This window comes from Pseudomonas sp. DY-1 (genome assembly GCF_003626975.1).
Taxonomy (GTDB): Bacteria; Pseudomonadota; Gammaproteobacteria; order Pseudomonadales; family Pseudomonadaceae; genus Metapseudomonas.
In genome coordinates, this window is the sequence record NZ_CP032616.1 from 5648824 (window position 1) to 5762895 (window position 114072).

The 114072-nt window shown below is 64.0% G+C and carries 97 protein-coding genes; 43 read left to right on the forward strand and 54 right to left on the reverse strand.

Going from position 1 to position 114072, the window contains the following annotated elements:
• Positions 1-7: 7 nt before the first annotated feature.
• From D6Z43_RS26650 to D6Z43_RS26660, 3 genes are read right to left on the reverse strand one after another with little or no spacing between them, the layout of a single operon-like run.
• The gene (locus tag D6Z43_RS26650; RefSeq protein WP_120654971.1) at positions 8-391 is read right to left on the reverse strand and encodes a hypothetical protein; all 384 of its coding nucleotides are present in this window, start codon (positions 389-391) and stop codon (positions 8-10) included.
• Positions 384-632: a helix-turn-helix domain-containing protein gene (locus D6Z43_RS26655; RefSeq protein ID WP_120654972.1), complete on the reverse strand. Its 249-nt coding sequence runs from the start codon at positions 630-632 to the stop codon at positions 384-386. The genes D6Z43_RS26650 and D6Z43_RS26655 overlap by 8 nt, the downstream gene beginning before the upstream one ends.
• Entirely contained in the window at positions 629-844 is a 216-nt protein-coding gene (locus D6Z43_RS26660; protein WP_120654973.1) for a DNA-binding protein, read from the reverse strand. The genes D6Z43_RS26655 and D6Z43_RS26660 overlap by 4 nt, the downstream gene beginning before the upstream one ends.
• A 427-nt stretch (positions 845-1271) precedes the next feature.
• On the opposite strand from D6Z43_RS26660, the gene D6Z43_RS26670 reads away from it, so the two are divergent.
• The 3 genes from D6Z43_RS26670 to D6Z43_RS26680 all read left to right on the forward strand — a co-directional run bounded on the left by D6Z43_RS26670 (position 1272) and on the right by D6Z43_RS26680 (position 3087).
• Positions 1272-1808 (forward strand): hypothetical protein, encoded by a 537-nt coding sequence (locus D6Z43_RS26670; RefSeq protein ID WP_120654975.1) that lies wholly within the window; start codon positions 1272-1274, stop codon positions 1806-1808.
• A gap of 339 nt (positions 1809-2147) precedes the next feature.
• On the forward strand, positions 2148-2504 hold the full coding sequence (locus D6Z43_RS28015) for a hypothetical protein (protein ID WP_162945876.1): 357 nt from the start codon (positions 2148-2150) through the stop codon (positions 2502-2504).
• 148 nt (positions 2505-2652) lie between these two features.
• The gene (locus D6Z43_RS26680; protein WP_120654977.1) at positions 2653-3087 is read left to right on the forward strand and encodes a carboxypeptidase regulatory-like domain-containing protein; all 435 of its coding nucleotides are present in this window, start codon (positions 2653-2655) and stop codon (positions 3085-3087) included.
• A gap of 33 nt (positions 3088-3120) precedes the next feature.
• On the opposite strand, the gene D6Z43_RS26685 is transcribed toward D6Z43_RS26680, so the two are convergent.
• Both D6Z43_RS26685 and D6Z43_RS26690 read right to left on the reverse strand, forming a co-directional pair.
• Positions 3121-3450, reverse strand: coding sequence for a type II toxin-antitoxin system RelE/ParE family toxin (locus D6Z43_RS26685; RefSeq protein ID WP_120654978.1), 330 nt, complete (start codon positions 3448-3450; stop codon positions 3121-3123).
• Positions 3447-3683, reverse strand: a complete 237-nt coding sequence (locus tag D6Z43_RS26690) for a type II toxin-antitoxin system ParD family antitoxin (protein ID WP_120654979.1) — start codon at positions 3681-3683, stop codon at positions 3447-3449. The genes D6Z43_RS26685 and D6Z43_RS26690 overlap by 4 nt, the downstream gene beginning before the upstream one ends.
• Before the next feature lie 167 nt (positions 3684-3850).
• Between D6Z43_RS26690 and D6Z43_RS26695 the strand changes: the two genes are divergently transcribed.
• Positions 3851-4075 carry a hypothetical protein gene (locus D6Z43_RS26695; RefSeq protein WP_120654980.1) on the forward strand — a complete coding sequence of 75 codons (225 nt, stop codon included), beginning with the start codon at positions 3851-3853 and terminating at the stop codon, positions 4073-4075.
• A gap of 267 nt (positions 4076-4342) precedes the next feature.
• Here D6Z43_RS26695 and D6Z43_RS26700 read toward each other — a convergent pair whose 3' ends face one another.
• The 4 genes from D6Z43_RS26700 to D6Z43_RS26710 all read right to left on the reverse strand — a co-directional run bounded on the left by D6Z43_RS26700 (position 4343) and on the right by D6Z43_RS26710 (position 9632).
• On the reverse strand, positions 4343-7516 hold the full coding sequence (locus D6Z43_RS26700; RefSeq protein WP_120654981.1) for an efflux RND transporter permease subunit: 3174 nt from the start codon (positions 7514-7516) through the stop codon (positions 4343-4345).
• A gap of 27 nt (positions 7517-7543) precedes the next feature.
• Positions 7544-8716, reverse strand: a complete 1173-nt coding sequence (locus tag D6Z43_RS26705; protein ID WP_120654982.1) for an efflux RND transporter periplasmic adaptor subunit — start codon at positions 8714-8716, stop codon at positions 7544-7546.
• A gap of 171 nt (positions 8717-8887) precedes the next feature.
• A complete protein-coding gene (locus tag D6Z43_RS28870; protein ID WP_371924297.1) occupies positions 8888-9016 on the reverse strand; it encodes a co-regulatory protein PtrA N-terminal domain-containing protein in 129 nt (42 codons plus the stop codon).
• A 175-nt stretch (positions 9017-9191) separates the two neighbouring features.
• A complete protein-coding gene (locus tag D6Z43_RS26710) occupies positions 9192-9632 on the reverse strand; it encodes a carboxymuconolactone decarboxylase family protein (protein WP_120654983.1) in 441 nt (146 codons plus the stop codon).
• Positions 9633-9744: 112 nt separating this feature from the next.
• Here D6Z43_RS26710 and D6Z43_RS26715 point away from each other — a divergent pair, with 112 nt between their 5' ends.
• Positions 9745-10659: a LysR family transcriptional regulator gene (locus tag D6Z43_RS26715; RefSeq protein ID WP_120654984.1), complete on the forward strand. Its 915-nt coding sequence runs from the start codon at positions 9745-9747 to the stop codon at positions 10657-10659.
• A gap of 95 nt (positions 10660-10754) precedes the next feature.
• On the opposite strand, the gene D6Z43_RS26720 is transcribed toward D6Z43_RS26715, so the two are convergent.
• Positions 10755-11144: a hypothetical protein gene (locus tag D6Z43_RS26720; protein ID WP_120654985.1), complete on the reverse strand. Its 390-nt coding sequence runs from the start codon at positions 11142-11144 to the stop codon at positions 10755-10757.
• A 291-nt stretch (positions 11145-11435) separates the two neighbouring features.
• Here D6Z43_RS26720 and D6Z43_RS26725 point away from each other — a divergent pair, with 291 nt between their 5' ends.
• Complete coding sequence (locus D6Z43_RS26725) at positions 11436-11678, forward strand: hypothetical protein (RefSeq protein WP_120654986.1); 243 nt, start codon at positions 11436-11438, stop codon at positions 11676-11678.
• Positions 11679-11696: 18 nt separating this feature from the next.
• Here D6Z43_RS26725 and D6Z43_RS26730 read toward each other — a convergent pair whose 3' ends face one another.
• Complete coding sequence (locus D6Z43_RS26730) at positions 11697-12398, reverse strand: SOS response-associated peptidase (RefSeq protein WP_120654987.1); 702 nt, start codon at positions 12396-12398, stop codon at positions 11697-11699.
• 283 nt (positions 12399-12681) lie between these two features.
• Here D6Z43_RS26730 and D6Z43_RS26735 point away from each other — a divergent pair, with 283 nt between their 5' ends.
• The 4 genes from D6Z43_RS26735 to D6Z43_RS26750 all read left to right on the forward strand — a co-directional run bounded on the left by D6Z43_RS26735 (position 12682) and on the right by D6Z43_RS26750 (position 19617).
• Complete coding sequence (locus D6Z43_RS26735; RefSeq protein ID WP_120655376.1) at positions 12682-14295, forward strand: M28 family metallopeptidase; 1614 nt, start codon at positions 12682-12684, stop codon at positions 14293-14295.
• A gap of 207 nt (positions 14296-14502) precedes the next feature.
• Positions 14503-15117 carry a translesion DNA synthesis-associated protein ImuA gene (gene imuA, locus D6Z43_RS26740; protein ID WP_120654988.1) on the forward strand — a complete coding sequence of 205 codons (615 nt, stop codon included), beginning with the start codon at positions 14503-14505 and terminating at the stop codon, positions 15115-15117.
• Positions 15118-15124: 7 nt separating this feature from the next.
• The gene (locus tag D6Z43_RS26745; RefSeq protein ID WP_120654989.1) at positions 15125-16540 is read left to right on the forward strand and encodes a DNA polymerase Y family protein; all 1416 of its coding nucleotides are present in this window, start codon (positions 15125-15127) and stop codon (positions 16538-16540) included.
• Positions 16537-19617 carry an error-prone DNA polymerase gene (locus D6Z43_RS26750; RefSeq protein ID WP_120654990.1) on the forward strand — a complete coding sequence of 1027 codons (3081 nt, stop codon included), beginning with the start codon at positions 16537-16539 and terminating at the stop codon, positions 19615-19617. The genes D6Z43_RS26745 and D6Z43_RS26750 overlap by 4 nt, the downstream gene beginning before the upstream one ends.
• A gap of 485 nt (positions 19618-20102) precedes the next feature.
• Here the strand turns inward: D6Z43_RS26750 and D6Z43_RS26760 are convergent, their stop codons facing one another.
• On the reverse strand, positions 20103-20507 hold the full coding sequence (locus tag D6Z43_RS26760; RefSeq protein WP_120654992.1) for a hypothetical protein: 405 nt from the start codon (positions 20505-20507) through the stop codon (positions 20103-20105).
• 29 nt (positions 20508-20536) lie between these two features.
• Positions 20537-21019: a GreA/GreB family elongation factor gene (locus D6Z43_RS26765; RefSeq protein ID WP_120654993.1), complete on the reverse strand. Its 483-nt coding sequence runs from the start codon at positions 21017-21019 to the stop codon at positions 20537-20539.
• 574 nt (positions 21020-21593) lie between these two features.
• On the opposite strand from D6Z43_RS26765, the gene D6Z43_RS26770 reads away from it, so the two are divergent.
• On the forward strand, positions 21594-22004 hold the full coding sequence (locus D6Z43_RS26770) for a tetratricopeptide repeat protein (RefSeq protein ID WP_120654994.1): 411 nt from the start codon (positions 21594-21596) through the stop codon (positions 22002-22004).
• Between the two features lie 166 nt (positions 22005-22170).
• On the forward strand, positions 22171-23535 hold the full coding sequence (gene rmuC, locus D6Z43_RS26775) for a DNA recombination protein RmuC (protein ID WP_162945916.1): 1365 nt from the start codon (positions 22171-22173) through the stop codon (positions 23533-23535).
• Between the two features lie 220 nt (positions 23536-23755).
• Here the strand turns inward: rmuC and D6Z43_RS26780 are convergent, their stop codons facing one another.
• Positions 23756-24637: a metal-dependent hydrolase gene (locus tag D6Z43_RS26780; protein WP_120654996.1), complete on the reverse strand. Its 882-nt coding sequence runs from the start codon at positions 24635-24637 to the stop codon at positions 23756-23758.
• A 10-nt stretch (positions 24638-24647) separates the two neighbouring features.
• Positions 24648-25583 (reverse strand): alpha/beta fold hydrolase, encoded by a 936-nt coding sequence (locus D6Z43_RS26785; protein WP_120654997.1) that lies wholly within the window; start codon positions 25581-25583, stop codon positions 24648-24650.
• Positions 25584-25906: 323 nt separating this feature from the next.
• Here D6Z43_RS26785 and D6Z43_RS26790 point away from each other — a divergent pair, with 323 nt between their 5' ends.
• Positions 25907-26716: a MerR family transcriptional regulator gene (locus D6Z43_RS26790; protein ID WP_120655377.1), complete on the forward strand. Its 810-nt coding sequence runs from the start codon at positions 25907-25909 to the stop codon at positions 26714-26716.
• A 4-nt stretch (positions 26717-26720) separates the two neighbouring features.
• Here the strand turns inward: D6Z43_RS26790 and D6Z43_RS26795 are convergent, their stop codons facing one another.
• Complete coding sequence (locus D6Z43_RS26795; RefSeq protein ID WP_120654998.1) at positions 26721-27977, reverse strand: MgtC/SapB family protein; 1257 nt, start codon at positions 27975-27977, stop codon at positions 26721-26723.
• 89 nt (positions 27978-28066) lie between these two features.
• Here D6Z43_RS26795 and D6Z43_RS26800 point away from each other — a divergent pair, with 89 nt between their 5' ends.
• On the forward strand, positions 28067-28564 hold the full coding sequence (locus D6Z43_RS26800; protein ID WP_256661055.1) for an aldehyde dehydrogenase family protein: 498 nt from the start codon (positions 28067-28069) through the stop codon (positions 28562-28564).
• 4 nt (positions 28565-28568) lie between these two features.
• On the opposite strand, the gene D6Z43_RS26805 is transcribed toward D6Z43_RS26800, so the two are convergent.
• The gene (locus D6Z43_RS26805) at positions 28569-29840 is read right to left on the reverse strand and encodes an MFS transporter (RefSeq protein ID WP_120654999.1); all 1272 of its coding nucleotides are present in this window, start codon (positions 29838-29840) and stop codon (positions 28569-28571) included.
• Positions 29841-30033: 193 nt separating this feature from the next.
• On the opposite strand from D6Z43_RS26805, the gene D6Z43_RS26810 reads away from it, so the two are divergent.
• Together D6Z43_RS26810 and D6Z43_RS26815 are read left to right on the forward strand one after the other, a co-directional pair.
• Positions 30034-31086, forward strand: coding sequence for an aldo/keto reductase (locus tag D6Z43_RS26810; RefSeq protein WP_120655000.1), 1053 nt, complete (start codon positions 30034-30036; stop codon positions 31084-31086).
• 18 nt (positions 31087-31104) lie between these two features.
• On the forward strand, positions 31105-32091 hold the full coding sequence (locus tag D6Z43_RS26815; RefSeq protein ID WP_120655001.1) for a quinone oxidoreductase: 987 nt from the start codon (positions 31105-31107) through the stop codon (positions 32089-32091).
• A gap of 102 nt (positions 32092-32193) precedes the next feature.
• Here the strand turns inward: D6Z43_RS26815 and ppnN are convergent, their stop codons facing one another.
• The 3 genes from ppnN to D6Z43_RS26830 form a co-directional block, all read right to left on the reverse strand.
• Positions 32194-33591: a nucleotide 5'-monophosphate nucleosidase PpnN gene (gene ppnN / locus D6Z43_RS26820; protein ID WP_120655002.1), complete on the reverse strand. Its 1398-nt coding sequence runs from the start codon at positions 33589-33591 to the stop codon at positions 32194-32196.
• Positions 33592-33844: 253 nt separating this feature from the next.
• A complete protein-coding gene (locus tag D6Z43_RS26825) occupies positions 33845-34891 on the reverse strand; it encodes a class I SAM-dependent methyltransferase (RefSeq protein WP_120655003.1) in 1047 nt (348 codons plus the stop codon).
• Positions 34892-35112: 221 nt separating this feature from the next.
• Positions 35113-35616, reverse strand: coding sequence for a hypothetical protein (locus tag D6Z43_RS26830; RefSeq protein WP_120655004.1), 504 nt, complete (start codon positions 35614-35616; stop codon positions 35113-35115).
• A gap of 207 nt (positions 35617-35823) precedes the next feature.
• On the opposite strand from D6Z43_RS26830, the gene D6Z43_RS26835 reads away from it, so the two are divergent.
• Complete coding sequence (locus tag D6Z43_RS26835; RefSeq protein WP_120655005.1) at positions 35824-40221, forward strand: DEAD/DEAH box helicase; 4398 nt, start codon at positions 35824-35826, stop codon at positions 40219-40221.
• Positions 40222-40448: 227 nt separating this feature from the next.
• On the opposite strand, the gene D6Z43_RS26840 is transcribed toward D6Z43_RS26835, so the two are convergent.
• Positions 40449-41207 (reverse strand): Mut7-C RNAse domain-containing protein, encoded by a 759-nt coding sequence (locus tag D6Z43_RS26840; protein ID WP_120655006.1) that lies wholly within the window; start codon positions 41205-41207, stop codon positions 40449-40451.
• A 54-nt stretch (positions 41208-41261) separates the two neighbouring features.
• Positions 41262-41915, reverse strand: coding sequence for a peroxiredoxin (locus tag D6Z43_RS26845; RefSeq protein ID WP_120655007.1), 654 nt, complete (start codon positions 41913-41915; stop codon positions 41262-41264).
• A 317-nt stretch (positions 41916-42232) separates the two neighbouring features.
• Between D6Z43_RS26845 and D6Z43_RS26850 the strand changes: the two genes are divergently transcribed.
• Positions 42233-42520 (forward strand): GYD domain-containing protein, encoded by a 288-nt coding sequence (locus D6Z43_RS26850; protein WP_120655008.1) that lies wholly within the window; start codon positions 42233-42235, stop codon positions 42518-42520.
• A 51-nt stretch (positions 42521-42571) separates the two neighbouring features.
• Here D6Z43_RS26850 and D6Z43_RS26855 read toward each other — a convergent pair whose 3' ends face one another.
• A complete protein-coding gene (locus D6Z43_RS26855) occupies positions 42572-43291 on the reverse strand; it encodes an EthD domain-containing protein (protein WP_120655009.1) in 720 nt (239 codons plus the stop codon).
• A 271-nt stretch (positions 43292-43562) separates the two neighbouring features.
• Here D6Z43_RS26855 and fusA point away from each other — a divergent pair, with 271 nt between their 5' ends.
• Positions 43563-45665: an elongation factor G gene (fusA, locus tag D6Z43_RS26860; RefSeq protein WP_120655010.1), complete on the forward strand. Its 2103-nt coding sequence runs from the start codon at positions 43563-43565 to the stop codon at positions 45663-45665.
• A 182-nt stretch (positions 45666-45847) separates the two neighbouring features.
• Here fusA and D6Z43_RS26865 read toward each other — a convergent pair whose 3' ends face one another.
• Positions 45848-46975, reverse strand: a complete 1128-nt coding sequence (locus D6Z43_RS26865) for an LLM class flavin-dependent oxidoreductase (protein WP_120655011.1) — start codon at positions 46973-46975, stop codon at positions 45848-45850.
• Positions 46976-47192: 217 nt separating this feature from the next.
• Complete coding sequence (locus tag D6Z43_RS26870; RefSeq protein WP_120655012.1) at positions 47193-48377, reverse strand: flavin-dependent monooxygenase; 1185 nt, start codon at positions 48375-48377, stop codon at positions 47193-47195.
• A 267-nt stretch (positions 48378-48644) separates the two neighbouring features.
• On the opposite strand from D6Z43_RS26870, the gene D6Z43_RS26875 reads away from it, so the two are divergent.
• The 6 genes from D6Z43_RS26875 (at position 48645) to D6Z43_RS26900 (ending at position 55354) form a co-directional block, all read left to right on the forward strand.
• Complete coding sequence (locus D6Z43_RS26875) at positions 48645-49151, forward strand: flavin reductase family protein (protein ID WP_120655013.1); 507 nt, start codon at positions 48645-48647, stop codon at positions 49149-49151.
• Positions 49152-49160: 9 nt separating this feature from the next.
• Positions 49161-50837 (forward strand): FAD-binding protein, encoded by a 1677-nt coding sequence (locus D6Z43_RS26880; protein ID WP_120655014.1) that lies wholly within the window; start codon positions 49161-49163, stop codon positions 50835-50837.
• Complete coding sequence (locus tag D6Z43_RS26885) at positions 50834-51592, forward strand: glucose 1-dehydrogenase (RefSeq protein ID WP_120655015.1); 759 nt, start codon at positions 50834-50836, stop codon at positions 51590-51592. Before D6Z43_RS26880 ends, D6Z43_RS26885 begins: the two co-directional genes overlap by 4 nt.
• A gap of 13 nt (positions 51593-51605) precedes the next feature.
• Positions 51606-52664 (forward strand): ferredoxin--NADP reductase, encoded by a 1059-nt coding sequence (locus tag D6Z43_RS26890; protein WP_120655016.1) that lies wholly within the window; start codon positions 51606-51608, stop codon positions 52662-52664.
• A 282-nt stretch (positions 52665-52946) separates the two neighbouring features.
• Positions 52947-53720 (forward strand): SDR family NAD(P)-dependent oxidoreductase, encoded by a 774-nt coding sequence (locus D6Z43_RS26895; RefSeq protein ID WP_120655017.1) that lies wholly within the window; start codon positions 52947-52949, stop codon positions 53718-53720.
• 65 nt (positions 53721-53785) lie between these two features.
• Positions 53786-55354 (forward strand): FadD3 family acyl-CoA ligase, encoded by a 1569-nt coding sequence (locus D6Z43_RS26900; RefSeq protein ID WP_120655018.1) that lies wholly within the window; start codon positions 53786-53788, stop codon positions 55352-55354.
• Positions 55355-55495: 141 nt separating this feature from the next.
• Here the strand turns inward: D6Z43_RS26900 and D6Z43_RS26905 are convergent, their stop codons facing one another.
• The 4 genes from D6Z43_RS26905 to D6Z43_RS26920 form a co-directional block, all read right to left on the reverse strand.
• Positions 55496-56659 carry a helix-turn-helix transcriptional regulator gene (locus D6Z43_RS26905; RefSeq protein WP_120655019.1) on the reverse strand — a complete coding sequence of 388 codons (1164 nt, stop codon included), beginning with the start codon at positions 56657-56659 and terminating at the stop codon, positions 55496-55498.
• A 224-nt stretch (positions 56660-56883) separates the two neighbouring features.
• Complete coding sequence (cysN, locus tag D6Z43_RS26910) at positions 56884-58758, reverse strand: sulfate adenylyltransferase subunit CysN (RefSeq protein WP_120655020.1); 1875 nt, start codon at positions 58756-58758, stop codon at positions 56884-56886.
• A complete protein-coding gene (cysD, locus tag D6Z43_RS26915) occupies positions 58758-59687 on the reverse strand; it encodes a sulfate adenylyltransferase subunit CysD (RefSeq protein ID WP_120655021.1) in 930 nt (309 codons plus the stop codon). Before cysD ends, cysN begins: the two co-directional genes overlap by 1 nt.
• A gap of 70 nt (positions 59688-59757) precedes the next feature.
• Complete coding sequence (locus tag D6Z43_RS26920; RefSeq protein ID WP_120655022.1) at positions 59758-60228, reverse strand: SRPBCC domain-containing protein; 471 nt, start codon at positions 60226-60228, stop codon at positions 59758-59760.
• A 258-nt stretch (positions 60229-60486) separates the two neighbouring features.
• Between D6Z43_RS26920 and D6Z43_RS26925 the strand changes: the two genes are divergently transcribed.
• From D6Z43_RS26925 to D6Z43_RS26940, 4 genes are all read left to right on the forward strand, one after another.
• Entirely contained in the window at positions 60487-61599 is a 1113-nt protein-coding gene (locus D6Z43_RS26925) for a DUF1214 domain-containing protein (protein ID WP_120655023.1), read from the forward strand.
• Positions 61596-62777 (forward strand): sulfotransferase, encoded by a 1182-nt coding sequence (locus D6Z43_RS26930; protein WP_120655024.1) that lies wholly within the window; start codon positions 61596-61598, stop codon positions 62775-62777. The genes D6Z43_RS26925 and D6Z43_RS26930 overlap by 4 nt, the downstream gene beginning before the upstream one ends.
• A gap of 119 nt (positions 62778-62896) precedes the next feature.
• A complete protein-coding gene (locus D6Z43_RS26935) occupies positions 62897-63685 on the forward strand; it encodes an SDR family oxidoreductase (protein WP_120655025.1) in 789 nt (262 codons plus the stop codon).
• 16 nt (positions 63686-63701) lie between these two features.
• Positions 63702-64676 carry an acetyltransferase gene (locus tag D6Z43_RS26940; protein ID WP_120655026.1) on the forward strand — a complete coding sequence of 325 codons (975 nt, stop codon included), beginning with the start codon at positions 63702-63704 and terminating at the stop codon, positions 64674-64676.
• A gap of 83 nt (positions 64677-64759) precedes the next feature.
• On the opposite strand, the gene D6Z43_RS26945 is transcribed toward D6Z43_RS26940, so the two are convergent.
• The 5 genes from D6Z43_RS26945 to D6Z43_RS26965 form a co-directional block, all read right to left on the reverse strand.
• The gene (locus tag D6Z43_RS26945; protein ID WP_120655027.1) at positions 64760-65458 is read right to left on the reverse strand and encodes a transglutaminase-like cysteine peptidase; all 699 of its coding nucleotides are present in this window, start codon (positions 65456-65458) and stop codon (positions 64760-64762) included.
• A 298-nt stretch (positions 65459-65756) separates the two neighbouring features.
• Positions 65757-66056: a hypothetical protein gene (locus D6Z43_RS26950; protein WP_120655028.1), complete on the reverse strand. Its 300-nt coding sequence runs from the start codon at positions 66054-66056 to the stop codon at positions 65757-65759.
• Positions 66057-66555: 499 nt separating this feature from the next.
• A complete protein-coding gene (locus D6Z43_RS26955) occupies positions 66556-67989 on the reverse strand; it encodes an AdeC/AdeK/OprM family multidrug efflux complex outer membrane factor (RefSeq protein ID WP_120655029.1) in 1434 nt (477 codons plus the stop codon).
• A complete protein-coding gene (locus D6Z43_RS26960; protein WP_120655030.1) occupies positions 67986-71120 on the reverse strand; it encodes an efflux RND transporter permease subunit in 3135 nt (1044 codons plus the stop codon). The genes D6Z43_RS26955 and D6Z43_RS26960 overlap by 4 nt, the downstream gene beginning before the upstream one ends.
• 11 nt (positions 71121-71131) lie before the next feature.
• Positions 71132-72274: an efflux RND transporter periplasmic adaptor subunit gene (locus D6Z43_RS26965; RefSeq protein WP_120655031.1), complete on the reverse strand. Its 1143-nt coding sequence runs from the start codon at positions 72272-72274 to the stop codon at positions 71132-71134.
• Between the two features lie 203 nt (positions 72275-72477).
• Here D6Z43_RS26965 and D6Z43_RS26970 point away from each other — a divergent pair, with 203 nt between their 5' ends.
• From D6Z43_RS26970 to D6Z43_RS26985, 4 genes are all read left to right on the forward strand, one after another.
• Positions 72478-73119, forward strand: a complete 642-nt coding sequence (locus tag D6Z43_RS26970) for a TetR family transcriptional regulator (RefSeq protein WP_120655032.1) — start codon at positions 72478-72480, stop codon at positions 73117-73119.
• A 345-nt stretch (positions 73120-73464) separates the two neighbouring features.
• Positions 73465-75201 carry a type I secretion system permease/ATPase gene (locus D6Z43_RS26975; protein WP_120655033.1) on the forward strand — a complete coding sequence of 579 codons (1737 nt, stop codon included), beginning with the start codon at positions 73465-73467 and terminating at the stop codon, positions 75199-75201.
• Positions 75202-75207: 6 nt separating this feature from the next.
• The gene (locus D6Z43_RS26980) at positions 75208-76551 is read left to right on the forward strand and encodes an HlyD family type I secretion periplasmic adaptor subunit (RefSeq protein ID WP_120655034.1); all 1344 of its coding nucleotides are present in this window, start codon (positions 75208-75210) and stop codon (positions 76549-76551) included.
• Position 76552: 1 nt separating this feature from the next.
• Entirely contained in the window at positions 76553-77911 is a 1359-nt protein-coding gene (locus D6Z43_RS26985) for a TolC family outer membrane protein (RefSeq protein ID WP_120655035.1), read from the forward strand.
• 87 nt (positions 77912-77998) lie between these two features.
• On the opposite strand, the gene metR is transcribed toward D6Z43_RS26985, so the two are convergent.
• The 9 genes from metR to D6Z43_RS27030 all read right to left on the reverse strand — a co-directional run bounded on the left by metR (position 77999) and on the right by D6Z43_RS27030 (position 90620).
• Positions 77999-78916, reverse strand: a complete 918-nt coding sequence (metR, locus tag D6Z43_RS26990; protein ID WP_120655036.1) for a transcriptional regulator MetR — start codon at positions 78914-78916, stop codon at positions 77999-78001.
• Positions 78917-79414: 498 nt separating this feature from the next.
• Complete coding sequence (gene lipA / locus D6Z43_RS26995) at positions 79415-80389, reverse strand: lipoyl synthase (protein WP_120655037.1); 975 nt, start codon at positions 80387-80389, stop codon at positions 79415-79417.
• 104 nt (positions 80390-80493) lie between these two features.
• Positions 80494-81612, reverse strand: a complete 1119-nt coding sequence (gene gcvT, locus D6Z43_RS27000) for a glycine cleavage system aminomethyltransferase GcvT (RefSeq protein ID WP_120655038.1) — start codon at positions 81610-81612, stop codon at positions 80494-80496.
• 125 nt (positions 81613-81737) lie between these two features.
• Positions 81738-83114 carry an L-serine ammonia-lyase gene (locus tag D6Z43_RS27005; RefSeq protein ID WP_120655039.1) on the reverse strand — a complete coding sequence of 459 codons (1377 nt, stop codon included), beginning with the start codon at positions 83112-83114 and terminating at the stop codon, positions 81738-81740.
• Positions 83115-83136: 22 nt separating this feature from the next.
• Positions 83137-84390, reverse strand: coding sequence for a serine hydroxymethyltransferase (gene glyA / locus D6Z43_RS27010; RefSeq protein WP_120655040.1), 1254 nt, complete (start codon positions 84388-84390; stop codon positions 83137-83139).
• A gap of 135 nt (positions 84391-84525) precedes the next feature.
• The gene (gene gcvP / locus D6Z43_RS27015; RefSeq protein ID WP_120655041.1) at positions 84526-87390 is read right to left on the reverse strand and encodes an aminomethyl-transferring glycine dehydrogenase; all 2865 of its coding nucleotides are present in this window, start codon (positions 87388-87390) and stop codon (positions 84526-84528) included.
• A gap of 13 nt (positions 87391-87403) precedes the next feature.
• Positions 87404-87781, reverse strand: a complete 378-nt coding sequence (gcvH, locus tag D6Z43_RS27020) for a glycine cleavage system protein GcvH (RefSeq protein WP_120655042.1) — start codon at positions 87779-87781, stop codon at positions 87404-87406.
• 369 nt (positions 87782-88150) lie between these two features.
• The gene (locus D6Z43_RS27025) at positions 88151-89686 is read right to left on the reverse strand and encodes a sigma-54-dependent transcriptional regulator (protein ID WP_120655043.1); all 1536 of its coding nucleotides are present in this window, start codon (positions 89684-89686) and stop codon (positions 88151-88153) included.
• A 22-nt stretch (positions 89687-89708) separates the two neighbouring features.
• Positions 89709-90620 (reverse strand): LysR family transcriptional regulator, encoded by a 912-nt coding sequence (locus D6Z43_RS27030; RefSeq protein WP_120655044.1) that lies wholly within the window; start codon positions 90618-90620, stop codon positions 89709-89711.
• Between the two features lie 154 nt (positions 90621-90774).
• Between D6Z43_RS27030 and speB the strand changes: the two genes are divergently transcribed.
• The 7 genes from speB to D6Z43_RS27060 all read left to right on the forward strand — a co-directional run bounded on the left by speB (position 90775) and on the right by D6Z43_RS27060 (position 99051).
• Complete coding sequence (speB, locus tag D6Z43_RS27035) at positions 90775-91746, forward strand: agmatinase (RefSeq protein WP_120655045.1); 972 nt, start codon at positions 90775-90777, stop codon at positions 91744-91746.
• A gap of 20 nt (positions 91747-91766) precedes the next feature.
• Positions 91767-93275, forward strand: coding sequence for an aldehyde dehydrogenase (locus D6Z43_RS27040; protein ID WP_120655046.1), 1509 nt, complete (start codon positions 91767-91769; stop codon positions 93273-93275).
• Positions 93276-93373: 98 nt separating this feature from the next.
• Positions 93374-93547: a hypothetical protein gene (locus tag D6Z43_RS28020; RefSeq protein ID WP_162945877.1), complete on the forward strand. Its 174-nt coding sequence runs from the start codon at positions 93374-93376 to the stop codon at positions 93545-93547.
• 3 nt (positions 93548-93550) lie between these two features.
• Complete coding sequence (locus D6Z43_RS27045; RefSeq protein WP_120655047.1) at positions 93551-95032, forward strand: cytosine permease; 1482 nt, start codon at positions 93551-93553, stop codon at positions 95030-95032.
• Entirely contained in the window at positions 95025-96710 is a 1686-nt protein-coding gene (gene betA, locus D6Z43_RS27050; protein ID WP_120655048.1) for a choline dehydrogenase, read from the forward strand. Before D6Z43_RS27045 ends, betA begins: the two co-directional genes overlap by 8 nt.
• Positions 96711-96987: 277 nt before the next feature.
• Entirely contained in the window at positions 96988-97986 is a 999-nt protein-coding gene (locus tag D6Z43_RS27055) for an alpha/beta fold hydrolase (RefSeq protein ID WP_120655049.1), read from the forward strand.
• A 204-nt stretch (positions 97987-98190) separates the two neighbouring features.
• Complete coding sequence (locus tag D6Z43_RS27060) at positions 98191-99051, forward strand: CAP domain-containing protein (protein ID WP_120655050.1); 861 nt, start codon at positions 98191-98193, stop codon at positions 99049-99051.
• A 63-nt stretch (positions 99052-99114) separates the two neighbouring features.
• Here the strand turns inward: D6Z43_RS27060 and D6Z43_RS27065 are convergent, their stop codons facing one another.
• Together D6Z43_RS27065 and D6Z43_RS27070 are read right to left on the reverse strand one after the other, a co-directional pair.
• Entirely contained in the window at positions 99115-99579 is a 465-nt protein-coding gene (locus tag D6Z43_RS27065) for a MarR family winged helix-turn-helix transcriptional regulator (protein ID WP_120655051.1), read from the reverse strand.
• 178 nt (positions 99580-99757) lie between these two features.
• On the reverse strand, positions 99758-100072 hold the full coding sequence (locus D6Z43_RS27070) for a cupin domain-containing protein (RefSeq protein WP_162945878.1): 315 nt from the start codon (positions 100070-100072) through the stop codon (positions 99758-99760).
• 271 nt (positions 100073-100343) lie between these two features.
• Here D6Z43_RS27070 and D6Z43_RS27080 point away from each other — a divergent pair, with 271 nt between their 5' ends.
• Together D6Z43_RS27080 and D6Z43_RS27085 are read left to right on the forward strand one after the other, a co-directional pair.
• A complete protein-coding gene (locus D6Z43_RS27080; protein WP_120655054.1) occupies positions 100344-101762 on the forward strand; it encodes a bifunctional diguanylate cyclase/phosphodiesterase in 1419 nt (472 codons plus the stop codon).
• A gap of 100 nt (positions 101763-101862) precedes the next feature.
• Positions 101863-102381, forward strand: coding sequence for a DinB family protein (locus tag D6Z43_RS27085; RefSeq protein WP_120655055.1), 519 nt, complete (start codon positions 101863-101865; stop codon positions 102379-102381).
• Here D6Z43_RS27085 and D6Z43_RS27090 read toward each other — a convergent pair.
• From D6Z43_RS27090 to D6Z43_RS27115, 6 genes are all read right to left on the reverse strand, one after another.
• Complete coding sequence (locus tag D6Z43_RS27090; protein ID WP_120655056.1) at positions 102366-103295, reverse strand: LysR family transcriptional regulator; 930 nt, start codon at positions 103293-103295, stop codon at positions 102366-102368. The two genes, D6Z43_RS27085 and D6Z43_RS27090, sit on opposite strands and share 16 nt — an antisense overlap.
• A 77-nt stretch (positions 103296-103372) precedes the next feature.
• The gene (locus D6Z43_RS27095; RefSeq protein WP_120655057.1) at positions 103373-105178 is read right to left on the reverse strand and encodes a monovalent cation:proton antiporter-2 (CPA2) family protein; all 1806 of its coding nucleotides are present in this window, start codon (positions 105176-105178) and stop codon (positions 103373-103375) included.
• A gap of 102 nt (positions 105179-105280) precedes the next feature.
• Positions 105281-105904 (reverse strand): isochorismate family cysteine hydrolase YcaC, encoded by a 624-nt coding sequence (gene ycaC / locus D6Z43_RS27100; protein ID WP_120655058.1) that lies wholly within the window; start codon positions 105902-105904, stop codon positions 105281-105283.
• 175 nt (positions 105905-106079) lie between these two features.
• Positions 106080-107918: an amidohydrolase gene (locus D6Z43_RS27105; RefSeq protein ID WP_120655378.1), complete on the reverse strand. Its 1839-nt coding sequence runs from the start codon at positions 107916-107918 to the stop codon at positions 106080-106082.
• 156 nt (positions 107919-108074) lie between these two features.
• Positions 108075-108632, reverse strand: a complete 558-nt coding sequence (locus D6Z43_RS27110) for an antibiotic biosynthesis monooxygenase (RefSeq protein WP_120655059.1) — start codon at positions 108630-108632, stop codon at positions 108075-108077.
• A 65-nt stretch (positions 108633-108697) separates the two neighbouring features.
• Positions 108698-109342: a hydrolase gene (locus tag D6Z43_RS27115; RefSeq protein WP_120655060.1), complete on the reverse strand. Its 645-nt coding sequence runs from the start codon at positions 109340-109342 to the stop codon at positions 108698-108700.
• A gap of 158 nt (positions 109343-109500) precedes the next feature.
• On the opposite strand from D6Z43_RS27115, the gene D6Z43_RS27120 reads away from it, so the two are divergent.
• Positions 109501-110406, forward strand: a complete 906-nt coding sequence (locus tag D6Z43_RS27120) for a LysR family transcriptional regulator (RefSeq protein WP_120655061.1) — start codon at positions 109501-109503, stop codon at positions 110404-110406.
• A gap of 35 nt (positions 110407-110441) precedes the next feature.
• On the opposite strand, the gene D6Z43_RS27125 is transcribed toward D6Z43_RS27120, so the two are convergent.
• The 3 genes from D6Z43_RS27125 to D6Z43_RS27135 form a co-directional block, all read right to left on the reverse strand.
• Positions 110442-111785 (reverse strand): DUF4157 domain-containing protein, encoded by a 1344-nt coding sequence (locus D6Z43_RS27125; protein ID WP_218569229.1) that lies wholly within the window; start codon positions 111783-111785, stop codon positions 110442-110444.
• A 237-nt stretch (positions 111786-112022) separates the two neighbouring features.
• A complete protein-coding gene (locus D6Z43_RS27130; RefSeq protein ID WP_120655063.1) occupies positions 112023-112835 on the reverse strand; it encodes a hypothetical protein in 813 nt (270 codons plus the stop codon).
• A gap of 45 nt (positions 112836-112880) precedes the next feature.
• Positions 112881-113909, reverse strand: coding sequence for a DUF4157 domain-containing protein (locus D6Z43_RS27135; RefSeq protein WP_162945879.1), 1029 nt, complete (start codon positions 113907-113909; stop codon positions 112881-112883).
• Positions 113910-114072: the final 163 nt, after the last annotated feature.

A 114072-nucleotide genomic window follows, 5' to 3' on the forward strand; every position in this document is an offset into this window, starting at 1 on the left:
AGTACGGTCAAGGGTGCGCTGCGCCCGTGCTTCCGTTCGCCGGAACGGTGGAGCTGTTCCGACGAGCCGGGAGCGCGGCCCCTGACCGGATCAGGCCGCCGAGCGCGGGTGGAAGCTGGTCGGCGCCTTCCAGCGGGCGGCGGTGCAGCGTGGTGAGGGTGCGGATGTCACACCAGAAGATTTCGTTCGGGAACTGCTCTTCCTGAAGCGCGTTGAAGCACAGGAAGTGGCCTTCCTTCACAAGGCCCGGTATGGGCGCTACCAGTCCGACGATGTGGAAGCAACGCCAGAGGGATTCGGGTTCGTCTTCCAGGACCAACTCCATCATCACCGTCTGGCCGATCAAGGAAGTGGCGGTGGTCGCGTTCAGGTTGAGGTCGGGGCTAGTCATTGGCGTAGCCCCCCTCATCGAACTGATCCTTGCCCTGCTCCAGGTCCTGGCACAGGCGCTCCAGGTTCACCAGTTGGGAGTTCTTCACCTTTACGGCTGGAATGGTGCCCGTCTTGATCCAGCCCATCACGGTGTCGTCGGAGACGCCGCACATGTTGGCGAAGGCTTCCGGGCTGCACACCGCGTCGTAGTGGCCAGCGGGCAGGTTGCTGAGGTCGAGGGGTTGATTGATGCCGTTCATGCGGTCCACTCCTGTTCCAGAAGCCACTGGCGGAGCAGGGCGCAGTTCACCATGCGCAGCTTGCCGAGCTTCACCGAGGGGATGATTCCCCGATACACCCAGGCGCGGGCGGTGTCGCAGGTGACACCGTTGCGATCTGCCCAGGCGGCGATGGGTTCTACGTCCTGTTGCGGGCCGACCAGGTTGGTCGGGGAGAGCTCTTCCAGTTCCATGCTCGTTCCGTCACTATTCGTGGCTATTAACAGGGATAACGATTGATAAATAATTTATCAGCCGCAGGCATAGTAACCGTGATAAATAATTTGTCAATAAATTATTTATCAATTATTAGAGCTTTTAGGAATGATTGAAGAGCGTCTTAGAACGCTTGTCCGCCACATCGGCGCGACCCGACTTGCCGACGCGACCTCGATCAAGGAGCGTCAGCGCTGGCAGACGGTCGCTACAAACCGAAAGGTGAAGGCTCGTGTTGAGGATTTGGAGGAGCTGCTGAGGGCGTTCCCCCAATACGAACTATGGCTTCTTAAAGGCGAGGTTGACCCGGCTAAGGGCCAAGTCTCGCCTGAATACGAAGGAGCTCATCCAGGCGTGGAATAGCTGTCACCACGCTGAAACGGCCAAAGGGAATGAGGGCACGTTATGAGAGCAGACAGGGAAGATGCACCCACCTACCTGCGGACCCGCAACCACGCTAATCACGTCACTAAATGGGCTTTCGCCTGCATTTCGGCAGTTGGCATCACCAGTGGAACCCTCTACTGGGCCGGATCGGCTATGCCAAAGCTCCAGGTTATGCAGAAAGTTGTTTCTACGACTGCGCCCGCAACACAGAAAGGTCCGGATCACTGGGATCGTGTGGTCGAAGAGCAGTTCAGGAAGGACATGGCCAAGAGTCAGGAAGCGGCCTATGTGAGCGTGCCCACCCCACTACCCGAAGCACAGAAGCCCAAGCAAACGATCTTCCACGAAGGCAACTACATCCCTCGCGGCGCTGTGAACACGATCAGCCTGGCTCCGGCGGCACCTCTGCCGGAGAACCCGCCCGAAAGGCGCAAGATGAAAGTGACGATCGTCAGCCAGGAAGACAAGAAGAGTGTCTGCAACTACTACAAGGCAGGAAGTGTGGAGAAGAGGAATTGTCGTCAGTACATAGGCCTTGAATACCGGAACAAGTAATCAGGGTGACGACATGGGAGCCGACCATTCCAGCCGTTTCAACACGGAGCAACCAACTCCTCAACGATCAACATCTTCGCGGGCGCCCGAACGATCAGCCGCACTGTGTCGCCCTGGATCGCCGCAACCTCGATCTCTATCCCGTGAGTGAGCAACAGTCGCATCAGCTCCTCACTCGCCCTGCCTTCCAGGATGTTCAGCGACAGAACATCACCCTTCCGACACTCGCTTTTCTCATCCCCTTTTCGGTAGATTTTGTAGCGCTATGGAGGATTTGGTGGGGAGGGGGAGTAGCGTGCGATTAGTTCTTCTTATGGTTGGCCTGGTTAGGGGGCATAAATGAGGCTCAAGAATTTTCTGTTAAGTCTCTGTGTTGGCTTGTTTCTGGGCGGTGTCGTTTACATTTTTTCCGTTTTAGAGGGTGGGAGAAATGTAATTTTCGTTTCCCTTGCTGTGTTTTTTACTGCTCCGATTGCTGCACTTAGCTCTCCTGATTTTAGTTTGTTCGCTGGGCTGAGAGGTTTGTTTTTATTTGATTGGGTCGTAATCTTCGTAGTGTGCTTGTTTGTGCTGTTTTCTTATCCTGGGGGTATTTTCACTTCTCTGATATATGCTTTCTGTGCTTTTTTTGTGGTTTTGGCTGGCGGTGTTTCGGTGCGACGAAAAAGAGCCTATTCAATTCAAAGTGAAAAATAAGGAGAAAAAGCGGATAGATTTATGTGCGCTCGGCAAAGCTTGGTTGCCTGTAGGGAAAAGAGGCTGATTTATTTTATACCCCTAGATGTGCGAAGGGAGTTCATGTGAGTAGGCGTTGAGTCGCTCGCGAAAAATAAGGATGAGCGAAATGGCTGCTTTGAAACTGATTAATACAGTAGCGCTGCTGGCAGCATCCCTACTCCTGAGTGCCTGCTTTCCGGTCTACAAAACTCTACAGCCCTATGCTGAGGCGCAGGTGTTCGATGAGTCCGGGAAGCGATTGTCCGGCACGAAGACAGAGGTTGCTCTTATAAGTCGTGCATCTCCGTACGGCTATGAGCAATTCAGGACGGTTGTTCATCCTGGGCCTGCAGGCATCGCCAGGTTTTACAAGGTCAAGGACTTTCGATTCGAGTCCTTAACGATGCATGGGATTCAGAGTTTTACCTGGAGTTGGTGCGTAAAAAGTAAAGGTTACGAAACGGTTACTAAATCCTATCGAAGTGATGAACAATTCAAACCGTACGCACAGTTCGTACTCAAGCCGGGCGTCTCAACGGCTTGCCCTGAGCCTGAGTATTAAGAACAGTGCATAGATCAAGGCATAGGGGCAGGCTCATTGTCTGTCGCTTTCTTGCATCCACGCTGGGATGTCCCTTATCCCATGCAACACCCGCCAAACATCAATGTGATCGTCACGTTCGATATAAAAGACCAGGTAGGGATAGCGCTTCAATGTCCAGGAGCGCAGTTCCGGCAGATCGAGTTCGTGGGCGTACCGCGATGAGCCCGACTCGGGATGCCGGCTGATGTGCTTATAGGCTCGCTCCAGGGCGTCGATGAAGCCAAGAGCGGCTTGCTCGGTTGCTTCGCTCAGGTAGTAGCTGATGGCGTCGTCGATATCCTGATTAGCCAGTACCCGGGGGATGATGGGCTTGGCCTTCATGCCTTGGCGTTCCGTACCCGGTTGCGCAGTGCTTCGAAGTAGGTGTCATCGGCCGGGGCGGCCGGGGAGGAGGCGGCGCCTTCCAGGAGCAGGTTGCGCAGGCGCTGTCGGTCCTGGTCCTTGCGGATCAGTTCGCGAACGTACTCGCTACTGGTGCCGTAGCCGCGCTGGCTGACCTGGTCATCGACAAAACTCTTGAGGGCGTCGGGCAGGGAGATGTTCATGGTGCTCATGGGAACCCACCTTTTGGCAAAATTTGCCAAACCATGTTAGCACCTGAGAAAAATAGCAGCGGATCTATTCTCCGTCCCCTGGGGCGAAGAAAAGGCGATCTGTTGAATGGGAGTGGAGACTGTCTCCAGGAACGTGCAGCACTGCATCAGGAGTAGGTTTGATAGGGATGAAGATCACCAATTTTCTGCATGAAACGTGGCCAAAGCTGCTCCTGCTTGGTGCTGGAGTTATGTTGGCTATTCGAGATGAGCCGCTTGGCTTGGGCTTATCGAGTCGGATCATGAACACGGCCGATAACCCCAACATGCTGCTTGATGTCTCAACGACCAATTTCATCGGCTACATCATTATTGGGGTTGCCGCAGTGCTCATCCTGCGGAGGAAGCGGTAGGCAAGAAACTGTCGAAGAACTGTCGAAATCACAGGCACGAACTGTCGAGAATCGACACGCGAGAATGGCCGGAAACCCTGAACTGAGCTGGGCTGCGACGTACTGAGCCAGCCCTCGGGATGATTCAAATCCCTATCTTCCCGCCATACATAGAAAGCGCAAAGCCCCTGATTTCATAGAAGAAATCAGGGGCTTTGTGTTTTAGGGCGCGGAATTTGGGCTCCTACATCCCGCTGCTACTGCTGCCTTCTCCCATGGATCACCCGGTTAGCGGTGAGCCGCAAAGATTGGCGCGTTCTCCTCTTCGGTGCGTGCGAGTGATTCTCCGGACAATTTTCGTATGACCACATAAAAAATGGGGGTCAGGAAGAGTCCGAAGAACGTAACCCCCAGCATGCCGGCGAAGACCGTTACTCCGGTTGCCAGCCGAATCTCTCCGCCTGCACCCTGGCCCAGCAGCAGAGGCACGGAGCCAGCGATGAACGCAATCGACGTCATGATGATGGGGCGCAGACGCAGGCGACATGCCTCGATGGTGGCGTCGATGGTCGCGCGCCCCTGCATTTCAAGCTCGCGTGCGAACTCCACGATCAGGATGGCGTTCTTGCAGGCGAGTCCCATCAGGACGACAAGGCCGACCTGCACGAAAATGTTGTTGTCGCCGCCGGTCATCCAGACGCCGAACAGGGCCGAGAAGATCGAGGCTGGGACGATCAGGATCACCGAGAAGGGCAATATCCAGCTTTCGTACAGCACGGCCAGCGTGACGAAGACCAGCAGGATCGCAACCGGGAAGACGATGATGGCGGAGTTGCTCTGGGTGACCTCCTGATAACTGAGGTCTGTCCATTCCAGTTCGATCCCTTGCGGCAGCACCTTCGCGGCAATCTTGGTGATCTTTTCGATTGCCTGGGATGACGACAGGATGCTCGGGTTCGTTCCCCCGATGAGGTCGGCAGCGGGGTAGCCGTTGTAGCGGATGACCGGGTCCGGTCCGAAGCTCTGTTCAACGCGCACTACCGAGGAGATGGGCACCATTGCGCCGCTGGTGGACCTCACGCGCAGGTTCTCGATGTCGCTGATCTGCTGCCGGTGCGCGGCATCCGCCTGGACCATGACTCGGTACACGCGACCAAATTTGTTGAAGTCGTTGACATACACCGCACCGAGATAGGTCTGCAGCGTCTCGAATATCTCCTTGACCGAAACGCCCTGGACCTTGGCTTTCACGCGGTCCACGACCACTTCAAGCTGCGGGATGTTGGCCTGGTAGGACGTCACCGGATAGGACATCCCGGGCGTCGCGGCGATCGCCGCCTGAAGCTTGGTCAAGGCGTCGTTGAGGGCGGGATATCCGAGGCCCCCACGGTCTTTCAGATACAGCGAGTAGCCCGAACCGTTGCCAAGCCCCTGGATTGGTGGCGGCATCAAGGCGTAGGTGTAACCACCTTTGATCTTCGAGAATTTCTCGTTCAACTCTGCATTGATCGCTTCTGCGCTCCTGGTTCGCTCTGCGAAGGGTTTCAGCACCACGTAAGAAGCGGAGACATTGGGCGTGTTTACCGTTTGCAGTGCGTTGAAGCCAATGTAGTCGGAGACTAGTTCGACCCCTTCGGTGGAGCGGGCAGCATCGCTCATCTGCCGAGCAACCTCCGCTGTCCTGGAAAGGGATGCGCCACCTGGGAGCTGGGCGCCACTGAACAGGTAGAGCTTGTCCTGGGTAGGAATGAAGCCGCTGGGAACCTGGTTGAACAGCAGCGCCGTGCCGCCCAGGAGTACGACGTAGAACGCCATGAACATGCCGCGCCGCCCCAGCGATCTGCCCACCGCGGAACCGTAGCCGTTGGAGCTTTTCAGGAAGAAGCGGTTGAAGGGGGTGAACAGCCAGCCGAAGCAGCCGGCGAGCAATCTTTCGAACCGGTCCTTGGGCGCGGAGTGGGGGACGAGCAGCTTGGCCGCCAGGGCGGGAGAAAGGGTGAGGGAGTTGATCGCGGAGATCACAGTGGAGATGGCGATGGTCACTGCGAACTGCTTGTAGAACTCGCCCGTGATCCCCGAGAGGAAGGCCATCGGCACGAAAACGGCGCACAGGACCAGTGCAATGGCGATGATCGGCCCGGAAACCTCCTGCATGGCCTTGTGCGCGGCCGCTTTAGGGGGCAGCCCTTCGGCGATGTAACGTTCCACGTTCTCCACGACCACGATGGCGTCATCGACCACGATGCCGATCGCCAGCACCAGACCGAAGAGGGTCAGGGTGTTGATGGAGTAGCCGAGCAGAAGCAGGAATACGAAGGTACCCACGACGGAAACCGGTACCGCCGCAAGCGGGATGAGCGAGGCCCGCCAGGTTTGCAGGAAAAGAATGACGACCAGTATGACCAGGACAACCGCTTCGATCAGGGTGGCCTTGACCGAACTGATCGAATCCCGGACGAACGTCGTGGGGTCCCAGACGGCTTGATACTTGACCCCTTCGGGGAAGTCGGCGGACAACCTGTCGAGCTTTTCATAAACCGCATCGGCCACATCCAGGGCGTTGGCTCCTGGCGAAAGGAACACACCGATGGTCGTCGCATTCTGTCCATTCTTCTGGACGCGCATGGTGTAGTCGCCGGAGCCAAGCTCGATCCTGGCCACATCCGCAAGCGTCACGACCTGGCCCTGCTCACCGACCTTGAGCACGATCTCCTTGAATTCGTCCTCGGTTTTCAGGCGACCGCGCACGCTGATAGGGATCAGGAAATTCGTCGATTTGGGGGACGGTTCCGCACCCAGTTGACCGGCAGATGCTTGCGCGTTCTGCTCCCTGATCGCACTCACCACATCGGCGACCGCGAGCCCGCGCGAAGCCAGCTTGTCCGGATCCAGCCATACCCGCATGGCGTAATCGCCCGCACCGTACAACCCCACATCCCCGATGCCTTGGATTCTCGACAGTTCGTCTTTGACGTTCAGCGTCAGGTAGTTCCTCAGGTACAGCGAGTCGTACTTCGGGTCCTCGGAATACAGGCTCACGTACATCAATGGGGTGGGCGACTGCTTTTGCGTCGTCACGCCGTACTGACGCACTTCTTCCGGCAGACGGCTCAGTGCCTGGTTGACCCGGTTCTGCACCCTTACCGCTGCGGTGTCAGGGTCCACCGAAGGTTGAAAGGTGGCGATGATCTGCAAGGTACCGTCCGAGCCTGAAACGGACTTCATGTACATGATCCCTTCCACGCCATTGATGGCTTCCTCCAGTGGTGTTGCCACGGTCTCGGCGATTTCTTTCGGGTTGGCGCCCGAATAGACCGCACGTACGACGACGCTCGGAGGTACCACTTCCGGGTACTCGCCGACCGGCAGCAGTGGAATGGATACCAGGCCAAGTGCGAAGATCACCAGGGAAAGCACGATTGCGTATATGGGCTTTTCAATAAAAATCTTTGAGAAGTTCATCTTTCTGACCACCGTTCTTTCTGTGGTTTACATGGTGACTTCAACGGGTGTAACGACTGCACCCGGGCTGGATCTGTGCAAGCCGTTGACTACGATGCGGTCATCTTTAGAAAGCCCTTTCGCAACGATACGAAGCCCTTCTTCTGTAAGTTTTCCGAGAACGATATCTTTCCGGCTGACCGTATTGTCCGTTGCCAGCACATAGACATATTTCTTGTTCTGATCAGTCAGGATCGCCTTGTCGTCAATAAGAATGGCATCCGTCTTTTCATTGTTTGCCAATTGAACTCTTGCAAAGAGGCCTGGAGTGAACTTTCGGTGGGAGTTATCCAGCGTTGCGCGTGCGCGGATTGTGCCCGTCTGCGGATCGAGGACGTTGTCCAGGAAGTCGGCTGTGCCCGAGTGGGGAAAGCCTTCCTCGTTGGCCAGGCCAATACGCACAGGAAAACTCGTCTTGTGTGTTTCCTGACTCTTTTGTGTGTAGTTAAGGAAACTCTTTTCATCCGGGTCGAAGTAAACATAAATGGGGTTGATTGAGACGACTCTGGTCAGCACCGACTGATCTGCAATGGCAAGGTTTCCGAGTGTCAGCAATGCATTGCTTACTTTGCCATCGATCGGGGCTCGGACCTTGGTGAATTCCACATTCAGCTTCGCCACGGCAACCGCGGCCTTCGCTTCCCTTACCAAGGCTTCACTTTGAACCCGGGCAGCACGTTTGGTATCGGCGGCATCCCGGGAAATGGCGCTTGTCGGCAGCAATCGCTGAGCGCGCTTGTCCTGGGCCTGGGCCAGTGTCAGTGCCGCCTGGGCCTGTTCCAGGCGCGCCAGCGCACTGTTCAATTCAGCCTCGAAGGGACGTGGATCAATTTCAAACAGCAAGTCGCCCCGCTTGACTTCACTTCCTTCTTCAAACGCGATCTGGCGGATATAGCCACTTACCCGAGGGCGGATTTCAACAGCGTCGGTGGCTGCGATTCGCCCGTTGAATTCATTCCATTGCTGAGTTTCCTTATGCACGACTCGCGCGACATCAACGGTGGGTGCCGCGCTTGGCACCGCTGTATCTGCTGCGCCTTCCTTGCAAGCGCCGAGCACGAGCGACATTGCTGCAATCAACGCCAAGGCCGGGGCCTTATCGCCGGTAAATGAGCGAATTGCCCGGTCCGAGATTCTTCTGTAGTGGGGGAGAGTGATCATGATAATTCTCCGCCCGCATCTTTCCTGCGGGGTCGGTAGTGGTTACAGGCAAGTTTCTGCTCATCGAACTGCGATAAAAGCGCCCAGCGAATTTTCCTGATGCTTGGAACCGTCCATGGCGTTGGCGTTTCCGAGTGATTTGACGGCCGTCGCAATCTTTGCCGATTCCGTCTAGTTGCGAGTGGCAGCAGAGTGGAGAGAGTCGATTCGTTCAATCAGTCGATCACTGCCTCCTTCTGCAAAAACAGGTGCTGAAACTCCAACTACTGCGCAAAGAAAAACAAGCTTGAGAAATTTCATGACGATCTCCAGGCAAAAGGTGGCCAAGCAGCAATCTTCCTCGGATGTTTGCCACTCGGAATGCACTTGTAGTGAGTTGAGTTCGGTTAACTTTTAACTGTTGCCGGCGAAACCTGTACTTGCTTCTCCAACTGGCCCAATAAACCTATGGCCAGAAAAGCCGGTTTCATGGCGTTCACTCCGGTTGCATGGCGAAGCCAACGCCAAACCGATTCCAGGCATTGATGGCGGCGATGACGAAGGTCAGTTCGGCCAACTCCTGGTCGCTGAACACGGCGGCCACTTTTTCGTAGATGTCGTCCGGCGCATGCGTGGCTGCAACCAGGGTCAGTGTTTCGGTCCACAGCAGGGCGGCGCGTTCGCGTTCGTCGAAGAACGGCGTTTCCTTCCATGTGCTGACCGCCATCAGGCGCCGAAGGGTTTCGCCTTCCTTGCTCGCATCAGTGGTGTGCATATCGACGCAGTAGGCGCAGCCGTTGATCTGCGAAGCTCGGATACGCACCAACTCGCGCAGGGAGCGCGGGAGGATCGATTCGGAAGCGGCTTTCTCGAGGCCAAGCATGGCTTTCATGGCTTGAGGAGCGGCTTGGTAGTAATTGAGGCGTTTCGAGCTCATTTTTCACTCTCCAGGTAACCGAAGAATTTCGGCCGTGGAGTCACTTTATTGGGTGATGGTGCATGGATAAATTGGGTAATATCGTTTTCATTGTGCGTAAAGTCGGACAGTCATGGCTTTTGATCGATTAGAGGCAATGCGCGCGTTCTGCCGCATTGTCGAAGTGGGAAGCTTCACCGGTGCAGCGGAGTCGCTGAGCGTGGCGAAGACAACGATTTCCGGGCAGATCCAGGGGCTTGAATCGCTACTGGGCGTGAAGCTGCTGCACAGAACCACCCGAAGGGTGACCCCGACCACTGATGGCGCCGCCTACTATGAGCGCGCACGTGCGGTACTGGATGACCTCGATGAACTTGAAGCCTCGGTTGCGCAAAGTCGCAGCGTGGCGCGGGGGAGGGTGAGGGTCGAGATGCCTTCGCCGGTCGGTGCATGCCTCATCATCCCGTCGCTGCCTGACTTCGCGACGCTCCATCCGCAAATCCAACTGGACATAGGTTGCAGCGAGCGCGTGGTCGACCTCGTGCAGGAAGGCATCGACTGCGCGTTCCGGGGCGGGCCGGTCGCGGATCAGGGGCTGGTGTGTCGTCCCGTTGGGCAAATGCGGTTTTGCCTTTGTGCATCGCCGGCTTATCTAAGCGACTCGGTGCCGATACTTGAGCCGGGCGATTTGCTGCAGCACCGGTATCTCGGTTTCACCTTTCCGGGCTCAGGCAAGCAGATGACCCCCGTGCTCCGGCGGGGCGATGAAAGCTTCACGGTCGACCAGTTGCCAGCGATGCGTTTCAACAATGGTGGTGCGTACATAACGGCGGGCCTGGCAGGGCTTGGCATCGTTTCAGTCCCGCTTGCCGAAGCCAGTCCGCACCTTCAGACAGGGAAGCTGGTTGAGGTGTTGCCTGGCTGGGCACTGGGCAGCATGCCGATCAGTCTCGTGTACCCATACTCACGACACCTGTCGGCCAGGGTACGGGTATTCGCCGATTGGGCGGCGGCGCTGATGGCAAGCGACCCGCTCTGGAAGTTGTAGGCCTGAACCTTCGGTCGCTATATGAAAACCCCCGCAGACCATTGGCCTGCGGGGGTTCTCCTCTTCAGCTTCTCAAGCAAGAAAGCGCATGAGTCTCAGGCGCTGGAGCACATCCGCGCGGCATTGATCAGCCTGCCTTTGTCCTGCCAGGCGTTGCGTTGATACACGGAGTACTGTGTCGGGCCCTGGCCACTGGAGAGCTCGACCAGGCCGGAGGCCTTGGCCGGGTCGGTATCGCCAACGAACAGCAGTGTCTTGCCGTTTTCTTCCGAGGTAAAGGTCCGGACATCCTGACGGATTTCGCCTTTCACGCAGTTCAGGTAATCCGGATTTGCCTGGCTGGTGACGCCGGATGTCCCGTCGCGGCTGGATCGTATGTCGGGGTTGTGAGTGCTACAGCCTGTTGCGATCAGCAGGGTGGAGAGAATCAGGATACTGCCGTTGCGAAGGGATGCTGAAGAGAGGCCAGGGTGAGTGTGGTTCATGGCTGTTGCTCCAGGCTGGGGCGGGTGGCCAGCCGGCATTTGCTGGCTGGTCGTTGAGGCAGGGCGCCTGGAGCGGAGGCCACGACAGGAGGGGGCATCCTTTGCCCAGGTGGCCACTGCCTGTCCCGGATAAGTGTATTCCCGTTTTTCCTTAGGCGACGGGGAGAAGGAGAGGCCGATTCGAAGAATGTGGTTCTCCGTCAGAATTTTGCCAGTTCCCTGGAACATTGATGTCGGGTGCGCTATCGCTAATTAGGTGCATCTGGCTATGTGATGCACCAGGAGCGATTCGTGATCGAACCGGTTTACTGGGCGGAGCTGCGTCAGCTCTCGCTCAACGTATCTGCCGCGCACATCGCCATGGTGGCCTTCCTGGAAGAAGCAGCAGTCCCATGGTCGGATGACCAGATGGCGGAATTCACGCGGCTCATTCTGTGCGAGCGCATTGCGATCAGTGCGTACGCGACTCTCTATTCGTACCTCGACAGCCGACTACCGGCCCCCGTGCGATTGCGGCTGGTAGCTGGCGAATAGGCTCGGGCTGTCTCCAGCTCAGGATTCGGGTTCGGCAATCGCCTCGATCAACTGCTCATCATCGTTCTGTGCACTGTTCACACGTGTGGAAACCGCGTGCCCGGTGAAATCTCCGCGCGCCTGGCCGATGGCTTGGTGAACTTGTTCCTCCTTGGTGCCGGGGCTGAGCCACGGACTGAACTGCTCCTGGGGAAGTATTACGGGCATGCGGTTGTGAATGGCGCTGATGGAGGGCGCTGCATCCCGGGTGAGAAGGGCGCAGGAGATGACTTCCTGTCCGTCCGGGCCTGTCCAGGAGGCCCAGATGGCGGCAATCGCCAGCATCGGGTCGTTCGGGCTGTAGAGGTAGTAGGGCTGATGTACCAGGCGGCCGCGGGCACTGCGTACCTGCTCCTGGGGGTTCCATTCATACCAGCCCTGGGCGGGCATCAGGCAGCGCTGGCTGCGCAAGCCCTGGCGCCACAGCGGCTTGCTGGCGGCTTCTTCACTGCGAGCGAAGACGGCATGCAGTGGAGGCTTTTCCTCTTTCCACCAGGACGGTATCAGTCCCCAGCGTGCGGGAATCAGCTCCAGTTCGCCTTGCCGGTCAAGGCGCAATAGGGGCACTTGGGTAGTGGGCGCAACATTGAAGCTCTGGATCCAGCGTCCCGAGTCCCGGGCACCGATATGCCAGTAGTCTTCGATGGCACGCTCGGAGGGGCTGACATAGCGTCCACACATGGGCGGGGTCCTGTCGCTGGCAGTGGTTACAGCATAGAGCCTGTGCACTCCCCGAAGTTTGAGTGATGCGAGGTGGCCATCCGTTTGCTGGCTAATTGATGGCGTATCTCCTGCGATCTTCATCGTAAAAGGCGACAAACTGCACGTTTTTTACACGCACTCGGAAGAACCGAATGACCTTGCGCCAGTCTGTTCTCCTAGGTCTGCCCCCGAGGAAGCCGTACAGGACAGTGGCGCAATGCCATGGCGGGCCACCTACAACAACTTCAAAAGGATTGAAGTCATGACCCACAAGTACAACGTCAGACGTGTTGTTGGTTCCCTGTTTCTTGCCGCTTCAACTTCCACCCTTGCTGCGCCGGCTGCCGATGGCGATGCCTTCGGCGAATTCTGGAGTCCCGGCAAACCCAACCCCGCCATTTGCAAATCGCCTTTGCTGGTCGGTACGCCCTTGGGCCTGCCGCGTTGTCTGGAGGCGGGCAATGTGATGCACCGCCTGCAGCAGTTGCAGGACATCGCCACGCTCAACGATGGCAACCGCGCGGCCGGCCTGCCGGGCTACCAGGCTTCGATCGATTACGTGAAGAAGACGCTGGAACACGCCGGCTACCAGGTGCGGGTTCAACCCTTCCCCTTCACCGCCTTCTTCCCGAAGGGACCGGGCACCCTGCAGGCACTGGTGCCGCAACCGGCCGACTACGTCTGGGAGGAGGACTTCAACTACCTGTCGCAGACCGACCCCGGTGATGTCAGCGCGCCGGTCGTGGCGGTGGACCTGTCCCTCGGGGCCGGCAATACCTCCACCAGCGGCTGCGAGGCGGAAGATTTCGCTGGCTTTCCCAGCGGCGCGATCGCTCTGGTCCAACGCGGCAGCTGCAACTTCGAGCTGAAGGCGGAGAATGCCGCGGCTGCAGGTGCGGCGGGCGTGATCATCTTCAACCAGGGCAACACCGAGGACCGCAAGGGCCTTGAGAACGTCACCCTGGGAGACACCTACGAGGGTGGCATCCCGGTGCTGTTCGCCACCTATGACAACGGCGTGGCCTGGTCCCAGACTCCTGGCCTGCAATTGCGCATGGTCGCGGATGTGATTCGCGAGAAGACACAAACCTTCAACCTGGTGGCGGAGACCCGGCGTGGCGATCCGAAGAACGTGGTGATGGCCGGCGCGCACCTGGACTCGGTGTTCGAGGGGCCAGGTATCAACGACAACGGCTCGGGCAGCGCGGCCTTGCTGGAAATGGCCGTACTGCTGCGCAAGGCGCACCCGCAGAACAAGGTGCGTTTCGCCTGGTGGGGCGCCGAGGAGTCGGGGCTGGTGGGCTCGACGTTCTACGTCAACAGCCTGAGCGATGAGGAGCGGAAGAAGATCAAGGCCTACCTGAACTTCGACATGATCGGTTCGCCGAACTTCGGCAACTTCATCTATGACGGCGATGGTTCCTCCTTTGGCCTGCCGGGTCCGGCAGGTTCTGCTGCCATCGAGCGCTTGTTCGAGGCCTACTTCAAGCTTCGCAGCGAGCCCTTCGAAGGTACCCAGATCGATTTCCGCTCCGACTATGCGCAGTTCTTCGAGGTGGGCATCCCCTTCGGTGGCCTGTTCACGGGCGCCGAAGATATCAAGAGCGAGGAGCAGGCACAGAAGTATGGCGGCGCTGCCGGCCAGCCCTTCGACCCGTGCTACCACCAGGGTTGCGACACCACCGCCAACATCGACCTGAACGCCCTGGAGATCAACGGCGACGCCATGGCGTTCGCCACCAGCTGGCTGTCACTGTCGACGAAGATCATCGACGACGAGATCGCCGCGGCCGCCGAACAGGCGAAAGGTGTCACCACCCTGCGTCAGCAGTCGGTGCGCCAGGCCGAGCGCTGGGGTAATCACTACGTGAAATGACGGGAAGGGCATCTGGCCTGCGGGAAGTTCGTGCTTTCGCAGGCCTTCTGCCTTTTCCGAATTGACCGTGGGAAGTCTCTGCGATTTACTGTATATAAATACAGTATTCGTAGGATTTCCCCCAATGGCCTTGATGATTGTTCCTGGCCCTTTCGGCAGCCCCGCCCCGGGGCTGCCGTTTTTCTCTTCTGCCAGTGAGTGGAGCTGATGGGCGCTGTCGTTGCCCTCGATGCCCTGCTCAATGAGCGGCGGGTCTGGAAAGGCCAGCCCGGCGCGTTGCTGTCCGGCAGCTGCCAGCCCACCGGCCTGGCCGCCCTGGATCGGGTCCTGCCCGGCGGTGGCTGGCCCGAAGCCGCACTCAGCGAAATCCTCACTCCAGCCACGGGCCTGGGTGAGTTGCGCCTGCTCTGGCCCACCTTGGCGCGGCTGACCGCCAGTGCCGAGCGCGTGGTGCTGGTGGCGCCACCGCATATTCCTTATCCACAGGCCTGGCAGGCGGCAGGCGTGGACCTGCGCTGGCTGGCACTGGTGGAGGCGAGCGGGCGCGATGCCCTCTGGGCGGCCGAGCAATGCCTGCGTTCCGGCAGTTGCGGTGCGGTGCTCTGCTGGCCGCAGCAGGTCGATGATCGCGCCCTGCGCCGTTTGCAGGTGGCCGCGGAAACCGGCCAGACGCTGGCCTTCGCCTATCGCCCCCTGGAGGCCGCCCTGAACCCCTCGCCGGCGGCCTTGCGCATCGCCGTCGACGGATGGCCGGCGCAATTGCGGGTGCTCAAGTGCCGGGGCGGCCTTCCATCGGCGACCCCCATCGCCCTGGCTCGATGACGCGGCCATGCGCTGGGCTTGCATATTGCTGCCGCAGTTGGCGCTGGATGGCGTGCTGCGCGGCCATCCCGACCCCGAAGCGCCCCTGGCGCTGGTGACCGGCACGCCACAGCGCCGCATGCTGCGTGCACTCAATCCGGCGGCCAGGGCACTGGGGTTGCGCCCTGGCCAGTCGCTCACCGCTGCGCATGTCCTGACCCGTGATTTCGCTCTGGTCGAGTACGACCCGACTGAGGTCGAGCGCTGGCAGCAGTTGCTCGCTGCCTGGGCCTATCGCTTCAGTTCCCAGGTCAGCCTGCGCTACCCGCGTTGCCTGCTGCTGGAGGTGGAATCCAGCTTCGCCCTGTTCGGTCCCTGGCCACGGTTCGAGGCACGGCTACGGCGGGAACTGGAGGCTCTAGGTTTTCGTCATCGCATCGTCGCTGCGCCCAATCCGGCGGCGGCGCGGATGCTTGCCAATGCCTACGATGGCTTGGCGGTAACGAGCCAGAATGATCTGCGCGAGGCGCTTGGGCGCATGCCGGTGGATCGCGCGGGGCTGACGCGGGAAACCGCCACCGCCTTCGCCCGCATGGGCCTGCGCAATCTGGAACAGGTGCTGGCGCTACCACGGGATACCGTGGCCCGACGCTTTCCTGTCGATGTGTTGCAGCACGTCGACACCCTGCTCGGCGAGCGTCCGCTGGCGTTGGAGTATTACCGGCCGCCGGATGAGTTCGACCTGCGCATCGAACTGAACTTCGAAGTGGAGTCCCATCAGGCACTGCTCTTCCCCCTGCGCCGCCTCACTGCCGACCTGGCTGCTTTCCTCGCCGGGCGCGACAGCGGCGTGCAGCGCTTCACGCTCTATCTGGAACACCGTGATCTCGCCGATACCCCGGTGCCGGTGGGGCTGCTCAGTGCCGAACGTGAGGCGGCCATGCTCTTCGAGCTGGCGCGTGGGCGCCTGGAGCAGTTGCAGGTGCCTGCACCGGTGCGCGCCTTCCGCCTGCAGGCACAGGACTTGCCGGCTTTCGTGCCGGAACGGCGTGAGCTGTTCGACGAGCGCCCGCAGCAATCCCTGCCCTGGGAGCAACTGCGCGAACGCCTGCGCGCACGCCTGGGGGACGAAGCGGTGCATAGCCTGGCGGCCCGTGCCGATCACCGTCCCGAATGCGCCTGGCAACTGGGCGCCGAAGCACTGCAGGCACCGCTCCTGCCCGGTCCACCGCGCCCCGGCTGGCTGCTGCGCGAGCCCGTGGCCTTGCGGGAGTCGTCCGTGCGCATTCTCGCCGGCCCCGAGCGGATCGAGTCCGGCTGGTGGGATGGTGGCGATATACGCCGCGACTACTACCTGGTGGAAACCCGCAACGGCCAGCGCGGCTGGGCCTTCCGCCTGGTGAACGGGGAGGGACCGCTGCTGCTGCAGGGTTGGTTCGCATGAGCGCCTACGCCGAGCTGCATTGCCTGTCCAACTTCAGTTTCCAGCGCGGGGCTTCCAGTGCCAGCGAGCTGTTCCAGCGCGCCAAGGATCATGGCTATGAGGCGTTGGCGATCACCGACGAGTGCACCCTGGCCGGCATCGTGCGTGCCTGGCAGGCATCCAGGGAAACCGGAGTGCCCCTGGTGATCGGCAGCGAAGTGCGCCTCGAAGGCGGGCCCAGGCTGGTGCTGCTGGTGGAAGACCTGACGGGCTACCAGCACCTCTGCCGTCTCATCACCCAGGCCCGGCGACGGGCGAAGAAGGGTGAGTACCAACTGCTGCGTGGTGACTTGGCTACACCCATGGACGGCCTGCTGGCCCTCTGGATACCCGAGCGGGAAAACGACGATTCCGAAGGCCTCTGGCTGCGCCAGTGCTTCCCCGGACGCCTGTGGCTGGCAGTGGAGCTGCACCAGGGCGCGGACGACGCCAGCCGCCTGACGGGCCTGTTGGCCCTGGCCGAGCGCCTTGGCATCCCACCCGTGGCAACCGGCGATGTGCATATGCATGCCCGAGGCCGCAGGGCCTTGCAGGATTGCATGACCGCCGTGCGCCATCACTGTACGGTGGCGGATGCCGGCTACCGGCTCTTTCCCAATGGCGAACGGCACCTGCGCCGCCGCGAGGTGCTGGCCAGCCTGTACCCGGCCCACCTGCTGGCCGAATCGGTACGCATCGCCCACCGCTGTGCTTTCAACCTCGGACAACTGAACTATCAGTATCCCCGCGAGCTGGTGCCGGAAGGTCACAGCCCGGGCAGTTGGCTGCGCAACGAAACGGAGAGAGGTTTACTCAAGCGCTGGCCGGACGGTGTGCCGCCGAAGGCGCGGGCGCTGGTGGAGAAGGAGCTCGCGCTGATCGGCGAGCTGGGTTACGAGAGCTACTTCCTCACGGTGTACGACATCGTCGAGTTCGCCCGCAGTCGGCACATTCTCTGCCAGGGGCGAGGCTCGGCGGCCAACTCGGTGGTGTGCTTCGCCCTGGGGATAACCGAGCTGGACCCCTGTGGTTTCACCGAACTCCTGTTCGAGCGCTTCATGTCCCGGGAACGCAACGAGCCGCCGGATATCGACGTCGACTTCGAGCACGAGCGCCGCGAAGAGGTCATCCAGTACCTGTTCCGCCGCTATGGCCGGGGCAGGGCGGCGCTCACCGCCGTGGTCAACACCTACCACGGTGCCGGTGCCGTGCGTGATGTAGCCAAGGCCCTCGGCCTGCCGCCGGACCAGGTCAATGCGCTGGCCGACTGCTGTGGCAGCTGGAGCGATAAGGCGCCCTCGGCGGAGCGTCTGCGCGAGGTGGGTTTCGACCCTGAGAGCCCGGTGTTGCGTCGGGTGCTGGCGCTGACCAGTGACCTGATCGGCTTTCCTCGCCACTTGTCGCAGCATCCCGGCGGCTTCGTGATTTCCGAAGCGCCGCTGGACTGCCTGGTCCCGGTGGAGAACGCCAGCATGGCCGAACGCACCGTGATCCAGTGGGACAAGGACGACCTCGACCTGGTCGGGCTGCTCAAGGTTGATGTGCTGGCGCTGGGCATGCTCAGTGCCCTGCGCCGTTGCTTCGGCCTGATCGAACACTACCGCGGCACCCGCTGGACCCTGGCCACCTTGCCCAAGGAAGACACCGCCACCTACGAGATGATCGGTCGCGCCGACACCATCGGCGTATTCCAGATCGAGTCGCGGGCACAGATGTCCATGCTGCCGCGCCTGAAGCCGAGGACCTTCTACGACCTGGTGATCCAGGTCGCCATCGTCCGGCCGGGGCCCATCCAGGGCAACATGGTCCATCCTTACTTACGCAGGCGTAATGGGTTGGAGGAGGTGAAGTACCCCTCCAGGGAACTGGTTCCTGTATTCCAGCGCACCCTGGGCGTGCCGTTGTTCCAGGAACAGGTGATGCAACTGGCCATGGTCGCCGCCGACTACAGCCCAGGCGAGGCCGACGAACTGCGTCGCAACATGGCGGCCTGGAAGCGTCACGGCGGCCTGGAGCACCACCGCCAGCGCCTGACGTCGCGAATGCGTGCCAAGGGCTATGAACAGGAGTTCATCGACCAGATCTTCGAGCAGATCAAAGGCTTCGGCAGCTATGGCTTCCCCGAATCCCACGCCGCCAGCTTCGCTCTGCTCACCTACGCCAGTTGCTGGCTGAAATGCCATGAGCCGGCTGCCTATGCCTGCGCCCTGATCAACAGCTGGCCCATGGGCTTCTACAGCCCCGATCAGGTGCTGCAGGATGCCCGTCGGCATGGCCTCGAAGTGCGTCCGGTGGATGTGCGGCATTCCCAATGGGACTGCTCCCTGGAACCCCTGGAGCAGGGGAGCGATCTGGCCATCCGCCTTGGGTTGCGCATGGTGCGAGGATTTCGTGAGGACGACGCACGACGTATCGAGGAGGCACGGCAGGCGAGTCCGTTCAGTAGCGTTGGCGACCTCATCCAGCGCGCCCGTCTGGATGCCCGCGCCCGCGAACTGCTGGCCGACTCCGGTGCCCTGCGTAGCCTGGCCGGGCACCGTCACCGGGCGCGCTGGGCGGTGTCCGGGGTGGAGGTGCAGGCGCCGCTCTTCGCCGACCTTCCGGAGCAGGAGGAAACACAGGTGCCCTTGCCGCTGCCCAGCGTGGGTGAGGACATGCTGACCGACTACGCCACGCTGGGCACCACCCTTGGGCCGCATCCGATGGCCATGCTACGCGGCGAACTGCGTAAGCGACGTTGCCGCAGCTCGCGGGAACTGCTGGCACTGGAGCACGGACGGAACGCCAGCGTTGCCGGCCTGGTGGTCGGCCGCCAGCGCCCGCAGACAGCCAGCGGGGTGATCTTCGTGACCCTGGAAGACGAGTTCGGCATGGTCAATGTGGTGGTCTGGCACGACCTGGCCGAGCGCCAGCGCCGCGTGCTGGTCGGTTCACAGCTGCTGCAAGTGGATGGCCGTCTGGAGTCGGTGGAGGGGGTGCGTCATCTCATCGCCCGGCGCCTTGGCGACCTGACGCCACTGCTCAGCGGTCTCGATGTGAGAAGCCGGGATTTCCACTAGATCGGTGCAGATCGCGACTATCTGTCGAGTGGATATCGCTTTTCATGTCCGCAATGCGCCAGGAAAACCTTCGATGGAGCGGCGAAGATCACCGTGCGATGCACGACATTTGTGGGAGCGAATTCATTCGCGAATGAATTCGCTCCCACAAGGTTGCCGTCAGGTGATTGCGGACTTGTTGTCAGTGCGGAGTAACCGGTGCGTGCTTCGCCTTGTGCCGCCGGAACGAACGGGCGGAGTGGGGCGGCGAAGGCCGGCCGTGATGGTGGTGATGGTGGGAGATTCTGAGCATGGCCCAGAGCAACGCGACCGCTGCCAGCAGCCAACCCATGATCATCAGGGCTATGAAGATTTCGGGACCCATTGCAAACCGCCTCTGGCGCCAAAGTGGAAAGCGCACGCCCTGAGTCTAGCCGCGCCATTGTGACGACCACTTGAAGCCGGCTGCCTTTGGTCGGCTGGCACGATGGAATCTGACGAGACGCCTATCCGCACTCCTGATCCATGTTGCGCTTGGCCTTCTCGGTCGGTGCATTGCGGTACTGCTCGGTCCAGAACTGGCACTTGGCGTCGTTCAGTCGGCGTTGATCCTCCAGCCGTTCCAGGCGTTCGTTGTCCGCACGCTGGGTGGCATTGTAGTTCTCTTCGTACTTCTGCAGACGCTCTTCGCCCGGGCCTGGCGGTACTGGCGCAGGTGCTGGTTGTGGTGGAGCAGGGGGCGGGGTGAAGACCTGGGCTGTCGGCGCCTCGTTATCGGCCATGTAGAGCCGGTAGCCGAGGTAGGTGGTCAGGCCGATGGCGATGAAACCGAGCCATACGCCCAAGGCGACACTGAGGGTCAGGACCAGGGGATTGAAGCTGATGCGCAGGATGCGACGTGGGCGATCCATGGAGCCTCCGAAGCGTTGGGCGGCAGGATTCAGTTTACCTCCAGCACCTCGAAGGTCTGCTGGCTATTGCCGATTGTGAGTGTCACCTCGGCGCCTTCGACCTTGCCAAGCAAGGCCTGGCCCAGCGGGGAACGAGGGCTGATCACGGTGATTTCCTCACCCGCGTCCACCACCTTCAGGCCAGCGGCCTCAGGACCGAGGAACAGCCGTTGCTCGCTACCGTCCTCCGCCGCCAGCAGCACAAGGGCGCTGAGCTGGATGCCGCGTGCCGGGTCGAAAGGGCGCAGGCTGAGGTTTTCGAACAGACCCAGCGCATGTTTGATCTCGGCGGCACGACGCGCCTGGCCGGTGGCCAGGTACGAGGCTTCCAGGCCAAGGGTGTCGTACTTGTTCTCGGCGATGTTTTCCTCGTGGGTCGCCGCCTCGTAGGCGGCCTGCGCCGCTCGCTGCAGCAGTTGCAGGTCGACGGCGAGCTTGTCGAGGATCAGGCGATGGATGCGGGTCTTGTCCATGGGCAGACGCGTTCGATGGGGAGGCCGAGCATTCTAAGAGCCTTCATGGGGTTGCGGGAAAGGGATCCGTACAAGACGTGGGCAAACTTGTGCACAGAGTTGGCGCAGAAGTACGTCCGTACCAGCTTCAGGAGGGGCTCCACAGACCCTTTTACTTGCCATTCGTCGCAGTCTGGAACGCCCGTGCAACACAGGTTCCAGGCGCTTTTCGGAGGTAAATGCCCTTTAACAGGGCGCGTGAGGTCTTGACAGCTTCAAGTTGTGCACAGTTGGGAAGCAGGCTCGCAAAACGCGCACGAAAAGCTCCGTAAGCGCTTGATTCTCAGTGGCCTGCACGTAACTACATGAAAAATAAGGAATTTTATAATTGGTGAAAAAATCGTCAGTTTGAGCGCAGGCCACGATCCATGAGCACTTGGTGACGTTTCGAGCATCTTCTTCACAGAGTTATCCACAGGTTCTGTGGATTGTCCCGAGCACTTGCTCTAGAACGCGACCTGCGGCAATTGCAAGACTTTACCTGTCAAAAAAAAGGAGTAGAGTTGCGCGCCTTTCCGGCTACCTGCCCCGTTTCATGAAGTATCGCGTCCCCGCCCAGTCCGTTGCCAACCCGCAAACCCTGCCGACCCGAGTCGCTCTCTGGCTGCTGGACAACCCGCGCCTGGGCCAGGCACCAAGCGTGAAGCGCATCGCCGGCAACCTGCTCAAGCAACCGGCGCGAGAAGGCGTGGTCGCGGCACAAAGCCGCCTGGGGCAAATGCTCTGCCGCGATTGCGGCAACCAGCGTGACCGCCGCATCGGCCTGGACATGCTGCGCCAGGCCGCCCGCGCCGGCGACCGTCGTGCGCAACTCGAACTGGGTCGCCTGTGCAGCCAGCCGCGCATCAACGAGCCGGAACAGGCCCGGCACTGGCTGGAACAGGCCGCCGCCCAGGGTTCCCACGAAGCCGAACGTCTGCTCAACGGACTCTCGCTGCAATCCTGATCGCGCCGCGCGCCGCTGGGTATACTCCCGGCATTCCAGCGCGGAGCCGCTCATGCCCCTAGATATCCCCAACCTGTTGATCGGCCTGCTGGCCGCCGCCGTACCCCTGCTGGGCCTGGCCTGGCAACAGCAGCGCAAACTCACCACCCTGCAAACCGAACAGACCCTGCTCGAAGAGCGCCTGGCCAATGCCCAGCTGGCCCAGGATGGCCTGGCCGTGCAACTGGACGACAGCCGCGACGAGAACCGCGAACTCAGCCAGCTCAATGCCGCCCAGCAGGCCGAGCTGGCCGCCCTGCGACGTGAGGCCGAATTGCTCGGCGTGGAACGCCAGAGTGCCCGCGAAGCCTTGCTGGCCTGGAACCAGGAACGCGAGCGCAAGGATGCCGAACTGCGTCGCCTGGACACCGACCGTGCTGGCCTGGAAGCCGAACTGCGCGAGCAGCGCGAGGCGCACGAACAGCGCCTTGGCGACTTGCAGGCAGCCCGTGATGATCTGCGTGCGCAATTCGCGGAACTGGCCGGGAAGATCTTCGACGAGCGCGAGCAGCGTTTCGCCGAAACCAGCCAGCAGCGCCTCGGCCAGTTGCTCGACCCGCTCAAGGAGCGCATCCAGGCCTTCGAGAAGCGGGTAGAGGAAAGCTATCAACAGGAAGCGCGCGAGCGTTTCTCCCTCGGCAAGGAACTGGAGCGCCTGCAACAGCTCAACCAGCGCCTGGGCGACGAAGCCACCAACCTCACTCGTGCCCTGAAGGGCCAGAAGACCCAGGGCAACTGGGGCGAGCTTGTGCTGGAACGGGTACTGGAACACGCCGGTCTGGAAAAGGGGCGGGAATACCAGACCCAGGTCAGCCTGAAGAGCGCCGAGGGCGAACGCTTCCAGCCCGACGTGCTGATCCAGCTTCCCGGGGACAAGCAGGTGGTGGTGGACGCCAAGGTCAGCCTCACTGCCTATCAGACGCTGATCGCCGCCGATGATGAGGCCACCCGCAGCCAGGCCCTGAAGCAGCATGTACTGTCCCTGCGCAGTCACCTGAAAGGTCTGTCGGTGAAGGACTACCAGCGTCTGGAAGGGCTACACAGCCTGGATTTCGTATTGCTCTTCGTGCCCATTGAGGCTGCCTTCGCCGCGGCTCTCCAGGCCGACCCGGGCCTGTTCCAGGAAGCCTTCGAGCAGCACATCGTGATCGTCAGCCCAACCACTCTGTTGGCTACCCTGCGGGTGATCGACAGCCTGTGGCGCCAGGAACGGCAGAGCCAGAACGCCCGCGAGATCGCCGAACGCGCCGGTGCGCTCTATGACAAGTTCGTCGCCTTCGTCCAGGACCTGGACGAGATGGGCAGCCGCCTGCAACAACTCGACAAGGCCTACGCCAACGCGCGCAACAAGCTGGTGGAAGGTCGCGGCAACCTGATCAGCCGTGTGGAAAACCTCAAGCTCCTGGGCGCTCGTGCGAGCAAGAGTATTCCCAATGACCTGCTCGAGCGGGCAGCCGGTTTGCCGCTGCTGGATGAGCAGATAGAGGGTTGAGGTCCCGCAGGTTGAGCCCGATCGCTGGGCATCGCACGCTCGGCACCAACCTACGGCAGCCCTGCGGGCCGCATCGCGAATGAATTCGCTCCTACAGGATGATCACCCGGCCAGAGGCATGCGCGTGCAGCCCCCTCTCCCTCTAGGAGAGGGTTGGGGTGAGGGCGATTACTCACAGCCGCTGTGCCACTCGCATCGCGAATGAATTGGTCCCTATAGTTCAGCCCGCCTCCGCCGCCGCACGTTGTGCGGCCGGTGAACTGGCCAGGTAATCCAGCGCCACTTGCAGGTCACCTTCGGTACGGGGGTGGAAGTCCGGCCTGAAGTACCGCAATACCGCCACGCCAATGCTACCCATCGGCGGAAGCATGTCGCGCTTGCCCAGGGCATGCCACAAGCGCAGGAAGCCACGGTGGTTGCGAGTGGCCGGGTCCTGGCGCATCAACGTGCGCATGGAGCGGCTGAACAGGAAGATCAGCGCGCCGCTGGCCACCAGCATGTAGAACCAGCGCATCAGCAGGCTGCCCTTGAGATGCACGTGCAGGTCGTGAGCCACGCAGCGGTGTTCCACTTCCTCGGCACCATGCCAGCGCAACAGGTCGAGCATGACCGGGTCGGCATCGTCCAGGCTCCGAGTGGTGATGATCCAGTTGCCCAGCACACAGGTGAAATGCTCCACAGCGGCGATCAGTCCGACCCTCTGGCGCAACCACCAGGGTTGCAGCCAGCGGGTGATGGCGCTTTCGCCCAATGGGTAGTCGCACAGCACTTTCTCGAACAGCCAGTAGATGCCTCGGGTGAACGGCGAGGGATCGATGCCATGGCGTTCCAGATAAGGCGCCAGCGCACTGTCATGGGCGCGGGCGTGCTGCGCTTCCTGGCGCACGAACCCGCGCACGTCCTCGCGCAGGTGCTCATCGGTGATCAGTGGCAAGGCCTTGTTGTACACCCGGCAAAACCAGAACTCTCCCGCCGGCAGAATCAGGTGCAGGGTATTCATGATGTGCGAGGCCTCCGGCTCGCCCGGCACCCAGTGCAGCGGCGTGTCGGCGAAGTCGAAGCGCACCTTGCGCTGTTCGAGGCGGTGATGCTGTTGGTTCACGGGAGGTTCCTCAGACGGGCAGACCCAGCCGCACGACGCGGCTGGCGTCATCACTTTCCAGGTGGCTGACGAATTCACGGAGCCAACCCGCCAGGCGCGCGGGATCGGCCATCAGTTGCCAGTGCCCGGCGGCCACTTCGCGGCGCCACAGGCGTGGAGCCCAATGCTGCAGGTCCTGGAAAAGCTGCGGACGTACGAAACGGTCGCGTGTAGGGACGATCAGCTGTACCGGCACATCGGTGCGACGCAGGCGCGGACGGAACAGGCTGGTGATGAAGTTGGCGCGGTAGAGCTTGACCCCGTGCTGGCCATCGGATGCCTGAGTCGGGTTGGGACGCGCTTCGCGTACCCCTTCCATCCGCTGCAGCAGGGCCGGCCAGGCGCGTGCAAGTCCGGCGCGCCAGAGCAGCTCCGGCACCAGCGGAATGTGGAAGAAACCGATGTACCAGGAACTGACCAACTGCCCGAGCACGCGGCCGAGCGCACTCACGCGCTTCTCTTTCAGGCGGGCGCGCATCCAGTGGCCCACATGGTCGAGGCAGGGGCCGGAGATCGTCGTGTAGGAGGCCAGCAGCGGCTGGATTCGGGGTTCGGTGACCGCTTCCCATGACTGGATCGAGCCCCAGTCATGTGCCACCAGATGCACCGGGCGATCCGGGCTGGCGGCCCTGACTACCGCTTCCAGGTCATTGGCCAGCCTGGCCAGGCGGTAATCGTGGGTCTTGCGAGGGATGTCCGAGGCGCCGGCGCCGCGCACGTCATAGGCGATGATCTGGTGGTCTGCAGCCAGCTCGCGGATCAGCGGCAGCCAAACGGCGTGATTGTCCGGGTAGCCATGTACCAGTAGCAGAGTCGGGCCGTTAGCGTTGCCCCAGCGGTAAGCGGCCAGTTCGACGCCATCTCCCATTACGGCAAAGCGTTGGGGCTCCAGCAGGGGGGCGTTCATGCGCTCACCTGCCTGTGCTGCTGGAAGGGCTCGGCGCGGTCTTGGGTAATGGGGGTTGGCATGTGGATCTCCGTGTCGTGACTGTTACATCACTCGATGTCACAGTCATTCTTGAACAGGAAATCCGGCCCTGGCCATATCTTCGCCGTACTCGCCGAAACGGCTGTTACCGCGTTACCTGACGCTGTAAAGCCCCGGATCAGAGCGGTTCCGAATGGTTCCAGGCGCTACACGGTGCAGCGTGGCATGACAAGTCCAGCCAATGGTTGGGCCATTCCGGGCGCTGTTGTTGGTGGAAGAGAGGCGGCGATATGATCCGGCCCATGAAAAATATCCCCTCTTTTCTGGCCAGGCTCCTCACCCAGTCCGCCGAGGCCAATGGCGCGCCAGACGCCGAGTACACGGTGGATGAGCTGGCCGCCGAGGCCGGCACCACTGTGCGCAATCTGCGCGCCTATCAGGATCGCGGCCTGCTGCCGTCGCCGGAGCGCCGCGGTCGGGTGGGCATCTACAACGGCGAGCATCTGGCGCGGTTGAGGCTGATTGGCCAGTTGCTGGAGCGCGGCTACAGCATCGCCAGCATCCGCGAACTGCTGGACGCCTGGGAGCAGGGCCGGGATCTCGCCCACGTGCTGGGGCTGGAGCAGGCCATCGTCGGCGCCTGGAACCTGGTGGAGCCAACGCGACTGGGATTCGACGAAGTGCAGGCGCTGTTCGGTGCCGACCTCACCGACGACAACATGGACCGCGCCCGCGAATTGGGCCTGATCGAGTTCGCCGGTGACCACTTGCGGGTGCTCAACCCACGAGTATTCGGCGCTGGCGTGCAGCTCTACCGCTCCGGTATTCCGCTGGATGTACTGCTGGATCAGTTCGCCGCCATCCGCCGCCAGGTGGAGCCGGTATCGGCCGGCATCGTGCGGATGATCGTCGAGCATCTGGTCAACCCGCTGCTTTCCACCAGCCTGCCCCATGTCAGCGAACTGGACGACCTCAATCGGCAGCTGCTGGCATTGCGTCCGCTGGTGGAACAGGTGGTGGACAGCGAGCTGGCGAGAGGGCTGCAACTCTCGGCCAATCAGGAGTTGGGCGAGCGGGTCGGCGAGCTGTTGAAGGGGTTCCTGAAGCGGTGAATCCCTAGAACATCAGCAAGGCCACCGTACCCGCCAACAGGCCTCCACCGATAAAGGGAAAGGTGCGCAGCGCCAATGCCTTGCCGCCGATCACCGCAATCAATCCGGCCTTTACCAGGCTGTTGCTCAGCACGGCCAGGAAAATGCCGCGCACGGCGACCTCCGCCCCCAGCTCCCGGTTGGCGCCTCGCGCCAGGGATAGAGTGATGGCATCCACGTCAGTCAGGCCCGAGAGCAGCGAGACCAGGTAGACGCCTACATCGCCCAGGTAGCGGCGTGCCGCTTCCACCAGGAACAGGATCAGCGCCAGCAGCGCGGCGAAGCGCAGGGCAGGGCCCAGCTCGAAGGGGTTTTTCAAAGGTGGTTCGGCATTGGGGGATTCGGCATTGGCCGCCATTCTCCAGAAGAAGAAGGCGCCGGCCGCATAGACCAGTGCGGCCAGCCCCAGCGGCCAGGCCAGATGGATCAACAAGGCGGAGTTCACCACGCCGACTTCCAGCAGGACGCGGGGAAACATCAACGCTGACGTGGCCAGCAGCCCCGCGGCCAGCAACGGACGTAGGGCGCGATGCTCCTGCAGATGGGAGAGGGTAATGGTCATGGCGGTGGATGACACGGTGCCACCCAGCAGGGCGGTCAGCAGCAAACCACGCTGCGTCCCCACCAGGCGGATGGCGAAGTAGGCAGCAAAGCCCAGAGCTGCGATCAGCACCACCATCCACCAGGTGGCATAGGGGTTGAACACTTCCCAGGGACCGTAGCCCTTGTTCGGCAGGATCGGCAGCATCACCACCGAGATGAACAGCAGCTTCAGAGCTGCCGAGAGTTCCGCCTCCTGCAGACGAAAGAGCGCTTTGTGCAACTCATCCTTGAGGCTCAGCAGTAGCGCAACGACCACCGCCCCGGACGCGGATAGCGTGTGATAGCCAGCCACTGCCAGGCTGCCGAGAAGAAAGGTGATGAGCAGGGTCAATTCGCTGGAGAGTCCCAGGTCGCCCACATAGACGAGTTCGCCGAAGTACGAGGCGATCACCAGCACCGCGAAGCAGACGAAGATCGCTACCCAGACTGCGGTGCCGAACTGTTCGCCGAGGAAGGCGGCGAACCCGCCGAGCAGACCCGTGAGACCGAAGGAGCGGATGCCCGCGACCAGCCGTAGCGCCTCCTTGTTGCGCTCACGCCAGCCGCGTTCCGCGCCTATCAACAGGCCGACGGCGAGGGCACTGGCGAAATCGAGCAGGACTTCCGTGGCGTCAGGCATGGCGCTTCCTTTCGGTGGGAATGGAAGCAGTCTAGACGGCGGAAAATCCTTGAGGAGCATCCATACCCCACGGGAACGCCGCGAGGGTCATCTCTGCCAGCCGGCGCGACCAGGTCCTGGGCATGGTGAACGGCGCGCTGGAGGAAGGCGCCCGTCTGTTGGCCGGTGGGCGGGTTCCGCAGGGCAGCGGATTCGAACAGGGTTTCTGGCTTGAGCCCACCCTGCTGGGCAACGTGCGGGCGTCCATGCGCATCGCTCGCGAGGAAATCTTCGGTCCGGTGATCACTGTGGAGCGCTTCGAGGGCGAAGCCGAGGCGCTGCACCTCGCCAATTACGCGCCCTTCGGTCTCACCGCCGGGGTCTGGACCCGCGACCTCGCCAAGGCCCATCGCGCGGCCCGTCGGCTAGGGGCCGGCACGGTGTGGATCAACGATTACAACGTTGCCTTTCCCCAGGCGCCCTGGGGTGGCTACAAGTCCAGCGGGATCGGTCGCGAGCTGTCGTGGGCCGGGCCGGAGGAGTTCAGCGAGCTCAAGCATTTCTACCTGAACACCAGCCCGGCGGCGTTGAACTGGTTCGGCGTCTAAGGCCTCAGCCGGCCAGCGCTGCGCGTCGCCCGCGCTCCAGGCGAACGCTGGCCAGAAGCAACAGGCCGATCACGAAATAGCTGCCGGTAATCAACATGGCCAGCCGGTGGTCGCCGCCGGATAGCCAGTTGGCCAGGCCGTAGGTCATCGGGCCGAGGATGGCGGCAAGTTTCACCGCCTGGCCCCAGAGCCCATAGAACTCCGCCAGCCGCGTGGGTGGGGCGAGCACTCCGATGATGGCGCGCCCCGCCGACTGGCTGGCGCCCATGCACAGGCCGGCGATGTTGGCGGCGGCCCAGAACATTGCCGGGCCGCTGGCCAGCCAGATCATGCCGACCATGGCCAGCCAGCCCAGCAAGGTCAGCGCCAAGGTGGGGCGATGGCCGATGCGATCCTGCAGCCAGCCGAACAGCACCGCGCCGATCGAGGCCGTGATGTTGACGACGAAGATCAGCAGCAGGGTGTCCTGCGTGGTGAACCCCATCACCTGGTTGGCGTAGATGGCGGCCAGGCTGATCACTGCGGCGATACCCGCCTGGTAACAGACCGTGCAGGCCACGAAACGCACCAGGTCGCGGTAGCGTCCTGCCTCGCGCATCGTTCGGGCAAAGCGTGTCCATGCCCCGCCTGCCGAGGTTGGCTGCGGCCTGCTGCGTTCCTTCAGGTAAAGGAAAGTCGGCGTACTGGCGAGGGCAAAGAGCAGGGCGGTGATGATCACGCACACTGGCACGAACTGCGCCGCCGTCTGGCCTTGTCCCTGGGCCCAGCTGACGTAGCCGAGGCAGGCACCCAGGCTGACCAGTCCGCCGATGTAGCCAAGGCCCCAGCCCCAGCCGGAAACCCGGCCCAGCGCATCGTCACGGGCGAGCTCCGGGAGGAAGGCGGCGATCAGGTTTTCCCCGGTACCGAAGCAGAAGTTCGACAGGACCACGAACAACACCGCCAGGGCCAGGGCACCGGGTCCGGCGAGCGCCAACGCTGAGGTGAACACCACGCAGCCGAGGGTGCTGAACAGGAGCAGGCGCTTCTTGCGCGCAGTGGCGTCGGCGTACGCGCCGATCAGCGGTGCGGTGAGAATGACCAGGGCGTAGGAGATGGCGAGGGTGGTCGTCCAGGCCAGGGTGCCCCAGGGTTCACCTTGCGCCACCACCGCGACGAAGTAGGCGTTGAAAACGGCGGTGATGATCACCGTTGTGTAGCCGGAATTGGCGAAGTCGAACATCGCCCAGGCCCAGATTTCACGGCGTGACACGCCGTTGGCGAGGCTGGATCGCATGGCGCTTTTCCCCCTGTCGAGCGTCCCGGAGAGCCTAGCCCCGAGCGCGCCATCCCGCGACCGGGATGGATTGCCTGTGCGTTCGCGACCGATAGCCATCGTCTATCCGGTTGATCGACTAACGTGAGTTGTCAGGTTGGTTTTTTCCAATATGATGGCCATCATTCAAAACAACTCACGGCAGGAGATCGCCATGCGCTACACCACATTCGGCCGCCGCACCGGCCTTCGCGTTTCCGAACTGGCACTGGGCACCGGCAACTTCGGTACAGGTTGGGGGCATGGCGCGGAGCGGGACGAAGCGAAGAAGATTTTCGACGGCTATGTGGAGGCGGGCGGCAACTTCTTCGACACCGCCAATGGCTACCAGGCGGGGCAGGCCGAAGTGCTGCTGGGCGAGTTCATCGCCTCCCAGCGCGATGATTTCGTCGTCGCTACCAAGTACACCCTGGGCACTACTCCGGGGGACGGCATCGCCCGTACTGGCAACAACCGCAAGAACATGGTCCGCGCTGTGGAGGAAAGCCTGAAGCGCCTGAAGACCGACCATATCGACCTGCTCTGGGCACATATCACCGACGGCATGACGCCGATGGACGAAATCCTGCGCGGCTTCGATGATCTGGTCAGCGCCGGCAAGATCCACTACGCAGGCCTTTCCAACTTCCCCGCCTGGCGCATCGCCCGTGCCGACCTGCTGGCTGAAATTCGTGGCTGGGCGCCCCTGGCCGGCATCCAGCTGGAGTACAGCCTGGCCGAACGCACCGCCGACCGTGAGCTGCTGCCAATGGCAGAGGCGCTGGGACTGGCTGTTACCCAGTGGTCGCCCCTGGGCGGTGGTTTCCTGACTGGCAAGTACCGTTCCGGCTCCGATGACTCCCGTGCCGCCAAACTGGGCATGCTGGTGCATGCCGAGAAGAGCGCCCGCGAAACCGCCATCCTCGATGCACTGTTCGCCGTGGCCACCGAGCAGGGCGCCAGCCCGACCGAGGTCGCCGTCGCCTGGCTGCTGCACAAGGCGCGCCGCGCCAGCACCGCGATGATCCCGATCCTCGGCTCGCGTACCCGTGCCCAGTTCGATGCGACCCTCGGTGCCCTCAAGGTTGAACTCAGCGAAGAGCAGTTCGCGCGCCTCAGCGCCGCCAGCACTGTCGAGCTGGGTGTTCCCCACCAGCAGGCGAGCGAGATGCTGCCTGCGCTGTCCGGCGGTCGCGATCTTCGCTTGCCCGCCCTCCCGGTCGTTTGATCCATGCAGGAACCAATCATGAAAGCCGTACGTTTCCATCAGACCGGCGGGCCGGAGCAACTGGTGTATGAGGATGTTCCCACCCCGCAACCGGGGCCGGGCGAAGTGCTGCTGCGGGTCGAGGCGGTCGGGGTGAACTACGCCGATGTAATGCGTCGACGTGGTGACAACTACCCGCAGCCAAGCCCGCTGCCGTTTACCCTCGGCTACGAGATAGTCGGTGTGGTCGAGGCCCATGGCGAAGGCGTCAGCAGTCCCGAAGTGGGCGCTCTGGTGTTCGCCGCCTCCGGGGGCGGCGGTTATGCGCAGTACGCGGCGGTACCGGCTGCAGGGCTGGTGCCGGTGCCACCCGGCCTGTCGCCGGAGCAGATGACTGCAATGTTCGTCCAGGGCATCACCGCCTTGCGCAGTCTGAAGGATGCCGCTCGACTGCAGCCCGGCGAAACCATCCTGGTCGAAGGTGCGGCCGGTGGCGTTGGTTCGCTGATCGTGCAGCTGGCAAAGATCATGGGTGCCGGCAAGGTGATCGCCGCCGCCAGTACGCCGGAGAAGCGCCAACTGGCGCTGGACCTGGGGGCCGATGCGGCGGTCGACTACACTGCGCCGAACTGGGAAGAAGAGGTACGCGCGCTCACCGGTGGGCGGGGCGTGGATATCGCGATGGAGATGGTGGGAGGAGATGTCCTGGCTTCAGCGCTGAAGAGCCTCGCGCCGTTCGGCCGCATGGTGGTATTCGGCGGTGCCGGTAGCCATCTCAGTCAGTTGGATACCGGTGACCTGGTCTTCTCCAACCGCAGCATCCAGGGCTTCACAATCACCCAGTACTTCGAGCGTCCGGACATCCTTGCCGAGACGGTGGGCGAATTGATCGGTCTGGTACTTGGCAATCGCCTGCAACTGCAGATCGGCCAGGTGCTGCCGCTGTCGCAGGCTGCCGAAGCGCATCGCCTGCTGGAGTCACGCAAGACCTCCGGCAAGGTCGTGCTCAAGCCCTGGGTGGAGTGATCTTCGGAAGCGGAACCTGCGGGAGCGATTTCAATCGCGAATTCGGAGCGGGCTGCTGCCCGCTCTCGCGAATGATTTCACTCCCACAGTAATTGCCGGCCTTCAGCCCGCCAGTTCTTCCATGCGGCTCTGCACCACCCGGTAGCAGGGCACATAGGCCGCGCCGCCGGGGAGTTTCATCCGGTGCTGGCGGACGAAGGCGTTGAGCAACTCGTCCAGCGGTCGCATCACCGCGGCGTCGCCGTGGATCTCATAGGGGCCGTACTGCTCGATCAGGCGAATGCCCTTGTCTTTCACGTTGCCGGCGACGATGCCGGAGAATGCCCGACGCAAGTTGGCGGCCAGCTCGTGGGGCGGCAGGTCGCGGCGCAGCTCGAGGCTGGCCATATTCTCGTGGGTGGGTTCGAACGGGTGCTGGAAGCGTTCGTCAATCTTCAGCAACCAGTTGTAGTGGAAGGCATCGTTGCGCTCGCGGCGGAACTGCTTGACCGCCTTCAGGCCTTGGGCCATCTCGATGGAGACCGCAGTCGGGTCGTCGATGATGATCTTGTAGCGGCTCTGCGCCGCTTCGCCCAGGGTGGCCCCGACGAAGGCGTTTAGCTGCTCCAGGTAGGCGGCGGCGCTCCTCGGCCCGGTGAGCACGAGCGGGAAAGGCAGATCCCGGTTGTCCGGGTGCATCAGGATGCCCAGCAGGTAAAGGAATTCTTCCGCCGTACCGGCGCCGCCCGGGAAGATGATGATGCCGTGGCCGACGCGAACGAAGGCTTCCAGACGCTTCTCGATGTCCGGCAGGATCACCAGTTCGTTGACGATGGGGTTGGGCGCTTCGGCGGCGATGATGCCGGGCTCGGTCAGTCCCAGGTAGCGACCGCCGTGGGTGCGCTGCTTGGCGTGTCCGATGGTGGCGCCCTTCATCGGACCCTTCATCACGCCCGGGCCGCAGCCGGTGCAGACGTCAAGGTGGCGCAGGCCCAGCTCGTGGCCGACTTTCTTGGTGTACTTGTACTCCTCGGTGCTGATGGAGTGGCCGCCCCAGCACACGACGATCTTCGGCTCCACGCCGGCGCGCAGGGTGCGTGCGTTGCGCAGCAGATGGAAAACGTAGTCGGTAATGCCTTCGGAGCTGTCCAGGTCGAAGCGGCGGCTCTTCAGTTCGTTCTCGGTATGGACGATGTCGCGCAGGGCGCTGAACAGCATCTCGCGGGTGTTGGTGATCATCTCGCCATCGACGAAGGCGTCGGCCGGGGCGTTGATCAGCTCCAGGCGTACGCCGCGGTCCTGCTGGTGGATGCGTACTTCGAAGTCCTTGTAGGCGTCGAGGATGGTCTTGGCGTTGTCGCTATGCGCACCGGTATTGAGGATGGCCAGGGCGCATTGGCGGAAGAGCTGGTACATGCGGCCGGAACCGGCTTCGCTGAGCTGATGCACTTCCAGTTGGGAGAGGGTGTCAAGGGCGCCCTTGGGGCTGACCTGAGCATTGATGACTTGTCTTCTGGGCATTCGGAATTTCCTTGCAACGATGCCGGAAGGCCGGTCGGCCGACGCGGCGGAATGCGGGGCGCCGTGATCCATGGCGCAGGTTGAGGCGGTGTTTCTTATCTGGGCACTACGACGTTACGGATTTATTGCGGGACAGATTCGGCAGTCATGATTCAGCGTAATAGCGAGATTACTGTCTGTCTGACAAGGACTTTCTTGGAGATGTTCCGGTTTGGCCGGCGGTGGACGGCTGGAGCGCCGTCCACCGCGTGCCTCATTTGCGGGCTTCCAGGATCAGGTTGAAGGGCGTTTCCGTGGCCCGGCGGAACTGGGTGAAGCCGGCTTCTTCGAACACCTTGCGCAGGCGTGCCTCGCCGGCCTGGGCACCAAGGCCGAGGCCCACTTCCTGGGACAGCGAATTGGGCGTGCAGATGAAGGTGGAGGCCGAGTAGAACAGCCGGCCCACCGGGGTCGCGTTGTCGTCGAGCTGGTCGTTCGCATAGGGCTCGACCAGCAGCACGGTGCCGTCGGGCTTCAATGTCTGCCAGGCGTGCCTGGCCGCGCCCACCGGGTCGCCCATGTCGTGCAGGCAGTCGAAATAGCAGATCAGGTCGAAGCCATCGCCCGGATAGTCCTTGGCGCTGGCCTGGACGAAGGTGGCACGGTCGGCAACGCCCCCGTCCCTGGCACGCTGGGTAGCGGTTTCGATGGACGGGCCGTGGTAGTCGTAGCCGACGAAGCGCGAGGCTGGAAATGCCTGCGCCAGGATCACGGTGGAGGCACCGTGGCCGCAGCCGACGTCGGCCACCTTGGCACCGGCCTTGAGTTTGTCGACGACGCCGTCCAGCGCCGGCAGCCATTCGGCCACCAGATGCGCACGGTAGCCAGGCCGGAAGAAACGCTCGGTGCCGCTGAACATGCAGGGATGGTGATCGCCCCAGGGCAGTCCGCCATCGCCGCGCATGGCTTTTACCACCTTGTCCTTGTCGTGGAAGAGGGCTGCGATGACCGAAGCGCCGCCGGCCACGTACACCGGCGAGTCCTCCACCGCCAGGGCCAGTGCCTGTTCCTCGGGAAGGCGGAAGCGCCCGCTGTCATGTTCCATGTAGCCGGACGCGGCATGGGCGCTCAGCCATTCGCGCAGCAGGCGGGCGTTACAGCCGGTTCTGGCGGCAAGTTCTTCCGGGCTGACCGGCTGGCTGTCGGCCATGGCGCGATAGAGGCCGAGTTCGTCGCCGAGGATGATGTTGGCGAGCATCGCCGCGCCACCCATGTCGGCTACCAGCTTACCCATGAAGTCGTTGAGTCTGGATTCGTCCATCACCTGTCCTCCTCTGGCAAGTGGGCAACCATCTGGCCGGAGCGACAGCGATATGCGGCGACGGGAGCCGTGATAGCAATGGAAGGAGCCGCGGCAGCCGGGTCATTATTGACTGGAGAGGCCCCTTCCGTGTCCCGCAATCGCAGGACAATTTGAGTCTAGTGGCCAGCCGATGGTCCATTGCCGACTGAGGGGGTGCAGCCGATAAGCGGCGTGCCCGCTCAGACGTAGATGCTGACCCCGCCCTTGGCCTGCAACCAGTCGCGGTAGGTGGTCAGGGATGTGGTCTGCTTGTCGCCGTCGTAACCGATGAAGCCGATGCCGCTGTCTTTTTCGTCGAAGCCGGCATCGATCAGTTTCTGCACCTTGTCTTTGAGTTTCAGCGCATCGTCGCGGTCCAGTTCCGACACGTCGGGAAGCTGGATCCTGTTGGCGTCGGCGTTCGGCTGCGTCGTGTCCGCAGGACGGGTACTGCCGGTCTGGCTGCCGCTGATGGCGCTGCCGCCGCCACTCATGGCGCGGAACAGGCCGCCGCGGCTCTGGGCAATCAGGGTGTTGGCATAGCGACGAAGCTCAGCGATATGGTCCTGGGGCGTCGTCGACTTTTCCTCGGTCTTGCCGGTGCTGGTGCCGGTGGTAGCGGTGTTGGCCGTATTGCTGGCATTGCTCCTGGAGGCGAGACCCAGATAGTTGGCCAGGGCCGAGTTATTGGAAATGGTGGTCATGGCAGTTCCTCTGCGCGATCTGACCGCCTGTTCAGCATTATTCGGGCCAGTTCGCGGGAAGGCCCGTCGTTTCTGGGCTTTAGAGTACTGGTGTACCAATCCTGCGGCAGGGGCTTGCCGCCGGCAGGCAATGGCCTGCCGGACCTGGCGGCGACCATCGGTCCGGCGTCCTTGAGCCACTGACGGGCGCCGACCATAGTGGGTGCCATGACCTCGACTCGCCAATCCACATCGGCCGCGCTGGAGGGATTCCACCCCGCCGTCGCCGCCTGGTTCCGCGCCAGCTTCCCCGCTCCGACGGCGGCCCAGGCCCTCGCCTGGCCAGCCATCCAGGCAGGGGCAAGCACCCTGGTGGCGGCGCCTACCGGCTCGGGCAAGACCCTCACCGCGTTCCTCTCGGCCATTGACGAACTGGTTCACGAAGGACTGGAACAGGGCGGCCTGCCGGATCGCTGCACGGTGGTCTACGTCTCGCCGTTGAAGGCGTTGTCCAACGACATCCGCATCAACCTGGAGGAACCCCTGGCCGGTATCCGTGCCGAACTGGCATGTCAGGGCCTGGCAGATGTGGATATTCGCACCGCCGTGCGCACCGGCGATACGCCCCAGGCCGAGCGCGACGCCATGCGCAAACGCCCGCCGCATATCCTGGTCACCACACCGGAGTCGCTCTACATCCTCCTGGGCTCGGAATCTGGCCGCGCCATGCTGACCGGGTGTCGCAGCCTGATCATCGACGAAATCCACGCCATCGCCGGAAGCAAGCGCGGCAGCCATCTGATGCTCAGCGCCGAGCGCCTGGAGTCGCTGTGCGGGCGCAGCTTGCAGCGCATCGGCCTGTCGGCCACGCAGAAACCCATCGAGCGGGTGGCGGCCTTTCTCATGGGCCTTGGACGCGACGCCTGCACCCTGGTGGATGTGGGCTACAGCCGCGAGCGCGACCTCGCCATCGAAGTACCTCCCGTACCGCTGGAAGCGGTGCTGAGCAATGAAGCCTGGGAGAAGGTCTACGACCGGCTGGCCGAACTGGTGGCCGAGCACCGCACCACCCTGGTGTTCGTCAACACCCGACGGCTGGCCGAGCGCGCCAGCCGCCACCTCTCCGAGCGCCTCGGTAATGCCGCGGTCGCCGCCCACCACGGGAGCCTGGCGCGGGAGCTCAGGCTGGACGCCGAACAGCGCCTCAAGCGCGGCGATCTCAAGGTGCTGGTGGCAACGGCGTCGCTGGAACTGGGCATCGATATCGGCGATGTGGAACTGGTCTGCCAGCTCGGCTCGCCACGCAGCATCGCCGCCTTCCTGCAGCGCGTCGGCCGCTCCGGCCACAGCGTCGGCGGCACGCCCAAGGGGCGGTTGTTCCCGCAGTCACGGGACGACCTGATCGAGTGTGCGGCGCTGCTGGATTGCGTTCGCCGTGATGAACTGGATGCCCTGGTGATTCCCCATGCTCCGCTGGATGTGCTGGCGCAGCAGATGGTGGCTGAAGTGGCGAGTCAGGAATGGGGCGAGGACGAACTGTATCGGCTGATGACCCGCGCCATGCCCTACGCAGGCCTGGCGCGGAGGCAGTTCGACGCTTTGGTGAAGATGCTTTCCGAGGGCTACAACGGCCGACAGGGCGTGCGGGGCGCCTATCTGCACCGCGATGCGGTGAATCGCCGTCTGCGGGGTCGCCGTTCAGCACGCCTGACCGCCATCACCTCCGGGGGCGCCATTCCCGAAACCGCCGACTACGCCGTGGTGCTGGAGCCCCAGGGCGTGCCGGTCGGCAGCGTGCATGAAGATTTCGCCGTGGAAAGCCTGGCGGGTGATGTCTTCCAGCTGGGCAACCAGGCCTACCGCATCCTCCGGGTAGAGCCCGGCCGGGTAAGGGTGGAGGACGCCCAGGGCCAGCCGCCGAACATCCCCTTCTGGCTGGGAGAGGCGCCGGGACGCACGGATGAGCTGTCGGCGGGGGTGGCGCGGCTGCGGGGGATGGTGGAGGACTTGTTGGTGGCGTCCGAGCCGGATCAGGACACCCTCACCCCCGACCCCTCTTCCCAAGGGAGAGGGGAGAAAAGCGCGGTCGAGCACGCGGTGGTGGCCTTGTGCGAGAGCATCGATCTCAGCGAGGCGGCGGCGCGGCAGATTGTCGAGTACCTGGCGCGGGCACGGGCTGCGCTGGGGGCCTTGCCGACTCAGCAGCGGCTGGTGATGGAGCGCTTCTTCGACGAATCCGGTGGCATGCAACTGATCATCCATTCACCCTTTGGCAGCCGGCTCAACCGTGCCTGGGGGTTGGCGTTGCGCAAGCGCTTCTGCCGCAGTTTCAACTTCGAACTACAGGCGGCGGCCACGGAGGATGCGCTGATCCTTTCGCTCGCCACCAGCCACAGCTTTGCGCTGGAAGAAGTCTGGCGCTATCTGCATTCCAACAGCGCCGAACACATCCTGGTCCAGGCCATTCTCGATGCGCCGTTGTTCGGCGTGCGCTGGCGCTGGAACGCTTCTGCGGCCCTGGCCCTGCCGCGCTACTCAGGCGGCCGCAAGGTGGCACCACAGATCCAGCGCATGCGCAGTGAAGACCTGCTGGCCAGCGTTTTTCCCGATCAGGTGGCCTGCCAGGAAAACCTCGTGGGCGAGCGCGAGATTCCCGACCATCCGCTGGTGGCCCAGACCCTCGATGACTGCCTGCACGAGGCAATGGATGCCGATGGCTGGCTGGCCCTGCTGCGACGCATGGAGCGAGGCGAGGTCCAACTGGTTTCCCGCGACCTGCCGGCACCTTCATCCCTGGCGGCAGAAATCCTTGGGGCGCGGCCCTACGCCTTCCTCGATGACGCGCCGCTGGAAGAGCGTCGAACCCAGGCCGTGCAGCAACGACGCTGGAGCGATCCGGAGTCCGCCGACGATCTGGGCGCACTGGACATGGAGGCCATTGCGGCCGTGGCCGAAGAAGCCTGGCCGCAGGTGCGCGATGCCGATGAGATGCATGAAGCGCTGCTCGCCCTGGCCTGTATCACCCAGGCTGAGGTGCAAGCCAACGACGGTTGGGCTGGCTGGCTGGCACAACTGGCCAAGGCCCGCCGGGCTGCCTGCCTGCAACTGGATGGCAAGGCTTCCCTGTGGTTGGCGGCCGAGCGTGTGGAACAGTTCCGCGCCCTCTATCCCGAGGCCGTACTCAAGCCAGCCATTGTCGCGCCAGAGGGATTCACATCGGTGTGGGAAACCGAGGCGGCGCTGGTGGAAGTCGTGCGCGCGCGCATGGGTGGTTTCGGCCCGTTGTCGCTAGGTCGGCTGACCAGGGACCTGCTCCAGGCGCCGGCAGCGCTCAGCATTGCCCTGGCAAGCCTGGAGCGCGAAGGGCAGTTGCTGTGCGGTCGTTTCACGCCAGGCACGGTGGAAGAGGAGTGGTGCGAGCGCCATCTGCTGGCGCGCATTCATCGCTACACGGTCAAGCGCCTGCGCCGCGAGATCGAGCCGGTGGAGCGGGCCGATTTCATGCGTTTCCTGTTCGACTGGCAGCGTGTTGCCCCGGCCTCCCAAGTGCGTGGTGCCGAAGCCCTGGCGACTGTGCTTGGACAACTGGAAGGATTCGAGGCAGCGGCCGCGGCCTGGGAAAGCGAGATTCTTCCCAGCCGCGTGGCTGACTACGGGATCAACTGGCTCGACGACCTCTGTCGCGCCGGCCGGGTGGTCTGGTGCCGCCTGGGTGGGCGCGGCAAAGCTGCAGGGCCAGTGCGTGGCACGCCCATCCTGTTGCTGCCGCGCAAGAACCTGGCGCTCTGGCGCGCGTGCCTGCAGGACACGCCGACGCCCGAACCGTCCCCGCGTGCAGAGCGGGTGCGCCAGGTGCTGGCTGGCCAGGGTGCGCTGTTCTTCGATGAACTGATGGATGAGGCACATCTGCTGCGCAGTGAGCTGGAGGACTGCCTTGGTGAACTGGTGGCCCTGGGCCTGGCCAATGCCGACAGCTTCGCCGGTCTGCGCTCACTGTTGCTGCCGGCGGCACGGCGCAGCCGGCATGACCGCCGGGCACGCCTGGCCTTGGCCAATATGCAGGACGCCGGACGCTGGGCGTTGCTGCGCGGCAAGGCCGAGGAAGGTAATGGCAAGGTTCCTGTCGACGCCTTGGAGCATGTGGCCCGCACGCTGCTGCGCCGCTATGGCGTGGTGGGCTGGCGCCTGCTGGAGCGCGAGGCTGCCTGGATGCCGCCCTGGCGAGATCTGCTGCGGGTCTATCACCGACTGGAGGCACGCGGCGAGATTCGCGGCGGGCGATTCGTGGCGGGAGTCTCCGGCGAACAGTTCGCCCTGCCGGAGGCGGTGGGGCTGCTCCGCGAAGTACGCAAGCGTCCACTGGACGGACAGCTGATCAGTCTTGCCGCCTGCGATCCGCTGAACCTGCTGGGGACCTTGCTCAACGGCACCAAGGTGCCGGCGGTGTCGGGCAATCGCCTGTTGCTGCGCGATGGCGTGCCCGTCGCGACGCTGGTGGCGGGCAAAGTGGCGCTACTGCAAGAGGTGGACGTGGCGACCGCCAATGAGTGGCGCGCGGCGCTGATTCGCCAGCCGGCGGCAACCCCCATTGGGCAACAGTCGAGACGGGCGCGAATGCCGGGGTAAGGGGGGGACACACGGCGACAAGCCCGTGGCACAAATAGCCCCCTCTGCGTCTGTGAGAGGGTCGGGGGGAGGGCAGCATCAGCCTGCTGGGACATGATCATGGTCTAACCGCTTGTAATAGCTCAGAAATTGACCCAACCCAAGGGGCCCCCGCCAGATCTGGCGCCTGGCCATCTCCCGACAGCTTATCCACAGTTTCATCCACCGTTTTTGTGGGTATGCGTCGATCAGTCTTCGCTGGACTTATCCACAGTCAGCAAGGGCGCGAGCAGGGTGCACATGCTGCGCCAATGGGAACCTTCCCAGTACAGACGGTCGCAGGCATTGCAACTTAGAAAGCGCGAATAGAGGGCGCCAACCCTTGGCGGCAGGCGAGGGCGGGCCATTTCCGGGGCGATTTCCTGGAGCGGATGGTTGCAGTGCAGGCAGAGGCTGAAGGGATTGGCGCTGCGGGCCAGGTCCAGCCGCTCGAACAGCTCGCGCAATTGCAACGAGGGTTTCAGCGCATGTACGTAGCAGCCGTGGGTGATGATGCGGCGCTTGAGCAGCTCGCGGTCGCGGGTGAGCACGATGCGCCCTTCATGGGCGGATATCTCGGCGATCTGGCCGTCCTCGAAGCCGTTGTCGTAGAGGGTATCGAAGCCGCACATGCGAAGCAGGCTGGCGAGCCCGCCCAGATGGGCATCGGCGACGAAGCGCAGCACCCGCAATGGGCGCGAGCGGACCTTGAGCAGGGGGCTGATGTCCAGCGCCTCGAACTTGGGATAGACCGCCACCCGGTCGCCATCGAGTATCACTCGTTCGAATCCGACCGACTCGCCATTGAGCAGGACCAGTTCCACCTCGGTGTGCGGCACGCCCAGCGCCTCGATCATGTGCTTGACCGTGGCCGCCCGCGCGCAGGCACAGGTGAAGGCCTGCCGGCGCCGCTCGGCGGGCAGGAAGTCATTGAGCTCTTCGTAGAATCGAAACGTTGCCCTGACCATGCAGGAGAGTATGGCAGCCCGTGGCGCGCCCTCCGTGGGAGGGCGCGCGACCGGTCATTTCGGCTGGGCGACTACGCGCAGGTACGGTTTCAGTGTCTTGTAGCCGTCCGGGTACTTCTTCTTCGCGTCTTCGTCGGAGACCGAGGTGGGGATGATCACGTCTTCACCGGGGCGCCAGTTCACCGGCGTCGCCACCGTGTGCTTGGCGTTGAGTTGCAGCGAATCCAGCAGGCGCAGCACTTCGTCGAAGTTCCGGCCGGCGCTCATCGGGTAGATCAGCATCGCCTTGACCTTCTTGTCCGGGCCGATGATGAACACCGAACGCACCGTGGCGTTGTCCACCGCTGTGCGCGGGCCAGCGCTGGCATTTGGGTGGATCATGTCGTAGAGCTTGGCCACCACCAGGTTCTCGTCGCCGATCATTGGGTAGTTGACCGCGTGGCCCTGGGTTTCCTCGATATCACCGACCCACTTGCGGTGGTCGCTGACCGGGTCCACGGACAGGCCGATCACCTTGGTATTGCGCTTGTCGAATTCGGGCTTGAGCTTGGCCATGTAGCCCAGCTCGGTGGTGCAGACCGGCGTGAAGTCCTTCGGGTGGGAGAACAGGATGGCCCACTGGTCACCGATCCACTGGTGGAAATTGATAGTGCCTTCTGTGCTGTCCACGGTGAAGTCGGGCGCTTCGTCACCAATGCGGATTGCCATGTAGGTCCTCCTTTCTGTCCGGCTGGAAGGGGCCGCCAACGCTTGGCGGCTATCGCGGCAGGCCCACGGGCTTGCCGGGTGTGAAAGTATAGGTCGGCCTCCCGAGCCTGCCCGGCGGGCAGTGGATCAGTGGTCATGCACCCCGGCCCGGGGGTGCTATTCCTACCTTGTGGAGGTCGTCGGAAACTCGCTGTCGACAGGGCCCGTGGCGCATTGCGCCGAATGGGCATGCATGGCGGGAAGAGTGGCGGCCTTCTTCCGGTGCACTGATCTCCGCAATCCTGACCGTCGCCCTGCAATCCAACAGGAGCGAAAGCATGGCTACGTTCATCACGCTGGCGAGCTTCACCGATCAAGGTATTCGCAGCGTCAAGGATTCCCCGGATCGGTTCGTCGCCTTCAAAGGGCTGGCCGAGCAGCTTGGCCTTTCGGTCAAGACCGTCTACTGGACGGTAGGCAGCTATGACCTGGTGCTGATAGTCGAGGGGGACGAGGAAGCGGCGACCACCCTGCTGCTTAAGACGGGTCAGTTGGGCAATGTCAGGACACAGACATTACGCGGTTACTCCGAGCAAGAGTTCCGGCGCCTGCTCAGCGGCCTGTAGCACGTCCTGCCCACGAATGGGGAGCAGCACCGGTGGCCGCTCCCCTTGGGCTCAAAGCGCGGAAGCTGCCTTGAGCAGGTACTGGCTGGTGGGCAGCACGTCGAGCTTGTCGAAGTCGATGAAACGGTTGCAGCTGTCCATCATCGCCGCCAGGTTTTTCTGGAATTTTCCTTCATCGCCCGCTGCATCGAAGAACGCCATGGGGTCGGTCATGGCGGCCGGCGGGAAGGCTTCCTCGACTATTGCGTCCACTGGCGCGGCCCCGTGGGTCAGGGCGCGCACCACCAGGTTCTGCACGTAGAGGAAGTTGTCCTGGGTGTCGATGGCCACGCGCGTGTGGTGATTACGCCAGATATCCAGCCAGGCATCGCGCGTAAGGCGCGGCGGACAGCAGAGGAAAGCGACTTGCGAAAAACCGTGGGTGCGCTGGCCAGGGTGGGCCGGGAAGCGGGTGTTGCGAATCGCCACTGACTCGCACACCAGGTAGGCCGCGAGTCGGCTGGAGACCGCGTTGAGGACGTCATCGAACGGGCGGCGGACCTCGTTGTTGGCACTGTCGGCCCAGAGCGACAACGTGGCGTCCGGCAACGGCCGGTTGTTCTCCTGCCGCAGGCCGGCTGCAGGGGCGACGTCGGCATCGGCCAGATTCACCTGCAGGCCCCGGGCCCCCAGCGTGAACAGCTGCTCGGCGACCACGCCGCGCAATTTCTGGGAGAAGCTTTCGACGCTGTCCTGCGGGGTACGCCACAAGGTGTAGATGATCTTTTCCACGGCAAGGTCCTTCGCGTTTTTGTGAATGTGTCCAGACCATGCGGCCTGGGCACGGGGCCCTGCATCGTCCGCCCGGACTAGCGGATGAGTGGCCGGTGGCATGGTCGAGGCGGTGCTAGCGTTAGTGGAGGGGACGTGCGGCCTTGGGGGCTGTGCCATTCCCTTGCAAGGCCATTCGCCCACAACCCTTGTACTCGAACCCGGTGCCGGTGGCACCGCCGGAGTGCGTGCGGCCCTGCCATAACCCATAACCCGCACGGAGGTGATAGCCATGGCCCGTACAACCCCCATCAGCCATTACCGCAACATCGGCATAGTGGCCCACGTGGATGCCGGCAAGACCACCACCACCGAACGGGTTCTCTATTACACCGGGGTCAACCACAAGATGGGCGAGGTGCACGATGGCGCCGCGACCATGGACTGGATGGTCCAGGAGCAGGAGCGCGGCATCACCATCACCTCGGCGGCCACCACGGCGTTCTGGAGCGGCTCGCGCAAACAGCTCGACAAGTTCCGCATCAACATCATCGACACCCCCGGCCACGTCGACTTCACCATCGAAGTGGAGCGCTCACTGCGCGTGCTGGATGGTGCGGTGGTGGTGTTCAGCGGCGCCGATGGCGTGGAGCCGCAATCCGAAACGGTCTGGCGCCAGGCCGACAAATACCACGTGCCGCGCATTGCCTACGTGAACAAGATGGACCGCGCCGGCGCCGACTTCCTGCGCGTGGTGGAGCAGATCAAGAAGCGCCTCGGCCACACCCCTGTGCCGATCCAGCTGCCCATCGGCCAGGAAGAGAACTTCAACGGGCAGATCGACCTGATCCGTATGAAGGCCATCTACTGGAACGACGCCGACCAGGGTGCCAGCTTCCGCGAGGAGGAGATTCCCGCCGAGTTGCGGGAGACGGCCGAACACTGGCGCAACGTGATGCTGGAAGCGGCGGCCGAGGCCAATGAGGAACTGATGACCAAGTACCTCGACGGGGGCGAACTTTCCGAAGAGGAAATCAAGACCGGCCTGCGCATCCGCACCCTGTCATGCGACGTGGTCCCGGCGGTGTGCGGTTCGTCCTTCAAGAACAAGGGGGTGCCCCTGGTGCTGGATGCCGTGGTCGAGTTGTTGCCGGCGCCCACCGAGATCCCCTCGATCCGCGGCACCCATCCGGACGACCCGGAGAAGGAAGACGAACGTCATGCCGATGACACCGAGCCCTTCTCGTCCCTCGCCTTCAAGATCGCCACCGACCCCTTCGTCGGCACCCTGACCTTCGTTCGCGTCTATTCCGGCGTGCTGAGCTCGGGGGATGCCGTGCTCAATTCGGTGAAGGGCAAGAAGGAGCGCGTTGGCCGCATGGTACAGATGCACGCCAACCACCGCGCCGAGATCAAGGAAGTCCGCGCCGGTGACATCGCCGCGTTGATCGGCATGAAGGACGTCACCACCGGCGACACCCTCTGCGACTTGAACAAACCGATCATCCTCGAGCGCATGGACTTCCCCGAGCCGGTGATTTCCATCGCCGTGGAACCCAAGACCAAGGCTGACCAGGAAAAGATGGGCATCGCCCTCGGCAGGCTGGCCCAGGAAGACCCCTCGTTCCGGGTCAAGACAGACGAAGAAACCGGACAGACCATCATCTCCGGCATGGGCGAGTTGCACCTGGACATCATCGTCGACCGCATGAAGCGCGAGTTCAACGTCGAGGCCAATACCGGCAAGCCCCAGGTGGCGTACCGCGAGACGATCCGCAAGACCTGCGAGATCGAAGGCAAGTTCGTTCGCCAGTCCGGCGGTCGCGGCCAGTACGGCCACTGCTGGATTCGCTTCGCGCCAGCGGACGAAGGGCAGGAGGGGCTGGTCTTCATCAACGAGGTGGTAGGTGGCGTCGTTCCCCGCGAGTTCGTCCCGGCCATCCAGAAAGGCATCGAGGAGCAGATGAAGAACGGCGTGCTCGCCGGCTATCCGCTGATCGGCCTGAAGGCCGCTGTGTTCGACGGTTCCTACCACGACGTGGACTCCAGCGAGATGGCGTTCAAGATCGCTGCCTCCATGGCCACCAAGCAGCTCTCTCAGAAAGGCGGCGCAGTGTTGCTGGAACCTGTGATGAAGCTGGAAGTGGTGACGCCGGAGGATTACATGGGTGACATCATGGGCGACCTCAACCGCCGCCGCGGCCTGATCCATGGCATGGACGACGGCGTCTCCGGCAAGATCATCCGCGCCGAAGTGCCCTTGGGCGAGATGTTCGGTTACGCCACCGATGTGCGTTCCATGTCCCAGGGCCGGGCCAGTTTCTCCATGGAGTTCGCCCGCTATGCCGAGGTGCCGGCGAGCATTGCCGAGGCGATCGTGAAGAAATCGGGTTGATGGGGCGGCTGTACCTTGTAGGAGCGAATTCATTCGCGAATGGCCGCGACGCGGCCCCTGAGTCCACTGGGCGAGCCTTCGGCCCGCTTTCGCGAATGAATTCGCTCCCACAGGGTTCATTGCCAGACAAAAGAAAAACGGGCCGGAAGGCCCGTTTTTCATTCCTCACTCCGCTGCTCAGGTCAGTCCTTCTGTTTGCGGAAGTAGGGAATCACGTGTTCGCCGATGTTCTTCAGCGTCTCGATCTGCGCCCACTGCGGCACGGTGCCCATCTGGCAGATGAAGAGGATTTCGTCGGCGCCGGCGTCGATCAGGCGCTGCACGTAGCCGATGCAGTCCTTCACGGTGCCGTAGGCATGGTTGGGGTTCATCATCGCCATGGTCGGGTCGGAGAAGTCCACGGTGACTTCCTCGGAGGCGAAGCGCGACTTGATCACCGCCTGGCCGTTGCCGTCGACGAAGGTGTCTTCCTTCCATTTCTCCGGGTCCGGGCGCTCGCCGCCGGCGTACCAGTAGGCCAGGGATTCCATGAAGTAACGCTGGCCACGGATGCCGATGTGGCGAGCCTTCTCGTTGTCGTCCAGGACGATGGCCGGGCACAGGGCGGCGATGTGGCGGTTGGGGCGGAATCCCACCTGGTTCTTCTCGTCGCGGTTGTCCCAGGCTTCGTGGTACACGGCCACTTTCTTGGCGATCTCCTCGGGGCCGCCGAAGCCCAGCACCAGGGCGCCCATGCCACGGCCGCCGGCGTTCTTCAGCGACTCGGTGTTGGTGCAGGCCAGGTACATCGGCGGGTGCGGGTCCTGGTAGGGCTTGGGATGGATCGGGCGTTTCGGGATCTTCACGAAGTCGCCGTTATGTTCGATCTCGTCCTGCACGAACATCTTCGGGATCAGGTACATGGCCTCGTCGATCTGCGGCTGCAGGGTCGCCAGATCGTAGCCAAAGGTGCCGGCCTCCTGCTGGGTACCGCCCTTGCCCACGCCGAAGTGCACACGGCCCTTGGACAGCAGGTCGAGGGTGGCGATGCGCTCGGCCACCTTTACCGGGTGGTTCATGGCCGGCGGCAGGCAGACCACGCCATGGCCGATACCAATGCGCTCGGTCTTGCCGGCGACGAAGGCGAGCATGGTTTCCGGCGCCGACATGTGGGAGTAGTTGGTCAGCGCGGTGTGTTCCACGCACCAGAAAGTGTCGAAACCGAGTTTGTCGGCGAGCACTGCCTGCTCGACGGTTTCGTCGAAGATGCGACGGTCGCCTTCGCGGGTGGAATCGATCGTCTGTGCCTCGTAGATCAGGGAGAATTTCATGCGCTTGGCCCTTCTTGTTCTTCGTTCGGTCAACCCGCAGATGCCGGGTCTTGAGCGCATGGTGTGGGATCGAAAAACGGCCTGAATCCCCCAAAGGGACTAGTCATCTTGGTGCCCCGCAAAGCACGACGCCCGCGCGGGGCGGGCGTCGTGGCGAGGCGGGTTCGCCAGCAAGCTGGCGCCTACGTAGGAGCCGGCTTGCTGGCGGATCGCGATTTCAGAGGAAGAAGTCGGTGCTATCGAGCCCCATCCCCACGCCGCCCAGGTTGAGGGCGTACTTGCCCGGGCAGTTGGCCACGTGGGCGCGCCCGGTATGGATATCGCGGAAGGCGCGGTTGATGCCGTGCTGGCGGAAGATGGTGGACGCGCCGCTGTTGTACATCAGGGCTTCCACCGCCTGGGCGCATTTGTCCGGGACTATCGCCGAGTCGTAGCGCATCTTCACCCGCTCGGCCATGGTCAGCGCCTCGCCCGCCCTGGCGCGCTGCATCATCAGGTCGAAGTTGCGCAACAGCACTGTGCGGCACTCATCCACCGTGACCATGGCATTGGCCAGCGCGGTCTGCGCGCCTGGGTCCTGGATGATCTTGCGCCCGTCGTTCACCCCGACGCGGCCCTTGTTGGCCTCGATGAACAGGTCGATGGCCCCTTGCAGCGCGCCGATGGTGGAAGAGGACACCGCACGCACGAAGATCTGCCCGAAGGGCAGGCGGAACAGCGGGTCGGTGTTCACCGCGTTGCCTGGGCTGTTTTGCAGGAAGCCATCGATGGAACGGTGGGTGCGGTGCTCGGGTACGAACACGTCCTCCACCAGTACGTCATGCGAGCCGGTGGCTTCCAGGCCCATCACGTCCCAGTTGTCGACGATGTTGTAGTCCTGGCGCGGGACCAGGAAGGTGCGGTAGTCCGGTCCGTCGCCTTCCTTTTCCGGCGGCACCATGGCGCCGAGGAAAGCCCACTGGCAGTGCTTGCTGCCCGAAGAGAAGCCCCAGCGGCCGCTAAGGCGGAAGCCGCCGTCGATGCGGGTGACCTTGCCCACCGGCATGTACGAGGAGGAGATCAGTACGCTCGAATCCTGGCCCCAGACATCCTGCGCGGCACGGTCGTCGAACAGCGCCAGCTGCCAGTTGTGGATGGCCACCACCCCCAGAACCCAGGCGGACGACATGCAGCCTTCGGCGAGGGTCATCTGCACCTCGAAGAAATCACGCGGCTCCAGTTCGTAGCCCTCCCAGCGTGCGGGCTGGAGGATGCGGAAGAAGCCCGCTTCCTGGAAGTCACGGATGGTCTCCTCGGGGAGCTGGCCGCTCTTCGCGGCCAGTGGCGCGCGTTCGCGCAGCACCGGCACCAGCTCTCGGGCACGTTGTTTCAGGCGTTGGCGGATCAGGTCGTGGTCGAGCATGTTGTTGTTCTCCTGTTGAAGGCTTTTCCACCTATCGCCGGGCATTCAAACAACGGGCAAGTGGGCGGGCATCCCTCAAACGGACCATATGCACGAGCTCGGAGCTGCCTGATTGCACGGACTGCTCTTCTGTAGGGGCGAATCAATTTGCCCCTACAGGGAGTTCGCCTGGCGGGCCCTCGCTTTGCCTAGTCCCCTCGGACGATGTTGCCCGCCCGGCCCTGGCGAAGAATCGGCTCCACTTGAGAACAACAAGAGGGCAGTGCGATGAGCCAGGCCGATCTGAAAGGCGAGATGCTCCAGGCGATGCGTCGTCTGGCCAAGTCCGTGACCATCATCACCACCAGCAACGGGCAGGAGCGGTTCGCCATGTCCGCCACGGCGGTGGATTCGCTTTCAACCGAGCCGCCGTCGCTGCTCATCTGCGTGAACAAGACCGCCTCCCTGCACAACGTGCTGGATGCCGGTGCGGACTTCTGCGTGAACATCCTCGGCCTGGAGCAGGAGGAGCTGTCCCACCTGTGCAGCGGCCCGGTGAAGGGCGAGGCGCGCTTCCAGCAGGGCGACTGGCGCAGCAGTGTAGGCGGCATTCCCTACCTGGGCGATGCCCAGTCCGCCATCCTCTGCCGGCAGGACGGCAAGTTCAGCTACGGCACCCACACCATCTTCATCGGTCGCATCGTGGAGATTCACAACAGCGCTGAAATCAGTCCGCTGGTCTATCTCAACGGCGCCTACACCACCACGGCATCGTCCCTGGCTGTAGCGAACTGAGGACTGCCCATGACCGCCATGGAGCAGAGTCCTGAAGCGCCGCTGCGGGTGCGTGACGCCACGCAGCTGGCCTGGAATGACAGCGCCGACCTGCTGGTGGTCGGCTTCGGTGGCGCCGGCGTCTGTGCCGCCATCGAGGCGGCCAGCCAGGGCGTTGCAGTCCTGGCCCTGGAGCGCTTCGCCGGCGGTGGCGCCACAGCGCGTAGTGGTGGCGTGGTCTACGCCGGAGGCGGTACACCGCAGCAGGCCGAGGCGGGCGTGGAGGACTCTCCCGAAGCCATGTACGACTACCTGCGCCAGGAAGTGGGCGACGCTGTGTCCGCCGATACGCTGCGGGGGTTTTGTAACGACAGCCGCGTCAACCTGGCCTGGCTGGAGCGCCATGGCGCTGCCTTCCAGGGTAGCGTGCCACCGCTGAAAACCTCCTACCCCAGCGACCAGTATTTCCTCTACTACTCCGGCAACGAGGCGGTGCCGAGCTACGCCGCCAAGGCGCGTCCGGCACCTCGAGGTCACCGCGCCCTGGGCTCGGGGATGTCCGGTATCAATCTGTTCCGTCCGCTGGCGGCCAGCGCGCAGCGCCTGGGTGTGCGCGTGCAACGCCAATGCGAGGTCCGGCGGTTGGTGGTGGACGACTCCGGTGCCGTGCTCGGCGTCGAAGCCTGGGGCCTGCCGCTGGACAGTGGCGCCGCGAAAAAGCATGCACGCCTCAGTCGCTGGACCGATGCCATTCATCCTTATGCTCCAGCGCTTGCCGATCGCCTGCGACGCAAATTGCGTGCGCTGGAGCTGGCTCATGCCGAGCGCCGACTGATCCGCGCCCGGCAAGGTGTGCTACTCAGTGCCGGTGGTTTCGTATTCAACCGCGCGATGCTCACGGTACACGCGCCGCGCTACCTCGACGGCCTGCCGCTGGGGACCAGTGGTTGCGATGGCAGCGGCATCCGTCTCGGCCAGAGTGCCGGCGGGCGCACCGCGCGCATGGAGCGGGCCAGCGCCTGGCGCTTCATCAACCCGCCGCTGGCCTGGGCCCGTGGCCTGATCGTCAATGCCGAAGGCCGCCGCTACTGCAACGAAGAGGTCTACGGTGCCAGGCTCGGGCATGCCATGGTGGAGGAGCAGGGCGGTCGCGCCATCCTCATTCTCAACCGGGCGCTGATCAAAGAAGCCTACGCCCAGGTCGGACCGGGCAAGGTCTGGGCCTTCCAGCGCTTGCCGGCGGTGCTCAACATGCTGTGCAACGCCCGTCGTGGCCGTAGCCTCGCCGAACTGGCGGAGCGCAGCGGGCTGCCGCCGGCGAACCTCGAACGCACCGTCGCCGCGTACAACGCCGCAGCGAGGGGGGATCGCGAAGACGAACTGGGTAAGTCGAGGGCGTTCCTGGCCCCGCTGGACGAAGGACCCTGGTACGCCCTGGACCTCTCTTTCGACAGCAAGCTCTTCCCCTGTCCGGTGATCACCCTCGGCGGCCTCACCGTGTGCGAACGCAGTGGCCAGGTGCTGGGGAATGACGGCTATCCCGTCCCCGGCCTGTTCAGCGCCGGCCGCAATGCGGTGGGTGTCGCATCCAATTTCTATGTGTCCGGCCTGTCCCTGGCCGACTGCGTCCACTCCGGACGACGGGTCGGTGCGCATGTGGCGGGCCTGGTTCGTGCCGCTCTGGCTTCCCAAGGAGAACAACAATGAAACGAGTCGAAGGCAAGGTCTGCATCGTCACTGGCGCCGCCAGCGGGGTAGGGCGCGAAGACGCGCTGCTGCTGGCCAGCGAAGGAGCGAAGGTGGTGCTCACCGACCTCAATGAAGAAGCCGGCCGCCAGGTGGCCGCCGAGATCGGCGCCAATGCGCTGTTCGTTCGCCAGGACATCGCCAGCGAAGCCGACTGGCAGAACGTCATCAAGCTGACCCTGGAGCAGTTCGGCCGCCTCGACGTACTGGTGAACAACGCCGCGATCCTCGCCATGGCCAGTGTCGAGGACACCAGCCTGGAGCTCTGGCAGAAGGTCCAGCGCATCAACAGCGACGGCTACTTCCTCGGCTGCAAGTACGCCATTTCGGCAATGAAGGACAGTGGCGGCGGTTCCATCGTCAACATGTCCTCGGTCGCGGCCCTGGGCGGCATGCCGGCCTTCTGCGCCTACTCCGCTTCCAAGGGTGCAGTGGCAGCGCTGACCCGCTCCGTAGCACTGCACTGCAAGGAGCAGGGCTACCGCATCCGCTGCAACAGCGTGCACCCGGACGGCATCAACACCCCCATGACACAGGCCCTGTCCGGTGGCCAGGCGATTCCCCAGGACGTGCTGGACCAGAATCCGAAGAACCGGATGTGCGCACCGCGTGATATCGCCAACCTGGTGCTCTTCCTCGCGGCCGATGAATCGCGCTTCATCAATGGCAGCGAGATGCGCATCGACAACGCGCAGACCGTCAGCGGCCTGCTTTGATCCGGAGATAGCGATGGGCAGCGTGCAGCCACTTGTGATCGAGCCGCAGCAGTCCGGCGCCTTCCAGCTGGAAGTGGCCGAGGTGATCAGCGAGACCCACGACAGCCGTTCGCTGGTGCTGCGGATTCCCGCCGGCCTGGAAACGCGCTTCCACTACAAGGCGGGACAGTATCTGGGCTTTCGCGTGGTGCTCGGTGGCAAACGGCTGACGCGCTGCTATTCCATGTCCAGCTCGCCGGATTGCGACACCTTGCCCAAGGTCACGATCAAGCGAGTCGACGGTGGCCGGGTGTCCAACTGGTTCAACGACCAGGTGCGCCCCGGCGACCTGCTGGAGGTGCTGCCGCCCGCGGGGCATTTCCATCTGCGTCCCGGTACGCATGACCTGGTGCTGTTTGGCGGAGGATCGGGGATCACGCCGGTGTTCTCCATCCTCAAGTCGGCGCTGAAGACCAGCGGTCGCCGCATCAAGCTGGTGTACGCCAATCGCGACGAGGCATCGGTGATATTCCGCGATGAGCTCAAGGCGCTGGCCAAGGCCCATGTGGAGCAGCTGGAAGTGGTTCACGTGCTGGACTCGGTGCAGGGATTCCTGAGCCAGGGCGAGGTACGCCAGCTGGTGCGTGGTCATTCCGGTGCGGAGTTCTACATCTGTGGCCCCGGCCCCTTCATGGATACCGTGGAGAACGCGCTTCTGGGGCTGGGCGAGGCGCGCGAGCGCATCCATGTGGAGCGTTTCGTCTCGCCGCCCGATCCAGATGCGCAGGTAGCAGTGCCGGCTGCAGTTGGCGTCGAAGCGGAGCAGCTGCTGGTGGAGCTCGACGGCCAGCTCAGCGAAGTGCCCGTGCAATCTGGCGAGACCCTGCTGCAGAGCATGCGCAATGCAGGTCTCGATGCGCCTTACTCCTGCGAGGAAGGCTTCTGTGGCGCCTGCATGTGCAAGGTCGAAGAGGGCGATGTTGTGCTCTCGCGCAACGATATTCTCAGTCCTGCGGAACTCGCCGAAGGCTGGACCCTGGCGTGCCAGGGCCGTCCGGGCAGCGCGCGGCTGAAACTGAAGTTTCCGGGGTGACAGCCGGGGGCTACCGCCCTAAGTGGTGGTATTGAGCGTGTATGTCTGTGCCTTTACACCCGGCTTCGGCCGGGTTTTTTATTTGTACGGCACGGGCTGAGTGTAGGAGCGAGCTTGCTCGCGAAAGACCGGATCCAGGAGGTTCCCGAGCAAGCTCGCTCCTGCAGGTGCGGTGCCCCCTCAAGGGAACGAGGCGTAGTCCCAACGGACGATCACTCCTGCCCGTACCAGCGGTAGACTCCGCCGAAAGCCCCATTCCAAGAACAAGCAACGAGGTTTCCCATGGCACGTCTGTCTAGCAAGGTTGCGGTCATCACCGGAGCTGCATCAGGTATCGGTCTGGCCTGTGTTCGTCGTTTCGCCGCCGAAGGCGCACAGGTAGTCGGACTGGATGTGGGCGAGCCCCGCGCGGATGTCGCCGCAAGCCTGGAAGGGCTAAGCCCGGCGCCGGTGTTCATGAGCCTCGATGTGCGCGACGAAGCACGGGTGCAAGCGGTAATGGATGAGGTGGCGAAACGCTTCGGGCGCATCGACGCCCTGGTCAATGCCGCCGGCATCGCCAGCCGTGGCAGCATCACCGAGACCACGACCGAGGAATGGCGCCGCGTCCTGGATATCCACCTGACCGGCTCCATGCTCACCAGCCGCTACGCATTGCCGCAGATGCTTGCCCAGCGCAGTGGCTCGATCATCAATTTCGGCTCGATCTTCGGTCTGCAGGGCTGCGACGGCAACGCTGCGTACAACACCGCCAAGGGCGGTATCACCCAGCTGACGCGCTCCATGGCCATCGACTACGGCCACGCGAACATCCGCGTCAACGGATTGTGCCCGGGGCTGATCGATACACCCATGACCCAGATGGTGAAAGAGCAGAAGGAATTCCATGCCTACTTCGCCTCGCAGCACATGCTCTGCCGTGCCGGCCAGCCGGACGAAGTGGCCAGCGTGGCGCTGTTCCTCGCGTCTGACGACGCCTCCTTCGTCAGCGGCCAGATGATCGCGGTGGACGGCGGCTTCTCCGCCGGACGTCGCTTCGCCCCGCCACAAGCCTGACTTCATTGCCTTGACCACGGCCGGGTTCTCCCGGCCGCTGCCCCGTCTCGCCCCGAGAAAAGCCCATGACCGACCTGGAAAGCGCCCTGACCATCCCTGAACTGCTGGCCGCCGCCGCGAGCCGCTACGGCGAGTCCATGGCCATCGAGGACGATGGCACCCGCCTCAGTTATCACCAGCTCGACCGACTGCGTCGCCAGGCCGCCCGCGCCTTGCTGGCGCTGGAGGTGCAGGCCGGCGAGCGCGTGGCGATCTGGGCGCCGAACATCCACGAATGGATCGTCGCGGCTATTGCCCTGCAGAGCGTGGGCGCGGTGCTGGTACCGCTGAATACGCGGATGAAGGGCAGCGAGGCGGGTTTCATCCTGCGTGAGAGCGGCGCCAGCCTGTTGCTGGTGGTTGGCGAGTTCCTCGGTACCCGCTATCCGGCGCTGCTGGACGACGAGTCTCTCCCGGCGCTGCGTACGCGCATCTGCCTGCGTGGCGAGGCACCGGGTTGCCTGGGCTGGGACGAGTTTCTCGCTTTGGCCGCCGAGGTTTCACCGGCAGAGCTGGCGGTGCGCGAAAACCAGGTGCAGCCGCAGAGCCTGTCGGACCTGCTGTTCACCTCAGGCACCACCGGCAAGCCCAAGGGGGTGATGACCGCCCACGGCCAGAACCTGCGCATCGTGCGTGACTGGAGTGCGATGGTCGGACTACGTCCGGGTGATCGCTACCTGATCGTCAACCCGTTCTTCCACAGCTTCGGCTACAAGGCCGGCTGGCTGGCGGCGCTGATGCGGGGTTGCTGCATCCTGCCGCAACAGGTGTTCGACGTGCCGGTAATGCTGGAGCGCGTCGCTCGCGAACGGGTGAACGTGTTGCCCGGTCCACCCACGCTCTATCAGTCGATCCTGGCCTTCCCCGAGCGCGAGCGCTTCGATCTTTCCAGCCTGCGGGTGGCGGTGACCGGCGCAGCCTCGGTGCCTGTGGAAATGGTCCGGCGCATGCGCAGCGAACTGGGCTTCGAGACCATCGTCACCGCCTACGGCCTGACCGAGGCCTGTGGCTTTGTCACCATCTGCCGTCCGGGCGATTCCGCCGAACGGGTGGCCACCACCTCAGGCCGCGCGTTCCCGGACGTGGAAGTGCGCTGCGTGGACGCTGCCGGCAATCCGGTCGCGCCGGGCGAGCCCGGTGAGCTGCTGGTGCGCGGCTACAACCTGATGCAGGGCTACTTCAACAACCCCGAGGCGACGGCCGAAGCCATAGATGCCGACGGCTGGCTGCACACGGGTGATGTCGGTGTACTCGACGAGCACGGCTACCTGCGCATCACCGACCGCATCAAGGACATGTTCATCACCGGTGGCTTCAACGTGTACCCGGCGGAAATCGAGCAGGTGATCCTGCGCTATCCGGGGGTGGCCCAGGCGGCGGTGATTGGCATTCCCGACGAGCGTCTGGGGGAAGTGGCCATGGCCTTCCTGTTGCCGGCTACTGGCCAGGCGCTGGATACCGGAGACTTCCTCATCTGGTGCCGCGAGCAGATGGCCAACTACAAGGTCCCGCGCCGCGCCCAGGTGGTGGAGGCGATGCCGTTGAATGCGGCGGGCAAGGTGACCAAGGACGCGCTGCGAAATTTGGCCTCATAGGGACTCCGGGGGGAAGTTGCAGGAAGCGAGCTTGCTCGCGAACCGCCCGAGCGCGATCTTTCGCGAGCAAGAACTCGGTGTCCCCCTCGCTCCTACACAAGACCGTGTCGGGATCCAGGCGCGAGGGGATTACCGCCTCTCTCAAGCCAGCGAAGCCACGCTGTTCAGCAAGGTCTTCACCAGTTGCGCCTGGCGCGTGGCGCCGGTCTTGGCGAACACGCCGCGCAGGTGCGCGCGCACGGTGTTGCGCGATACGCCAAGCCGCTCGGCGCTTTCGTCGAGAGTCAGGCCATCCATCATCAGCATCGCCACTTCGCTTTCCGTGCGTGTCAGTTGGAACAGGCTGCGCAGCAGGCAGCGCGAAGCCTGCGGGGAGTCGCCCGGATTGCGGATGAACACGGCCACGGCCGGCCGTCGGGCGTTGCCCTGGCCTTCGTAGTTCAGGGCAATGGGCCGTAACAGCAGGTTGAGCGGAACCTCACCCGTAGGGCGCGCCAGGGTCAATACCTCGATGCAGTCATCCCGGCCGTGCTGGTGCTGCTGCAGCATGCTCTGGATGGTCCGCTGCAGATTGCGGTTGTCCTGTCCGGCGAAGGCCCGCAGCTTGTCCTGATTGCACTCGAGGCCATCCTGGGCGGCGAACAGGCGCTGGGCGGCCTGGTTGCTGCGCATCACCTTGCCGGTCTGGTCGAGGATGGCGGTGCCCACCAGCAGACGGTCGATAGTGGCGGCATAGAGGCGGCGTTCGGAGTCCAGTTGGTCGACCGTCGAGTGGAGGTCCACGGCCTGTTGCAGGTGTGGCAGCAGCAGACGCACCAGGGCCTTTTCCGCGGTGTCGAAATCCCGTCCAGCATGCCCCCGGCAGGCGAACAGGGCGCAGTGCATGCCAGCCGCCGTCTGCATATTGGCCACGAGCACGTAGCGCAGGTCGAGCGGGTGCAGGTAGCCCTGGTAGAAGTCGTGAGCCAGCCAGTGTCCGGTCCCCAGCACCTGATCGGCGCTGACCACCTGGTCCGCGGGCCAGTCCAGGAAGGGGCAGATGGCGTAGTAATGCTCGCTGTAGGAGGGCTCGCCGGGCAGGTGCGGCCCGTGGATCGAGGCGTTGACGATCAACCCCGGCCGCTCATGGGCGGGATTGCGCAGGACCAGGGTCAGGTAGCTGGCGTCTAAGCGTCGGCGCAGCGCGTCCAGCAGGCTGGCCCAAGGCGTGGGTTCCAGCGGTCCGCGGTAGTTCAGCGCCAGTAGCTCGCTGAGTTCTGGGGCACTGATGCCCGCAAGCTCATGGGCATATCGAAGATCGTCCATCCTCGCCTCGCTTGTTGTGGTTGTCGGGCTGGATCGGCTGAGTATTGGCGGCACGGGCTGTGGACAAATCGTCCGTTCGGCCTAGTGGCGGCGAGGATCGATTCGGTTGGCTGGGAAATGTAGGAGCGAGCTTTGCTCGCGAACATCCGAGCACAGGACATTCGCAAGCAAGAACTCGGCGTCCCCCTCGCTCCTACAGGCCAAGGCCCATCAAGCGCGCGAGCTTAGAGCGACAGTAGGTACTCGACGATGCGCTCGGCGGCCGCTTCCGCTGATTCGCTTGCCGTGTCGATGCGGATGTCCGGCGCCAGTGGTGGCTCGTAGGGCGAGTCGATGCCGGTGAAGTTCTTCAGCTCGCCGCGCCGGGCCTTCTGGTAAAGGCCTTTGGGGTCCCGGCTCTCGGCCAGCTCCAGCGATGCGTCGATGAAGATCTCCAGGAACGCTCCTTCGCCTGCAAGACCACGTGCCAGTTCGCGTTCGGCGCGGAAGGGCGAGATGAACGAAACCAGTGTGAACAGTCCCGCGTCCAGCATCAGCCGCGCCACTTCGCCCACCCTGCGTATGTTCTCCACACGGTCGGCTTCGCTGAAGCCAAGGTCGCGATTCAGGCCGTGACGCACGTTGTCGCCGTCCAGCAGGTAGGTGTGCCGACCCAGTGCATGGAGCCTGCGCTCCACCAGGTTGGCAATGGTGGATTTACCTGCCCCGGAAAGGCCCGTGAACCACAGGATACGTGGCGTCTGCCCCTTCAGTGCGGCACGGGCCGGGCCATTCACGTCGACAGCTTGCCAGTGCACGTTCTGTGCGCGGCGCAGGGCGAAGTGCAGCATGCCGGCGCCAACGGTCTGGTTATTCAGCCGGTCGATGATGATGAACCCCCCGGTATCGCGGTTCTCCACATAGGGATCGAAGGCGATCGACTGGTCCAGGCTCAGGTTGCACACCCCGATCTCGTTGAGTTCCAGGGTCCTGGCCGCGAGTTGCTCGAGGTTGTTGACGTTGACCTTGTGCTTGAGGGTGGCGCAGCTCATGCCGAGCGTGCGGCAGCCGATCTTCATCAGGTAGGGACGGCCGGGCAGCATGGCCTCCTCACCCATCCAGACCAGGGTGGCTTCGAACTGGTCAGCCACGGCGGACGGCGCATCGGCGCGGACGATCAGGTCGCCACGGCTGATGTCGATCTCGTCTTCCAGGGTCAGGGTCACGGCCTGGCCGCAACTAGCTTCCTCTTGTGCGCCGGCCATGCCGAGGATACCGGCAACGCGGCTCTGCTGGCCGGAGGGCAGGACGCGGACGCGCTCGCCAATGCGGATGGCTCCCGCCGCGACGTTGCCGGCGAATCCGCGAAAGTCGAGGTTCGGCCGGTTCACCCATTGCACCGGCAGACGGAAGTCGGCACCGGGGCGGGCTGCTTCAAGGGGGGCGTTCTCCAGGTGCTGGAGTAGGGTCGGCCCTTGGTACCAGGGCATGTTGGTACTGGTCTCCAGGAGGTTATCCCCCTTGAGAGCCGACATCGGGATGCACTGGATATCGGTCAATCCGAGTTGTGCGGCGAAGGCGCGGTAGTCGGCCTCGATGCGGGCGAAGACGTCCTCCGAATAAGCCATCAGGTCCATCTTGTTCACCGCCACCAGGACCTGGCGAATGCCCAGTAGAGACACCAGGTAGCTGTGCCGGCGGGTCTGCTGCAGCAGGCCCTGGCGGGCGTCGATGAGGATCACTGCCAGGTCGGCGGTAGACGCGCCGGTGACCATGTTGCGGGTGTACTGCTCATGGCCGGGGGTGTCTGCGACGATGAACTTGCGTTTGTCGGTGGCGAAGAAGCGATAGGCCACGTCGATGGTGATGCCTTGCTCGCGCTCAGCGGCCAGACCGTCCACCAGCAGGGCGAAGTCCAGCTCGCCGCCTTGGGTGCCGAGCTTTTTCGAGTCCACCTCCAGTTGGCCGAGCTGGTCTTCGAAGAGCACCTTGGTTTCGTACAGCAGCCGGCCGATCAAGGTGCTCTTGCCATCGTCGACGCTGCCGCAGGTGATGAAGCGCAGCAGGTCCTTGTGTTGTTGCTGCTCAAGGTACTGGTCGAGCTCGATTTTGGCGTTCATCAGAAATACCCCTCTTGTTTTTTCTTCTCCATGGAGCCGGCCGAGTCGCTGTCGATCAGGCGACCCTGGCGCTCGGAGGTACTGCTCACCAGCATTTCCTGGATGATTGCCGGCAGGTTGTCGGCCTCGCTGTCGATGGCGCCGGTCAATGGGTAGCAGCCGAGGGTGCGGAAGCGCACCTTGCGCAGCTCGGGGGATTCGCCGGGGAGAAGCGGCAGGCGCTCATCATCGACCATGATCAGGGTGCCGTCGCGGCGTACCACTGGGCGCTCCTGGGCGAAGTAGAGCGGCACGATGGGAATACCTTCGAGGTAGATGTATTGCCAGATATCCAGCTCGGTCCAGTTGGACAACGGGAACACCCGCAGGCTTTCGCCCTTGCGTTTGCGGGTGTTGTACAGGCGCCAGAGTTCGGGACGCTGCTGCTTCGGGTCCCAGCGGTGCTGCTCGGAGCGGATCGAGAACACGCGCTCCTTGGCCCGCGACTTTTCCTCGTCACGCCTGGCACCACCGAAGGCCGCGTCGAATCCATGCAGGTCCAGCGCCTGCTTCAGCCCCTGGGTCTTCCAGACATCGGTGTGCAGTGCCGAGCCGTGGGTGAAGGGGTTGATCCCTCGTTCCTGGCCCTCCGGGTTGATGTGCACCAGCAGCTCCAGGCCCAGGTTCCGTGCGGTCTGGTCGCGGAAGGCGATCATTTCGCGGAACTTCCACGTGGTGTCCACGTGCAGCAGGGGAAAGGGCGGTTTGCCCGGTGCGAAGGCCTTCATCGCCAGGTGCAGCATGACTGCGCTGTCCTTGCCGATGGAGTAGAGCATCACCGGGTTTTCACACTCGGCGACCACTTCGCGAATGATCTGGACGCTTTCGGCTTCCAGGCGTTGCAGGTGAGTCAGCATCGCTTGCCTCCTTGGGTGGCGCCGGCTCCACATGGTGCGAGCCGGCTTTTTTCCACGGTAGGGAATGCGTCGCCGGGGGTTCTTCGTCTGAGCGGACGAAGTTTCAGCGCTCCGTTGCGAACAGCGATTCGGCGCGCGCCTTGACCGCCAGGGCCACCGCATCGAAGCCCTGCTTGACCCAGGGACCGTGCAGCGCCATCACCTGGTCGGCGGTCGGGCCGAGGAACAGGTCGGTGGTGTGGTAGCGGCAGCTCTCCTTTCCGGTGGCCTCGATCACCTGCTCGCGGCGCGCGGCATCGGGATTGCTCGCGCTGGCGTGCATCTCCCAGGCCAGCAGGCGCGGCGGTTCGAAGCTGGCGAGCTGCTCGATCACGCGCAGTAGCTCGCCGGGGCGTGCGGGGTCGGGCAGGTACAGGTTCACTGGCTCGCCGAGCAGCAGGCTGGACTCCACTTTCACGGTGAAGGGGTTCCATTCGGGGTAGCGGTCAAGATCTACCAGGACCGACCAGACCAGTTCGGCGGGGGCGGCGATGTCCACGGTCAGCGATCTCACCAGGTTCTTTTCATCAGGCATCGGGGACTCCTCGGAATACAGGCACCGCACCGTGCGGCGCCGATCTGGCCGATGCTCCGCGCCCGCTGTCTCCAGTTCCTCGTCCGGGTGGACTAGCTGGTGCTGAACTGCAGGAGCGAGCTTGCTCGCGAAACCAACCCGCATTCGCCAGCAAGCGGGCTCCTACGTTATTAGTCCGCCCAGACGAAGAATCCTCGATCCCGCTCTCCCTAAGGTTTGTCCCGTGGCGGGTGTGCCGCCGGACCAGAGGAGAGCGAGATGGCCACAGATGGAATCGAACAGCAGGTAGTGAGCGGACAGGTCTGGAACGACTTCTGCGATCAGCTCAGGCGTGCCGGCGAGCAGGTTCTGCGGGCCGAGGCGCCGGCTGACGCACAGACCCGCGCGGAGGGCTTTCGTTACCTGACCCGCCTGTTGCGCATCGCCCTGGAGATGCATCTTGAGTTCGCCGACCCGGACTTTCCCGGCTTCTTCTCGCCCTCCCACGAGACGGCCAAGATCGGCGCCGACAACCCGGACAACCTCTACCAGTACGCGCGCCTCAATGGTGAGCGTCAGTACCGGGTCAGCGGCAACCGGGGCAGCGTTTCCTACCTCAGCTTCGGTACCCAGAAGGGCGGCTACGAAAGCGACGGCAAGATGATCCAGACGGGCTTCATCGATGCCAGCCAGCTGCAACTCGAGGCCGACGGCAGCTTCGAGATCATCCTCGGCCAGGAACCCGCGCAAGGAGGCAACTGGTTGCGCCTGGAGCCCGAGAGCAATGCACTGATCGTTCGTCAGACTTTCCTCGACCGTGCCAGCGAGCAGCCTGCGCAGCTGCGCATCGAGCGTCTGGACAGCCAGCAGAAGCCTGAACCGCTGGGCGCCGAGCGTTTGCAGCAGAGCCTGGGACGCGTCGCCAGCTTCGTCGAGAACACCGCGCGCCTGTTCGCCGACTGGGCCCAGGGTTACCAGACCCATGCCAACCAGCTGCCGCCGGCGGACCAGAAACTGTGCCAGGCGGTGGGCGGCGACCCGAACATCTTCTACTACCACGGCTACTGGTCATTGGCGGATGACGAGGCCCTGCTGATCGAGGTCGACCGCTTGCCGGACTGCGACTTCTGGAATCTGCAGATCAACAACTACTGGATGGAGTCCCTCGACTACCGCCACCACCGCATCTGCCTGAACAAGCATTCCGCGCAAGCCGACGCACGCGACGGGCTGCGCATGGTGCTGAGCCACCGCGACCCCGGCCTGCCCAACTGGCTGGAAACCGCCGGCCACGCAGAGGGTACCTTCTGCATGCGCTGGGTCGGCGCCAGCCAGCCCGTCCATCCCACCACGCGGGTGGTCAAGCTCGACCACCTCAAGGAGTTGCAATGACCAGCCTCATTCCCGCAGGTGACGATTTCTCCCTGGACAACCTGCTGGCCGAAGCCAGCAGTCGTGCCGGGGGGCTCGATGACTTCGGCCCGGGTAACTACCGCGAGGCGCTCCAGGTGCTGGAGGATGCCTTGCACAACGAGGCCCGGCTGTCGGCGCAGGGCAAGGCGTTGCTTCGGGAAAAGCTGGTGGCGCAGCTGGTGAATCGACTGGTGATCGAGGATCACTGCAAGCGCTATCCAGAGATCCTCCAGCAACCCATCGACGACCCGCTGGTGATCGTCGGCCTGCCGCGCACTGGCACCACGCTGTTGCAGCGCCTGCTGTCGGTGGACCCCCAGTTCAGCAAGGCGCAGTGGTGGGAGACCCGCTACCCGGCGCCGCTGGGCGGCGAAACCCTGGAGCAGCCGCGAGTGCGAATCGAGCGGGCCCGCGCCGAGGTCGCCGCGATGATCGAGTTCGTGCCGCAGATCCTGGCGATCCATCCGCTGGACGCCGAGCAGCCGGATGAAGAGTTCATGCTCATGGAGCATTCATTCCTCTGCGCAATGGATTCCTACGTCAATGTGCCGGCCTACACAGCCTGGCTCGACCGCCAGGACCAGACTCAGGTCTACGCGTACTTGAAGAAGATGCTGCAGTTCCTGCAATGGCAGCAGGCGCGCCGCGGTATAGCACCGGGGCGCCGCTGGCTGCTGAAGAGCCCACAGCACCTGCACACCCTTGAAATCCTGTTGAAAGTCTTCCCGCGAGCGCAGGTGATCCTCACCCACAGGGACCCGGGCAAGACCGTTCCATCGCTGGCGAGCTTCATCCACACCCTTTGGCAGATCTACAGCGACCAGGCTGACCCGGCCGAGGTCGGCGAGCAGTGGAACAGCCGCATGGCCCGAGCTCTGCGCCACAGCATGACGGTGCGCGAAAACCACCCTGCCAGTGCGTTCTTCGACCTGCACTTCGAAGACACGGTGGCCGACCCGCTGGGCGTGGCCGAACGCATCTATCGATTCGCAGGCCTAGAGCTGACGCCTGTGGTGCGCGCCGCGATGGTGGACTGGCTCTCGCGCAATGGTCGCGAACAACGTGCGGCGCACCAGTACGACCCGGCTACTTTCGGCCTCGATGAGGCGCGCCTGCAACGCGACTACGGCGACTACCGCGCCCGCCACCTCGCCTGAACAGGCCGGTGCCGGTTCTTGTGTGTAGGAGCGAGCTTGCTCGCGAAGCAGGCTCCGAATTCGCGAGCAAGCTCGCTCCTACGAAAAAAGCAGATCGATAACAACAAAAGGACACGAACATGCTGCTGAACGACAAGGTTGTAATGATCTCCGGGATCGGCCCGGGAATGGGCATCAAGCTCGCGCTCGAATCGGCGCGTGAAGGTGCTCGCGCCGTGGCGATCTGCGCCCGCAATGAAGCGCGCCTGCGCGAGGCGGAGCAACGCATCCGCGCTTTGGGTACCGATTGCCAGGTGCTGTGGATGTGCACCGACGTGATTGATCCCGACGCCTGTCGCAGATTCGCCGAGGCAACGGTGGAGCGCTTCGGACGCATCGATGCCCTGGTCAACAGCGCTTATGCCCATGGTGGTTTCGAGTCCCTGGAAGGCTGTACCGACCAACTGCTCCAGGAAGCCCTGGATGTGAACCTGTTCGGCTCGCTGCACCTGACTCGGGCGGTGCTACCGCACATGAAGGCGCAAGGAACCGGTGCCATCGTCATGGTCAGCACTCTGGGCGTATTCAAGCCCTACGCAGGCGGCGGCGCCTATGCGATTTCCAAGGGCAGCCTGGCGGTGGCGGTGCGTTATCTGGCCTCCGAGCTGGCTGGGCACGGCCTGAGGGTGAATGGCCTGGCCTGTGGCTGGATGTGGGGTGAGCCGGTGCAGGCCCATGTGCGCACGGCCGCAGCAGCGCGTGGTGTCAGCGAAGAACAGGTGCGAGCGGAGTTCAGTGCGGGTATTCCCGGCGGGCGCATGCCGGGCGACGAGGAGTGCGCCCGCGCGGCCCTGTTCCTTGTCTCCGACTACGCCAGCGCCATCAATGGCGCGCAGCTGGATTCCAACGGCGGCGAGCTGATGCGCTGAGCACGGGGAGAGGAAGATGCTCGATCACTGTGCCTTCAACGGCGACGCCGACGGGCTCTGCGCCCTGCAGCAGTTGCGCCTGGCGGGTGAACTGGATGCGGATGTGCGCCTGGTCAGTGGTGTGAAACGTGACATCCGCCTGCTCGACCGGGTGCCGCCCAGTCCGGGTGGGCGGGTCACGGTGCTGGACATCTCCCATGAGCAGAATCGCGCGGATGTCCTGCGCCTGCTCGGTGCTGGTGCGCGCATCCGCTACTTCGACCACCACTTCGCCGGTGAGCTGCCCGCGCACCCGGCGTTCGAGTCTTTCATCGACACGGCGACCGACGTCTGTACTGGCCTGCTGGTGAATCGCTTCCTCGCGGGGCGCTTCCATCGCTGGGCGGTGGTGGCGGCTTTCGGTGACGGCATGAGTGGACCGGCCAGGGCCCTGGCCGGGCTCCACGGCCTGGAACCGGCGGAAATCAGCGCACTGGAAGAGCTGGGTTTGCTGCTGAACTACAACGCTTATGGCGACAGTCTGGACGACCTGCATTTCGATCCGCTGATGCTGGCGGCGGAGCTGGCGCCCTATGAAGACCCACTGGACTTCATTCGGCTCGGCGCCAGCTTCGCCCGCTTGCGTGACGGCTACGCGGTTGATATGGCGGCGGCTGCCCGACTCGACCCCTGGTATGCCGGGAATGGCGCGACGCTTTACCGCTTGCCGGAGGAACCCTGGGCGCGACGGGTAAGCGGGGTGCTGGCTAACCAGCTGGCATCGCGGGACCCGCAGCGCGCACTTGGCCTGTTGAGCGCGCGGGCCGACGGGGATTGGACATTCAGCCTGCGAGTACCCGCCGGAGCCAGCCTGGAAGCGGATGCCTTCTGCCGGGGCTTCGATGGTGGAGGGGGGCGCAAGCGCGCCGCTGGCATCAACCGTCTGCCAGCCGGGACTTTGCAGCAGTTCGCTGATGTCTTCCTTGGCAGCTTTCCTGGCGCGGCGCGGTAGCTTGGCGTGCATGCGAATCGCGGGATGGGCATCGTGCGACGTTCCGCCAACGATGCGCGGCGGCGCCTTCGGAGACGCGCTGTCTACAGCGCGAAACCGTCCCGCTCCATCCTTGCCAACAGGCCCTGCCAGAAGGGAAGTTCGGCGGTGTTGCCGACGCGTCTGAGTGCGCCGCCCTTCATCGCATAGAGCCCGTCGGCATCAAAGGCGTAGCGCAGGGCCAGGTCCTTGCGTCGGGAGGAGGGGAGGATGTCGTCCACCAGGTTGTCCAGCACCAGCGGCTCGGCATCCGGGGTTTCGTAGTAGGTCACCACCATGTGCGCCTGGTTCAGCTCCAGGGCTCGCGCATAAGTGATGCGCAGCTTGCTTGGGTCAACGCCCAGCTGCAGCAGGGTGAAGTACTTGGCCAGGGCGAAGTCCTCGCAGTCCCCGGCGCCTTTGGCCAGGGTTTCCACGGGCGTGGCCCAGTAGTCGCGACGCTGCCAGAGAGCGCTGTCGTCGGTGAAGCGCACCTGGCGATTGATCTGCCGGTTGACGGCTTCAAGCTGCTGTCGCTCGGTCAGGCGGTGGCCGGTTTCCAGCAGGTCGCGCCAGGCGTGCAGGCGGTCCTTGGCCGGACCGCTGCGGCCGAAGCGTTTTTCCGCCTTGCGCAGCACCGGGTCGACACTCCAGGCGGCCCTGGCGTCGCCAGCACCCAACAGCAGGGCGCCGCTGAAAACGGCGAGCGTGAGTAATTGCCAGGACAGGGGTACGCCGAAGCGGCGAGGAGCGGGCTTCTGCAACGGTTTGACTCTCCAGGGGAAAGCGGCCGGAGCCGGGTTCTACGGTGGATCAATCCGTTGAACGAATCACCGGCATAGGGAACACCCTCCGCCGGTTCAGGGATGTGGGAACACTAGGATCAGTGCGGTCGGTGCCGCAAGCGGCAGGGGATGCACGGCACGTGCTGCGGGAGCGTGAAGCGGGAAGGACAGCTCTGGAACGGGATCTGGCGCCCAGTGCCGGTTGTCGGAAAGCGGGATGTCCTTCTGCCCGTCGGGGGCGCAGGGCGTGCGCGCATCCGACGGGCGGTGAGTCCGGTTATTTACCGAACTCGACTCGTTGCTGATGAATCAGCGACTGGTATTTGGGCATCTGCCGTCCGCTGGAGCGCATGCCGTCGTCCTGGTAACTCGGGCCGGACGCGGTGGGTTCTTCCTGGACCATTCTGGTGAAACTCTCGCTGGAATCCTCCCTCATTTGCAGGAGTTGCTGGTTGCGTATCCGGTAGTCGTCCAGGCGGTCGCTTCCATTCTCCGCGAGGACCGTAACCGGTCCCGTTGTCACCGCCAGGGCCAGAAGCAGGCCGCTGAGGGTCGTTGTGCTGAATGTCGATTTCATCGTCGTGTCCTCTTGTTTCCAACTCGTCCCCCACGTGTTGGACGGACAGCATCGGCTTTTATTACAACGCGCGGAGAAACCCGGATAGGTGGTTGGAAAATGGACCGGTGGGCTTTTGCAAGGCTTTGATTGGCATGGGGATTTCCGGAGTTTATGCCCGTTTTTGAACCTTGCCCCCGGCGCCTCTCCCGCAGGCGGGCGAGGGGTGACTCGAGCCGGTGAGTACAAGCCATTCGGAGGCACACACTGGCCTGACCCCTGGCGGAAACGTCAGGAGGGAGCCCTTTTGGCATCTTTTGGGTGGAGCGGCATTCCGACGACTGCCAAAAGAGACGCGCCGGGAGGCGAAACCAGAAACTTCTGCAGCACTCGGTAAGCAGCTTGGCTCAGGACTTTCTGGCAACACTTAACGGCGAGAGAGCCAAAAAAATACGCCCCCGCCAAGAAGGACAGGGGCGCCGCGTGGATTCCTCGTCCGTGAGGATTGGGGAGTCGCGGATCAAGCGTTCGGGGAATGTTCCCCATGCTCTTTCCAGCCGCCGCCAAGGGCCTTGTAGAGGTTCACTTCGCTGGCCAGCTGGTTGAGGCGGTCGCCGATCAGTTGCTGACGGGCGTTGAACAGCTGACGCTGTGCATCCAGCAGGGTCAGGTAGCTGTCTACGCCAGTGCGGTAGCGGCGTTCGGCGAGGCGGTAGTACTCCTCGGTGGTCTTCACCAGGGCGCGCTGGGAGTCCAGTTGCTGGTGGTAGGTGGTACGTGCGGCGAGACCGTCGGCGACTTCTTGGAAGGCGACCTGGATGGCCTTCTCGTACTGCGCCACCTGGATGTCCTTCTGCAGCTCGGTGTAATCGAGATTCGCCTTGAGTCGACCGGCGGTGAAGATCGGCAGGCTGATGCTCGGCTGGAACAGCCAGCTGCCCGAGCCGGCATCGAACAGGCCGGACAACTCGTTGCTCATGGTGCCGGCGTTGGCGGTCAGGCTGACGCTGGGGAAGAACGCCGCGCGTGCCGCGCCGATGTTGGCGTTGGCCGATTTGAGCAGGTGCTCGGCCTGGACCACGTCCGGACGGCGTTGCAGCAGGTCGGACGGCAATCCCGGCGGTACTTCGGCCAGCAGGTCGGCGTCCAGCGCGAGGCCCTTGGGCAGGTCCGCCGGAATGCCGGTACCCACCAGTTGGGTCAGTGCGTTGCGGTCCTGGGCCACCAGGCGGGTGTACTGCGCCAGGCTGACCTGGGTGCTTTCCACGGCGGTGCGGGCCTGGCTCAGCGCGAGGGCATCGGCAACGCCCACGTCGAAGCTGCGCTTGGTGAGGGCGTAGCTTTCCTCGTAGGTCTTCAGGGTGTCCCGGGTCAGTTGCAGCAGGGCCTGGTCGGCTTGCCAGTCGAGGTAGGCGGTAGCCACCGAGGCCACCAGGCTGATCTGGGTGCTGCGGCGGGCCTGTTCGGTGGCGAAGTACTGTTCCAGCGCCTGTTCGTTGAGGCTGCGCAGGCGGCCGAAGAAGTCCAGCTCCCAGGCATTGGTGCCGAGGGTGGCGCTGTACTGGCCGCTGGTGGTGGCCTCACCGCTCTGGCTCAGAGAGCCGGGCAGGCGCTGGCGGGTGCCGCTGCCGTCAGCCGAGATGCTCGGGAACAGCTCGGAACGCTGGATGCGGTAGAGCGCACGATAGGCCTCGACGTTCAGCGCGGCGGTGCGCAGGTCGCGGTTGTTGTCCAGGGCGAGCTGCACCAGTTGGCGCAGTGCAGGGTCCTGGAAGAACTCGTTCCAGTCCAGGTCGGCCGCGGCGGTGCTCACCTGGGCCTCGCCCTGGCTGTACGCCTCGCCCTCGGGCCAGGCGTTCTCTACCGGCGCCTCCGGGCGCTGGTAGTCGGGGATCATGGAGCAGCCACCGAGCAGGGTCGCGGCGATGGCCAGGGAAATCAGGGAACGCCTCATTGCAGGGCCTCCTTCTTGATCGCAGCCTTGCTCGCCTTGTCCTTGAACAGCGAGCAGACCAGCACGTAGAACAACGGCACCCAGAAGATGGCCAGGACGGTCGCGGTGAGCATGCCGCCGATCACGCCGGTACCAATGGCGTGCTGGCTGCCGGAGCCGGCACCGTTGGAGATGGCCAGGGGCACCACGCCGAGGATGAACGCCAGCGAGGTCATGATGATCGGGCGCAGGCGCATGCGGCAGGCTTCCACGGCGGCGTCGAACAGGCTCTTGCCCTGTTCGTGCAGCTCCTTGGCGAACTCGACGATGAGGATCGCGTTCTTCGCCGAGAGACCGATGGTGGTGAGCAGGCCCACCTGGAAGAACACGTCGTTGGACAGGCCACGCATGCTGGTGAACATCAGTGCACCGATCACACCCAGCGGCACTACGAGCATCACCGAGAACGGAATCGACCAGCTCTCGTAGAGCGCCGCCAGGCAAAGGAACACCACCAGCAACGACAACGCGTAGAGGGCCGGGGCCTGGGAGCCGGACAGGCGTTCCTCGTAGGAGAGACCGGTCCAGGAGTAGCCGACACCCGCCGGCAGCTGCTTGGCGATCTCTTCCACGGCGGCCATGGCTTCACCCGAGCTGTGGCCCGGAGCGGCCTCGCCGAGGATTTCCACCGCCGGCACGCCGTTGTAGCGGGCCAGCTTGGGCGCGCCGTAGGTCCATTCACCACTGGCGAAGGCGCTGAACGGCACCATCTGGCCCTGATCGTTGCGCACGAACCACTTGTTCAGGTCTTCCGGATTCATCCGTGCTTCGGGTTCGCCCTGCAGGTAGACCTTCTTCACCCGACCACGGTCGATGAAGTCGTTTACGTAGCTGGCACCCCAGGCGATGGATACGGTGTTGTTGATGTCGGACAGGGAAATCCCGTGGGCACGGGCCTTTTCGTCGTCGATCAGCAGCTGGTACTGGGGCTCGTCGCGCAGGCCGTTGGCGCGCACGCGGTTGAGTACCGGGTCCTTCGCCGCCAGTTCGAGGAACTGGTCACGGGCCGCGTTGAGCGCCTCATGGCCGACGCCGGCGCGGTCCTGCAGGAACAGGTTGAAGCCGGTGGCGTTGCCAAGCTCCATCACTGCCGGCGGGGCGAAGGCGAAGACCATCGCATCGCGGAAGCTGAAGAAGTGTTGCTGCGCACGTTGGGCCAGGTCGAACACGCTCTGGCCTTCCGAAGTTCGCTCTTCCCACGGCTTGAGCATGATGAAGGCCATGCCCGAGCTCTGGCCGCGACCGGCGAAGTTGAAACCGGTGACGGTGAACACGGACTTCACGGTTTCCTTCTCGTTCTCCAGCAGGTATTCGCGCATCTGGTCCACGACCACCTGGGTACGCTCGGCGCTGGCGCCGGACGGCGTCTGCACCTGGGCGAAGAGCACGCCCTGGTCTTCCTCGGGGAGGAAGGCGGTAGGGATGCGGGTGAACAGCCAGCCCATGGCGACCAGGATCACCACGTAGAGCATCAGGTAGGGCGCCTTGCGCTTGAGCACGCCACGCACGCCGCGCTCGTAGCTCTGCACACTGCGGTCGAAGCTGCGGTTGAACCAGCCGAAGAAGCCGCGCTTCTCATGGTGGCCCTTGGCGATGGGCTTGAGCAGGGTGGCGCACAGGGCCGGGGTGAAGATCAGTGCGACCAGCACCGACAGGGCCATGGCCGAGACGATGGTGATGGAGAACTGTCGGTAGATCACGCCCGTGGAGCCACCGAAGAAGGCCATCGGCAGGAACACCGCCGAGAGCACCAGGGCAATACCCACCAGCGCACCCTGGATCTGGCCCATGGATTTGCGCGTGGCTTCCAGCGGCGACAGGCCTTCCTCGGCCATCACCCGCTCGACGTTTTCCACCACCACGATGGCGTCATCCACCAGCAGGCCGATGGCGAGCACCATGGCGAACATGGTCAGGGTGTTGATGGTGAAACCGAACATCGCCAGCACACCGAAGGTGCCGAGCAGCACCACCGGCACCGCGAGGGTCGGGATGATGGTGGCGCGGAAGTTCTGCAGGAACAGGAACATCACCAGGAACACCAGGACGATGGCTTCGCCCAAGGTGTGGATAACGCCCTCGATGGAGGCGGAAACCACCGGGGTGGTGTCATAGGGGAAGACCACTTTCATCCCGGCGGGGAAGAAGGGTTCCAGCTCCTTGATGGTGGCGCGGATAGCCTTGGCGGTATCCAGGGCGTTGGCGCCTGTAGCCAGCTTGATGGCCATGCCGGAGGCCGGTTTGCCGTTGAACTGGGCACTGATGCTGTAGTTCTCGCCGCCCAGTTCGATCTTCGCCACGTCCTGCAGGCGCACCTGGGAGCCGTCGCGGTTCACCTTCAGCAGGATGTTGCCGAACTGCTCGGGAGTCTGCAGGCGGGTCTTGCCGATGATGGTGGCGTTCAGCTGGGTCCCGGGGGAGGCGGGCAGGCCGCCGAGCTGGCCGGAGGAGATCTGTACGTTCTGCGCCTGGATGGCGGTCTTCACATCCACCGGCGTCAGCTGGTAGTTGTTCAGTCGTGCCGGGTCCAGCCAGATGCGCATGGCGTACTGGGCGCCGAACACCTGGAAGTCACCCACGCCCTTGGTCCGCGAAATCGGGTCCTGGATGTTGGAGACGATGTAGTTGGCCAGGTCGTTCTTGTCCATGCTGCCGTCTTCGGACACGACGCCGATGACCAGCAGGAAGTTCTTCACCGCCTTGGTCACGCGGATGCCCTGCTGCTGCACTTCCTGCGGAAGCAGCGGGGTGGCCAGCTGGAGCTTGTTCTGCACCTGCACCTGGGCGATGTCAGGGTTGGTGCCCTGCTCGAAGGTGGCGGTGATGGTCATGCTGCCGTCGGAGTTGCTCTCCGAGGAGATGTAGCGCAGGCCGTCGATGCCATTGAGCTGCTGCTCGATGATCTGCACCACGGTGTCCTGCACCGTCTGCGCCGAGGCACCGGGGTAGCTGACCTGGATACCGACCGCAGGCGCGGCGATGCTGGGGTACTGGTTGATCGGCAACTTGAGGATGGACAGGCCGCCGGCGAGCATGATCACCAGCGCGATCACCCAGGCGAAGATCGGGCGATCGATGAAGAATCTCGACATCTATGGGCTCCTCAGTGGCTCTTGGCCAGGTTGTCACCCGCGGGTTGCTGGGCAGCCACGTTGGTCGCCGGCGCAGCATTCACTTCGACGCCCGGGCGCACGAACTGCAGGCCTTCGGTGATCAGGCGATCGCCGGGGTTGAGTCCATCGCTGACCAGCCAGCGGTCACCGACAGTGCGTTCGGCCTTGAGGTGGCGCAGTTCGACCTTGTTCTCGGCGTTCACCACCATGGCAGTGGCCTGTCCCTTGAGGTCGCGGGTCACGCCTTGCTGCGGCGCGAGGATGGCTTCCTGCTTCACCGCCGAGCCGAGGCGGGCGTGGACGAACATGCCAGGCAACAGGTTGTGCTCCGGGTTGGGGAAGACTGCGCGCAGGGTCACCGAGCCGGTACCTTCGTCCACCGAGACTTCGGAGAACTCCAGGCTGCCCTTGTGCGGGTACTCGCTGCCGTCTTCGAGCAGCAGGGACACCTTGGCGCCGCTGGCACCGGCCTTCTCCAGTTGGCCTTCGGCCATTTCCCGGCGCAGGCGCAGCAGGTCCTTGGTGGACTGGGTCACGTCGACGTAGATCGGGTCGAGCTGCTGGATGGTGGCCATGGCCAGGGTCTGGCCATTGCTCACCAACGCGCCTTCAGTGACCGCCGAGCGGCCGACACGTCCGGAAATGGGGGCCAGCACCTTGGTGTAGCGCAAGTCGATCTTCGCCTTCTCCAGCGCAGCCTCGGCCTGCAGGCGAGCGGCCTGGGACTCGTCGTAGGCCTGCTTGCTCACGGCCTGGTCGCTGACCAGGTCCTTGTAACGATCCGCCAGGGACTGTGCCGAGGCGAGGCTCGCCTGGGCACTCTTGAAGGTGGCGGAGTAGACGGACGGGTCGATCTGATAGAGCTGCTGCCCGGCCTTGACCTCGCTGCCTTCGGTGAACAGGCGCTTCTGGATGATGCCGTCGACCTGCGGACGCACTTCGGCGATGCGGTAGGCGCTCGTGCGGCCGGGGAGTTCGGTGGTCAGGGTGAAGCTCTGGGGCTGTAGGGTGACGACGCCGACCTTGGGCGTCTGGGCGGGCGGGGGAGCCGAGGCTTCCTGGCAGCCGGTCAGGGCGAGCGTGGCCAGTGCGATGGCGGAAACCAAGGCGGCAAAGGCTGGCTTCATGGGCATCTGAAGGGACCTCATTTTTCTGGGGTTCAGCTTTCGGAAGGAAAGCTAGGCGCAGGGCAGGTTCTGGATTCTTGCGAAGGTGTATGAATATACTTACATGCGTGAATGTTTGTAAATTGAATCTTCTGTTGCCGATGTCAGAATTTATTACTGCGGTAAGAGGATTTTTCTTTTGTTAGCAATCAGATAGGTACCAGTGGCGAATGGCCAGACGCACCAAAGAAGAAGCCGAAGAAACCCGCGTGCAGATACTCGACGCCACCGAGCGGGTATTTCACGAAAAGGGTGTTTCCCGCGCTTCGCTGGCGGAAATCGCTGCTGCTGCCGGTGTGAGTCGAGGCGCCATCTACTGGCACTTCGAGAACAAGAACGACCTGTTCCAGGCCATGCTCGAACGCATCCACACGCCCCTGGAGCAACTCGCCCGCGCCAGTGAGAGCGAAGACGAACCCGACCCGCTGGGGCACATGCACCAGTTGCTGGTGCGCTTGCTCAAACGCGTGGAGCTGGACCCGCAGAGCCGGCGCATCCACGAGATCCTCCGTTTCAAGGTGGAATACACCGAGGAACTGGGCGACCTGCGCCAGCAGATGCAGGACCTCAGCGCGGAGTGTGACGAGCGGATCGCCAAGGCACTGCGCAACGCAGTGAGTCGAGGCCAGTTGCCCAGTGACCTGGACTGCCGCCGTGCCGCCGTCAGCGTGCATGCCTATATCGAAGGCATCCAGACCAACTGGCTGTTGGTGCCCAACGGCTATTCCCTGGCGGACGAGGCGGAAAGCCTGGTTAACAGCCTGATGGACATGCTGACTTTCAGCCCGGCGCTGCGGGTCAGAAGCGCCTGAAATCTCGCCTTTACCCTTCTGTGTCATTTATCCGGCGCCAGTTTCGCTTTCCTGGCGTCTTCTTCGCCCCTCCGCACTTTCCCCAAAAGTGGGCAAAGCCGCTCTAGAACAAGGCTTTCGACCTTGATGAGAAGCGCTCTCGCCAGAGTGCCCCATGTCGTCGGTCGGGGTTAATCCCGCAACCGTCCGGCAGGAGGGGTTCCAGGCTGGCGGTGCGTCAGAGTCTTGGCTAAGGATGTGTGTAGGCTTCTGTGGGGGCAGCGCCGTTTTCGCTCCAGGGGCTCGAACTATAAAAAGGCGGCCGCACCAGGGCCGAACCCATCACTCCTTCAATGGAGCGCCGAGATGAAGAATTTCTCGCAGCCCCGTACAGAACTGTCCGAAGCCCTGAATCGCCTGCGCCACACTTTCTATGTGATCGGCGGGTTCAGCGGCGTCATCAACCTGATGATGCTGGCGCCGGCGCTCTACATGCTGCAGGTCTACGACCGTGTGCTGGCGAGCAGCAACATCACTACCCTGGTGATGCTGACGGTGCTGATGCTCGGGCTCTACGTGCTCATGTCATTGCTGGAAGTGGTGCGTTCGACCGTGCTCATCCGCCTTGGCAACCGGCTGGACATGAGTCTGAACAAGCGCATCTTCAACGCCTCCTTCGAACGCAACCTGCGCCGCGCCGGTGGCAATCCGGCCCAGGCTCTCCAGGACCTGTCCCAGGTTCGCCAATTCCTTACCGGCAATGGCCTGTTCGCTTTCTTCGATGCGCCCTGGACGCCCATCTACCTGCTGGTGATCTTCCTCGTGCACCCCTTGCTGGGCATCGTCACCCTGGTCGGCTCGGTCATTCTCTTCGGCCTGGCGCTGCTCACCGAGGTGGTCACCCGTGGCCCGTTGATGGAAGCCAACCAGGCCTCGATGGCCTCCGGTTCCTTCGCCAACAACAACCTGCGCAATACCGAGGTGATCGAGGCGATGGGCATGCTGCCGGCGATCCGCGAGCGCTGGTACAGCAGCCATCAGCGCATCCTGGAGAAGCAGACTCTGGCCTCGGACCGCGCCGCCTATATCAACGGTGCCAGCCGCTTCGTGCGGATCACCCTGCAGTCGCTGATCCTGGGCGCCGGCGCGCTGTTGGCGATCAAGGGCGAGATCACCGCGGGGATGATGATCGCCAGTTCGGTGCTTAGCGGTCGCGCCATGGCACCGGTGGAGCAGGCCATCGGCGTATGGAAGCAGTTGCTCTCCGCTCGCGCCTCCTGGGAGCGGCTGTCCAAGCTGCTGGCGGACTTCCCTGCCCGCAAGGACGCCATGGCACTGCCCAAACCCATGGGTGCGCTGTCGGTGGAACAGGCCATGTCCACGGCGCCCGGCGGCACCACCACCATCTTGCGTGGGGTCAATTTCGGCCTGGCTCCGGGTGAAGCGCTCGGCATCATCGGCCCGTCGGCCGCCGGCAAATCGACCCTGGCCCGGTTGCTGGTTGGTGTCTGGCCGGCGCAAGCGGGGACGGTGCGCCTGGACGGTGCCGATATCTTCCAGTGGAACAAGGCAGAGCTTGGTCCCTGGATCGGCTACCTGCCTCAGGATGTGGAATTGTTCGAGGGCACCATTGCCGACAACATCGCCCGTTTCGGCGAGGTGAACAGCGAAGAGGTGATCCTGGCGGCCAAGCGTGCCGGGGTACACGAGATGATCCTGCGCTTCGACAAGGGTTACGACACGACCCTTGGCCTCGACGGCAGCCCGCTCTCCGGCGGACAGAAGCAGCGCATCGCCCTGGCCCGGGCCATTTATGGCGATCCGTCGATGATCGTGCTCGACGAGCCCAACGCCAACCTCGACGACGTGGGCGAAGCAGCGCTGGTTGAAGCCATCCTCGACCTGAAGAAGCGCGGCAAGACGCTGATCCTGATTTCCCATCGCCCCAGCGTGCTCAGCACGGTGGACAAGGTCCTGCTGCTGCGCGACGGCGGCATGCAGATGTTCGGTCCTCGTGACGAGGTCTTCTCAGCACTGCGCCAGGCCAGCGTCATGCCCTCCGTGGGCACGCCAAACCTCGCGTCCATGCGCGCCAAGGAGTAATCGATCATGCAAGCGGCAAGCGAAAGCAAGGCCCTGGTACCGGTCGAACAACCGACACAGGTGGACATGGATGACAGTCGACCGGCCCGTTGGGGTGTCTGGATGGTGCTGGCCGGATTCGGCGGCTTCCTGGTGTGGGCCGTGCTGGCCCCGCTGGACGCCGGCGTCGTGGCCAACGCCACGGTCAACGTCACCAATGCGCGCAAGACGGTACAGCACCTCACCGGCGGCGAGGTGGACGCCATCCTCGTGCGCGAAGGCGACAAGGTGCGCGCCGGCCAGGAACTGGTGCGCCTGGACCCGACCCAGGCGATCGCCGAGCAGGGCGCCCTGAGCTCCCAGTACATCGTCGCCAAGACCGTGGAAGATCGCCTGGTCTCTGAGCGCGATGGCGCCGACACCGTGACCTTCGCCCCGGAACTGCTGGAGCGCTACGCCGGCGACCCACGCCTGATGGAATCCATCGCTCTGCAGCAGCGGCTGTTCCAGACCCGGCGCAGGGCGCTGCTGGGTGAGATCGGCATCCTCCACGAGAACCTCAACGGTGCCGAAGAGCAGCTCAAGGGCCTGCGCCAGGTCCAGGCCACCCGTGCCAGTCAGTCGAGCCTGCTGGGTCAGGAGCTGGAAGGTGTGCGCAGCCTGGCCGCCGAAGGTTACATCCCGCGCAACCGCATGCTCGAATTGGAACGCAATGCTTCGGAGCTGAATGGCTCCATGGCGCAGAACATTGCCGACATCGGTCGCACCCGGAACCAGATCGCCGAACTCAAGCTGCGCATCCTCCAACGCGAGCAGGACTTCCAGAAGGAAGTGGAATCCCAGCTGACCGACGTGCAGAAGGAAGCCACCTCCCTGGGCGAGCGCCTGCGTTCGGTGGACTACCAGGTGGAAAACACGGTTATCCGTTCGCCCATCGACGGCATCGTCCTGGGCCTGGACATCGCCACCGTGGGGGGCATCATTCAACCCGGTGCGCGGATCATGGACGTGATACCGGACAAGGAACCCCTGCAGGTGGACGCCCAGGTACCGGTGCAGGCCATCGACAAGATGGTGCCGGGGCTTGCGGTGGACATCACCTTCCCGGCCTTCAACCACGCGCAGACCCCGAACATTCCAGGACGGGTAATGACAGTCGCCGCTGACCGTCTGGTGGACGAAGCCAGCAAACAGCCCTATTACTTGACCCAGGTGGAAGTGACCGAAGAGGGCATGCGGATGCTTGGGCCAAACAATATCCGGGCAGGCATGCCGGCCACCGTGACCATCAAGACCGGTGAACGCAGCCTGATGAGTTACCTGATGAAACCGCTGCTGGGTCGTGTCGGAAGCGCATTCAAGGAGCAGTGAAATGAGAGCCCGGATGGCCATTGCCGGTTTGCTCGGAGCCGTCGCCATGCCCGCGACGGCCATGGACCTCAGCGAAGCCTGGGGCGTCTACCAGACCCAGGGACCGACCTATCTGGCATCGGTGCATGAACGCCAGGCCGGCCAGGAATACAAGGAACTGGGCAAGGCCGGCCTGCTGCCGAACATCAGCAGTACCGCCTACTGGAAACGGGTGGACGGCACCAGCGAGCAGGACAACTTCCTGGGCAACTCCGTGGAGAGCGACCTGGAGTACGACTCAAAGGGGGCGGTGGTGGAGTTGCGCCAACCGTTGTTCAACAAGCAGCGGATGGCCGAGTACCGCCAGGGCAAGCAACGCACCCTGTTCAGTGATGCGGTGTTCGACGCCAAGACCCAGGAATCGGCGGTCAGCCTGGCCGCCCGTTATTTCGCCGTGCTGCTGGCGCTGGAAACCATCGATCTGGCCGAGGTCAAGCTGAAGAACCTGGAGAACCAGGTGAAGGCCGCCAAGCGACGTTTCGAACTGGGCGACGGTACCGTGATCGACGTCGACCAGGCCTCTGCCAGACGCGACCTGGCCAAGGCCGAGCTGATCGAGGCGGAAGACAACCTGCTGGTGGCGCGACGCCTGCTGCAGGAGCTGCTTGGCGTGCTGCCAGAGGATATGTCCACCCTGCGTACCGAGTTCCCCACGCCGCCGCTGGAGCCACCGACCCTGCAGGACTGGATCAACGATGCGCGGGCCAACAACCCAACCATCATCGCCCGCAGCCGTAGCCTGGATATCGCGGTCGACGAGGTGGATCGGGCCAAAGCGGGACATTGGCCGACCCTGGATTTCGTCGCCGCCTACAACGATACGGAAAGCGACTCGGTTTCGACCCAGAACCAGGCCAACAAATACGGTTCGGTCGGGGTGGAGTTACGTATCCCGATCTTTACCGGCGGCGCCACCAGCGCCCAGGTGCGCCAGGCTTCGGCTAACCGCGAGCTGGCCAACGACCAGCTGAACTCCAGCCGCGAGGAAGTGCTGTCCGGAACTACCCGCGAGTTCCGTGGGGTACAGAGTGGCGAGCAACGGGTACGCGCCCTGGAGACCGCGGTGGTGTCCAGCGAGCGGGCCCAGGAGTCCGCACGCAAGGGCTTCCAGGCCGGTACCAGTACCAACCTGGACATCCTCAATGCCGAGGAACAGGCCTTCATCGCCCGTCGGGACCTGCTGGAGGCCAAGCTGCGCTATTTGCTGTCGCGCTTGCGCCTGGCGGCGTCGGTGGGGTCGCTGGGCGAGGACGATATCCAGCAGGCCAATGCCTATCTGGGCCCGGCTATTCCGGTGCATCCGACCGTTCCAAGCGAGTAACACATAGCCCGGATGCAATCCGGGGAAACCGGGCGGGGTGCCCGGATTTCATCCGGGCTATGGCTTGAAAGACCTCAATCTCACTCATCAACGCGCCGCGCTTACCCCTTCCAGGGTGGCGAACGACGTGTCCTTGGCCGTCAGCAGGAAGTCGCGCATGAACGGGGCGTCCAGCATGTCGGCGCGGATCGCCGCGAACAGCGTGCAGTACAAACCCTTCTCACCCAGGCGTTTGGCCGTTACATAGCCCCGTGAGCTGTATTCGTGCAGCGCCCAGTTGGGCAGGCAGCAGACACCACGGCCGCTGGCCACCAGTTGCATCATCATCACCGTGAGCTCCGACGTGCGCACTTGAGCGGGTTCCACATCCGCCGGTTCCAGGAAGCGCGTGAAGATGTCCAGGCGATCGCGCTCCACCGGGTAGGTGATCAGGGTCAGGCTGGCCAGGTCCTCGGGGACGATGAACGGCTTGCTCGCCAGGGCATGCTGGTTGTCCACGGCCAGCAGGGCCTCGTAGGTGAAAAGCGGCACATAGGTGATGCCGGCGAGGTCCACCGGATCGGAGGTCACCACCAGGTCCAGGTCACCGCGGGCCAGGGCGGGCAGGGGGGCGAAAGAGAACCCGGACGCCAGGTCCAGCTCCACTTCCGGCCAGGCATCGCGAAACTGGTCGATGGTGGGCATCAGCCACTGGAAGCAGCTGTGGCACTCGATGGCCATGTGCAGTCGGCCTGCGGTTCCTCCAGCCAGACGCGCCAGGTCACGCTCGGCACTGCGCAGTTGCGGCAACAGACTGTCGGCCAGTTGCAGTAGACGAAGGCCGGCGCTGGTGAAGCGAACCGGTTTGGTCTTGCGCACGAACAGCTGCATGCCCAGGCGCTCTTCCAGTTCCTTGAACTGGTGGGAGAGGGCGGACTGGGTGAGGTGCAGGCGTTCTGCGGCTTCCACCAGGCTGTCGGCCTCGCGCAAGGCGTGCAGGGTCTTGAGGTGGCGAAGCTCGAGCATGGCGGCCTCCATGAGCGGAATTTGAGAGAAACGCGAAGTCGTTGAGTTTGTCTCAAGTTGCGGGGGCTGTCGATAACGGCGGGGGTCATTTTTGAAGTGGGGGGGCAGCGTAGCCTGGCTCGCTAGCGCTAGGTCGTAGTACGTCGTTAGCCAAGCTGCTTACCGAGTGGTGCAGATGTTTCTGGTGTCGCCTCCCGGCGAGTCTCTTTTGGCCAAAGGAAACCATGAGGGCTTGCCCCTGCATCCGGCCCCGGCATCGCCGGGGTGACCAGCCTTCGGCTGTTACTGCGTTTCCCTCCCTTGCTCCGGGGGGACGGTGCGAGGGGCGGGGTCGCTGCCCCACCTTCGTTACTCAATGTCAGGCCGCTGGTGGATTCAGAGGGGTTTGTCCCTCATCGGCGCGAGTCATCCCTCGCCCGCCTGCGGGAGAGGGGCCGGGGGAGAGGGCCGCATCAGATGGCGCAGCGTTTGGAACACTTGTCCTGGAGAGCTGCAGGATCAGTTGATCTTCCTGCCATGCACCTGCTGGTCGGCGTGGTACGAGGAACGAACCAGCGGGCCGGATGCCACGTTCGCAAACCCCATCTCAGCGCCCTTTTCGGCGAACCAGGCGAAAGTGTCGGGATGGACGAATCGCTGCACCGGCAAGTGGTTGCGGGACGGTTGCAGGTACTGACCAAGGGTGAGCATGTCGATCTCGTGTTCACGCATACGCTGCATGACTTCAATCACTTCGTCGTCGGTCTCGCCCAGGCCGAGCATCAGCCCGGACTTGGTCGGAACGAGGGGCACCCGTTGCTTGAACTTCTGCAGCAGGTCCAGCGACCACTCGAAATCCGACCCCGGACGCGAGGAGCGATAGAGGCGCGGTACGGTTTCCAGGTTGTGGTTGAACACATCCGGCGGTTCGCTGGCGGTGATTTCCAGGGCTATGTCCATGCGGCCACGGTAGTCCGGCACCAGGGTTTCCAGCTGGATGCCCGGCGACAGCTTGCGGATCTCGCGCAGGCAATCGGCGAAGTGCCGGGCACCGCCGTCTCGCAGGTCGTCGCGGTCTACCGAAGTGATCACTACGTATTTCAGGCGCAGGTCGGCGATGGCGATGGCGAGGTTCTTCGGCTCGTCGGCATCCAGCGGCTTCGGCCGGCCATGACCGACGTCGCAGAAGGGGCAGCGACGGGTACAGATGTCGCCCATGATCATGAAAGTGGCGGTGCCGCCGGAGAAGCACTCGCCCAGGTTCGGGCAGGACGCTTCCTCGCAAACGCTGTGCAGCTTGTGCTTGCGCAGCAATTGCTTGATGCGTGCGACCTCGGGCGAGGCGCTGATGGGCACGCGAATCCAGTCGGGTTTGCGCGGCACCTCCTCGGTGGGAATGATCTTCACCGGAATGCGCGCGACCTTCTCGGCGCCGCGCAGCTTCACGCCGGTTTGCAAGGGCTGTGGACGAGGAGGGATCTGGGTTTCGGTCATGCTCTTGCTCCGAAGGCTCGGGCGATTTTCGTAGGAGCGAGCTTGCTCGCGAAGCTGTTCGCGAGCAGAGCTCGCTCCTACCCGTTCAAGGAAGGCACCAGCCTTCAGCCGCGGTAGTAACGCTGCAGCACGAAGGGCGTCTTGGCCACTTTCATCGCCACGCGCTTGCCGCGCACCAGGGCCCAGACCTCGCTGTCCACGGCGGCATGGCTGGTGCTCACGTAGCCCATGGCGACCGGGGCGCCCAGGCTGGGGCCGAAGCCACCGCTGGAAACGCGGCCGATCACCGTGCCGTCGGCGTCGACGATCTCGGCGCCTTCGCGCACCGGCACACGTTCCTGCGGCAGCAGACCGACGCGCTTGCTCGGCACGCCATCGCGCTGCTGGGCGAAGACCCGACCGGCGCCAGGGAAATTGCCGGCGCGCAGGCCGTCGGCGCGGCGGGCCTTGGAGATGGCCCAGAGCAGGCTGGCTTCCACCGGGGTGGTGGCGGGGCTCATGTCATGGCCGTAGAGGCACAGGCCGGCTTCCAGGCGCAGCGAGTCGCGCGCGCCAAGGCCGATCGGCTGGACTTCCGGCTGGGCCAGCAGGGTGCGTGCCAGGGCTTCGGCCTGGGCCACGGGCACGGAAATCTCGTAGCCGTCCTCGCCGGTGTAGCCGGAGCGGCTGACGTAGCACTCGACGCCCTCCAGGCGCACGCTGCCGAACTGCATGAAGGTCATCTTCTGCACTTCCGGGGCGAGGCGGCCGAGTACCGCGGCGGCCGCCGGACCTTGCAGGGCGAGCAGGGCGCGGGAGTCGAACAGCGATTCGATTTCGCACTGCTCGGCGAGGTGTTGCTTGAGGTGCGCCAGGTCCTGTTCCTTGCAGGCGGCGTTGACCACCAGGAACAGGGTGTCGTCCGCCAGGCGGGCGACCATCAGGTCGTCGAGGACGCCGCCGTTCTCGTCGGTGAACATCGCGTAGCGCTGGGTGCCCACCGGCAGGTCGAGGATGTCCACCGGCACCAGGCTCTCCAGGGCGCGGGCGGCGTTGTCGCCACGCAGGATGACCTGGCCCATGTGCGAGACGTCGAACAGGCCGGCCTGCTCGCGGGTGTGCAGGTGTTCCTTGAGCACGCCGAGGGGGTATTGCACCGGCATGTCGTAGCCGGCGAAGGGCACCATGCGGGCGCCGAGTTCGAGGTGCAGGGCGTGCAGCGGGGTCTTGGCGAGGTCGGTCATGTAAGGCTCCAAAGCAAAAGTCGGTGCGGGTTGGGGCAGCCCTCTCCCCGGCCCCTCTCCCTGAAGGGCGGGGGAGACAAGCGCCCTCTCCCGCGTGCGGGAGAGGGCTGGGGAGAAGGTGCTCTTCAGCATTCGATGATGTTCACGGCGAGGCCGCCGCGGGCGGTTTCCTTGTACTTGCTCTTCATGTCGGCACCGGTCTGGCGCATGGTGCGGATCACCTTGTCGAGCGAAATGAAGTGCTGGCCGTCACCGCGCAAGGCCATGCGCGCGGCGTTGATGGCCTTCACCGAACCCATGGCGTTGCGTTCGATGCAGGGCACCTGGACCAGGCCGCCGACCGGGTCGCAGGTCAGCCCGAGGTTGTGCTCCATGCCGATCTCGGCGGCGTTCTCCACCTGCTGCGGGGTGCCGCCGAGGACTTCGCAGAGGGCGCCGGCGGCCATCGAGCAGGCCACGCCGACCTCGCCCTGGCAGCCGACTTCGGCACCGGAGATGGAGGCGTTCTCCTTGTAGAGGATGCCGATGGCGGCGGCGGTGAGCAGGAAGCGCTCGACGCCGTCGTCGTTGGCGCCGGGCACGAAGCGGCTGTAGTAGTGCAGCACCGCCGGGACGATGCCGGCCGCGCCGTTGGTGGGCGCGGTGACCACGCGGCCGCCGGTGGCGTTTTCCTCGTTCACCGCGAGGGCATAGAGGTTGACCCAGTCGAGCACCGAGAGGCTGTCCTTGAGGCTGGCCTCCGGGTGTTCGCTGAGCTGGCGGTAGAGCGCGGCGGCGCGGCGCTTGACCTTGAGTCCGCCGGGCATGATGCCTTCCTTGTGGCAGCCGGTGGTGACGCAGTCCTGCATCACCTGCCAGATCTTCATCAGCCCGGCGCTGGTTTCCTCGGGGGTGCGCCAGGCCTTCTCGTTCTCGCGCATCAGGCCACTGACGGCGAGCCCGCTGGCGCTGCACTGGGCGAGCATGTCGCGCCCGGTCTTGAACGGGTAGGGCAGCGGCGTGCGGTCCTCGACGATGCGATCCAGGCCGGCGGCTTCCTCATCGACGACGAAGCCGCCGCCCACCGAGTAGTACTCGCGGGCGCGGATCTGGATGCCGGCGGCATCGAAGGCGCGGAAGATCATGCCGTTGGGGTGGTAGGGGAGCGGCTTGCGGATCAGCGCCAGGTGTTCCTTTTCCACGAAGTGGATGGGTTTCTCGCCCCCCAGACGCAGTTCGCCGCGCTGGCGAATGGCCGCGAGGCGCTCGTCCACTCGTTCGGTATCGACGGTGTCCGGCTGTTCGCCTTCCAGGCCGAGCAGCACGGCCTTGTCGCTGCCGTGGCCCTTGCCGGTGGCGCCGAGGGAGCCGTACAGCTCGGCTCGCACGGTTGCTACCTGGCCCATCAGCCGGTCCGATTCAAGACCGAGGATAAAGCGTTCGGCGGCACGCATCGGCCCCACCGTGTGGGAACTGGAGGGGCCGATACCCACTTTGAACAGATCGAAGACACTCAGCGACATGGGGCGTTTCTCGAAAAGGGGGTCAGGCCGGGTACACCGGGAAGCGTGCGCAGAGTGCCGCTGCCTGGCGTGCCACCTGGGCCTCGACATCGGCATCGCCGAGGTGGTCGAGGATGTCGCAGATCCAGCCCGCGAGCGCTCGGCATTCCGCCACCTGGAAGCCACGGGTGGTCACCGCCGGGGTGCCGATGCGCAAGCCCGACGTCACGAAGGGCGACTGCGGGTCGTTCGGTACGGCGTTCTTGTTCACGGTGATATGGGCGCGGCCGAGGGCGGCGTCGGCGTCTTTGCCGGTGATGCCCTGGCGAATCAGGCTGACCAGGAACAGGTGGTTGTCAGTACCGCCGGACACCACGTCGTAGCCGCGATCGATGAACACCTTGGCCATGGCCTGGGCGTTGTTGATCACCTGGGCCTGGTAATCCTTGAAGCCGGGTTCCAGCGCTTCCTTGAAGCACACGGCCTTGGCGGCGATCACGTGCATCAGCGGGCCGCCCTGGGCGCCGGGGAATACGGCGGAGTTCAGCTTCTTCTCGATCTCTTCGTTGGACTTGGCCAGGATCAGGCCGCCACGCGGACCGCGCAGGGTCTTGTGGGTGGTGGTGGTAACCACATCGGCGTAGGGCAGCGGGTTGGGATACAGGCCGGCGGCGACCAGGCCAGCAACGTGGGCCATGTCGACGAACAGCAGCGCACCCACCTTGTCGGCGATGGCGCGGAAGCGTGGGAAGTCGAGGGTCTTGGAGTAGGCGGAGAAGCCGGCGACGATCATCTTCGGCTTGTGTTCCACGGCCAGGCGCTCGACCTGGTCGTAGTCAATCAGGCCATTGCCATCGATGCCGTACTGCACCGCGTTGTACAGCTTGCCTGAGGACGACACCTTGGCACCGTGGGTCAGGTGGCCGCCATGGGCCAGGCTCATACCGAGAATGGTGTCGCCAGCGTTCAGCAAGGCCAGGTAGACGGCGCTGTTGGCCTGGGAACCGGAGTGCGGCTGGACGTTGGCGTAGTCGGCGCCGAACAGCTGCTTGGCTCTGTCTATCGCAAGCTGCTCGACCTTGTCGACGAACTCGCAACCACCGTAGTAGCGCTTGCCCGGATAGCCCTCGGCGTACTTGTTGGTCAGCTCGCTGCCCTGGGCTTGCATCACCTGCGGGCTGGTGTAGTTCTCCGAAGCGATCAGCTCGATATGGTCTTCCTGGCGCTGGGCCTCGCGGCGGATGGCGTCGAAGAGGGTGGGGTCGAAATCGGAGAGGGTCAGGCTCTTGTGGAACATGGTCGTTTTCCTTCTTGTCAGGTCGGGCTGTGGGAGCGAATTCATCCGCGAAGGGCTGCGCAGCAGCCCCCCTGGACGTTCGATCGCGAATGAATTCGCTCCTACAAGGATTTATTCCCACGGGAGGTGGTTGGGTCAGGCGTCCTGGTAGGCCTCGATGGACGGGCAGGCGCAGACCAGGTTGCGGTCGCCGTAGACGTTGTCCACTCGGCCCACCGGCGGCCAGTACTTGCCGTCCACCAGTCTGGCGCTGGGGTACACGGCGAGTTCGCGGCTGTAGCGGTGGGTCCACTCGCCGACCAGTTCCTGGGCGGTGTGCGGGGCGTTCTTCAGCGGGTTGTCGTCCTTGTCCAGTTCGCCGTTCTCCACCGCGCGGATTTCCTCGCGGATGCGGATCATGGCGTCGCAGAAGCGGTCCAGCTCTTCCTTCGACTCGCTTTCGGTGGGCTCGATCATCAGCGTGCCGGGCACCGGGAAGGACATGGTCGGGGCGTGGAAGCCGTAGTCGATCAGGCGCTTGGCGACGTCGTCGACGCTGATGCCGCTGGTTTCCTTGAGCGGACGCAGGTCGAGGATGCACTCGTGGGCCACCAGGCCGTTGCTGCCGGTGTAGAGCACCGGGTAGTGCTCTTCCAGGCGGCGGGCGATGTAGTTGGCGTTGAGGATCGCCATCTGGGTGGCGCGGCGCAGGCCTTCGCCGCCCATCATGCGGATGTACATCCAGGTGATCGGCAGGATGCTGGCGCTGCCGAACGGCGCCGCGCTGACCGCGCCTTCCTTGCGGGCCATGTGCGCGTGGCCGGGCAGGAAGGGCGCCAGGTGGGCTTTCACGCCGATCGGGCCGACGCCGGGGCCGCCGCCGCCATGGGGGATGCAGAAGGTCTTGTGCAGGTTCAGGTGCGAGACGTCGCCGCCGAACTGGCCCGGGGCGCAGAGGCCGACCATGGCGTTCATGTTGGCGCCGTCGATGTACACCTGGCCGCCGTTGGCGTGGATGATGTCGCAGATTTCGCGGATGCCTTCCTCGAACACGCCGTGGGTGGACGGGTAGGTGATCATCAGCGCGGCGAGGCGATCCTTGTGCTCCTCGGCCTTGGCCTTGAGGTCGGCGATGTCCACGTTGCCGCGGGCGTCGCACGCGGTCACGACCACGCGCATGCCAACCATGCTGGCGGTCGCCGGGTTGGTGCCGTGGGCCGATTGCGGGATCAGGCAGATGTCGCGCTGGTCGTCGCCACGGCTGAGGTGGTAGGCGCGGATCGCCAGCAGGCCGGCGTACTCGCCCTGGGAGCCGGCGTTGGGCTGCAGGGACACGGCGTCATAGCCGGTGGCCTGGCAGAGCATGGCTTCCAGTTCGCGGGTCAGTTCCAGGTAGCCCTGGGACTGTTCGGCCGGGGCGAAGGGGTGCAGGGCGCCGAACTCGGCCCAGGTCACCGGGATCATTTCGCTGGCGGCGTTCAGCTTCATGGTGCAGGAGCCCAGCGGGATCATGCTGCGGTCCAGCGCCAGGTCCTTGTCGGCGAGCTTGCGCAGGTAGCGCATCAGCTCGGTTTCCGAGTGGTAGCGGTTGAATACCGGGTGGCTGAGGATCGCGCTCTGGCGCAGCAGGGCGGCCGGCAGGCGGCTGGCGACCGTGGCGGCCAGTTCGGCGAAGACCGGCAGGGCCTGGCCGTCGGCGAAGAGTGCCCAGAGCTGCTCGACGTCGGCCTGGGTGGTGGTCTCGTCAAGGGACAGGCCGAGGCGCACGGCATCCACTTCACGCAGGTTGAGGTGCTGGGCGCGGGCCTGGGCGTGCCGGTCGGCGGTCTTGGCGCCGGTGGCCAGGGTCAGGGTGTCGAAGAAGGCTTCCTGCTCGACGGCAACCCCCAGCTGGGTCAGGCCGGCGGCGAGGATGGCGGTTAGCTGGTGCACGCGCCGGGCGATGCGGGTCAGGCCCTGCGGACCGTGGTAGACGGCGTACATGCTGGCGATGTTGGCCAGCAGCACCTGCGCGGTGCAGATGTTGCTGGTGGCCTTCTCGCGGCGGATGTGCTGTTCGCGGGTCTGCATGGCCAGGCGCAGGGCCGGCTTGCCGTGGCGGTCGATGGAGACGCCGACCAGGCGGCCCGGCATGTCGCGCTTGAAGTTGTCGCGGGTGGCGAAGTAGGCCGCGTGCGGGCCGCCGAAGCCCAGCGGCACGCCGAAGCGCTGGGCGCTGCCGAGGGCGACGTCGGCACCGAACTCGCCGGGCGGGGTGAGCAGGGTCAGGGCCAGCAGGTCGGCGGCGACGGCGACCAGGGCGCCGGCGGCGTGGAAGCGCGCCACCAGCTCGCGGTAGTCGAAGAGGTCGCCGTTGGCGGCGGGGTACTGCAGCAGGGCGCCGAAGTAGGCGCTGGCGTCGCTGAGCTCACGCTCGTCGCCGATCACCACTTCGATGCCCAGCGGCTCGGCGCGGGTGCGCAGCACGTCGAGGGTCTGCGGGTGGCAGTGCTGGGAGGCGAAGAAGGCGTTGCTGGCCTTGTTCTTCGCCAGGCGCTTGCAGAAGGTCATGGCTTCGGCGGCGGCGGTGCCTTCGTCGAGCAAGGAGGCGTTGGCCACCGGCAGGCCGGCGAGGTCGCTGACCAGGGTCTGGAAGTTCAGCAGGGCTTCCAGGCGGCCCTGGGAGATTTCCGGCTGGTAGGGGGTGTAGGCGGTGTACCAGGCGGGGTTTTCCAGCAGGTTGCGGAGGATCGGACTGGGGGTGTGGCAAGGGTAGTAGCCCTGGCCGATGTAGCTCTTGAACAGCTGGTTCTTCGCGGCGATGGCCTTGATCGCGGCGAGCGCTTCGGCCTCGCCCTGGCCGGCCGGCAGGTCGAGCACGCTGGTGCCCTTGATGCTGTCGGGCACCACACTGGCGATCAGCGCTTCCAGGCTGTCGAAACCAAGCAGCTGCAGCATGGACTGGATATCAACATTGCGCGGGCCGATATGGCGCGGGACGAACTCGTTGCGCGTGTCCAGGGGGTATTGGGCGAGGCTCATGGCGGCTCCTCCGTCAGGCTTGGTCGGCGAGGAACGCGTCGTAACCGGCCTGATCCATCAGGTTGGCGACGGCTTCGGGATCGTTCGGACGGATGCGGAAGAACCAGCCATCGTCCAGGGGGGCTTCGTTGACCAGTTCGGGGTTTTCGGCCAGAGCCTGGTTCACTTCGACCACTTCGCCGTCGAGCGGCATGGTGATATTGCTGGCGGCCTTCACCGATTCCAGTACGGCGACTTCGGCGCCCTGCTCATAGCGTCCCGCGTCGGGCAACTGCACGAACACCACGTCACCCAGGGCTTCCTGGGCATAGCTGGTGATGCCGACAGTCACTTCGCCGTTGGCTTCGACACGCAGCCATTCGTGCTCGGGAGTAAAACGCAGAGTGGTCATGGAACGTCCTCTTGTTATCAGGGTGGGTCCCGAGCACTTGGCTCGGCTGATGGAACAAGAGCAATTGAGGTGCCAACTACTTAAAAGGCTTATATATCAATGGATTGATGGGTTTTCTCGTTCCCGAATCATTATGTTTGGAGCGATATCGCTCCACTCCGAAAAGCGTCTTTCAATCGCCCTGAGCGAGGAAAGCCCCGGAAACCGGGGCTTGAGGAGGAGTGGAGCGAAATCGCTCCAGTGGAATGGATTCGAACCGGGGATGAACCGTAGGAGCGAGCTTGCTCGCGAAAGATCGTGGTCGGACCGTTCGCGAGCAAGCTCGCTCCTACAATCGCGAATGAATTCGCTCCTACAAAAGAGCCGTCCTTATCGGGAAATACCGTACTTGCGCAGCCGCTGCCCGATGGCAGTGTGGGAGGTACTCAGCCTGGTCGCCAACTGCCGCGTGGACGGGTAGACGGCATAGAGCTGTTGCAGCAGGTTCTTCTCGAAGCCTTGCACCGCGTCTTCCAGGCTGGTGACCTCCAGAGAATCGACCTGCTGGGGGCTGAGGGCGGTGCCGGCGAGCTCGAGGTCGTCGCAGTCGATCAGGTCGCCTTCGCTGACGGCGGCAGCGCGGAAGATCACGTTCTGCAACTGGCGCACGTTGCCCGACCAGCGATTGCCCAGCAGCACGGGGTAGGTGGTCGGGGCCAACTGGCAGGGCGGCCGCTGGATCTGCGCGCAGGCCTGGTCGAGGAAATGCCCGGCAAGCAGGAGGATGTCCTGGCCACGGTCGCGCAGGGGCGGGACGTCCAGGTTCAGCACGTTGAGGCGGTAGAACAGATCCTCACGGAAGCTGCCGGCGCCGACCATGGCCTCCAGGTCCCGGTGGGTGGCGCCGAGGACGCGGACGTTCACATGCACTTCGCGGTCGCCGCCAACCCGGCGGAAGCAGCCATCGCTGAGAAAGCGCAACAGTTTGGCTTGCAGGTAGGGAGACATCTCGCCGACTTCATCGAGGAACACCGTGCCGCCGTCGGCCATTTCCAATAGACCGGGCTTGCCGCCGCGCTGGGCGCCGGTAAAGGCGCCCGCCGAGTAACCGAAGAGTTCGCTTTCGGCCAGGCTTTCCGGCAGTGCCGCGCAGTTCAACGCCAGGAATGGCGCGTCGCGTCGCTCGCTCAGGGTGTGGCAGGCGCGGGCCACCAGTTCCTTGCCGGTGCCAGTCTCGCCGCGGATCAGCAGGTGCGCGTCCAGACCGGCGACCTTGCGCAGACGTGCCTTGAGCTGCTTCAGCGGCGGCGACTTGCCGAGCAGTGCTTCCATGCCTTCGCCGCCGTCATGGCGCAGAGAGGCCAGACGCTCGCCGATACGACTCGGTGGATAGAGGGTGAGCAGGCCCCCGGCCAGGTCACCCGGTCCGCCATCCGCGGCGCTGCTGATTGGTGTGGCGTCCAGCAGCAGTGCCTGTCCCTTGAAGGCCACTTCGCACATGGGCAGACGAAAGCCACGGTCGATCAGGGTTTGCGCCAGCGCGGGATCATCGAACAGGTTCGACAGTGGCTCCCCGGCAGGCTCGCGACCGTAGAGGTTGGTCAGCGAGGGGTTGGCCAGCAGTACATGGCCGCTGTCGTCCACCGCCAGTACCGGGTCGCTGACGGCCGCCAGCAGGGCGTCGAGCTGCAGGCGGCGGCGCTGGCCGGGAAGGATGTCGACCACGGTCACCGCCTGCACGCCTTGTACGCCGTGCAGGGCTTCACGCAGTTCTTCCAGCACTTCCGGACCGAGGCTGGGGGCGTCGATGTACACGTTCGGCGGAATCATCTCCACCGCTTCCAGGTTGAGGTTGCGGCCACCGAGCAAGGCCAGGACTTCCTGGGTGATGCCGACGCGGTCGATGAAGGTGACGTGGATGCGCATGGGAGGGTCGCCTGCGAATGGCTCAAGTTCTGCCCGTGCCGCTGGAGCACTGGGTCAGGTCTTCGAGGAAGGCATGGAGGATCGGTGGCATCGCCCCGCGACGGGTGATCACGTCGAACGGCGATTCGAGTTGCGAATCGGTGATGGGCAAGCGGCGCATTTCGCCGGTGCGTACCCATTGTTCGGCGACATGCATCGGCAGCAGGCCGAGGTAGGCGCCGGAAATGATCAGGATGGCCAGCGCCTCGATATTGTCCACAGTGGCCGCGGCCTTGCTCACGCCCAGTACGTCGAGATCGTACTGCTGCATGTAGCCGCGCACCACGATGCGGCTGGCGCCAATGGCCTTGCCCAGCTCGGCCCCTTCCAGCCCGGTCTCGAACAGTGGGTGGTGGCGCCCGCAATAAAGTCCCAGTGCCTCGTGGTAAAGCGGCGAGTAGTGGATGCCTGGGATGCGCACAGGGAAGTGACCGATGGCCAGGTGCAGGCGATTGTCCAGGACCCGCTCTTCCAATTCGGCGGGTGTCCCGACGTAGACGCTCAGGTGCACGTCGTGCCCTCGGGAGACGAAACGCTGAGTGGCGCGGGGCAGGGGAGAGTCGCGGTCGGTGATGGTGCTGTCGATGATGCCGAGGTTGAGCTTGCCGCTGATGCGTTGCTTGAGCACATCGGCGTCCATGCAGAAGGTCTCCACCGCCGAAAGCAGCCGCTGGGTCGCCTCATGGATGGCCACGCCCTGTTCGGTCAGGCGGAAACCACTGCGGCCGCGCTGGCAGAGCTTGACCCCCAGTCGCGTCTCCAGGTGGTTCATCTGTTCGCTGATGGTGGACTGGCCTGCATTCAGTGCGGCCTGAGCGGCAGAGAAACCGCCGCATTTGACGATGGTGGCGAAGACCCTGAGCAGTTTCAGGTCCACATCATGCAACTGGATCACGCGAACCTCCCAGTCGATCGTTACTTCGGAATCAGCGATATGAGCATCTGATGTTTTGCATTTTTACAAAATAATCCTGCGCCCATAGTGCCTGCAACGGCGAATTCCAAGCCGGTTCGCCGACCACTGAAAACAAGAAGCGAGGCGCACGACGATGTCGAAGAATGCATATGAGTCCGGACGGTTGAACCTGCCTTTCGTAGGTCACTGTACGTTTGCCAAGTCCCCGATCTGCACCGATTGGGATGCCATCAACGCGGACGTCGCCGTGCTCGGTGCGCCCAATGACATGGGCACCCAGTGGCGCTCCGGGGCACGCTTCGGACCACGCAGCATTCGCGAAGCTTCCACGCTGTTTTCCTTTGGCCATTCCGGCGCCTACGACCATGAGGACGACGCCCTCTATCTCACCCAGGACCAGGTGACCATGGTGGATGTCGGCGATGCGGACATCGTCCACACCGACATGGCCTCCAGTAACGACAACATCGAATTCGCCGTACGCAAGATTCTCGAATCCGGTGCCATGCCGGTGGTGCTGGGTGGTGACCATTCGATCCACGCCCCGGTGATCAAGGCCTTCGAGGGCCACGCCCCCATTCATATCGTGCATTTCGATGCGCACCTGGACTTCGTCGACGAGCGCCACGGTGTGCGCTACGGCCACGGCAACCCGCTGCGCCGCGCCTCCGAACTGGACCACATCGTCGGAATGACCCAGATGGGCATTCGCAACGTGTCTTCCTCCAACCGCGATGACTACGACGCCGCCCGCGCCGCCGGCTCGCAGATTCTTTCGGTACGCGATGTACGGCGGCTGGGCACCGAAGGCGTCATGGCGAAGATCCCGGAAGGCCTGGACTACTACATCACCATCGACATCGACGGCTTCGACCCGTCCATCGCTCCCGGCACCGGCACGCCCAGCCACGGCGGCTTCCTCTACTACGAGGTGCTGGAAATCATCCAGGCGCTGGCCAAACGCAGCCAGGGCCGGGTCGTCGGCATCGACCTGGTGGAGGTTGCACCGGCCTATGACCCCACCGGCGCCACCTCGATTCTCGCGGCGCAACTGCTGATGAACAGCATCGGCTTCATCTTCCACGAACGCGCCCGCAACCGCTGACAGGCCAGGAGGAACAGAGCGTGGACATCAAGGTAAAAGACTATCTGCAGCAGTTCGGCGTATCCGAAGCGACCCAGCGCTTCCTCGGCAAGACGCAGAAAATGTTCGTGGGCGGCGCCTGGCTGGAGCCTGCCGATGGCGCCAGTGCCGAGGTGATCGAGCCTTCCACCGGTGCAGTGCTCACCCGCATTCCCATGGGTGCGCCTGAGGACCTGGACCGTGCGGTGCAGGCCGCGCGTGCGCAATTCGACGGTGGCGCCTGGAGCCAGCTCAAGCCGCTGGAGCGTGAGCGCCTGCTGCATGGCCTGGCCGACCTGATCGAGGCCAATGCCGATGAGCTGGCAGAAATAGAATCCATTGACATGGGCAAGTCGGTCGCCCAGGCGCGGGCCGTGGATATCCAGGGCACCATCGACACCTTCCGCTACTTCGCCGGCTGGGCCAGCAAAATCCATGGCCGCACCGTCGAACCCTCGCTGCCGGGCAACTACCTGGCCTATACGCGCAAGGAGCCGGTGGGTGTGGTGGGCGTCATCGTGCCCTGGAACTTCCCGCTGCAGACCATGGCCTGGAAGCTTGGCGCGGCACTGGCGGTGGGTTGCACCGTGGTGGTAAAGCCGGCGGAGCTGACCTCCCTTTCGGCCCTGCGTTTCGCCGAGCTGGTACAGGAAGCCGGCATCCCCGATGGCGTGGTGAATATCGTCACCGGTCGCGGCAGCGTGGTCGGAGCAGCCATGTCCTGCCATCCGGGAATCGACAAGCTGAGCTTCACCGGCTCGACCCCAGTCGGCTGCGGCGTGGGCAAGGCGGCCATGGACCAGATGAAGCGCCTGACCCTGGAGCTGGGCGGCAAGTCGCCGGTGATCGTCTTCGCCGACGCCGATATCAAGGCCGCGGCCCAGGCGGTGGCCAACGGGGTGTTCTTCAACTCCGGACAGGTCTGCGACGCGGGTACCCGTGCTTATGTCCATCGCAGCGTTTACGCCGAGTTCCTGCGCGAACTGGCCAGCTACACCGCAACGCTGAAGATCGCTCCCGGACTGGACCCGGACTGCTTCATCAGCCCGATGGTTTCGCGTCAGCAACAGCAGCGGGTGCTTGAGTACATCGAGGCCGGCAAGGCGGAAGGCGCGGAGCTGTATTACGGCGGCGAACCGGTCGAAGGCCCCGGCTATTTCGTCCAGCCAACCGTCTTCGCCAACTGCCGCAACGACATGCGCATCGTCCAGGAGGAAATCTTCGGCCCGGTGCTGGTCACTGCCGCCTTCGATACCGAGGAAGAAGCCCTGGCGCTGGCCAACGATTCGCTCTTCGGCCTGGCCGCGGCGCTCTACTCGAACGACCTCGGGCGGGTCCACAACCTGATCCCGCGCCTGCGTGCGGGCACCGTCTACGTCAACGCCCACAGCACCCTCGATCCCTCGATGCCCTTCGGCGGCTACAAGCAGTCGGGCTACGGCAAGGACCTCGGGTCGGAGCAACTGGAATACCTGCTGGAAACCAAAGCCGTGTGGATCACACTGCCCTGAGGAGCTGGGCGGAAGTAGCCGTCGCCTTCGGGCGACGGTCCTGATTGGCCGGGATGCATCGAATTTCAAGAACAAGAACCCATTGAGGTGATGCCCAGATGAACAGCCAACCCGATATCGAGCGTGCACAAGAGTTGGAAAGGCGCATACGCGTCTATGAGCAGTTGGAAGCAAGCAAGAAGTGGCCGGGGGCGTTGAACGCCGTCGACTACATCGCAACCATCCTGATGACGCTGGTCCTGGTCGTCGGCTTCTACCTCTGGGGGTACTGAGCCATGACCCACCACGATCCCGTCAATCACAGCCTGGAAGCCGAGCGGGGCGATACGCCGCTCCTCCCCTCGGAACGCATGTGGGGCTTCTGGGAGTTCACCTACGCGAACTCCGCCCTGGCCATCGCCACCTGGGCCTTCCTCATCGGTGGTGCCACGGCCCTGTTCGTCGGGCCGCAGCAGGGCATCGCCGCCATCGTCATCGGCAACATCCTCGGGGTGCTGCTGACCACCTTCGCTACCTGCGTACCCTGCGGCAAGTACGGCACCGAGCAGTTCACCTTCCTGCGCAGCATGTTCGGCGGCAACGGCAGCCGGCTGGTCTACGTGCTGGCGGTGGTGTTCCTCACCATGGGCTGGCTGGCGGTCCTGGGGCTGATGTTCGGCCGCTCCATCGACGGCCTTGCCGGACTGGTGTCGGAGCACAAGACCGATGCCAGTGGCTGGCTGGTCCTGGGCGCGGGGTTCTTCGCGGTGGTCCTCACCGGCTTCGTGGTCGCCAAGGGACCGACGTCGATCAAGGTGTTCAACACCATCGTGGCGCCGGCTCTGGTGGTGATCATGGGCGTGATGTTCTACATGATCCTCAGCGAGCACGCGTTCTCCGAGCTGATGGCCATGCCCGCGCTGGACGCTCCCTTCGACGACAAGCGGGTGAACTTCATGATCGCCGTCGAGGTGAACATGGCCGCGGGCTTCTCCTGGTGGCCCTATGTGGGCAACCTGGCGCGCCTCTCGAAGAACCAGCGGACTTCGTACTGGCCGAACATCATCGGCATCTTCGCGGCCGCCGCCCTGGGTGAAGTGGTTGGCCTGCTGGCCGCCGCCGCCCTGGGAGACAGCGATCCCACGGTCTGGATGACCCGGATCGGTGGCCTGACCTTCGGCGTCATCGCCCTGGGCTTCGTAGCCTTCGCCAACGTCACCAGCATGGTGAACATCCTCTACACCTCCATCGTCGGCCTGCGCCAGCTTGCCGGCCAGAAGCTGCGGGAATTCAGTTGGGAGTGGCTGGTGGTGCTGTTCTGCCTGGTGCCGGGGTTGATCGTGCTCTTTGCGCCGGGCATCTACGACGGCTTCTTCATCTTCCTGGTCTGGACCTCAGCCCTGAACAGCGCCCTGGCGGGCATCGGCATCGCCGATTACTTCTTCCTCCGCCGCCAGCGCCTGAACCTGCGCCACCTCTACGCCAACGAAGCACATTCGCCATTCCACTTCTGGCGCGGTTTCAACCCCGCGGCCATCGTGGCGCTGGCCGCCGGCTTCGCCATCTATGTGGTGGTGTTCAACCCGCAGACCCTGGCCAATACCAATTTCTTCACCTTCGCCACCGCTTCCCTGCCGTCCTGCCTGCTGGCCGGGCTGGTCCACTACGTGCTGACCCGCGTGCTGGCCACCCGCATGGGCTGGGGCGCCTACCCAAAGGGCAACGAACGCAACACCGAGGCCCTGGGCCTCACCGCAAAGGGCTACAGCAATGAATAAGCGATACGACTACATCATCATCGGCGCCGGCTCGGCTGGCTGCGTCCTGGCCAACCGCCTGACCGAGGATGCCGGCACCTCCGTACTGGTCCTGGAGTTCGGCGGCAGCGATCGCAGTGTGCTGATCCAGATGCCCAGCGCGTTTTCCATCCCGATGAACACGAAGAAGTACAACTGGCGCTACGAGACGGTGGCCGAGCCGCATCTGGACGGACGCCGCCTGCACTGCCCGCGGGGCAAGGTGCTCGGCGGTTCGTCCTCGATCAACGGCCTGGTCTACATCCGTGGCCATGCCTATGACTTCGACGAATGGGAAAGCCTGGGAGCGAAGAACTGGAGCTACCGGAACTGCCTGCCGTACTTCAAGCGTGCGGAGACCTTCAAGTTCGGTGGCGATGATTACCGGGGTGCCAGCGGCCCCCTGGCCACCAACAATGGCAACAACATGCAGAACCCGCTGTATGGCGCCTGGGTGGAGGCGGGTGCCGAGGCCGGATACATCAAGACCGAGGACTGCAACGGCTACATGCAGGAAGGCTTCGGCGCCATGCACATGACCGTGAAGGACGGCGTGCGCTGGTCCACCGCCAACGCCTATCTGCGTCCGGCCATGGAGCGTCCCAACCTGACCGTGATCACCCATGCCATGACCCGGCGCCTGCTTCTCGACGGCAAGCGGGTTGTCGGCGTGGAGTACGACCAGGGCGGCCAGACGCATACCGTGCACTGCAATCGCGAAGTGCTGGTGTCTTCCGGTCCCATTGGTTCGCCGCACCTGTTGCAGCGCTCCGGCATCGGTCCGGCAGCGGTGCTGGAGAAGGCCGGCATCCAGGTCAGGCATGACCTGCCGGGTGTAGGCGAGAACTTGCAGGATCACTCGGAAATCTACATCCAGTACGAATGCAAGGAACCGGTGACGCTGAACAGCAAGATGGGCCTGCTGGCCAAGGCGATGATCGGCCTGCGCTGGCTGCTGTTCAAGGACGGCCTGGGTGCGAGCAACCACTTCGAGGCGGGTGGTTTCATCCGCTCCGAACAGGGTTTGCGCTGGCCGGACATCCAGTTCCATTTCCTCCCGGCGGCGATGCGCTACGACGGCGACAAACCCTTCAAGGGGCATGGCTTCATGGTGCTCACCGGTCCCAACAAGCCAAAGAGTCGTGGACACGTCCGTGCCCTCTCGGCAGACCCGTACCAGCACCCGGAAATTCGCTTCAACTACCTGGAGAGCGAGGAGGACCGCGAAGGCTTCCGCCGCTGTGTGCGCCTGACCCGCGAGATCATCGGCCAGCCGGCGATGGATCGTTACCGGGGCGTCGAACTGGCACCCGGTCCGAACGTGCAGACGGACGAGGAAATCGACGCCTTCGTGCGCGCCAACATGGAAAGCACCATGCACCCCTGCGGCTCCTGCCGCATGGGTGAGGACGACATGGCCGTGGTGGATTCCGAGCTGCGCGTAAGGGGCATCCAGGGGTTGCGGGTGATCGACTCGTCGGTCTTCCCCACCGAGCCCAACGGCAACCTCAACGCACCGACCATCATGCTCGCCGAACGCGCTTCTGACCTGGTGCGTGGCCGTCGGCCGCTGGCGCCTGAAGACGCACCGGTGGGCCTGGCCGCGAACTGGGAAAGCGCCCAGCGCAGCCACGCGCCATTGCGCCAGGTGGGGGCCTGAGGCGCAGGGCGAAACAGTTCTGTACCTCCCAAAAACGTGCCCGCTGGCGCACCCCGCCCCCCGCACCCCCGCCCCCTTTCCCAGAGGGCGAGGGGTGACTCGCGCCGGCGAGGCACAGGTCATCCTGATGCTCTCACTGGCCTGAGACGGAGTAGACGAGGCAGGGAAACGACCGTTCGGCGCTCGTCATGAAATTGTCACGGTTCTATGGCAGAGCGAACGACAGGAATTCATCAGAATCGCGTTCAACTGGGGTTTTGCGTTCTGGATTTCCATCATGCGTGTGCTGATCCTGCTCGCCGCGCTCATCTGCGGCCTGCCTTCCTTTGCTATCGCCAACGCTCGCTGCGATGTCGCCGTGCCGACGGAGACCGTCGACCTGGGCGAGGTGCGCCTGGCTTACCAGAGCGTAGGGCGTGAGCGGGACCCGGCGCTGCTGTTGATCATGGGCCTGGGCGGACAGCTCATCCACTGGCCGGACGAGGTGGTGCAGCGCCTCTGCGAAAACGGCTTCCGGGTCATCCGTTTCGACAATCGCGACGTCGGGCTCTCGGCGTGGATTGGCCCCGCACCTTCGACCAACCTGCCTTACGAAGTGGTGCGTTATCGCCTGGGCCTGCCGGTTTCAGCGCCTTACGGCCTGCGCGACATGGCCCGCGACTCATTGCACCTGCTGGATGCCCTGCACATTCGGCAGGCCCATGTACTGGGCGCCAGCATGGGCGGGATGATCGCCCAGCACCTGGCCGACCTCGCTCCGCAGCGGGTGCTGAGCCTGACCCTGATCATGACCAGCTCCGGCGCCCAGGGCTTGCCGGCGCCTAGTTCGGCGCTGCTGGAGCTGCTTGCACGGCGCGAGGCACCGAGCCGCGAGGTGGCTATCCAGCAACAGGCCGACTTGCTCGCCGCGCTGGGCAGTCCCGATGTCAGCGACGATCGCTTTCAACTGCTGGAGCAGGCTGCCCGCGCCTACGACCGCTCCTTCAACCCCGAAGGTGTGCAGCGGCAGATGCTGGCGATCCTCGCCGAGCCCAGCCGCGTCGACATGCTCAATCGCCTGCAGGTGCCCACCCTGGTGGTGCACGGTACGGCCGATCCGCTTCTGCCGGTGATGCACGGCGTGCATGTGGCGGCGCATATCAAGGGTTCGGAGCTGAAGCTGATTCCCGGCCTGGCGCATCGGTTCCAGGAGGCTTTCAAGGAACCGTTGCTGTCGGCGGTGCTGCCGCACCTGATGGCTCACCGCCGCTCCGAGGGGCATGTGGCACAGCTATAGCGTGTAGGTACGAGCCATTTGCCGGAACGGAGACGTGGCCATCACCCTAGTCCGGATATCAGCCGGGCTGCTGGCTACGGAAATACCGAACGACGCAACGCGATCGCCGGGAGGTGAATTTTTTCTGGGCGCCCCGAACCTGTGTTGCACGGCGCAGTCATACGCCAGCCCCGAAATCACAATGACTCTCCTGCACGCCATTCCATGCGCCCAATCCGCCGATCCCTTCGTCTGCTTCCAACCTTGCCACTTGCCCTGCTGTCCCTGTTCACCCACGCCGCCCAGGCGGGTGATGAGCGTCAACTGCTGGCAGCGATCAACGACTACCGCACCCACAGCCAGCGTTGCGGGTGGAGCAGTGTCCAGGCGGCACCGCCGCTGAAGATGAAAGCCAACGTGGCACTGCCGGTGGGGTACTCGGGTGAACTGCGCCGGGGGCTGCGCGATGCCGGCTACGTGGCCGGTGAGGTGCGGAGCATCCGCTTGTCCGGGGCGCGTGATGCGCGTTTGGCGTTCGAGATGCTCCGCGATGACTACTGCACGGATTTGATGGACCCGCAGGTGACCGATGTCGGCATCAGTCGTAGCGGCAATCAGTGGCGCCTGGTACTGGCCCGACCCATGGCCAGTGCCCAGCTTGGGGATACCCGCTCGGCCGGTCAGGCGCTGCTGGCTCAGGTCAATGCGGCGCGGGCCAAGCCGCGTATGTGCGGTGGCAAGCGCTTTGCCGCTACCCGCCCTCTCGCCTGGAGCCCCGCCCTTGGCAGTGCAGCCCAGCAGCACAGCCGCTCAATGGCCAACCGCGACTACTTCTCCCACAACGATCCCAACGGCGATTCGCCTTTCGACCGGGCGCGGGCCGCGGGCTACCGGGGACGACAAGTCGGCGAGAACATTGCTGCGGGGCAGGGCTCACCGCGCGCGGCCATGGACAGTTGGCTGGCCAGCCCAGGCCATTGCGCCAATCTGATGAATCCCCGTTTCACGCAAGTCGGCGCCGCCTACGCTGCACAAACCCGCAGCGAGAATGGCATCTACTGGACCATGATGTTCGGCGCGCCCTGAAGGGGCGCCGACAGCATTCGTTGGGCTTCGCATAGCTCAGCGCAATCTACGCGAGCACGAAACTCACTTGCGGCTTCCAGACGATTTGAGGAGGTTGTCGCGTAGCGCCGCGACGGCCTGCTGCATGCGCACGAACTCATCCGAGTCCAGGCCCGTTGCACCGTTGAGGCCTGTTTCCGCGCGTTGCTCCCTAAGCTCTTTGCCCGCCTTCGTCAGGCTGACGCGCACCTGACGCTCATCTTCTGGATCGCGCTGACGCTGGACCAGGCCCATCGCCTCGAGCTTCTTCAGCATCGGCGTGAGCGTGTTCGACTCCAGAAAGAGCTTTTCACCGAGGCTGCCGACGGTCTGATTGTCTTCATCCCATAGCGCGACGATGGCGATGAACTGGGTGTAGGTCAGCCCGAGCTGCTCGAGAATCGGCTTGTACGCCTTGCCGAAGGCCAGGTTCGCGGAATAGACCGCGAAGCACAGAAAGTCTGAGAGCGGGGCCGGTTGGGCCGGGGTCGATCTGCCGGTGGATTTCATCTGTTTCCTCGTTGAACAAAGACCGATGTCTCGAATGTCCGGACTATAGATCGCATGCGAGAACATCGGAAGTGCCTTGAGTTCAGGGGCCGACCAAGGGCCGCTGCGAATCGATCCGGAAATAGAGCGCCCGCGATGTCGCGGACGCCGTATCCCGCCTCGATCATCGCCGGCGCGCTCATTCCTTGATCACTGCACCGCCAATGTGGGCAAGGAAGAACACGGAGTCTTCGAGGGCTTCCGCGTCGTGCTCTTCACCGGAGCCGATCCTCAGGTAGTCGCCCGCTGAAAGCACCAGATCGCCGAAGCGGATGCGGCCCGACAGCATGAGAATTTCTTCCGGGCCTTCATGGTCGTGGATGGGGAAGCGGGTACCGGCCTTGAACTCGATGAAGTCCGAGCCGTTGCCGTTCTCGCCCCAGACAGTGGCGACGCGGATGCCGGGAAGGCCGATCTCGGTGAACTGGCGGCTGGCTTGAGTCAGATGGATCATGGTCATTTCCTCGTGCGGTCGATGTTCATTTGTTGTCGCTAGCGATTAAATCGCATGCGATTAAAATAATCCTCATGCAAGTGCCCATCGACGTCAAGCAGGTCCCTCATCAAAAAATGCATGAGGCGACGACCGGTATTTTCGGAGAGAAGTCGGGCGGCGCGGGCTCGGACTTAACCGCTGGCCCCTGCGCGTCGTCCTTCAATCCAATGCCAATTTGCAATCACGCAATCACCCTCAAGAATGAATAGGGTCGGTAAAGGGATTTTCCATGACCCCCATTTCAACGTTCCTCAAGCGCGTCCAACTGCTTTGGCAGTCGTCTGATCTCGCATTGGTCGGCCAGCGCCGGGAGCGGCGCATGCGTTTGCTGGCGAGCGGGCTCATGGTGCTCATGGGGCTGCTCTGGGGCGGCTACTTCTCCCTGCGGGGCGCGTGGGGGATCGTCCCGATGGACCTGGTCCTGATCTTCTGTGGGCTGGGGGTATTCGTGCTGACACTGCGCAACCGGACGCGCGCGGCCAACCTGTTGCTGTTCGGCGTGCTGATTGTCGTCATCCTGATTTCCACCCTGATGCTCGACGTGCCGACGGCGGCGGCGCCACGGGCGTCCCATCTGTATTTCCTGCCTCTGGCCCTGGCTGCGCTCATGGCCTTTCGCGACGAACCCAGGTGGTTGCGCTACGGCGTCACGACCCTCTGCCTGGCGCTGTTCGCCGGGCTGGCATCGTCCTCCTGGAGCCCGATCACCGGTTACAGCCTGCCTGACGAGGTGCGGGTGGTCGGTTCCTGGGTCCAGGGCGTGGCGTCCATGGCGATGTTCTTCATGCTGCTGCACATCCTGCAGACCGATGCGGTGGAGCGCTCGGAGCTCGACCGTGACCTGCGTACCGCCCTGCGCGAGGAGCAGTTCGTCCTGCATTACCAGCCGCAACTGGATTCCGCTGGACGAGTGGTGGCGGCGGAGGTGCTGGTTCGCTGGCGGCACCCGCAACGCGGGTTGGTGGCACCGGGCGAGTTCATCGACCATGCCGAGAAGACCGGGCTGATGCTGCCCATCGGCCAATGGGTGCTGCGTCAGACCTGTGCACAGTTGCGCGCGTGGAAGGACGACCCTGATTTGGGTGAAATGGGCCTGGCGGTGAATATCAGCCAGAACCAGTTCCGCCAGCCGGCCTTCGTACCCGAGGTGCTGGCGCTGATCGAGGAACACGGTATCGAGGCGCGGCGCCTGGAGCTTGAACTGACCGAAACGCTGGTGGTGCAGGACCTGGAAGACCTTACGCGGAAGATGACCGCGCTGGTGGAGCAGGGGGTCCGCTTCTCCCTGGATGACTTCGGCACCGGCTTCTCGTCCCTGAGCCACCTCAAGCGCCTGCCCCTGAGCAAGCTGAAGATCGATCGCTCCTTCATCTGTGATGTGCTGACCGACTCCAGCAGTGAAACCATCGTGCGCACCGTCATCGCCCTGGGACGAAGCATGGGGCTGGCGGTGATAGCCGAAGGCGTGGAAACGGAAGCGCAGCAGCGGTTCCTCGTTGGCAACGGTTGCGGGCAGTTCCAGGGCTACCTGTTCAGCCGGCCGCTGCCGCAGGAAGCGTTCGTCGAGTATGTGCGGCGGCTCAACGCGCAGGTTCCGGACAAGGAGCGGGTCGACGCCTTGTCGGCATTTCCAGCCGTCGGCCAATGAATTCGGGTGCCTGTCGCCGGGCCTAAACTCCTTCTGCCACAGATGGCCGTCGCACCCATCGAACGCGCTGGCGGCCTGACTCCGAGCGGGAGGACATCCGATGATCAACGCTCCTACGGCCAGGATGCTTGCCCATTACAAGCAGTGGGTCGATGAACGGCTCTTCGAGGATCTGGCCGGGTTGCCACCCGGCGAAGTCAGCAAGGAACGCGTGACCCTGTGCAAGAGCATCCTGGGCACCCTGAACCATATCCACGTCATCGATTGCATCTGGCGCGCCCACCTGGAACACCGGCCGCATCCCTACAAGACGCGCCTGGAAGTTCCCTATCCCGAGTTCGACGATCTCCGCGCCGCGCAGGCCGCCATGAACGACTGGTTCGTCTCGTGGAGCGCCGCGCAGACGGACGAATCGCTGAACACGCCGGTGGAGTTCGTCTTCTGTTCCGGGGACCCCGGCGTCATGACCGCGGGCGCCATGCTCATGCACGTGGTCAACCATGCGTCCTATCACCGCGGCAGCGTGATCCAGATGTACTTCGAGATTCCCGCGCGGCCACCGATCACCGATCTCCCGGTGTTCCTGCGCGAGACTCATCCGCTCTATGCGGCGGGCTGATCGGGCATTGCCGGCGCGGACATGTATTGCACGATCAGTTCACGGAGCCAGCGCTCGGCGGGATCGTTGTCCGTGCCGCTGCTCCAGACCATGGAGAGCTCGGAAGTGAAGATGGGGAAGGGCGGCTCATCGGCGCGTAATCCACAACCGTCGATCAGCGCATCCGCTGCGTAGTCCGGGACGGTGGCGAGCAACTCCGTGCCTGCCAGGATCGAGCGCAACCCGCTGAACTGCGGCACCGCCAGCACCACGCGGCGTGTGCGGCCAACGCGCGCCAGGTCATTGTCGATGTTTCCGGTCAGGTCGCCCGAGAAGGATACGAGTGCGTGCGGACGTGAACAGTAGTCATCCAGGGTGAGTGCGCCGGGGCGGTCGTCGCCGCGCAGGATCTTGCAGCGCAGGTTGCGCAACCGCTTGCGCTTGGCATTGGCCGGCAGTTCCGTGGTGTAGCTGACGCCGACCGAGATTTCCCCGGAGGCGAGCATTGCTGACATGAGCAGGAAGTTGACCCGGCGCACCACCACTATGCTGTCGGGCGCTTCCTCGCGGAGCTGGTGGAGCAGGGGAGGGAACAGGCCGAACTCGACGTCGTCCGATAGGCCGATCCGGAAGGTATTGCGATAGGTGGACGGATTGAATTCCTTCGCCCGGCTGACGGCGCTGGATATCGAGTCCAGTGCAGGTTGCAGTTCCTCGAGTATTTCCAGCGCCCGCTTGGTGGGTTCGAAGACGCGGCCATTGCGGACCAGAAGCGGGTCGTCGAAGAGGTCGCGCAAGCGGGCCAGCGCGGCGCTTACCGCGGGCTGGCCGAGGAAGAGCTTTTCCGATGCGCGAGTCAGGTTTTTCTCGTACATCAGCGTCTCGAAGACCACCAGCAGGTTCAGGTCCACGCGACGCAGATCGTTCCGGTTCATCCGGGGCCTCCCCCACACTGAATCTGCCTTGAGTAAAGCTGATTCGATGGCCGGCGACCGGGTAATGGCGCTGGCGGCTATTTCACCGCCTTGTCTTCGATCACGTCGGCGTCGAACAGGTGTTCCAGTTCCGTGCGTGCTTCGCGGGCGGTCTGGATCACGGCGGCGGCGTCGTCATAGACGTTGTGCTGGGCCGCCAGGACTTCTTCGTCGTGGCGCTGGAAGCGGCGAATGCGGGCGTTGGCCCGGTCTTCGTCGAGGCCCAGGCCAAGCAGGGCCTGGCGGCTCATCTCCAACGCCGAATGGAAGGTTTCGCGCACGGGCACGGCGCCCAGGTCAAGCAGCCGATGGACGTGCTGGCGGTTGCGGGCACGGGCGATGACCTTGACGTGAGGGTAGAGGCGCTTGACCAGTTCGGTGATCTTGAGATTGGTGTCCGGGTCGTCGGTGGCGATGATGAGGAACTCGGCCTTGTCCACCTTGGCTGCGCGGAGGATTTCCGCCCGCAGTGGATCGCCGTAGTAGATGGGCATGCGGCCCAGGCTACGGCCGTACTCGATCATGTCCACCGCGGTGTCCAGGGCCACGAACGGAACCTGCTGGGCGTGCAGCACACGGGCGATGATCTGGCCCATGCGCCCCATGCCGGCGACCACCACGCGGGGCGCGTCACTGTCGATGCGCTGGTACTCCGCCGGTACCTCCACTGGTGCCGGTGCAGCGACCAGTCGACGGAACAGGGCCAACACCAGCAGCGGCGTGAGGGCCATGGACAGGGTGATGCTGAGCACCAGCAGACCGTGCAGGCGGGCGTCGAGCATGCCCTGTTCGAAGGCCACCTTGAACACCACGAAGGCGAATTCGCCACCAGCGGCCAGGACGATGCCCAGGCGCAGCGCATGGCCGCGCTCCAGCCCTCCGGCAAAGCGGCCCACCAGGTAGAGCAGCGGGAGTTTCAGCATCAGCAGCAGGATCGTCAGCACCATGACCGCGAACGGTTCGTTCAACAGCAGGCTGAGGTCAGCACTCATTCCCACGCTCATGAAGAACAGGCCCAGCAGCAGACCCTTGAAGGGCTCGATCTGCGCTTCCAGCTCATGGCGATATTCGGAGTCCGCCAGCAGCAGGCCCGCGATGAAGGCGCCAAGCGCCATGGAAACGCCGGCCAGCTCCATCAGCCAGGCGGTGCCGATCACCACCAGCAGCGAGGTGGCGGTGGAGACCTCCTTCAGTCCGGCCTTGAGCACGGTGCGGAATACCGGCCGCAGCAGGTATCGGCCGCCAATGATCACCGCACCGATACTGGCCACTGCCAGCAGCACGTCGCGCAGGTTGACGCCTTCCGTGTCCAGGTGGCCAGAGCCACTGAGCAGCGGCAGCAGGGCGATCAGCGGGATGGCTGCGATGTCCTGGAACAGCAGGATGGCGAAGGCCAGGCGGCCGTGGGGGCTGGTGAGTTCCTTGCGCTCGGCGAGTATCTGCAGGCCGAAGGCGGTAGACGAGAGTGCCAGGCCGAAGCCCAGTACGGCGGCGGTGTTCAGGCTCTTGGCGAACACCAGCCAGGCCACCAGGCCAATGGCCAGGGCGGTGAGCAGGACCTGTGCGAGGCCTGCGCCGAACACCGAGCGGCGCATCACCCAGAGCCGGCGGGGCGAGAGTTCCAGACCGATGATGAACAGCAGCAGCACCACGCCCAGTTCGGATACGTGGGCGACGCTCTCCGGGTCGCTGACCAGCTTCAGTACCGAGGGACCGATCAACACCCCTGCCAGCAGGTAGCCCAGCACAGCGCCAAGCTGCAGCCGCTTGGCCAGGGGGACGGTGATTACGGCGGCGAACAGGAACACCACCGCTGCCTGCAGCAGGCTGCCGTCATGGGGCATGGGTCACTCCTCAGTCATGCTGCTTGAAAGGGGCGACATCTTAGAGCAGTGCGGCGGACCGGGGCAGGGCGCCGCGCCAATACGACGCGGCCCCTGTGTCGTTCACTTGGCGGTGAGCGTGGTGTAGCTGGTGATCAGGTTACGGTAGTCGGGGATGTGGTTGGAGAACAGGGTGCCCAGACCCTCGATGTCGTTGCGCCAGTCGCGGTGCAGCTCGCAGGCCACGCCGAACCAGGTCATCAGTTGCGCACCGGCAGCTTCCATCCGGCGCCAGGCGGCGTCACGGGTGACTTCGTTGAAGGTGCCGGACGCATCGGCGACGACGAATACGTCGAAGCCTTCTTCAAGGGCCGACAGTGCAGGGAAGGCCACGCAGACCTCGGTCACCACACCCGCGATGATCAGTTGCTTCTTGCCGGTGGCCTTCACCGCCTTGACGAAGTCTTCGTTGTCCCAGGCGTTGATGTTGCCGGGGCGGGCGATGTAGGGCGCATCGGGGAACTGCTCTTTCAGTTCTGGTACCAGCGGGCCGTTGGGACCGGTCTCGAAGCTGGTGGTGAGGATGGTCGGCAGCTTGAAGTACTTGGCCAGATCGCCCAGGGCCAGCACGTTGTTCTTGAACTTGTCGGGATCGATGTCCCGCACCAGGGAGAGCAGGCCAGCCTGGTGATCGACCAGCAGTACCGCAGCATCGTTCTTGTCCAGTCGCTTGTATTGGAAAGACATGTTGATTCTCCTTGCTTGGGTTGGGCGCCGGCTTGGGGCCTGCGCAAATAATTCAGGGCTGTTTTCTCTGTAGGGGCAAATTCATTCGCCAGGCAGGCCGAAGGTCTGCCCTTCGGGTTCGCCGGGGGGCAGCGTTGCTGCCCTTGGCGATTGAAGTCGCCCCCTCAAGGAACCATCAGAAGGCAAAGCAGGAGCAGCCCAGTGCCCCCCAGAAGCCCTGGAAGTCGCTCACCGGCACGCTCGACTGCCGTGCCCGCTCGTGGCTGTGGGCGTGCACCGTGCAGGCGCCGACGCACTGGTGCACCTGGGCGGCGAGCGGCGCGGCGGGCTTCCAGTGGCCGGGGACCTTGGCCACCGGCGACCACTCCGGCAGCACCGGCAGCTGCGGCGGACCGAGCTTGTCGAACTCGCCGGCGGCATAGACCACCTTGCCGTTGACCACGGTCAGCACCGACTCGATCCACTTGATGGCCTCGTCCTCGACGCTGAAGAAGTCCGCCGACAAGGCGGCGAGGTCGGCCAGTTGGCCCACCTTGATCTGCCCCTTCTTGCCTTGTTCGCTGGAGAACCAGGCGCTGCCGTGGGTAAAGAGTTGCAGCGCGGTGTCGCGCGACAGGCCCTGTGGATAAAGCTCCAGGCCGCCGACGGTGCGGCCGCTGACCAGCCAGTACAGCGAGGTCCAGGGGTTGTAGCTGGAGACGCGGGTGGCGTCGGTGCCGGCGCCCACCGGCACGCCTTCGGCCAACATGCGCTGGATCGGCGGAGTCTGCTCGGCCGCCTTGGCGCCGTAGCGGTCGACGAAGTACTCGCCCTGGAAGGCCATGCGGTCCTGGATGGCGATGCCGCCGCCCAAGGCACGCACTCGCTCGATGTTCTTCGGCGAGATGGTTTCGGCGTGGTCGAAGAACCACGGCAGGCCGTTGAACGGGATGTCGCGGTTGACCTTCTCGAACACATCCAGCATGCGCGAAATGGATTCGTCGTAGGTGGCGTGCAGGCGGAACGGCCAGCGCTGCTCCACCAGGTGGCGCACCACCGGCTCCAGCTCCTGCTCCATGGTCTGCGGCAGGTCCGGGCGCGGTTCGAGGAAGTCCTCGAAGTCGGCCGCGGAGAACACCAGCATCTCGCCGGCGCCGTTGTGGCGCAGGAAGTCATTGCCCTGGCCGGGCTTGACCACCTTGCTCCAGTTCTGGAAGTCGGTGAGCTCTTCCTTGGGTTTCTGGGTGAACAGGTTGTAGGCGATGCGCACGCTGAGCTGGCCCTGCCTGGCCAGTTCCTCGATCACCTGGTAGTCGTCCGGGTAGTTCTGGTAGCCGCCGCCGGCGTCGATGGCGCTGGTCAGGCCGAGGCGGTTGAGCTCGCGCATGAACTGGCGGGTGGAGTTGACCTGGTACTCCAGCGGCAACTTCGGCCCCTTGGCCAGGGTGGCGTAGAGGATGGTGGCGTTGGGCCGGGCGATCAGCATGCCGGTGGGGTTGCCGCTGCCGTCGCGCTGGATTTCGCCACCCGGCGGGTTGGGCGTGTCCTTGGTGTAGCCGACCGCCTTCAGCGCGGCGCGGTTGAGCAGCGCGCGGTCGTAGAGGTGGAGGAGGAACACCGGGGTGTCCGGCGCTGCGCGGTTGATTTCCTCCAGGGTCGGCATGCGTTTTTCGGCGAACTGGAACTCGTTCCAGCCACCGACCACGCGTACCCACTGCGGAGAGGGGGTTCGGTCGGCCTGGTCCTTGAGCATGCGCAGCGCGTCGGCCACCGAGGGCACGCCTTCCCAGCGCAGTTCCAGGTTGTAGTTGAGGCCGCCGCGGATCAGGTGCAGGTGCGAGTCGTTGAGGCCGGGGATCACCGTGCGCTGCTTGAGGTCGATGACCTGGGTGGCGTCGCCGCGATGGGCCATGGCCTCGGCATCGCTGCCGACGGCGAGAAAGCGCCCGTCCTTGATCGCCACGGCGCTGGCGGTGGGCTTTTCGCGGTCGACCGTGTGCAGGCGGCCATTGAACAGGATCAGGTCGGCGGACATGGAACCCCCTGAAGTAGCGGCATGGGCGACGCCTGCGGCGCCGGTGAAGGGTAGTGCGGACCAGAGTGCGCCAGCGGCGCCGAGCACGGAGCTGGCGGCGAGGAACTGGCGGCGGCTATTGCTGGATGGGTCTTCGCTCATGGAGCCCTCCCTGGATCAGTGTTGGTTCAGCCAGCCGGAGAAGAAACGCGTTACCGGAGGCATGAAAAGATAGACAACCAGCAGCACTATGCTGGCGGTAATCACCACGTTGCTGGCCACGTAGCCGCCAAGCCAGGGCTGCAGCCTGAACAGCGGCTGCCAGAGCAGCGGCACCAGCAGGGCCAGCGGCAGGATCACCAGGAAGGTGACGCAGGCCTGTTTCCAGCGCGGCGGCTGCGGCGCGTCGGCGCTTGCCGGAGTGAACCAGAATTCGCGTTCGGGGTTGATCTCCACCTGGTCGCCATCGGCCAGCAGGTGACTGACTTCCTCTACCAGTTGGCGACGGTCGGTGGATTCGAGCCAGGCCTGGAGCTGGGTGGTATTGGCGAAGCGCAGGACGCAGGTGAACAGGTGCAGGCCATCCTTGCGATCCCGCACCACATCGATGCCGAGGTGGCCGGGATAACCCTTGGCGATGCCGATGATGCGGCGCAGCCAGTTTTCGTACTCCTGTTCCCGGCCTTCCTTGACCTGATGGCGGATCAGCAGGGTGACGATGTCGTCAGTGGTCATGGCGGGGTGCTCCGTGCAAGGCGTGGAAGAAGGCCGGGGGCGTTACCCGCCGCCGGCCTTGCGGCTTACTTCACCTGGCGCTGGGGCGCCTTGTGCACCAGGGTGTAGGCGTAGTCCACGCCCATGCCGTAGGCGCCGCTGTGCTCCTGCACGAGGCCGATCACGGCGTCGTAGGTTTCCTTCTTCGACCAGTCGCGCTGGTACTCGAGCAGGACCTGCTGCCAGGTGACCGGGATGGCGCCGGCCTGGATCATGCGTTGCACCGACATGTCATGGGCTTCCTTGGAGGTGCCGCCGGAAGCGTCGGTGACGATGTACACCTCGTAGCCGGCTTCGATGGCTTCCAGTGCGGGGAAGGTCAGGCAGACCTCGGTCCAGAGTGCGGCCATGATCAGTTTCTTGCGGCCGGTGGCTTTCACGGCGGCAACGAATTTCTCGTCTTCCCAGGAGTTCATCGAGGTGCGCTCGATGGGTTGCTGGCCCGGGAACACACCGAGCAGTTCCGGCCAGATGTAGCCGCTGAAGCTTTCGGTCTCGACGCTGGTGAGGATGGTCGGAACGTTGAAGATCTTGGCGCTCTTGGCAAGTGCCACGGTGTTGTTCTTCAGTTGCTGGCGGTCGATGGACTGCACGCCAAAGGCCATTTGCGGCTGGTGGTCGATCAGGATCAGGGCGGAGTTGGTCGGGTTCAGCAGTTCGCGGATGGACATGGCATTTCTCCTGAAGCGTGAGTTGTGTGATTTCTTCCTGGCCGGTGCCTCTGTCTGTGAGGCTGTTTGGTTCCGACTTGGGATAAATTCTGATCGCGCCCATAAAGAGAAACAATTAGGCATAATTGAACTTCATTGATTCTGAATTGGAGACATTGATGGACAGGGTCGAGTGCATGCGCGCCTTTATCGAAACCGTGCGCAGCAATGGTTTCGCGGCGGCGGCGCGGGCGCTGGACTTGCCACGCTCGACGGTGAGCAAGCAGGTGCAGGCGCTGGAGGAAGCCATCGGCGTGCAATTGCTGGTGCGCACGACGCGCAGCCTGCACCTGACGGAGGCGGGGACGGAGTACTTCGAATCAGCGCGGGACCTGCTGGCGGCCCTGGACGAGGCCGAGCAGCGGGCGCGAGATGGGGTGGGGGAGTTGCGTGGGGTGTTGCGGGTGAATGCGCCCATGTCCTTCGGGCTGCGCAAACTGGGGCCGCTGATCCCGCTGTTCCATGAGCGGAATCCGCAGATCGAACTGCAACTGGTGCTCAGCGACCAGCAGGTAGACCCGGTGCGCGGCGGCTTCGACGTAACCATCCGGATTGCCAGCCTGGCGGACTCGTCCATGGTTGCCCGCACCATCGCACCGGCGCCGCGCCTGCTGGTGGCTTCACCGACCTATCTGGAAAAGGCCGGGATACCGCAGTCGCCGGAAGACCTCGCCAGCCACGCCTTCCTCGGCTACGGCTACCTGCAGAGCGGCGTCAGCCTGGCGCTCAGTAACGGCGAGGAAACCCGCCGCGTGCAATTGAACGGTCCACTCCAGGCCAACAACGGCGACTTCCTCGCCCAGGTGGCCGAGGCCGGCATGGGCATTGCCCTGCTGCCGAGCTTCATCGTCGACGAAGCCCTGGCCGCCGGCCGGCTGGTGACGCTGCTCTGCGAATGGCAGGCACCCCCCATCAGCATCAACGCGGTATATCCCTCGGCCCGACGCATGCCGCAGAAGACCCGCGCCTTCATCGATTTCCTGGTGGAAGAGATGGGCAAGGTGAATGAGCGAGTGGCGTGTTGATGACCTGTCACAGCCGTTGCGGCTGATTTCGCACGTCAGGGGGAGGGGCCTTCGAGCATCTCGTCGACCAGGTGCTCGGGGTCTTCTTCGAAGTCGAGGTAACCCTGTTCGGCCAGCAGGCTGAAGAAGGCGGCGGGTGAACCGTTGACCAGCGCTTCGGCGTCCAGCGGCGGCTCTTCGGTGATGGCGCGGTCGCGATTGAGCTCGGCGATCACTTCGCGTACCAGGCTGGCGGCGGTGGGGTAGCTGCTGATGGGGCGGGCGTGGGAGGCGATCAGGGTGTCGAAATCCTCGCCTTCGATCACGCTGCTGAAGTACAGGCCGAGGGCGATGGTGTCGGCGCGCGCTCCGGCGGGCATGTGGCTGAGGTTCCAGTTGGACACTTCCAGCAAGGTTTCGGCATAGAGGACAGGGCGCACCAGGATTGCCGTGGCCAGGCCGCTGACGATGCCGCCAAGGCTTTCCATGCCTTCAGCCACGGCTACCAGGCCTGCCGCCATCTGGTCGGCCAGGTCGCGCATCAACAAGGCGTAGCTGCGGACCGAGCAGTAGGCGCCACAACCCGCGGCGATGGCCACTTCGATGGCAATGGCGATGCGGCGCACCAGTTGTTCGGCAGCGATCACGCCCGCCTCGGTGGCGCCTCGAGCAATCAGGAAACGCAACAGCGCCTGCTGTGCCGCACGACCCGACGCCGTGCGGATCGGGATGAAACCAACGCGTCCATGGACGACGAAACCGAGGATGGTCTTGACCGAGTTCAGGACGGAGTAGCTCCGGAAAGCATTCTGGAAGGTACGGAATCGTGCGTTCCCCCGCGCCCGGCCGTAGCTTTCCCGGTATTCCTCCCAGACAGCGCCGAGGAACATCTCGGTGATGTCCCGCCAGATGGCCGGCGGCACGCCGAGTTCGCACAGGGCGAAGCAAAGCAGCAGGCCGGGCTCCTGGCCGACGATCTCGGGCGTGAGCTCCTCGTCGCCGGGATCGCGACGCAGGACCGCGCCAGCGGTACCGCGCTGTTGCACCACATGGGTCAGCTCATGGGCCAGCAAGTGCTGGCCTTCGCGTGATGCCGGGGCGAATTGTCCGGCATCGAAAACGATGTCCTGGCCGACCGTATAGGCGTGGGCGTTGACCTCGCGCGCCGAGCGTTGCGCGGCGCCATCGGTGTGCACGCGGACGGCGGAGAAATCCTGGCCGAAGCGAGGCTCGAAGAAGGCGCGGGTAGCACGGTCGAGTGGTCGCCCGGAGGCATTGAGCGTTGCATCCACGCTGGCTGGGGCCTGGCGTTCAGCCGCGCCGCCCGGGGCCGACGGTCGCAGACGCACCCTGGAGTGGGCATCGCTATGTTGCGTGGTACCGGCCGTACCGGTCGGCATCCCCATTACCTGATCCGCCACGGCCTCGGCTTCGCGCTCGCTGGCATCTGCGCGTGCGCCGACCTTGAGGCGGGATTTGCCTTGGCAGCGCGGGCAGCCGCCGCCGCAAGCGCAAGCAGATGACCCCGACGCCGGGCTGGACCTCGCTTGTGCCGGGGACGGAGCGTGATCGCCAGTGCTCGACTGACGTCGTCGGGCCTGAATGAGGCTGGCTGGGTTCTTCATCACGGCGCCTGTCTAGAAGCACGATCTGCCGGTGTCGGTATCCCGCCAGATGTGTGCGGCGAAGAAGGCATAGGCATCCGGATTGTCCATGCGGCCCGCCGTGGTCTGGCCGGCCGGTGCCGCTGTGTTGCCCGTGGGGTACTGCGCGCTGCCACGGTTTGGCGGGTGCGCTCCGGCCACGCCGATGCCGACATCGTGGGCACCTTCGTGGATGAGGATGATGGCGCGGCAGGTCGGCGACAGCTCCCAGAACGGCCGGCACACATGGACCAGGTCGTCGGCCTCGATCCAGAACGCCTGTTCGCCTTCGCAGATGTTCTGGCTGTTGCAGATGTAGTTGGACACCACCAGGGTGCCGAGAATCTGCCGGTAGTTGTCTTCGATGGTGGCGCGTTGGGCGGCACTGGGTGCGATGAAATGGCGACCGAGGGCGGTCTCGTAGGTGGTGCCGGCGACCGGGGCGGCGCCCAGGGCACGGCGGGCGGCACCGACGAATTCGCGGGCGCGCTGGCGGGCGGTTTCCAAGCGCTCGTTGGCGTCGGTGATTCCGGTGATTCGCTCGCTGCAGTCGCGATAAGCAGGAGTGGCCGGCGGTTCGGCAAGGACTTCGGCCTGGTCGGCGACCGGTGCCTGGTCACCGTCGCGGGCCTGGCGGGGGCCGGCGGGGCGTTTTTCCTCACTGCATTTTGGGCAACTGCCGCCACAGGCGCAGTTCGAGCGCGCGAAGCGGCGTGAGCGCGCAGCGGGCGGTGCGAGGCTCGCCAGGGGTGGTGGTGGGCCTTTTCGCCCGCGCAGCGCGGCCTCTTCCTGCAAGGTACTGAACATGTCGATTGCCCTCCTTCGCGGACAGGCGGTGGGACGGTGCTTCGCTCAGGGGCACTTGGTCGAATCGCAAGGGTTGGTGTCCCAGTTGGGGTTGCCGGTCTTCTTGCGGTGGCAGCACAGGTCGGACAGTACGGAGCTGTCGTAGCTCACCGTGACGGTGGTGACACCTATCCGGGTGTGGTAGTTGAGGTCGCGCATCGAGGTGCCGTTGCCGACATGCACGCACGCGTGCGACCCGGTATTGAGCAAGCCTTCGTGGATCGCCTGGATGCCCTTGAAGAAAATCGCGTAATTCATGGTGCCGGCCCCGCTCTTCGAATAGCGGGCGCCCTTGCCGGTCTTCGCCACCGGATCGGTGAGGTTGCCGAGGCGGACGCTCTCCGAGTCGGTGTAGCCCAGGCCCTCCAGACGCTTGACCTTGGCATTCTTGACACGGTCGGTGAGACCGATGCCGAGCATGGTGGAGCCGCCGACGATGGACAGCTTCACATCCGGCAGGACCTTGCTCGACTTGCTGCTGTACTTGGCCACCAGGTTGCCACTGGGCATTCGCGGTTCCGGTTGCCCGGCTGCCTTGGCGTCGGCCTTGTGGCCGGTGTCCACCACCGCCTTGTCGAAGTGGATGCTGATGCTCTCGATCCAGGGCTGCTTCTTCGAATCGGTGAGGGTTTCGTTCGCCGCGTCGAAGGCGATGGTGTCCGGTCCCTTGCTGCGGTAGCGGGACAGGCTTCGCGCAGCGCCGGAGGAGGGTGCGCCACGTTGCTGGATGACATGGGTGAGCTCATGGGCGATCAGGTGCTGTCCGGACCAGGTATCGGGGGTGTACCGGCCTGCGCCAAAGACGATATCGCGGCCCACCGCGTAGGCATCGGCCCCCACCTCGTGGGCCGAACGCTCGGCCTGGCTTCCCCGGTGTACCCGGACATCCGCAAAGGGATGGCCGAAGCGCTGCTCCATATTGGCACGCAATCCCGGCTCAAGTGCCTGGCCCGGGCTGGCGAGGGTCTGCTCGACGCTTTCTGGCGCGGTCTGCGTCTCGCCTCCGGATGTGCCGCCATGACGCTGGATCTGCATGGGTGCTGCGCCAACGCCATTTGATGCTGTGTGTGCCATAACGGTGGCCGCGACCCGGTCAGCCTCCTGTTCGTGACTGTCCCCGGGTTCGCTGATGGTGAGCTTTCCAGCGCCACTGCAGCGCGGGCAACCACCGCCACAGGCACAGGACGAGCCTGACGGC

Excerpts from the sequence above, each read along its gene's own strand:
- D6Z43_RS26810 (WP_120655000.1), top strand. The coding sequence starts at position 30,034 with ATGCGCTACACCACATTCGGCCGCCGCACCGGCCTTCGCGTTTCCGAA.
- cysD (WP_120655021.1), bottom strand. The coding sequence starts at position 59,687 with ATGTGGAGCCGGCGCCACCCAAGGAGGCAAGCGATGCTGACTCACCTG.
- D6Z43_RS26750 (WP_120654990.1), top strand. The coding sequence starts at position 16,537 with ATGAGCGCCTACGCCGAGCTGCATTGCCTGTCCAACTTCAGTTTCCAG.
- D6Z43_RS26985 (WP_120655035.1), top strand. The coding sequence starts at position 76,553 with ATGAGAGCCCGGATGGCCATTGCCGGTTTGCTCGGAGCCGTCGCCATG.
- D6Z43_RS26870 (WP_120655012.1), bottom strand. The coding sequence starts at position 48,377 with ATGCTCGACCACGACCTGATCCGCCAACGCCTGAAACAACGTGCCCGA.
- D6Z43_RS27130 (WP_120655063.1), bottom strand. The coding sequence starts at position 112,835 with ATGTTCAGTACCTTGCAGGAAGAGGCCGCGCTGCGCGGGCGAAAAGGC.
- D6Z43_RS26950 (WP_120655028.1), bottom strand. The coding sequence starts at position 66,056 with ATGAAATCGACATTCAGCACAACGACCCTCAGCGGCCTGCTTCTGGCC.
- D6Z43_RS26880 (WP_120655014.1), top strand. The coding sequence starts at position 49,161 with ATGACCGCCATGGAGCAGAGTCCTGAAGCGCCGCTGCGGGTGCGTGAC.
- D6Z43_RS26980 (WP_120655034.1), top strand. The coding sequence starts at position 75,208 with ATGCAAGCGGCAAGCGAAAGCAAGGCCCTGGTACCGGTCGAACAACCG.
- D6Z43_RS26965 (WP_120655031.1), bottom strand. The coding sequence starts at position 72,274 with ATGCCCATGAAGCCAGCCTTTGCCGCCTTGGTTTCCGCCATCGCACTG.
- D6Z43_RS26930 (WP_120655024.1), top strand. The coding sequence starts at position 61,596 with ATGACCAGCCTCATTCCCGCAGGTGACGATTTCTCCCTGGACAACCTG.
- D6Z43_RS26770 (WP_120654994.1), top strand. The coding sequence starts at position 21,594 with ATGAAGTATCGCGTCCCCGCCCAGTCCGTTGCCAACCCGCAAACCCTG.
- D6Z43_RS26955 (WP_120655029.1), bottom strand. The coding sequence starts at position 67,989 with ATGAGGCGTTCCCTGATTTCCCTGGCCATCGCCGCGACCCTGCTCGGT.
- D6Z43_RS26660 (WP_120654973.1), bottom strand. The coding sequence starts at position 844 with ATGGAACTGGAAGAGCTCTCCCCGACCAACCTGGTCGGCCCGCAACAG.
- D6Z43_RS26885 (WP_120655015.1), top strand. The coding sequence starts at position 50,834 with ATGAAACGAGTCGAAGGCAAGGTCTGCATCGTCACTGGCGCCGCCAGC.
- D6Z43_RS27125 (WP_218569229.1), bottom strand. The coding sequence starts at position 111,785 with ATGCCGACCGGTACGGCCGGTACCACGCAACATAGCGATGCCCACTCC.
- imuA (WP_120654988.1), top strand. The coding sequence starts at position 14,503 with ATGGGCGCTGTCGTTGCCCTCGATGCCCTGCTCAATGAGCGGCGGGTC.
- D6Z43_RS28020 (WP_162945877.1), top strand. The coding sequence starts at position 93,374 with ATGAACAGCCAACCCGATATCGAGCGTGCACAAGAGTTGGAAAGGCGC.
- fusA (WP_120655010.1), top strand. The coding sequence starts at position 43,563 with ATGGCCCGTACAACCCCCATCAGCCATTACCGCAACATCGGCATAGTG.
- D6Z43_RS26695 (WP_120654980.1), top strand. The coding sequence starts at position 3,851 with ATGAAGATCACCAATTTTCTGCATGAAACGTGGCCAAAGCTGCTCCTG.
- D6Z43_RS26890 (WP_120655016.1), top strand. The coding sequence starts at position 51,606 with ATGGGCAGCGTGCAGCCACTTGTGATCGAGCCGCAGCAGTCCGGCGCC.
- D6Z43_RS26850 (WP_120655008.1), top strand. The coding sequence starts at position 42,233 with ATGGCTACGTTCATCACGCTGGCGAGCTTCACCGATCAAGGTATTCGC.
- D6Z43_RS27120 (WP_120655061.1), top strand. The coding sequence starts at position 109,501 with ATGGACAGGGTCGAGTGCATGCGCGCCTTTATCGAAACCGTGCGCAGC.
- D6Z43_RS26830 (WP_120655004.1), bottom strand. The coding sequence starts at position 35,616 with ATGACCACCATTTCCAATAACTCGGCCCTGGCCAACTATCTGGGTCTC.
- gcvT (WP_120655038.1), bottom strand. The coding sequence starts at position 81,612 with ATGACCGACCTCGCCAAGACCCCGCTGCACGCCCTGCACCTCGAACTC.
- D6Z43_RS26760 (WP_120654992.1), bottom strand. The coding sequence starts at position 20,507 with ATGGATCGCCCACGTCGCATCCTGCGCATCAGCTTCAATCCCCTGGTC.
- cysN (WP_120655020.1), bottom strand. The coding sequence starts at position 58,758 with ATGAACGCCAAAATCGAGCTCGACCAGTACCTTGAGCAGCAACAACAC.
- ycaC (WP_120655058.1), bottom strand. The coding sequence starts at position 105,904 with ATGTCTTTCCAATACAAGCGACTGGACAAGAACGATGCTGCGGTACTG.
- D6Z43_RS28870 (WP_371924297.1), bottom strand. The coding sequence starts at position 9,016 with ATGAAATTTCTCAAGCTTGTTTTTCTTTGCGCAGTAGTTGGAGTTTCA.
- D6Z43_RS26710 (WP_120654983.1), bottom strand. The coding sequence starts at position 9,632 with ATGAGCTCGAAACGCCTCAATTACTACCAAGCCGCTCCTCAAGCCATG.
- D6Z43_RS26920 (WP_120655022.1), bottom strand. The coding sequence starts at position 60,228 with ATGCCTGATGAAAAGAACCTGGTGAGATCGCTGACCGTGGACATCGCC.
- D6Z43_RS26975 (WP_120655033.1), top strand. The coding sequence starts at position 73,465 with ATGAAGAATTTCTCGCAGCCCCGTACAGAACTGTCCGAAGCCCTGAAT.
- D6Z43_RS27060 (WP_120655050.1), top strand. The coding sequence starts at position 98,191 with ATGCGCCCAATCCGCCGATCCCTTCGTCTGCTTCCAACCTTGCCACTT.
- D6Z43_RS26765 (WP_120654993.1), bottom strand. The coding sequence starts at position 21,019 with ATGGACAAGACCCGCATCCATCGCCTGATCCTCGACAAGCTCGCCGTC.
- D6Z43_RS26650 (WP_120654971.1), bottom strand. The coding sequence starts at position 391 with ATGACTAGCCCCGACCTCAACCTGAACGCGACCACCGCCACTTCCTTG.
- gcvP (WP_120655041.1), bottom strand. The coding sequence starts at position 87,390 with ATGAGCCTCGCCCAATACCCCCTGGACACGCGCAACGAGTTCGTCCCG.
- D6Z43_RS27095 (WP_120655057.1), bottom strand. The coding sequence starts at position 105,178 with ATGCCCCATGACGGCAGCCTGCTGCAGGCAGCGGTGGTGTTCCTGTTC.
- D6Z43_RS26940 (WP_120655026.1), top strand. The coding sequence starts at position 63,702 with ATGCTCGATCACTGTGCCTTCAACGGCGACGCCGACGGGCTCTGCGCC.
- D6Z43_RS26735 (WP_120655376.1), top strand. The coding sequence starts at position 12,682 with ATGACCCACAAGTACAACGTCAGACGTGTTGTTGGTTCCCTGTTTCTT.
- D6Z43_RS26685 (WP_120654978.1), bottom strand. The coding sequence starts at position 3,450 with ATGAAGGCCAAGCCCATCATCCCCCGGGTACTGGCTAATCAGGATATC.
- D6Z43_RS26655 (WP_120654972.1), bottom strand. The coding sequence starts at position 632 with ATGAACGGCATCAATCAACCCCTCGACCTCAGCAACCTGCCCGCTGGC.
- D6Z43_RS26835 (WP_120655005.1), top strand. The coding sequence starts at position 35,824 with ATGACCTCGACTCGCCAATCCACATCGGCCGCGCTGGAGGGATTCCAC.
- D6Z43_RS27045 (WP_120655047.1), top strand. The coding sequence starts at position 93,551 with ATGACCCACCACGATCCCGTCAATCACAGCCTGGAAGCCGAGCGGGGC.
- D6Z43_RS27115 (WP_120655060.1), bottom strand. The coding sequence starts at position 109,342 with ATGTCCATCCGCGAACTGCTGAACCCGACCAACTCCGCCCTGATCCTG.
- betA (WP_120655048.1), top strand. The coding sequence starts at position 95,025 with ATGAATAAGCGATACGACTACATCATCATCGGCGCCGGCTCGGCTGGC.
- glyA (WP_120655040.1), bottom strand. The coding sequence starts at position 84,390 with ATGTTCCACAAGAGCCTGACCCTCTCCGATTTCGACCCCACCCTCTTC.
- D6Z43_RS26785 (WP_120654997.1), bottom strand. The coding sequence starts at position 25,583 with ATGAACGCCCCCCTGCTGGAGCCCCAACGCTTTGCCGTAATGGGAGAT.
- D6Z43_RS26730 (WP_120654987.1), bottom strand. The coding sequence starts at position 12,398 with ATGTGTGGACGCTATGTCAGCCCCTCCGAGCGTGCCATCGAAGACTAC.
- D6Z43_RS26865 (WP_120655011.1), bottom strand. The coding sequence starts at position 46,975 with ATGAAATTCTCCCTGATCTACGAGGCACAGACGATCGATTCCACCCGC.
- D6Z43_RS26720 (WP_120654985.1), bottom strand. The coding sequence starts at position 11,144 with ATGAACCACACTCACCCTGGCCTCTCTTCAGCATCCCTTCGCAACGGC.
- D6Z43_RS27025 (WP_120655043.1), bottom strand. The coding sequence starts at position 89,686 with ATGCGCATCCACGTCACCTTCATCGACCGCGTCGGCATCACCCAGGAA.
- lipA (WP_120655037.1), bottom strand. The coding sequence starts at position 80,389 with ATGACCGAAACCCAGATCCCTCCTCGTCCACAGCCCTTGCAAACCGGC.
- D6Z43_RS26745 (WP_120654989.1), top strand. The coding sequence starts at position 15,125 with ATGCGCTGGGCTTGCATATTGCTGCCGCAGTTGGCGCTGGATGGCGTG.
- D6Z43_RS26680 (WP_120654977.1), top strand. The coding sequence starts at position 2,653 with ATGGCTGCTTTGAAACTGATTAATACAGTAGCGCTGCTGGCAGCATCC.
- D6Z43_RS26925 (WP_120655023.1), top strand. The coding sequence starts at position 60,487 with ATGGCCACAGATGGAATCGAACAGCAGGTAGTGAGCGGACAGGTCTGG.
- D6Z43_RS26875 (WP_120655013.1), top strand. The coding sequence starts at position 48,645 with ATGAGCCAGGCCGATCTGAAAGGCGAGATGCTCCAGGCGATGCGTCGT.
- D6Z43_RS27085 (WP_120655055.1), top strand. The coding sequence starts at position 101,863 with ATGATCAACGCTCCTACGGCCAGGATGCTTGCCCATTACAAGCAGTGG.
- gcvH (WP_120655042.1), bottom strand. The coding sequence starts at position 87,781 with ATGACCACTCTGCGTTTTACTCCCGAGCACGAATGGCTGCGTGTCGAA.
- D6Z43_RS27055 (WP_120655049.1), top strand. The coding sequence starts at position 96,988 with ATGCGTGTGCTGATCCTGCTCGCCGCGCTCATCTGCGGCCTGCCTTCC.
- D6Z43_RS27105 (WP_120655378.1), bottom strand. The coding sequence starts at position 107,918 with ATGTCCGCCGACCTGATCCTGTTCAATGGCCGCCTGCACACGGTCGAC.
- D6Z43_RS26815 (WP_120655001.1), top strand. The coding sequence starts at position 31,105 with ATGAAAGCCGTACGTTTCCATCAGACCGGCGGGCCGGAGCAACTGGTG.
- D6Z43_RS26825 (WP_120655003.1), bottom strand. The coding sequence starts at position 34,891 with ATGGACGAATCCAGACTCAACGACTTCATGGGTAAGCTGGTAGCCGAC.
- D6Z43_RS26805 (WP_120654999.1), bottom strand. The coding sequence starts at position 29,840 with ATGCGATCCAGCCTCGCCAACGGCGTGTCACGCCGTGAAATCTGGGCC.
- D6Z43_RS27070 (WP_162945878.1), bottom strand. The coding sequence starts at position 100,072 with ATGATCCATCTGACTCAAGCCAGCCGCCAGTTCACCGAGATCGGCCTT.
- D6Z43_RS26700 (WP_120654981.1), bottom strand. The coding sequence starts at position 7,516 with ATGAACTTCTCAAAGATTTTTATTGAAAAGCCCATATACGCAATCGTG.
- D6Z43_RS26960 (WP_120655030.1), bottom strand. The coding sequence starts at position 71,120 with ATGTCGAGATTCTTCATCGATCGCCCGATCTTCGCCTGGGTGATCGCG.
- D6Z43_RS27005 (WP_120655039.1), bottom strand. The coding sequence starts at position 83,114 with ATGTCGCTGAGTGTCTTCGATCTGTTCAAAGTGGGTATCGGCCCCTCC.
- D6Z43_RS26715 (WP_120654984.1), top strand. The coding sequence starts at position 9,745 with ATGGCTTTTGATCGATTAGAGGCAATGCGCGCGTTCTGCCGCATTGTC.
- D6Z43_RS26845 (WP_120655007.1), bottom strand. The coding sequence starts at position 41,915 with ATGGCAATCCGCATTGGTGACGAAGCGCCCGACTTCACCGTGGACAGC.
- D6Z43_RS26895 (WP_120655017.1), top strand. The coding sequence starts at position 52,947 with ATGGCACGTCTGTCTAGCAAGGTTGCGGTCATCACCGGAGCTGCATCA.
- D6Z43_RS27135 (WP_162945879.1), bottom strand. The coding sequence starts at position 113,909 with ATGCAGATCCAGCGTCATGGCGGCACATCCGGAGGCGAGACGCAGACC.
- D6Z43_RS26970 (WP_120655032.1), top strand. The coding sequence starts at position 72,478 with ATGGCCAGACGCACCAAAGAAGAAGCCGAAGAAACCCGCGTGCAGATA.
- D6Z43_RS27090 (WP_120655056.1), bottom strand. The coding sequence starts at position 103,295 with ATGAACCGGAACGATCTGCGTCGCGTGGACCTGAACCTGCTGGTGGTC.
- speB (WP_120655045.1), top strand. The coding sequence starts at position 90,775 with ATGTCGAAGAATGCATATGAGTCCGGACGGTTGAACCTGCCTTTCGTA.
- D6Z43_RS27110 (WP_120655059.1), bottom strand. The coding sequence starts at position 108,632 with ATGACCACTGACGACATCGTCACCCTGCTGATCCGCCATCAGGTCAAG.
- D6Z43_RS26905 (WP_120655019.1), bottom strand. The coding sequence starts at position 56,659 with ATGGACGATCTTCGATATGCCCATGAGCTTGCGGGCATCAGTGCCCCA.
- D6Z43_RS27065 (WP_120655051.1), bottom strand. The coding sequence starts at position 99,579 with ATGAAATCCACCGGCAGATCGACCCCGGCCCAACCGGCCCCGCTCTCA.
- D6Z43_RS26690 (WP_120654979.1), bottom strand. The coding sequence starts at position 3,683 with ATGAGCACCATGAACATCTCCCTGCCCGACGCCCTCAAGAGTTTTGTC.
- D6Z43_RS26935 (WP_120655025.1), top strand. The coding sequence starts at position 62,897 with ATGCTGCTGAACGACAAGGTTGTAATGATCTCCGGGATCGGCCCGGGA.
- D6Z43_RS26900 (WP_120655018.1), top strand. The coding sequence starts at position 53,786 with ATGACCGACCTGGAAAGCGCCCTGACCATCCCTGAACTGCTGGCCGCC.
- D6Z43_RS28015 (WP_162945876.1), top strand. The coding sequence starts at position 2,148 with ATGAGGCTCAAGAATTTTCTGTTAAGTCTCTGTGTTGGCTTGTTTCTG.
- ppnN (WP_120655002.1), bottom strand. The coding sequence starts at position 33,591 with ATGCCCAGAAGACAAGTCATCAATGCTCAGGTCAGCCCCAAGGGCGCC.
- D6Z43_RS27080 (WP_120655054.1), top strand. The coding sequence starts at position 100,344 with ATGACCCCCATTTCAACGTTCCTCAAGCGCGTCCAACTGCTTTGGCAG.
- D6Z43_RS26705 (WP_120654982.1), bottom strand. The coding sequence starts at position 8,716 with ATGATCACTCTCCCCCACTACAGAAGAATCTCGGACCGGGCAATTCGC.
- D6Z43_RS26840 (WP_120655006.1), bottom strand. The coding sequence starts at position 41,207 with ATGGTCAGGGCAACGTTTCGATTCTACGAAGAGCTCAATGACTTCCTG.
- metR (WP_120655036.1), bottom strand. The coding sequence starts at position 78,916 with ATGCTCGAGCTTCGCCACCTCAAGACCCTGCACGCCTTGCGCGAGGCC.
- D6Z43_RS26670 (WP_120654975.1), top strand. The coding sequence starts at position 1,272 with ATGAGAGCAGACAGGGAAGATGCACCCACCTACCTGCGGACCCGCAAC.
- D6Z43_RS26795 (WP_120654998.1), bottom strand. The coding sequence starts at position 27,977 with ATGCCTGACGCCACGGAAGTCCTGCTCGATTTCGCCAGTGCCCTCGCC.
- D6Z43_RS26790 (WP_120655377.1), top strand. The coding sequence starts at position 25,907 with ATGAAAAATATCCCCTCTTTTCTGGCCAGGCTCCTCACCCAGTCCGCC.